Consider the following 115,343-nt stretch of genomic DNA (forward strand, 5'->3'; position numbering starts at 1 on the left):
ATTAATATGAAAATAATCATTAAATTTTCACCGGAAATTACCATAAAAAGTCGTGCCGTACGGATATTTTTTATAAAAATTCTTGTTATCAACATTAAGACTATTTTAAAAAAAAATAAAGAATCAACATCAATTATACGTCATTGGGATTATCTTGAAATAATATCTAATAACAATCAAAAAATATGTACTATTTTAACGAATATTCCTGGTATTCATCATTTTTTGTTAGTTGAAGAGAGTATATTTAATTCTTTAGAGGATATTTATAAGAATGTTATACTTAATTTGAACTGTAATATTGAATTATCAGGAAAGAACTTTTGCGTACGAGTTAAACGTCATGGCACACATAATTTTACTTCTCAAGAAGTCGAACATTATTTAGGAAAAAAACTGTGTCAAAACATAAATAATACTAGAGTTAATTTAATAAAACCTGAAAAAATTGTATATTTAGAAATTAAGAATAATCAGCTTTTTATAATTATCAAACGTTTTGAAGGATTAGGAGGATTACCAATAGGTACACAACAAGAACTAATATCATTAATTTCAGGAGGATTTGATTCAGCGGTCGCTAGTTATATGTTAATCCGACGTGGATGTAAGGTTAACTATTGTTTTTTTAATTTAGGAACACCCATGCATACTATCGAGGTTTCTAAAGTGATATATTATTTATGGAATAAATTTAGTAGTTCTCATAAAATAAAATTTATCTGTATTGATTTTTCAGAAGTCATTAAAGAAATTGTTTCTAAAATAAAAGATAATCAAATAGGAATAGTATTAAAGCGTATGATGATACGCTCTGCATCATTAGTAGCTGATCGATGGAAAATAACTGCATTAATGACAGGAGAAGTACTAGGACAAGTATCTAGTCAAACCTTGACTAATCTAGCGCTTATTGACAGTGTATCTAATCATATAATATTTCGCCCTTTAATTTCTTATGACAAAGAAAAAATTATTAATTTAGCTCGAAATATAGGAACAGAAAAATTTTCAAAATCTGTTCCAGAATATTGTGGCACAATATCTCAAAAATCAGCCGCAAAAACCACAAAAAAATGCATCGAACTTGAAGAAAATAATTTTGATTTCACTATATTAGACCGAGCAATATCTCAATCTTGTATAATAGATGTGCAAAATATTCCTGATCAAATAATCAATCAACATTTATTTGAAGTGGAAACTAAAAAAATATTAAATGACAACGATATAATATTAGATATACGTACAGAAACTGAACAAAGGAATAATCCTCTTTATTTAACTAATATAAAAATAAAAAAAATACCTTTTTACAAATTAATCGATCAATTTTCTAAATTAGATCCAAATAAAGTGTATGCACTATATTGTGATCATGGCACAATGAGTAGATTACAGGCTATGTATCTATACGAACAAGGATTTCGTAATATAAAGATTTACCGACCTCCATTATCTCGTTAATTTATTAAAAGTGCAACATATACTACATAACTATATTTTATAGTTTATGTATTTATAAAGAAATTATTGATCTCCTTCTTTTATGAAAGAACAACTAAGTTTTTATTTCAAGTATTTAATATTATTAAAGTTTTAATTGCAATTTTTGAAATATTATTAAATTATAAATTATCGTAACATATAACTCATAATAATACACAAAGTTGATATGATTAATGCAGAAAATAATACTAACCATATTCCTTTTATTTCTAATAAAAATCCGCCTAAAATTCCTCCGAATCCTACACCTAAAAATTGCCCAACAGAATAAATACTAATAGTAGTTCCTTTATATTTTTTTGGAGATTCTTTACTGATTAAAGTAGGCAATATTGCTTCAATTAAATTAAATGCTACAAAAAATAACTGCATACCAAACAAAAACATTCGATAATGACACATACTCGTCAACATAATTAACTCAGATAAAAATAAAATATTCATACAAACAATTAATGCTTTCCCTGTATAATTTTTACCCTCAAAACATATGACACATGCTAACACTGTTAGTGCAGACATTATCATGATAATACTATAAATTTTCCAATGCGCTCCAAGTGGGAATCCTAAATTTATTATCGCTTTAGGCAAAGCGATAAAATTTAGGATTAGAATAGTATGTACACAAAATATACTAAAATTTAGTTTTATTAATTGAGAATGAGCGAATATTTTTTTAATTTCATTAAACATAACAAATAAATTTTCATTATTTTTTATTGGATAAAAAGAAATTGGTGTGATTACAATATAGGTAAATATTATAGCTAATATAGCTAATATAGTAACAATATGAAATAACCCATGTAACCCAAAGATATCCGCAATAATTGGACCAAAAATCATAGAAGTAGCAAAAGTGATACCAAAACTTATTCCGACTGAAGCCATGGCTTTTATATGATGTTGTTCTTGAACCGTTTCTAATAACAATGCCATAAGTGAACTGCTTATAGCTCCTGATCCCTGTAGTGCGCGTCCAATAATCAGCCCCCAAATATTATTAGTAGCAGCCGCAATCTCGCTACCAAGAGCAAACAACACCAAACCCCCAATAATAACAGGCTTCCGTCCAATTTTGTCAGACATTAATCCAAATGGTAATTGAAATATTATTTGCATTAATCCATATATTCCAATCGCCACACCCATTAAATGCCCATTTGCTCCTGTAAGAGCAGGAACGTGAATAGTTAGGACGGGTAAAACCATAAACACACCTGACATACGAAGAGCAAATATTATTCCCAATCCTAGTATAGTATGCAGTTCTTGATTAGTCATTACAATGCAAAATACATAAATATTCTGAATACAAATCAGTATAGTAGTTTTTTAATATCTATACGTATAGACATTAAAATAAAAATTTACAAATTTTCACAACATTAAACTATTTTTTAAAGTTATACTCCAAAACATATCTGTAATTAATTTTACTAAAAAATATGAATTTCATACATAAAAATATAAATATATAATAATAAATCATTTATATGTGAAATAAAATAGGATCTAAAGATAAAAACAAATTTAAGGATACTACAATAATAATAGACAATTGAAACATTCTCCTTGCCCATAAACTATCATTATTAATTATTTTATACCCATATGATCCTATATATAACCACCATAAATTCATTATGCTAATTATTATTAAAAATATATAACTAGTATATCCCATTACAGTAAATAATATAGTTGCTATAATAAATCCAATAATATATACAATCATATGATTCTTAGTTGACTTAATCCCCTTTTTAATAGGAAAAGTTGGGATTCGGGCTGCCTTATAGTCATGTAATCGTAAAATAGCAATAGAATAAGAATGTGGGATTTGCCACAAACTAAAAATCATTAATAATATCAAGGCTCCTATATCAAATCGATTTGTAACAGCGCAATATCCAATCACTGGCGGCATTGCTCCTGAAATACTCCCAACTATTATGCTATAAATAGATTTACGTTTCATCCACAAGCTATATATTCCAACATATGTGAATAAACCTATTGCCGCTAAATATACTATTAAAAAATTTTTTGTATAAATCAAACATAAAAAACCAAATACACTTAAAATTAAAGCATACAATATACTTTTATTTAAAAACAATCTACTATGTTGTGCTAACACTCTATTTCTAGTTCTTTCCATAACCGAATCAATATCTCGATCAATAATGTTATTTAATAAACAACTAGCAGCTATAACTAATGACATCCCTATAATCATTTCAATAAATAAAAGATAATGTATATGGCCTCGTGATGCTATTAAAAATCCTCCTATAGCCGACATTAAATTTCCTATAACAATCCCCGGTTTTATTAAATGTAAATAATGTTTATTCATACCATAAAGCTGTCTTATTATTCAAACCATCAAATTATGATGCAAATGTGTCATAATCCATATACTTCCAAATACAAGAATAAAAACAATAAATACCGTAAATATTAAAGATATCAAATTCCATACTTGATGAGATTTGGTTCCCAAATGTAAAAAGAAAATTAAATGAACAAAAATCTGAATTACTGCACACGATATAATAATATACATCAATATCTGTTTGTTAGTTATATTATATGTAACCATAAAAAATGGAATGATTGTCAAAATTATAGATAATACAAATCCAATCAAATATGAATTATGTGTATAACCATTTTTCATAAATTACAATGCTCCTATCAAATATACTTCAGTAAATACGCATATCCATATAATGTCAAGAAAATGCCAAAATAAGCTTAAGCATTGCAATCGTATGTAGTTAATTTTAGTTAACCCCTGATATGTAACATGTAAAATCATTACTACAATCCAAATAAGCCCCGCCATTACATGTAGCCCATGGGTTCCTACCAAAGTAAAAAAAGAAGAAAAAAATGCATTTTGACGTGGATTGTATCCCGATTGAATTAAATTAAAAAATTCATAGGTTTCCATTCCAATAAAAAACAAACCTAATAAAAAAGTCATTCCCATCCAAATATTTACTTTTTTCACATATAATTTCTCTGCATATATCATGACCTTACCGTAAGTAAAACTGCTTAATAGCAAGCAACAAGTCTCTATAAATATAAGAGGTAATTTAAAGATTTCTTTTCCTGAAGAAAAATTTTCTATACCATTGCATAACACTGAGTACATTGCGAACAAGCTTGCAAATAAAACACAATCACTCATTATATACAACCAAAAACCAAATATTGTTTTTTTATTTAAATTATTGTGTTTATGCATTATTAATATATTCAACTTCTTTAATTTTATCTACTGATACAGTATATTCTGTATTATCATTAAATGTATGAATAATCCAAGTTGCAACAATTCCAAATATACTAAAAATAACTAACCACCATATATACCAAATCATACCAAATCCAAATAATAAGCTTAAAAAAGATATTAAAACTCCAGAATGAGTATTTTTAGGCATGTGTATTGATGCATATTGATCAGAGCAAAAATTGACCTTTTTATTATTTTTTACATACCAAAAAACATCACGATCATCATTTATGATGGGAATAATTGCAAAATTATAAAATGGGGGAGGAGAAAGGACAGACCACTCTAAAGTAGATCCATTCCATGGATTTCCATTTAAATCTTTGCACTTATCACGATTTAAAATACTAACTGTTACTTGGATACATTGACATATAATACCTAACCCAATTAATATAGTACCTATTGATGCTGTTACTAACATTGATGAAAATATTGGATCAATTTGCTGACTTAATCGGCGAGTCATGCCCATAAATCCTAAAATATATAACGGCATAAATGCTATATAAAATCCAATAATCCAAAACCAAAAAGCTCTCTTTCCCCATTTTTCATTTAAAATATATCCAAAAGCTTTAGGAAACCAATAAGTAGCGCCAGCAAAACAACCAAATAACACACCCCCAATGATAACATTATGAAAATGAGCAATTAAAAATAAACTATTGTGTAATACAAAATCAGCCCCAGGTACAGCCAATAATACCCCAGTCATTCCTCCTATAGAAAATGTAATAATAAATCCAATAGTCCATAACATCGGAGAAGTAAAAATAATTTTCCCTCGATACATAGTAAATAACCAATTAAAAATTTTTACACCAGTAGGAATGGCAATTACCATGGTCATAATACCAAAAAATGCGTTAACATTAGCACCTGCCCCCATGGTAAAAAAATGATGCAACCATACACAAAAAGATAATACAGTAATAGCAATAGTAGCCCATACTAACGAAGTATATCCAAACAATTTCTTTTGTGAAAAAGTAGACACAACTTCTGAAAACACACCAAACACAGGTAAAACTAAAATATATACTTCTGGGTGCCCCCAAGCCCAAAATAAATTAATATACATCATCATATTTCCACCCAAATCGTTAGTAAAAAAATGGGTTCCTAAATAACGATCTAACGTCAATAATGCAATAGTAACAGTTAAAATTGGAAAAGCCGTAATGATTAACGTATTTGTACATAATGCAGTCCAAGTAAATACTGGCATCTTCATCATTGATAAACCTGGAGCTCTCATGTATAAGATTGTAGTAAAAAAATTTATACCAGTTAAAGTAGTTCCTATTCCTGAAATCTGTATACTCCATATCCAATAATCAACACCAACACCAGGACTGTACTCTTTACTTGATAATGGTGGATAACCTGCCCATCCTGTTTGCGCAAATTCCCCTATTCCTAAAGAAAGATTTATTAAAATTACACCCACCATAAACAACCAGAAACTTAAAGAATTCAAGAAAGGAAAAGCAACATCTCGTGCTCCAATTTGTAACGGAACTATCAAGTTCATTAACCCTATTACAAAAGGAGTAGCCATGAATATAATCATGATCACACCATGAGCAGTAATTACTTGGTTATAGTGATGAACTGAAAGAAATTCATACAACCCAGAAGAAGACAAAGCTTGTTGTGCTCTCATCATAATCGCATCAGCAAAACCACGTAAAAACATAACACATGCAACTACAATATACATTATTCCAATTTTTTTATGATCTACAGAAGTAATCCATTCATCCCAAATATATTGCCACTTATTATAATATGAAATAATACCAGTAAGTATCATTCCAATAAAAAGAACAATGACAATTGTCGACATAATAATTGGATCGTTATATGGAATAGAGTGTATTGTTAATTTTCCAAACATTACTTCATTATCCTTATATATTTATAATTTCACTGAAAATACATCATTTTTATATGAAAAATTAAAAATTAAATACTAAAAATGTTCTTGCTTTTGATGTTTAAATTTATTAATCACATTATAAAACAAGTTAGAGTGTACATTAGAAAAATAAATGATTGGATGATGTTCACTAGGCTTAGCTAACTCTTCATAAATTGACATATTATTAATGTGATAAGATGATTTTTGAACTTTTTGTATCCATTGCTCAAATTCTTTTTCAGTTTTTGTAACAAAGACAGTAAATTTCATGCTAGAAAATCCTTGTCCACTAAAATTTGATGAAACGCCTTTATAGCATCCTACTTCGTTAGCTATTAAATTTAATTCAGTATGCATTCCAGCCATAGCATAAATTTGTCCTCCTAATTGAGGAACAAAAAAAGAATTCATAACCGAATTAGAAGTAACATTAAACTTTATAGGTATACATTTTGGAAAAACAAGCTCATTAATAACTGCTACATTTTGTTTCGGATAAATAAAAAGCCATTTCCAATCTAATGATATAACATCAATAACTATTGGTTGCACAGGATAAGATACAATAGGCTTTTTGGGATCTAATTTATGAGTAGATTTCCAAGTTAGGACTCCTAGAAAAATAATAATTAAAATTGGCACAAACCAAATCACAAATTCTATTTTTCTAGAATTTGCCCAATTAGGATCATATTGTATGTTTTTAATATTAGATGCTCTATATTTTACGGTAAAAAAAATTGTCATTACAATCACGGGGACTACTATGGTGAGCATTAATCCGAACGCAGTCAATATTAATGAACGTTCTTCTATTCCAATTTGCCCCTTAGGATATAATAATACTAAATCATTACACCCACTCAATATTGCTACTAAACTACACAATAAACAATAAAACACATATTTTTTTATATTATATACACTAAATTTCATACAACAAATTTTAATACAATCAAATATATTCAATTTTTAAATTGCTCATCTTACCGCAAGTCTTTATTAATGTAAACAAATTTAATATATACCTAAAATACTTCTATATTTGTAACTTCCTAATAAACATTAGATTATAATTATACATATTTATACTCGAAGCTAATTTCATTCTATAATATAAAAAAATAAAAATTAAATATTCAATCGCTTAAAATTAGTCATTTAAATATTTAGATTTATAGATATAATTAATTTTAATACTACCACTCTGTATAATTTAAATTAATTAATTAAATTATAATTACATTATAGATTTTTAAAAACGTTTATAACTTTATATGATTTTATATTTTCCTTATTATGTTCCACCTATAAAATTAATAAAAAATAAATTAGATATATACGTAATTATTAAAAAATATTAAAGGTTTGCAAAAATATACTATACTGTCACTTGTAATTTAAATATTATCCACGTAACATACCACGCTAGATTTAATGTATCTTTCTAAAAGATGTATCTTCATAAGTTTCACGTTAAAAATTCTTATTTATTTTTAAAAAATTATAAAATAATTATTTGCTAAAAAATAATACTAAAATCAGAAAATTATAATTCCGTTTATTTTATTATTTAAAACAAGTAATATAAGTACAGCTACATATAAAATTAAAAATCAAGCAACGTTAAAATCAAAAAATATTAATAGTAAAAATCTTAAAAATAAGATCAATATAATTTTAAAAAATATAAAACACACCATACATTTTCAACACAATGATAAAAATAATCAAATCTTTATCAACACATAACTAAATAATTTTTCATTATAGTATACAATACTATTTCTTAATATAAATATTGATTTTTCCACATGAATATTATTAATAAAATCTAAAGAAAAATACATAGCCCTCCTTATTCTTTCAAAGAATAAAAATTCTAAATTTTTAGAGTTATATGAAAATAATATTAAAATATTCTAATCTAGACAACAATATATATATATTTACATATAAAAATTGTAAATATATTAAATATCATTTAAAAAATAACTATATAAATACAATATCAAAACAAAAAACAGTATAGCAATTTAATGCTATTAAATTACCTGCTATATTAATAACAAATACGTTTAATCATTTAAAATAACAAATTAATAAAAAACATAGTATTAATAAACATTCGCGACAAAATCACTCTACACTTTTTAACACAATTTAATTTTAAAACCAGAGATAAATATTGTATAAAACTATATTATTATTTAATGAAATTATTAAAACATTGATATTAATTATCCTTTTAATTTAAGAATTGGTAATTCTTAAATTAAATAAATTTGATTTGTCGTACAAACCAAATCGTTTAAAACCAATATTACAGTCATGAAATATATTTACTATCTGTTTTTAACACAAAGAACAATTGATTTTTATTCTTAATTAATCAAAATCTAAAAAAAGATACTGCATGCAATAAATTTATACATTATGATTACACAATATAATAAAAATTCACAGAATATGATAATAATTTTATTATATGTACTGTAATAAAAAACGAAATAGCATATATATAAACTGTTCTATTATAATGATTAACTATCTAACAGATAGTAAGTGGCTCAGGATTATATCATAACTATTTTAGTTAACAAAAACATGATCATTAAAATTTAATTTGAAATTTTCTACAAATTGTATTATATCAGGTTTAAATAATATTTTTATTTAACAGATATCTAATAAAGGAGGATACAGTGCATGCCATGGAAATATTCAAATAATTTTAAAACACCTTATTGTTGTCGGAATATGGTAATAGTACCAACAGTAATAGAACAAACTATCCGAGGAGATCGTGTATATGATATATTTTCTTTATTACTAAAAGAAAGAATTATTTTTATGACAGGGACAATAGAAGACAATGTAGCTAATTTGATCGTTGCACAGATAATGTTTTTAGAATCAGAAAACTCAAAAAAAGACATCCATTTATATATTAATTCTCCAGGAGGATTAATAACTGCAGGAATGTCAATATATGATACCATACAATTTGTAAAACCTGACGTTAGCACATTTTGTATGGGGCAAGCTGCTTCTATGAGTGCTTTTCTATTAGCTTCCGGTACTAAAGGCAAACGATTTTGTTTACCGAACGCTCGAATGATGATTCATCAACCATTAGGATGTTTTCAAGGCCAAGCTACCGATATTGCTATTCATACTAAAGAAATATTAAAGATTAAAAATAATATAAATGAGCTAATGGCAAAACATACAGGACAATCTGTTGATACAATCAGCAAAGATACAGAACGAGATTGCTTTTTATCTGCTGATGAAGCTGTGAAATATGGATTAGTAGATTGTGTATTACCCCAACGAACATAAATTCGTATCATTACTTACTTTATATTTTATTATTATCATTATCTGTAAACATAATTTATATCTGAATTTATTTTCTATTTTCAAATAGATTTTTAGTTCATTTTCATTGATTAAAAATCAAAAGTAAGGACATTAAGCTGTGAACGATAATCATCAAAATCATTCAAAAAATACATTATATTGTTCATTTTGTGGAAAAGATCAAAATCAAGTATTAAAATTAATTGCGGGAGTATCAGCACATATTTGTGATACATGCATTGGTTTATGTAAAGATATAATTAATCAAGAATTTAAAGATAAAGTAATCAACGAAAATTTAATTAAATTTCCAACACCCTATGAAATTAAAAATCATTTAGATGATTATGTAATTGGGCAAGAACATACTAAAAAAGTACTCGCAGTAGCAGTATATAATCATTATAAACGTTTGCGTAATGCAGATATATATGCGCGTGATAATAGTACAAAATTATTTAAAAGTAATATTTTATTAATCGGTCCTACAGGAAGTGGAAAAACATTATTAGCAGAAACATTAGCTAGTTTTCTTAATGTGCCTTTTGCTATATCAGATGCTACTACTCTAACAGAAGCAGGGTATGTAGGTGAAGATGTAGAAAACGTTGTACAAAAATTACTACAACGATGTAATTATGATGTAAATAAAGCACAACAAGGTATTATTTATATAGACGAGATAGATAAAATCTCTAGAAAATCAGAAAACCCTTCTATTACCCGAGATGTCTCTGGGGAAGGAGTACAACAAGCTTTATTAAAACTAATCGAAGGAACTATAGCTGCAGTACCACCGCAAGGAGGTCGTAAACATCCGCAGCAAGAATTCATACAAGTGGATACTACCAATATTCTTTTTATTTGTGGAGGTGCTTTTTTTGGTTTACATCAAATTGTTCAGAAACGCACCACCAACAAACGTACAATTGGTTTTCAAATCTCAGAAAGTAACAACACATCCAAAAATACTGAATATTCGTTATTAAAACAAATTGAACCAGAAGATTTAATTAAATTTGGTTTAATCCCAGAATTCGTTGGAAGACTCCCAATAATTTCTGCTTTAGATGAACTAAAAGAAAAAGAATTAATAAAAATATTAAAAGAACCAAAAAATGCCTTAATTAAACAGTACGAAATATTATTCCGTATAGATGGAATAAAATTGGAATTTTCAGAAACATCATTAACTGCTATTGCTAAAAATGCTATGAAAAGAAAAATTGGTGCTCGTGGACTTAGAGCTATTTTAGAAGATATATTACTAAACGTAATGTATGAATTACCTTCTCAAGATAATATAGATAAAGTTATAATTGACGAATCAGTAGTGTTTGGAGAGTCAAAACCACTATTAATCTACAATAAACATGAATTCACTAATCTTAAATAGATACTTATTTAGATAAACGAAATACAATACATTGGGGAATTAAAACAATAAATTGTTTTTTATTATTGTAATAGCACACCAATCAAACTAAAAATCCAAATGAATATACATATTCATTTGGATTTTTAGTTTGATTGGTGTGCTATTATTTAAAAGTACGATCAAGAAAAATTACTCAATTATTAATTCAATTAATAATTTTTATATCTAAAAATCTTTTCCGAACAAAAAAATCTTCATTTCTCTTTCAAGTGTTGTACGATCTGAAATATTCATCATATTCAATTTATTTTCATTAATTAAAACAATTTGTTTATTTTTCCATTTCATCCACGCACCTTTAGAAATATGCTCATAGATATATTTTCCTAACGATCCTGGATAACACGGAGCATCTAATCCCTCAGCATATTTTTTTAAAAAAACACAATAAATTATTTTAGGCATTATTATAAATTTTTTGTTACAGTAATTATTCTTTTAATTTAAATTTTCTTCAATATTTTTTGTTATAATTATAACTATAGTCTCTGTAATATCATAGAAATTGGTCTAGGTAATCCAATAATTGGAGGATCCGTCAAATCATACCAGATTCCATCTTGCTTGCAATTTATCTTTTTATTTATACTAAGTAATACAGGTCTAATTTCCAAATCAACATTACTTAATTTATGTCTTAAAATAGATAAGTCTATATATTGATCATTATTTAAATTATAATTTAATAACCATACATTCAACATATTAAAACTAGAAAACTCAGGAAAACAAAATAATCCTCCCCAAATCGTCTGATATAATCTTTTTTCAAGCCATATCATTTTTACTTTATGACGTTGCAATAACAACAATAAAAACCAAATAGTTTTTTTTAACAACTTTTTAGATGGTTCCTTTCTAGGATATTGATTCACTCTATGAGTTAAAAAAGCTTGACAATTTTCTTGAAGAGGGCAGTCTTTGCAGACTGGGCATGTATTAGTACATATCAATCTTCCCAGATCCATCATAGCTTGATTAAAAACTCCCGTTCCTGTATCAGGAAGTAATTGTTCACTCAATAACCACAGTTTATTATTTATTTTAGATTTATTTCCTAACAAATAATAATCAACAGCATAATATCTTGTTAAGATTCGTTTTATGTTACCATCGAGAATAGGGTGACGTTGATCTAATGTTAATGACAATATAGCTCCTGCAGTAGATCTTCCGATGCCAGGAAAAGAAATAAGTACATTGAAATCTTTTGGAAAATTACCACAATAATCCTGAACAATAATTCTGGCTGTTTTATGCAAATTTCTAGCCCGCGCATAATAACCTAATCCACTCCATAAAAATAATACTTCATCTAATCCTGCTTCTGCCAATTGTATAATTGTTGGAAATCTTGCAATAAATCGTTCATAATAGAAAATTACAGTTTTTACTTGTGTTTGTTGCAACATAATTTCAGATAACCATGTTTTATACATTGTTTTATTCAATTGCCATGGCAAATCTTGCGTTCTATACTTTTGATACCAAAGTAATATACTTTTAGAAAAAATTAAATTTTGAGCCATATATATTTTTACGATATTAAGTTTATATTACAGGTAACTAGCACATTCTGTAATCAATCTGCATTTTTATAAAAGAATATTTTATAAATTAAAAAATAAACTCAATACAAATACCGTCTGATATATTATGATAAATAATCAAAAACACTCTAATACAAACCAGATATAAAAATTTGGCCTAAGAATTTATACAGAATTTTATAAATATTTTATTTTTATAAATAACAACACTTATACAAAATAAATTAACTCTATAAAAATTTCATGTCCATATTTTTTATAATGCATAAAACATATATAATTCAATCGCCAATCTAAATTGAGTATAATCTTTTAACTTTGATTAGGTTATGAAAAATACAAATATATTATTTCTTATAAAAATTAATAAATATTTTCATCGTTGATTCCATATTCACACTGCCATACAAAATAAATCTTTTAAAACCACCTACACTTTTAATTCACAATATTAACTGTATATACGTACCACAAATTATACTACTTATTTATGAATATAAATATCATAATATTATCCTCAATATTATTTATTCAACACTCTCAAACAATAAATCACAAAATAATTATTTAATTTTAAAATTATCATCATATTAAATCCTCTAGTATTTATTCTCAAAAATACTTATGTACAGGAATACTATTCCATCACATTTTAAAAGACTGATTCAACCAACTTTTTAAAATTACTCCAGCTGCTATTGCATTTATTTTAATATCCTGTTGTGCATGTAAATAATTATAATGATTTTCAAAACAATCTAAACGTGCTTCACTCGTACTAAACCGCTCATCATGCATCTCGACTGTAACAGGAAACTGTTTCTTTAATTGTTTAGCAAATCTTCTTGCTAAGATTGTAATAGGCTGTACTCCTCCATTTATCTTCAAAGGTAACCCTACTATCATTGCTACTGGTTTCCATATATTATAAATATCTTTAATTTTTCCCCAATTGGGTATACCAGATTGCGATTGTAATACAGTAAGAGGCCTTACAGTACAAGTCAATTTTTGACCAATTGCTACTCCTATATTCTTAGTTCCAAAATCAAAACCCATAATTATATTAACAATTGACATCAAGCATGGCCTGTTTGATCAGTAATATTACGAATATCAATTCCTAATATTTTTGCAGCTGCACGCCAACGAGCAATAATAGGAGTATGAAATAAAATTGTTTCATTAGCAGGAACAGTAAGCCAAGCATTTTCCATTAATTCATGTTCTAATTGACCTTTAGACCAACCAGAATAACCAAGCGCCACTAATACATCTTTTGGTTGATTAGGAGTGCCTAAAGTTTCTAAGATATCTCTAGATGTAGTGATCATAGCTTTTGAAGAAATATTAACACTAGACCCAAAACCTTTTTTAGGAGTATGTAAAATAAACCCCCGATCATCTAACAAAGGACCTCCAGAAAATACTGGATTATCTAATCGAATAGACGGATCTCGTACAGGAGACACAACCTTCAAATTATGTAATATATTTTCTACTGTACATCTTTCAACTAATTTATTGATAACAATACCCATAGCTCCTGTATCATTATGCTCACAAATATATACTACTGACTGTTTAAATAATGGATCTTTCAGAGCAGGCATAGCTATTAGAAAATAATTTTGTAAATTTGTTATCTCATGCGTTAACATAAATTATTTTATAAATCCCTTTTATTAAAGATAAAAAATTTAAGATTTAATAACTAATTAGTTTTTGTAAAACCGCCATAATTAATTTAAACTGTGTTATGTGCAAAAAAATTTAATCATTAGTAATAACCAACTAACCACATGGGTATAATTACCTTATCAATTGCTAATATAAATTTATTTAAATAAATCACCTATCCAGAATAAAATTCTATGTAGTTATTGTACTGACAACAATTTCGTCTTTATTCCATAAATTCTTTATAAAAATACTCTCTATAAAGATCATTATCCTTAATCCATAAAAATGGATTCTACTATTTTGTAGCATAAAAGTGTATTTGTTTAATACACACATTACAATAAACCTCTTAAATTTTACTATATTTAGAATAAAAATTATTTACAAACACAATAACAATTATCTACATAGTTCTTATAAATATAAGAATCTATTCATATAAACCCATAATCAAATTTATAATTAATATTGTTACAATCCCTATACTAACAATTTCATTACATATTAATCAAATAATAAATATACAAAATATTACGGAGATATAAATTTTAAACCAGCTGCATCACGAAGTAATTCTACTTTATCAACTTTCTCCCAGGGAAAATGTTCACGACCAAAATGCCCATATACAGCTGTATCTTTATAAATTGGTTTTAACAAATCTAACATAGTAATTAAACCATAAGGACGGAAATCAAAAAAATTATTTATTAGCTTTATCAAAATATCATGTGAGGTTTTCTCTGTTCCAAAAGTTTCAATACTAATAGATATTGGATTTGGTATTCCAATTGCATAAGAAACCTGAAGCTCACAACGATCTGCTAAACCAGCTGCTACAATATTTTTAGCAACATATCTTGCTCCATAAGCGGCTGATCGATCTACTTTTGATGGATCTTTTCCAGAAAAAGATCCTCCACCATGACGCGCCATGCCTCCATAAGTATCCACAATAATTTTTCTTCCAGTTAAACCACAGTCACTAATAGGTCCTCCAACAACAAAACAACCACCAGGATTAATAAAAAATTTAGTATTATCAGACAACCATTTTTTAGGTAACACTGGTTTAATAATTTCCTCCATCACAGCCTCTTGTAAATCTATTAACTTTATACCACGAGCATGTTGAATGGACAACACAACTGCTGCTATTCCAATTATCTTTCCATCTTCATAAGCAACTGTTACCTGACTCTTGGCGTCTAACCCTAACCAAGGTAACACGCCATTTTTTCTCATTTGAGACTTTCTTTTAATCAAAAGATTCGCATATGTTATCGGAGCAGGCATTAAAACATTAGTTTCATTAGTAGCATATCCGAACATTAATCCCTGATCACCCGCCCCTTGTTTTAAAAAATTACCATGATCTATGCTATGTTTAATTTCTGAAGATTGTTTATTAATTACACTTAATATCACACAAGAATTTGCATCAAATCCCATATCTGAACGAACGTAACCAATATCACGAATAGTATTTCTAGCGATTTCTTCCATATTTACCCAAGCAGTAGTGGTAATTTCTCCTCCCATTACTACTACACCTGTTTTGATAAATGTTTCGCATGCAACGCGCGCTCTTGGATCTTGCGCTAAGATAGAATCCAATACAGCATCAGAAATTTGATCTGCAATTTTATCTGGATGTCCTTCTGATACAGATTCAGATGTAAATAAATATTGCGCCATTCATTCTATCCCTTATAAATATAGAATATAAAACTTATTAGCAAAATCTGTTATATATATAGTCAACATACTGAAGCAAACTACATGTAGAAACCCATCTATATATAGATACCAAGATAATATAATTTATCTTATTTATTTAAAAATAATTCCAAAATTGTTGAGTAATAAATTGCAATCAAACATTTTTATGAAAACCCCTGCCATATAGATACTTTTCATCTGTTATTTACACCAAAAAAATTATATTAATTTTTAATATTTACATTTATTCGCTTCCATTATCAAATATATATTTAAATTAATTTATTAAAAATCACAAACATTATTCCAGCATAGTTTGCATCGTGCAAATAAATTACCAAATTCTAATAAATACTCACTAGCTACGTAAATAAAAACTTACTTTATTTATCATTTTTCACAAATATCTTCATTTTTTGTGTTTATAAAATAATTAAAATTAATAATAAGTTGCAATACACTTTATTTATAAATTTAATTGCCTATGAATCAAATTCTTGAATTACAAGCAATGAATATAACATATATATGCAGATATAATTACATGCTTTAGTATAAATTAATTTTAATACGCCCTAAAATTTATAGGTTATAAAACTAATATACATTACATTTATTAAAAAAGTTATATGAATATTTAAATATTATTAATTTATATTAATATTCTATTTAATTTTACTTAAAACTATATTTAATATATAATAAGTTGTTTGTATATTAATTAAACAAAAGAAATACATGCATACTTTAAATTATAAATGTGATAACTCTTTATTTTCAAATGCTTTTGGATTTTTCAGATTTCCATTAGAATTTGATCCTTATAATAACAACAGTGACTGGGTAATTACTGGGGTCCCTTTTGACATGACTACTTCTGGGCGCGCAGGAAGTAGGTTTGGACCAACTGCTATTCGACAAGCATCTATAAATTTAGCCTGGGAACATTGTCGTTGGCCTTGGAATTTTAATATACGAGAAAATTTACATATAGTTGATTGCGGGGATTTAATATATAAATCTGGAAATATAAAAGATTTCGTAAATTCTCTACAAAATCATGCTGAACATTTACTAATTTCTGGAAAAAAAATGCTATCACTTGGAGGTGATCATTACATCACATTACCTATATTACGTGCATATTCAAAAATTTTTGGAAAAATCGCAATAATACACTTTGATGCACACGCAGATTACTACTACAATGATAGTAAATATGATCATGGTGTTATTATATTACATGCGCTAAACGAAGAATTAATTGATCCTATACATTCAATACAAATTGGTATTCGCACTGAATACAAAAATAACTTTGGCTTTACAGTACTAGACGCAGAATATGTTAACGACATGCGTACAGATATTATTATAAATAAAATAAAATCAGTTGTTAAATCTTTTCCAATATATTTAACATTTGATATTGATTGCTTAGATCCAGCTATAGCGCCTGGCACTGGGACCCCAGTAATTGGCGGACTAACAAGTTATCGTGTTCTAAAATTAATACGAAGTTTTACAAACTTAAATATTGTAGGTATTGATTTAGTAGAAGTAGCTCCAGCTTATGATTGCGCACAAATCACCGCTTTAGCGGCTGCTACATTGGGATTAGAAATCCTGTATACTCAAGCGAAATTAAAGAACTAAAAAATTTATTTTATATATTATTAGCTATTTAACAATTTTAATTAATAACCATACGAAAAACAACAATATTAACTTATAAGATCACATTATATTTTCAATACCTGATGCTGATGCAACATCAATACTATAAAATTAAGCTAACTACTATACTTAATCGCTATATTATTAAAATATAAAACCCATAAATAACTTGAAAATTAAATTATTGTTAAATAAGTTAAAGATGACTATATTCTGATAAAATATTTCATATTTTTCTATATAAATACCAATGCTACCAGTATATCATATACTATTTATAATTACATTAATTGTTTAAAAGTATTCATGTTATTAATTGATTAATAAATTAATAACAACCTAAATTTATTCCAAATCGTATACTATTATTAAAAATTAATTGTTAAAAAATAAACTTAATTATTGAACATAATATATACAACGCAAGAAAAATATTTTTACTATTAATATATGATTCTTTTATTAATATGTTTCTTTATACATAAAAGGTTTTCCATTATGAATATCATAAAAATAAGTGATTTAGACCTAACGGATAAACGTGTTTTAATTCGTTCCGATTTAAATGTACCTGTTAAAAACGGAATTATTACTTCTAATAGAAAAATTATTGCATCATTACCTACTATTGAATTAGCTTTAAGTAAAAGTAAATATGTTATGGTAGCTTCTCATCTAGGTCGACCAATAGAAGGAAGTTATGATGTAAAATTTTCTTTACAGCCCGTGGTTGAATATTTAAAAAAACAATTAATTAATCAAGATATAAAAAAAATACGGCTAGTTACAGATTATTTAGAAAACACAAACTTTATGGAAAAAGAGCTGTTAATTTTAGAAAACGTACGATTTAATAAAGGAGAAAAAAAGGATGATGAGATTTTATCAAAAAAATATGCTATGTTATGTGATATATTTGTCATGGATGCATTTGGCAGCGCTCATCGTACACAAGCTTCTACGCACGGTATAAGCAAATTTGTTTCTGTAGCCTGTTCTGGACTCTTACTACAAAAAGAATTGGAAGCCTTAAGTAAAGCATTACATAATCCTATGAGACCAATGGTTGCAATAGTTGGCGGATCTAAAGTATCTACTAAATTAACTGTTCTGGACTCCTTATCAAAAATTTCAGATTACCTTATAGTAGGAGGAGGTATCGCAAATACCTTCTTAGCAGCTCAAGGAAAAAAAGTAGGTAAATCTTTATATGAAGAAGAACTAATACTTACAGCAAAACGACTTTTAGAAAATTGTGATATACCTACCCTTACTGACGTAAGAGTGAGTACAGAATTTTCAGAAACTGCTCAAGCAACTATGAAAGCTGTAATTGATATTAAAGATGATGAGCAAATTCTTGATTTAGGTGATGAGTCTATTGCTAGAATATTAGATATCTTAAAATGTGCTAAAACTATTCTTTGGAATGGCCCTATTGGAGTATTTGAATTTCCAAACTTTAGAACAGGCACAGAAATGATATCTCATGCTATTGCTAAAAGTAATGCTTTTTCTATTGTTGGGGGAGGCGATACCTTAATGGCTATTGATTTTTTTGGAGTTTCTGATCAGATTTCTTATATTTCTACCGGAGGTGGTGCTTTCTTAGAATTTATTGAAGGAAAAACATTTCCATCGGTAAAATTGCTTGAAAAACATGCTATTAAATAATTAAAAGTATACATATCATAGATTAATAAGTATTATATATGAAGATACATATAGAATGTATATAAATACATACTATATCGATACATATTTGTCAAAAAAGAAGAAAATAAATGATTAAGATTATTAATTCTATAAAACCAGGTGTAGTTACTGGAAACGATGTCCAGAAGATATTTGATCTTGCAAAGAAAAATAATTTTGCTTTGCCGGCAGTAAACTGTATAGGTATGGATTCAATTAATGCTGCATTAGAAGCTGCATCTAATATGCGGTCTCCAATTATTTTACAGTTTTCTAAAAAAGGATCTTCTTTTATGGCAGGATATGGTTTAAGTAACCATAAAGACGATAATTCTACGGCAGTATTAGGAGCTATTTCTGGAAGTTTACACGTACACCATATTGCTAAACACTATAACATCCCTGTTATTTTGCACACTGATCATTGCACTAAAAAGAATTTATCTTGGATCGATGCTCTACTAGACTTAGGATCCAAACATTTTCATAAAACCGGTAGCCCATTATTTTCATCTCATATGATAGACTTATCTGAAGAATCTTTAAAAGAAAATATAGAAATTAGCTCAAAGTATTTGAGTCGTATGGATAAATTAAATATGACTTTAGAAATAGAATTAGGTTGCACTGGAGGGGAAGAAGATGGTATTGATCATCATCATTTGAATCATGAACTTTTATACACAAATCCAGAAGATATAGCTTATGCTTATGAAAAATTACATGTTATCAGCCCACGGTTCATTATAGCTGCATCATTTGGAAATGTTCATGGTGTATATAAGCCTGGAAATGTGCGATTAGATCCAAAAATACTTCAGAGATCACAAAAATATATTTCTAAAAAATTTGGATTACCTAACAACTTTTTAAGTTTAGTATTTCATGGAGGGTCTGGATCTACAGAAAAAGAAATTAAAGAAGCCATCAGTTATGGTATTGTAAAAATGAACATTGATACCGATATACAATGGGTTACTTGGGAAGGAATTTTAAAATACTACCAATACAATAAACACTTTCTCCAAACTCAATTAGGTAACCCACATGGACGCGAGCAACCAAATAAAAAATTTTATGACCCGCGAGTTTGGATTCGTGCAGGACAAAAATCAATGGTTAAATACTTAGAAAAAATATTTTCTACTTTAAACGCTATCAATATTTTATAATAATTATTTTTTGTTCATAAAATTTTAAGTATATTAAAACAGATTATACATCGACAAAACCGAAATCATTTCAAATTAAACTCGATGTATACTGCTAGCTATACCTAGAAACAATATTTAATTCAAATATCAATATAAATTATAAAATTTGTTGCTCAAATCAGAAAATTACCATGCATTGTATAATGCAATAGTCCGATGTATGAGTTTAATTCACATTAAATGTCATTTTTGATATATAGTAAATAAAAGTCCTTGTCAGAAATTGAGCAAATAATAGAAATTAAAAATAGTATGCATTAAATATCCAATATATACGCCACGTATAGGTGTAATATGATAAAAGAAAAATTAAAAAAATCAGTAGGTTGGGCAGCTTTGAAATATATTCAGTCTAGCAGAATTATAGGGATAGGAACAGGTTCTACTATTACATATTTTATTGAAGCATTGAATAGCATAAAAGAAAAAATAGAAGGTGTAGTTTCTAGCTCAAACTATTCATCCAATCAATTAAAAAAATTGGGTATTCCTATATACAATCTTAATAATTTAGATGAGCTAGACGTATATGTTGATAGCGCAGATGAAATTGATACTCATATGCAAATGATTAAAGGTGGAGGGGGAGCCTTAACTAAAGAAAAAATTATTGCTGCTGCAGCTAAAAAATTTATTTGTATTGTTGACAGTAGTAAACAAGTAAATATATTAGGACGTGGACCACTACCAATAGAAGTTATTCCTATGGCTCGTTCATTAGTGGCAAGAGAATTAGTACGTTTAGGTGGCTTACCAGAATATCGGCGTAATGTAATTACTGAAAATGGTAATAATATTTTAGATGTATACAATATGAAAATTTCTAATGCATCGTTATTAGAAACAAAAATTAACAATATTCCAGGAGTAGTAAGTGTTGGTATATTCGCACAAAGACGAGCAGATATCGTATTAATTGGAACAAAAGAAGGTATAAAAACAATTATTTAATTCTTTATATACACTTACAATTCAATTCTAAATAAATATATAAACCATAAAATAGTTCTATTTTCAGTAATACCAACAAATGTACACATTTTAGTATAACTGAAAAATCAGAAAAATTGGGCAACAAACTAAATTAATTAATATTCATTATGAAAATTATAAAAATTAAGCATTTATGTTAAGAAAATATAACTTATTTATAATAATAAAATATTATAAGTAATAATATATACCCTTCAGAACAATAATATATGTTATCTAACAAACATCTGAAATTAAACGATAGGATGGGGTGACAATTTCTGGTAACGTAAGATCCCATTGATCCATAGGAAGCAATTGAGTAGGTATTCTTTGAAAGTCATATGCTAACCCTATAGGTACATAATTACTCTGATGTTTCCAATTTTGTAAGGTTCTATCATAAAAACCACCACCCATTCCTAATCGATTCCCATGATTATCAAATGCAACTAACGGAACAAATATAACATTTAGTTGTTCTATTGGTATAATGGAATTAGCATTCCATTCAGGTTCATATATACTTAAACGATTATATATGAGAGGCGTTGAAAACGTATATCGTAAAAATAATAAACATTGATCTTCTGAATAAGGCAAAACTGGTAAATATATTTGTTTATGCATACATAATAAAGTCCTAATAAGTAAAGAAGTCCTTATTTCTCCATCAAAATTAATAAATACCGCTATACGTTTTGATTTATGTACGTAATCCATAGTCATAATCTTATTAGTGATGAGTTGAGCTGCTATATATTGCTCTCGAAATGTTAAAGAACGGCGCACAATGCGTATATACTCACGAATAGATCTTTTATATAATTTCTTATGACAGATGTACATATTATCTATTATCGTAGTATATCATAAATTTATATATTTTTATTCTAAAACAAAGTTAAAGTAAAATACGATGCATTCAATCATATTAATTATTTTATCATGCAATGCGAACAAATATGATCTATATATGTTTAGAGCATTCTAGTGTTCCATCAACTCGCTCAGTAATATGAACGTGCGTAATTAAAGCTTTTTCAATTGTTTTTTGTAATAATAAAATATGTTGCTCAATATTAGCTGCATATTCACGTGTTTTCAATTTTTCTTGGGTTAACTCATAACATATATTTAAAGCAGCTATAAATACTAATTGTTCAGCATTAGTCACTCTTGTCTTAATTTTTAAATCCTGTAAACGTTTAGTTAAATCTTCTACCGCCTTATTTAAAGCATCTTTTTGTTTAGACGGACAATTAATCCGTAATGTTCGGCCAAAAATTTGAATATCGATCGGTTTTTCAGACATATTTCTTTCCTGGCATTTTATTTTAGATTTTTCAGTGATCGTACAATATAACAATGTGTATCATATAGTTTATATACATGCAAAACTTGTATTTTATAAATCTTAAATAAAAAATAAAACTGCTTTCGGTTTACTATAAAATTTTTTGAAAAAATTAATATAATTAATATGTATTTAAATATGATCTAAAAATCTATGTATTTTAAAACCCTTATAACAGGTTTTATATAAACTATGCGCAGATCTACACATCACCTATGCAGTTAAATTATCTTATCAGATGAACCAAAATAAAAATATACTTAATATATAAATTCTACAATATATTAAGCAGTTCCAAATAATTCGGTTATTACAAATGATCACTAATTTCATTTAAAACATAAGATTATTTTCTATAAAACCCAATAACTCATAATTATATTCTAGCAACATATAACATTTCATATATCATAATTTAATGATATAAATAGATTTCATCTTCTATTATAAATTAATAATGCGCCAAATTAAATTTAATCGATATATATTTTTAAATTAAATACTTGATTTTTACCAAGATATTTTATATATACACAATACAGTTTAAACATCACACTTAAATAATATACTATACTGTAAAAATATACTAAATATTAGTATATAGAATCTAATCATATTAATTTATATGTTATAGTTTTTAAACATTAAAATTTTTTATATTTATGCGTTAAATAAATACTTTATGTCTATTATTATACATGGTGGAGGAATGACAGGTGCGCTACTGGCGTTAATGTTATGCAAATTAACTAAAGGAGATTTAGAAATATCTTTAATAGAACAACATTCTCCTTACTGTTATGATACACAATTATCTTTGAATATATATCCTCCCCATGCAATAGCATTATCACGAGGAGCTTATTATGAATTGATACGAATTAATATAGCTTCAATTTTATCTTCTTGCGCTACTGTCATAAAACAAGTAGAAATTAGTGAATACAATAGATTACATGAAGTATTCATTAATGCTCAAGATCATCAATTATCAGAATTAGGTTATGTTGTCGAGCTAAATATTTTTAGAAAAAAGTTATTTAATTTTTTACAAAAAAAATCGAGTGTAACCATATATTGTCCCGCTACTCTGATAAAAATTAAACGCGAAAAAAAAAAACATAATCACTTTAGATAATGGTCATCAAATAGTTTCAAAATTAATAGTAGCAGCAGATGGCGCAAATTCAACACTAGCTACTAACTGCGGTATGAAATGGTTTAGGTATAATTATCAACAAATTGCTGTAGTTTCTAAAATTACTACTGAAATACCTCATTTTGGCAGAGCTTTTGAAAAATTTACAGAACATGGCCCATTAGCTGTATTACCCATGTCCAATAATTTTAGTTTTTTGATTTGGTGCATATCTAATAAACAACATCAAGAAGTATCTAGATGGGACAAAAAAAAATTTTCTCAAAAACTACAAAATATATTTGGGTGGAAATTAGGAAAAATTTTAAATATAGAAACACGATATTTTTATGATCTCTGGCTAACACGCGCTCAGAGCCACATTAGTCACAGGCTAGCGTTAGTTGGAAATGCAGCCCAAAATTTACATCCTATAGCTGGACAAGGATTTAATCTTGGATTACGTGATGTTGTAGTATTATCAAAAATAATTACACAAGCATTATATCAAAATATAGATATTGGAGATTATTCTGTGCTAAATACATATCAAAAACATAGATATTTAGATCAATATAGAACTATTAAAATCACCGATGGATTAGTACGTTTGTTCAGTAATCATTATCTACCATTAATTTTTGCTCGAAACGTAGGTTTATTTTTTGTTAGCTACAGTACTTTTCTGCAACGTCTTTTAGTGAACACGATATTAAATTGGAAAACTGATTAATTTTTATTAAGATAAAACAATAATGTGGAAAATTTTGACATACTTATTATAAATCAAGGAATTTCCGGGTTAGCATTAGCATGTGGGTTAAATGATTATTTTCGTATTGCAATTATAGAACACAGAAATCATTCAAATATTTCTGAAACAGATCAACAAAATATTACAACGTCTTTAGTTAATATCACCAGTTTAAAAATACTTCAGTATCTAAAAATATGGAGCCAGGACATAGCACATTTTTCTAGTTTATTAGATAAATTAGAAATCCTTAAAAAAAATAATATAAAAAAAACTGTTTTTAATTCCGGCTATTTGGGATACCTTGAACTAGGATACATCATTGATGACTGTTTAATATATCAGGCTCTAGTTAATCGTGCACGACAATTAAGAAATATCATATTTATAGATTCAAATTCACCTAATACAATAAGTTATCATGAAGATTTCGCGCTTATTACAGTAAATAATAACTACATACTCAAAGCTAAATTAGTAATAGGCGCAGATGGTGTCGATTCTTTAATAAGAAAAAACACAAATATTGCATTATTATTTAAAGATACAAAATATTATGGATTAACGACTAGCATTTGTACTGAACAAAGCCATAAAAACACTCTTCGTTTTATCATTCATAATGATGGCTTGTTAATATTATTACCATTAAAAAACACACATCTTTCCGTTGTTTTTTGGCTGTTACCACCACATGCAGCCAAAAAGTACCTATATGTATCTAATCCCGCTCAACGTATTAATTATGATTTAATTAAAATCTGTAATATATTAGGTCAATGTATTATACATGATAATACAAAACATAAAATTTTTATACCGAGAATACAATACGCGCATAATTTTATAAAACATCGTTTAATCCTGCTAGGAAAATCTGCATATCTTGCATGTCCTTTATTTTTTCAAAATATTAATTTAGAACTTATGGATACAGCAATTCTATTAAATTATCTAAAGAAACTAAGAAAAAATAATAAAGATATTGGGCGTTATGATTATTTAAAATGTTATGAACGTAGTATAAAATATAGGATAACTAAAAATCTTATAAATATCCCCTATATTCACATGTTACTCCATGATAAAAATTATTTCTTAGAATATGTACAATATTTTATTTTTTATCTCATCAACACCATACCCAATTCCAAAATACGCATATTACGTTATATTATGGGTTTAGATGATCTACCAAAATGGTTGCTACGGGATCGTTATGATTAAAAAATGTTTATATAAAATTTTAAAAATTATTTAAATTTATTAAAATCAATAATAGAAAAAATAAAACTATCATGAGTTTTCACATTTGTAATTCTTAATTCTGAAGAGTTTAAAACTGATCTATTTAATACTACTTGCAACCATACATTATTTTTTTTAATTTGACAAGATTGCAAAATAACACCAATATTTTTCCAATGTTGATTATTTAGTTTTAATTCTATCCAATCACCAGCTACAGGAAATTTTTGTTTATTCTTATAATCAATGGTTCCAATTAATCGATATAACTCTTTCTTATTACCTCCACGATACTGAATACGTGCAATAGATTCTTGCCCGAGATAACAACCTTTATTAAAACTAACACCCTGTAACATATCCATATTAACCGCTTGAGGCACAAACAACTCACTGGTTTCTAACTCAATAGTCGGATAACCTGCTTCTATATCTAATAATGCCCATTGACGACTATTGTTAAATTGTATATAATACAGCTGTTGTTTACTTAACAAATAATCTAATGTTGATCTTTTATTAATTATTAATAAAAAACGTTCTGTTGGCGCGCTGAAACATAGTATAGTAATATCTTTATCATGTACTACCGCATGTTTTTTGGTTGGAATAACCGGAAAAAACATGCTTAAATACTTTCTTGAATTCATCCCAGCAATTCCAATAAGTGTTACGTTATAATCAGGAGCAATAGAAACATTAGAAGATACTATATATTTTTTCATTTCTGCAATCTGTTTTTTGCATACGTTTAAGCGTTCAATAAATGCCATTTCTTTATCTTTAAGATGAAAAACATACATATTGCTAATCATTTTCCCTTTTGGATTACAATACGCTGAAAACCTATATTCGTCTTTATCCAAATTTTGGATATCACAAGTAAATTGATTATGTAAATACTGTATAACATCACGTCCAGATAATCTTACTAAGATCCATTCTTCTAAAGATATAAATGTTAGTGGTAAATCTTCTGAAGATACAGGATACTGCCTCGAAAAAAATATATTAGGCAACATAATATGTCCCCTTATAAATAAAAAATATTAATAAATATTACATATTATAAACTATGTAATCCTATCATATTAAATATTTACATACTTCAAAATAATAAAATTACATTTGTTACAAATATTGATTATTATGATTTATAATTAATTTTATAATTAAATAATCTATCAGTTTTTCACTTTATATAACGATTTAAATAATATATATATCAATTACGTTATTAATATATATGATAATAATTGAAAAATGATATTTTATTGATTATATATGTAAGTACTAAAAATATTATCGATATATAAAACAAATAAAAAATGTAAAAATAGTCTATACATATTAAGACTGTATAATAAATTTTATATAAACTTATAATTAAAGATTAAACTAATCTTATGTAATAAGATATTATGACATGAATATATCTTTATATATATGTATATCAAAATTTCTATTTAACTATATTATATTATTTTACATATGTATATGTAGAATAATATAATATAAAACCCATATCCTTTAAGGAACAAAATTTTATGATGGATATAAGACTTATTAAACAAAATATTCAACTTATGTTAAATAGAATATTTAAGTTTAAGGATGATTTTTGACTATAATTTCAAAAAAAAACGTTTAAAAATAATTAGCACTAAATTAAAATCACCTGATGTTTGGAAAAATCCTAAAAAAGCAAAAATTCTCAATCAACAATCTTCTTCTTTAAAAATTTTTGTTAACATTATTGATCAGCTGTACAAAAACTTAGTGGATTTAAATGATTTACTAGAATTAACGGAAGAATTCGATACCAACTTGATTTCTGAAATTCAGGATCAATTAGTTGCTTCAGAACGTACGTTATCTCAATTGGAGATTAATCGTATGTTTATAGGAAAATATGATCATGCTAATTGCTATGTTGATATTCAATCAGGATCTGGAGGTATAGAAGCACAAGATTGGGCAGGTATGTTATTACGTATGTATTTACGGTGGATGGATCATAAAGGTTTTATAACTGATATCACTGAAGAATCAACAGGAGAGATAACCGGAATTAAATCTGCTACTGTTCAAGTTATTGGACCGTATGCATACGGCTGGTTACACACTGAATCTGGTATACACAGACTAGTACGCAAAAGTCCTTTTGACTCTGCCAGAAAACGTCATACTTCATTTGCTTCAGTATTTATATACCCAGAATTAGATGACAGTATCAATATTCACATTCGTCCAGAAGATCTGCGTTATGATGTCTATCGAGCGTCTGGAGCAGGAGGTCAACATGTTAATCGTACAGAATCTGCAGTACGCATCACACATATACCAACAAATACTGTTACTCAATGTCAAAGTGATCGTTCACAACATAAAAATAAAAATCAAGCAATGAAACAACTAAAAGCTAAATTATATGAACTTGAATTACAAAAGAAAAATCATGAAAAAAAAATGAGAGAAGATAATAAAGTAAATATTACTTGGGGAAATCAAATACGATCTTATATTTTAGACAATTCTAGAGTTAAAGATTTACGTACTGGTTTTGAAAAACGTAATATCAAAGCTGTTTTAGATGGAGATTTAGATGATTTTATACAAATTAGCATTAAAAAATATTCTAAGCGAGATTTATAATGCCTAAATATCTATATTCAAAAAATCAACTATATCAAAAGCTTAATATTAATGATGAATTAAGTATTCGTCAAAAAAAACTATCACAAATTCGAGAAAAAGGTGTAGCGTTTCCAAATGATTTTCGTCGTGATTCCACTTCTAATCAATTACACAAAAAATACGAACATACATCTAACGCAGAATTAATACAATTAAACATTGAAGTAAATATAGCAGGCCGCATAATAAGTCAACGTATTATGGGAAAAGCATCTTTTATAACCCTACAAGACGTTGATGGTTGCATACAGTTGTACATTACTGCTAATTCGTTAGCAATGAATGTATATGAAGAAAATATAAAACAATGGGATCTAGGCGACATACTAGGAGCACGTGGTACATTATTTAGAACACGTACTGGGGAACTATCGATACATTGTAAAGAAATTAGATTATTAACTAAATCATTACGTCCATTACCAGACAAATTTCATGGTTTGAATAATCAAGAAACAAAATATCGCCAAAGATATTTAGATTTAATTATTAATGAAGACACAAGAGAAATATTTAAAATACGTTCTCTAATCATTTACGAAATACGTCAATTTATGAAAAAAAATAATTTTATGGAAGTAGAAACACCAATGATGCACACAATTGCGGGGGGAGCTATAGCAAATCCTTTTATCACACATCATAATAAATTAGGAATCGATGTGTATCTACGTATTGCCCCAGAATTATATCTAAAAAAACTAGTAATAGGTGGTTTCGAGCGAATATTTGAAATCAATCGTAACTTTCGTAACGAAGGAATATCCTCATATCATAATCCTGAATTTACAATGATGGAAGTATATATGGCTTATGCCGATTACCGTGATATGATCGTTTTAGTACAAAATTTACTACGCTCAGTAACACAACGAGTACTAGGTAGTAATATAGTTCATTATGGCAATTATGAATTGGACTTTAATAATCCTTTTTCTAAAATGACCGTAAAAGAAGCAATTTATTATTATCTACCAGAAACTAGATCCCAAAATGTAGACAATATATACACCGCTATTTCCATTGCAAAATTATTTGGAATTACAATCAATAACTACTGGACATTAAGTAAAATACACATGGTTATTTTTGAAGAGATAGTAGAAAAAAAAATAATTCAACCAACCTGTGTCACTTCTTATCCAATAGAGATATCTCCATTAGCACGTCGCAACGATAATAATCCACAACTTGCTGATCGTTTTGAGCTCTTCATTGCCGGAAAAGAAATAGGAAATGGTTTTTCAGAATTAAATGATCCAGAAGATCAAAAAGAACGTTTTTTAAAACAAGCAAAAGAAAAAAAAGACATTAAAAATAATAATATTCACATAAATTACGATGAGGATTATTTAATTGCGTTAGAACATGGATTACCTCCTACAGCAGGTATTGGAATAGGCATCGACCGTTTAGTAATGTTATTAACCAATAAACATACTATTCGTGATGTAATTTTGTTTCCTACACTTCGTCCAAAATAAAATATTTATGCTTTCTAGCATACGACTAAAATTAGTATAACACTTACATAATATATTTAGGGTGTAGTATTTGTTAAAATGCCAAATAACATTAATTAAATTTAAATAATACAGATCTATATTCTAATTACGTTTAACTATATTCAGTGATAAAATTTTTTAAAATGTTTCGATACTAAACCATATCTTAATGAAATTCAGAATATAACATAACACATAATATCTTTACTCAAATGAATATCCTTAACTATAAAAGTTTAATAAAATTGCATCAAAAATATAAAGGCCCAGTATGGGTATATGATGCATCAGTCATAATCAATCGTATTGCACAATTAAAACAATTTGACATTATACGATTCGCTCAAAAATCCTGTTCTAATATTCATATTCTACGATTAATGCACAGTCATGGCATTAAAGTAGACGCTGTTTCTTTAGGAGAGATTGAACGAGCATTATTAGCTGGTTTTCATACAGGAAAACAAAGTGACGAAATAGTTTTTACTGCTGATATTTTAGAAGAAGAAACATTATTTAGAGTCTCAGAATTAAACATTACTGTTAATGCAGGATCAATAGATATGTTAGCACAATTAGGAGCATATTCCCCTGGACATAAAATATGGTTGCGTATTAATCCTGGATTTGGACATGGACATAATCAAAAAACTAATACTGGAGGAGAAAATAGCAAACATGGTATTTGGCATGAAGATATACTAACTGCTCTCTCTTATGTCTATCATTATAATCTGCAGCTAGTTGGACTTCACATGCACATTGGTTCTGGAGTACACTATAGCCACTTATCTAAAGTATGTAATGCCATGGCCCAACAAATCTTAAAATATAAAACAGATATACAACTTATTTCTGCTGGAGGGGGTTTAACAATACCATATCAAGATAATGATACAATATTGGATATAAATAATTATTTTCATTTATGGGATGACACAAGAAAACGCATTAACCAATATTTAGGTCACACGGTAAAATTAGAAATAGAACCTGGTCGATTTCTTGTTGCTGAGTCAGGCATATTAATTACACAAATTAGAGCAGTAAAAGAAATGGGTCGTCGTCATTTCATATTAATAGATGCAGGATATAATGACCTAATGCGTCCAGTAATGTACGGTAGCTATCATCGTATTTCATTAATACCAGGAGATAATCGAAACATTACTTTAGACGCATTACGCGATACCGTTGTTGGAGGTCCATTGTGTGAATCTGGAGACATTTTTACGCAAAATATGAACGGAACAATATTAACACGTAAACTACCTTGTTCAGCAAAAGTAGGGGATTATTTAATATTTCACGATACTGGTGCATACGGTGCTTCAATGTCTTCTAACTATAATACTCGTCCATTATTACCAGAAGTTCTATTTGAAAATGGACAAATGCGCCAAATTCGTCGAAAGCAAAAATTAGAAGATTTATTAATGTTAGAAACAACAGAATAATTTTACATAAAAAGTCTGTTTATTATTAGATAATATTATCATCTAATAATAAATGTAATATCAATACAAGTTGCTAATACACTAATTTTAATTACTTAATCTTTTAAAGCTCTAATTTAATGAAATTAACATTTCACTGATCTTATTTTTATTTATATTTAAAAATAATTCTTCACTACATATATTTTTAAATATAAATAAAAAGCTTATAAAATACAGTGTGTGTATTTCATGTTTTTGTGCTTTTTGTTGAAATAACTATGAATCATCGTCATTAATAATGTTTACAAAATGTATAATCCACATATTTTATTAAATTTTTTAATAGTATTCATCATCTAAATAACAAATCTAATTTAATAATAATCAAATTTTAGTCAAATATTTTATGAAAATTACTAATTTATTAAGCACATAAAGCTATATTCAAAATTCTTGAATTAAACATAATTACAAGATAGCATATAATATATGTATTTGGTTATATGATAATAATATTAATAGATAAACAATAAATGATATACATGATCATCATATGCTTTTAATAATAATTTATGATATCCGTTTTATTTTATATGATGAATCACACATTTTCACAATATTTACTAAATTAATACAATATTTCAATAAAACTGAGGAAATCTGGTGATTGACAGTGATGGTTATCGATTAAATGTCGGCATTGTGCTATGTAATACTCATGAACAAGTACTATGGGCTCGAAGATATAAACAACATTATTGCTGGCAATTTCCTCAAGGTGGAATTAACGTCGGAGAAACACCAGAACAAGCAATGTATAGAGAACTATTTGAAGAAATCGGATTAAATTATCAAGATGTATGTATCTTATCTTCTACACAATACTGGATACGTTATAAATTACCTAAACAATTAATCCGCTGGAAAATTAGACCAATTTGTTTTGGACAAAAACAAAAATGGTTTCTATTAAAACTTTTATCTCAGGATACGAGAATCAACATAAAAAATAATAAAGATTATACATTTGATAGTTGGAAATGGGTTAGCTTATGGTATCCTATACGTCGCGTTGTGTTTTTTAAAAGAAATGTATACAGAAAAGTAATGCAAGAATTTGTTCATGGAATAATATCTTAAAAATTAAATTATTGTATGTTCTAAACAATAAAATACCATCAAATATATTTAATAAAAAATTAAATGAGCTTTTCATTAAAAACACGTGTGAATATAAGTTATAAATTAAATTTTTGTTAATTTTAGACAATCGTAATATTGTGATTAAACACCGACTCTAATAATAAATATATTTCATAACATTGCACATCATAAAATATGCAGTATTTTTATTATCACGCATGTAATCCAATAATTTTTACCATCGGACCTATTTCGTTATATTGGTACGGAATAATGTATGGGTTAGGTTTTATTTATGCTATGTGGTCATTATTATATCGCGCACATCGTTCCAATAATATTTCATGGACTAAAAAAGATATAGAATATTTATTATGTTTGTGCTTTTTCGGTGTTGTATTAGGCGGACGTATTGGATATGTATTATTTTATCAGTGGTCTTTTTTCACTCAAAATTTACTATGGATTTTTAAGATATGGGAAGGAGGTATGTCTTTTCATGGTGGTTTAATAGGAGTAATTATATCAATCATGTGGTTTTCTTACAAAAAACATCTAACTTTTTTTCAAGTATCAGACTTTGTAATTCCAGCCGTGCCATTTGGACTAGGCCTAGGTAGATTAGGAAATTTTATTAATGGAGAGTTATGGGGCCGAATAGCCAACGATATTCCTTGGGCTATGTTATTTCCTAATTCTATATACCAAGATTTACTAATACTACCGGATCACCCTACATGGCAATTACTATTTGATAGTTATGGAGCGCTGCCTCGCCACCCATCTCAATTATATGAAATGTTTTTAGAAGGAATAATCTTGTTTATTATCATAAATAAGTTTATTTGTAAACCACGTCCTGTAGGTAGCGTATCTGGACTATTTCTTATTTTTTATGGTTTGTTTCGTATTATAGCAGAGTTTTTTCGTCAACCTGATAGTCATTTAGGATTAATTTACAATATAGCCACTATGGGTCAAATTTTATCGTGTCCTATGATCATATCCGGAATAATTATCATCTACATTTCTTATAAAGGCTATCGAACATAATTAAAAATTACAATAAATAAAAATAAAAACAATATATTAAGAAATATATCTAAACATATCTTCTTTACCTTAATAATTTATTAAATAATGTTTACTATTTATCATTCTAACCAAGCTAATTTGTTCAAAAAATTATTAATCAACGTCATGTCGAACAAATTATTATCTAATCCAATGCAATCTGAAATAATATTAACAGAACATAGTATTATAGATCAATGGATACAAATAGAACTAGCTAACCACTTTGGCGTCGCATGCAATATCACATTTATGACTTTAACATCTTTTATACAGAAGAACATTGTTAATAACATAATACCTGATGACTCCATGGTACATAATTTTTCTCGTTCTGTTATGTATTGGAAATTTATGAAAATATTATCTCAAACACAAATTCAAAAAGATTGTCCTATTATAGAAAAATATCTAAAACATGATGTAAATCAACAAAAAATCAGTCAATTTTCTGAACAACTTGTTAACTTATTTGCCCAATATTTAATATATCGTCCAGATTGGTTGAATAGTTGGCAATCTCATAAAATAATAGATTGTTTAGATAATACACATCAAATTTGGCAATCAAAAATATGGCGTCGTTTCTTGGAAAATACACAATATAATCAGAAAGAATCAAACAGTAATATAAATCCTTTACAACAGTGTATCTATTTTCTTAAAAACATAAAAAAAATAAATTGGAATCTACCAAGTAGAATATTTATCTTTGGAATAACATCCATACCTCCCATATATTGGAAAATTTTGAAATTTTTAAGTTACCATATAGATATTTATTTATGGTTTATAAATTCTTGTTACCATAATCCTGATGATATATCTGACCAAAATTCATATGTTGCAAAACAACAAGCAAACCAATTATATAGTAATAATTTATTGCACTCATCTTTATCTGTTTCTACTCATATTTATAGTCACAATAATCATACTAATAACGTACATCATCCTTTATTAAATTCATGGAACAATACTGCCCGTAATACCTTGCTTCTATTCACTCAACTAAAAGATAAAATTGAACTAAAATCATTTATCATTCCTAAAAAAGATTCTGTACTTCACATTGTACAAAAAGATATTTTAGAATTTCATAATTGTAGAACAAATACACAAACTAACAATAATATTCCAACGTTAAAACCCCGTCAACGATATATCTTAACACCAGAAGATCAATCAATTACTTGTCATATTTGTCATAGTATTCAACGAGAAATAGAAGTCTTACATAACAATTTATTGTTAATGATTACAAATGATCCATTATTGACTCCAGGAGATATCATAGTAATGGCTGCTGATATACATCGTTATACACCAGCGATTCAAACTATATTCAATAACATACAGGGTCGACACTTACCATTTAATATTGCAGATAACCATAAAAAAAATACACATCCGATTATATCAAGTTTTCTTAATATACTTAACATACCATCTAGTAGATTTACTTCTGAAGAAATTCTATCATTTTTAAAAGTACCATCTATCGCTTCTCGGTTTAATATGAATAAAGAAGAAATTGAATTATTAAGCCAATGGATCATTAAATCTGGTATTAGGTGGGGTCTTGATAATTTCACCATGCACAACTTTAATTTTCCTATTACTAATCAAAATACTTGGAATTTTGGATTAACTCGAATGTTATTAGGTTATGCTATAAAAAATCAAAATAAAATATGGGAGAAAATGCTTCCATATGATGATACAACAATCGGAGAACACACTAATATTATTGGTCAATTAGGAGAATTTTTAAAAACATTAAAAAAATGGAGAAATCGATTGAATCACCCTTACACTCTAAAAAAATGGATACTTTATTTTAAAGAGATAATTGACGATTTTTTTTATTATGATCAGCTATCTTCATCAAGAGATAACAAAACTTTACTTTTGTTAAAAGATTGTTGTAGAAATATATTAGAATCAGGCATACAAGCAGAATACACTAAATCTATCAGAATAACAGCTTTACGAGAAAAATTATGTGATAAATTACATCAAAATAAAATAATACATCGATTTATACCAAATGTAATTAATTTTTGTAATATTACTCCAACTGTCTGTATTCCTTGTAAAGTAGTATGTTTTTTAGGCATGAATGATCATTCATTTCCTAGAAATACAATACTTCCAGATTTTAACTTAATAGCTAAAAATCCACGGGAAAATGACAACAACATATACGAACAAGATTGTTATTCATTTTTATTAGCATTTTTAATAGCTCAAGAACGCATATATATTAGCTTCATTGAACACTCAATTTATGATAATACCATAAATTATCCTTCTTCATTAATTAATGAACTTTTTGAATATATTGCTTTAAATTTTTATTTAAGAGAATCTAAAAATACAGAAATAGATATTAATATAAAATATATACGTCAACGTTTATGTCAATGGCACAATCCATTTCCTTTTTCTCCCGAAAATTTCAATTCTAACAGTGACAAACAGAGTTTTGCAAAAGAATGGCTACCCACACTAAATATTAATACACCTAACTCTCCAGCGATCTACCCAAATTTTAATACTTCACTTCCCCATTGCACTATAAAAAAAATAATATTTCAAGACTTATATAATTTTTATCGTCATCCAGTGCGGATATGGTTTCAAAAACGTTTAAACGTGTTTTTTGATCAAAATACATTAAAATTATTAAATGATGAACCTTTTTCTGTAGATGGATTAAGTCGCTACGAACTAAATACAAAATTAATTAATTATTTAATCTATGATAAAAATATTAATGAATTATATTATAGTGTATGTGCTTCTGGTATTTTACCTTATGGCGCGTTTGGAGAATTATTTTGGGCGACACAACACTCAAAAATGGTAATATTAGCAAATCAAATAAAAGAACACCATTGTATCGAAAAATATAATTTAGATATTTCTTTGGTATTCGATACGATTGAACTAGTTGGACAATTAACTACAGTTCAAAAAAATGGATTGATACGTTGGAAACCTCAATATCTGTCCATGAAAGATATACTATTATTATGGTTAGAGCATATAACATATTGTGCCATCGGAGGAAAAGGAGATAGTAGACTATTTGGTGTTGATGATGTATGGCATTTTCCTAATTTCTCAAAACCGCATGCAAAAAAGCTGCTACTAATTTTAATACTAGGTTACTGTACCGGGATAAATACACCAATACTATTATTATATCGTTCTGGGGGAGCGTGGATGAATTATGTATTTGACTGGAATACTAGGAAAATATCTTCAAACCCTTCTTACCAAAAAAAAGCATCTCAAAAACTAATACAAATTTGGAAAGGTACTAAATATTCCCTATTTAGAGAGAGCCACGATCCTTATTTACGTAAAATTATCCCATTTGACTTAAGTGAGGAAGATATTAGAAAAATTACTAAAACTGCAGAACATTACTTTTTCAATTTTATGAAATATAGAATAATATAACAATTCAGAACATTTGATGTACTAATTAAAAAATACTTATAAAATCTTAAGTTGCTATACATCATGTGTATTAGATATCATCTAATACACTCTATAAAAAACATAAAAATTTTAATTTATTGAATCATATGATATTATATGTTTTTTGATTCTATCATATAAACCACTATAACGTTGTGTAACAAGATTGATGCTGTGTACAATTACATGATCTGTTGCATATAAAAAAAGACATTGACGAGATCTAGTAACAGCAGTATACAGTAATTCTCGTGTTAATATTGAAGTATGTTTGTTAGGCAATATTATTGCAATATGTTTAAACTCAGAGCCTTGCGATTTGTGTATAGTCATAGCAAAACAAGTTTCATGTTCCGGTAATTGATATAACCGCACAACTTTTACTCTATTTCCTGGTAAAATAAAATATGCAGACAGTTTGTTTTGATCATTTAGTAACAAAACTCCAATATCTCCATTACACAATCCTAAAGATGGTTTATTACGTAATATAATGATGGGTCTACCTATATAGTTACCAGAATTATTTAATTTAATTAATCCTTTATTGCTTAATATTTGCTCAATACAATAATTAATTCTTATTACGCCAAATGGACCATCACGTAATGCACATAATATTCGATAATGATTAAAAGATTCTAAAATATTTATTTTAGATATCTTAGTATGTTGCAATTTTTGTAAATAATTAAAATATTCCATTGCGCAATTAATAATCATATTCATATAACTTTCTTTTCCTACAACGTAGATATAATACAAATCCTTGTATACGTTTGAAGTCAATAACGATAAAACGCGATTACAATCCCCTAAATTTATAGCAGTAGCCAATTGATTAATTCCGGATCTTTCACTAAATCGATAATTTTTCTTCAATGTACACATACCATCAATAATGCTGTTATAATCATAATGTGTAGATGACTCAGAATAAGATACAATAGGAAGTTCATAACCTGTAAGATTTATAATTTCTTGATAACGTTTATAGGAGTATTGAAAACTAGAAAATTGACATATATCTTTAAATACAGATCCAGGTTCTACTGGATATAATTGATATTGATCACCAAAAAAAATAACTCTTGTTTGGGGTGAAAGTATCAAAAATAACTGAGCAAACATAGATAAACTGATCATTGAAGCTTCATCAATAACCAAAAGATCTAAGTGCATGAGATTTAAATAATCATATTGAATATCTTTATTATATAATCGTGTTTCTAGTAAACTATGTAAAGTAGTGGCTTTTTCAGGTAAACTGAGTAGATAAGTTTTATCTAATTGTAAGATATTATTTATATTTATTTTAAAAGATTCAGTTAGAAGAGCTGCTGCTTTTCCTGTCGGAGCAATCATTTTTATTTTGAGGTTGTTACGATTACTACATAGCAATAGTGCCGCTATTATTTTAGCTATAATCGATGTTTTTCCAGTGCCAGGTCCCCCAGAAATTAACACTCTTTGATGTGTTATTCCAATAGCAGTAGCTATCTTGTGCCAATCGATTTCTGTATAAATTATAGGAAATAATTGATTTAACACAGAAATTATTTTTTCTTTTTGCAGAATATTTGACTGATATTTATAATTCAAAAACTGCGCGACTCTGCACTCATCTTCCCACATGTGATGTAAATACAAACGCTTATTTTCCAATACTAACGGGGTAACCTTCGACCCATCGCTAACTGCAGAACAAGAAAGTAACAATTCTTGCCAAGAATCTATCGATAATTTTCCTAATTTTTTATATATTACATAGGCTAATTCAGGGTGATTTCCTTGAAATAATCTATCAAAAGTAATTAAACGCAAGGGTAAACAAACATGGCCAAGTCTAACATGAGCACTTAATGTCGCACTAGCCAATATTAACGCTTCTTTTATATGATATCTATTATTATCAGAAATAGGCAGAGTTAACACATCAGAAAATTGCACATCTAATGTATTCCACACCCCTAATTTTAAAGCTTTTTTAATGATATCTTTCATTCGCAAAAATTATAAAAACTCATCGGATTAGAGTTAATAATGTTACGTTGTCACATCAATTATCAAAAATTATGCGTTTTTAATTAAAAACGAACAATTATTAATTTTTTAATCTCATATCAGTAATCTATATACCTTTATAATCGGTAACTTATTCTTACATAATTAGATTTCGCATACATCATGATTTCTACTCTTAAAATAAAAAATATGCTTTTTTTATAAAATTTCATATCACATTTAATTTATTTATATAAAAATATACTTTTATAATTTTTTATGAAACAAATCAAGTATTACTTATTTAACCCTATCTTAATTATGCTCTAGAAAATAAATTATCTAATTTACTAATAAATATCGATAGTGGACGGGAAAAATAAATACCATTACTAAATGGTGTTCCATCCATTCCTCGTATGAATAAATAATACACCCCCCCAAAGTCTTTTTCATAATCATAAGATACAAGTTTATTACGTAAGAATCGATGCAACGCTAAAGTATAAAGTTGGTATTGCAATTCATAATGATGTTTAACCATTTCTTGTTCTATTTTAGAACAAATGTAAGAGTTATCATGTGCACCTAACCAATTAGTTTTATAATCCAACAAATAATACCGATGATTCCAATAAAAAATTAAATCAATAAAACCTTGCAACATTCCTGTTAGCCCCAAAAAATCAAGCGATTCAGATTTTCGTGATAAGGGATCATAGCATTTACATAAATGATCTAATTCTTGTGGCATTAAATATGTATTGATAGGTAAATAAAATTTTAACTCAGTTTTCTTATTTTCATCAATTATCTGTGAAAGAGTTAAATTTTCGTTATTAAGCGGGGTATTGAGTATTATATATATCCACTCTCGAATGACATATCTCCAAATAGGGTCAATGTTATATTTTTCCATATGTATGCGCAACCATTTCATATCTACAAATTTTCTAAAATTTAAAACTTCAAAAATACTATGGAAAAAACTTCCATACACTTTTCCTTTAGGAAAAGTATGCGGAGTTAATAAAATATTATTTCCTTGAAATTGAATATCTTCGCTAATATTTAATTGTTTCTGAAAATCTAAACATGTTTCAAAGCTAGTATTTTTTAGCGCACTAAAACTTGTTATACTCCATGGAACACAATTTGTAGATACCTTCCATTCTTTTGCAGATAAAAATTGATTAGACACGATGGATGGCGCATAAGAACCCAATTTTTGAAATTTTGGAATAACACGGAAAGAAATGTCGCCACTTGCACAAACGCTTAACTTTTTTAAATTTTTCTTTAATGTTTCTATATTACCAGATTTTTTTTTTTGAATTAAATATCCCAAAGCACTATGATGTAAATCATTGATACTAGATTTCTTTTTATATCTACGTACTATCGAACCAATACCTATAGAGCAATGATAAATACTGCGAGTCATTGCTACATATAATAATCTTAAATCTTCTGCTAAACGTTCTTCGTCTGCCAATATTAAATTTGATTCTGATATGTTAAAATCTAAATAGGCTTCATATGACTTCCTATCATGGAAAAAATAATTTTTTTTATAATTAAAGTCCGCTGCAAACGGTAAAAATATTAACGGAAATTCTAGTCCCTTAGATTTGTGTATTGTACTAATTTTTATTGATTGATTATCGTTACCTAATCGTAAAATTTGGTCAGATATTATCTTATTTTTTGGTTGTGTTATTTTTAACGTTAACCACTCTATAAGAGAGTACTCATCTTGTAGTTGTATTGAAACATTTTGCAATAACTCACCTAAATGTAAAATATTTACTAAACTAATTTCACCTCTTTGTGTAGATAATAACTTTTCTGGTACTTTATAGCAAAAAATTATTTTCTGTATCATCAAATACACGCCTTTTTTTTTCCAAATTGAATAATATTCAAAAAATTCTTCAAGTATTTGCTCCCATTTAGATTCATCATTATTAATTTTTTCAATTTCGGCTGCATTTAATCCAAAAAAAATAGTTGTTAAAGCAGTACAAATTATATGCCGCTTTGGAAATAAGATTGCTTTTAACAATAATGATAATTCATAAGATTCTATAGTTTCAAAAATATTTTTATGAGTAGATAAAAATACTGTTGATATGTTTACTGTCGATAAAGCAGCACGAATAAGAGATGCTTCTTCGTGATTTCGTACCAATACGGCTATATCTGATATTTTTAATTTTCTTTTATGTTTTCCGTCTTCTAACCAAGCCGTTTCATTATGTATTTCGTGTAATAAATTACATAAAACAGTGCCACATTCCCTTGCCATGGCTTGTTTATAATCATCTATTGTAATTAGATTATCGGGATGTACCCAAAAACACATAGCTGTCTGCAGTTGATTATTTATCACAAATCGATACATATTATTTCTACTAGCCGCTACCGAGGGAATGAAAGGAATATCTTTAAAAATGAATGGATTGGGTACAAATTGAAATAATTGATTGATAGCATTAACTATACCTGATGACGAACGCCAATTAATATTAAGATTATATTTATTGTATATTGTTCGACGTATGTCCATATATGCAAATATATCTGCCCCACGAAAAGCATAAATTGATTGCTTAGGATCTCCTATTAAAATAAGACCGTTTTCTGAATAATTATTATATAATATATTAAAAATTTTAAATTGCTGCTGATCTGTATCTTGAAATTCATCAATAATTGCTACTGGATAACGTGTACGTATTGTATATGCCAATTTATTTTCTTTATCTTTAATTAAACTAGTAACTAAAACATTAATAAGATCGTTAAAAGTAATTTCTGATCTTAAATGTTGGGTCTCATTGAGACTATTACTCACTTTATTGATTGCGATATTAAATATTAGTGCTTTAAACAATGACAACTGCTTATATAATTTTTCTATAGTATGGAATAAAGAATACATATACTTGAATCTATGATCATTATTTATTTTTAACTCTGTCTCCCTAAAATATTTTAGCTCATTAGGTATAGTGTGATTAATTGTTGGTTGTACAACCCATTGATGAATGATATTTATCCAACGCATTAAATTTTTTTTGTTATATGCTCTACGATTAACATTATAAGCATTAATTACAACAATTATACTATTTTCATTTTCACACCATTTCTTTTTAATGCTGTTAATGCAAATTAGAATCTGTTCATAATAAGTCACAATACTTTTTTTTTCTTCATACTCATTATAATCATGAAAATTAAGTCTAGATCCATAGATGTAAGGAAAAATATCATTTAAAAGAGCATTTGGATCAATCCAATATTCTTTAATTAAACTCACTATATTTAACGGAAGCACATAAAAATTCTGTCTCCAAAAATCAGTACACGCCTGCTGATATAATGTTATTTCATTATCAATAATATTCGTGTTAAACAACATGTTTAATTCAATTGTATTATAATTTAGAATATTTTGACAAAAACCATGAATAGTGAATATAGATGCTTGATCAATTTTTTTTTCTGCTTCAGATAATTGATGTATAGCTAAACTCATATTAGATATTTTTGATAATAATTTAGAAAATAAAAAATTACTACTATATCCACGTATGCAATCTAATCGAAATTGGCGAATATTTTCTCTTATTCGATAACGTAATTCTTGTGCTGCAGATTGAGTAAAAGTAACTACTAAGATTTCTTTTATTGTTAAAGGACGTAAAAAATCTGATTTACTTCCCAAACATAATAATAACCTAAGATAAATTATTATCAGTGTATATGTTTTACCAGTTCCTGCTGAAGATTCAATTAAATTAATTCCATACAAAGGCAATTCTAAAACATTTAAGTTATACATAATCTATAATTTCATCATACTTAAACACAACCAAAGCTGTTTAACATGATTAAAAAACCACATTGTTATATTATTTAGGTAAATAATATACAAAAAATAACATATTGATAAAATAAGCAGATAATGCTGCTTCAGAACACAAAATAACTATATTTTTAAAAACCATTTATAAAATTAATTATCAATCAACTTATATATAAACAAAACAAAATAAAACTAAAATTTAATCTAAATATAAAATATAAAACCATCCATAACATAAAATCTTAAATAAAAAAATTATTGCATTAATATGTATCGCGCAATAACTCATTGATCTTAACTTTATCTTTAGTTTTAGCATCAACTGTTTTTACTATTACTGCACAATAAGTATTAACACGACCATCTTTAGAAGGCAGGCTTCCAGGAATTACAACTGAACCAGATGGAACACGCCCATAATATATATTCCCACTAGCTCGATCATATATTTTAGTACTTTGTCCTATAAATACTCCCATAGAAATTACAGCTCCTTTTTCAACAATCACACCTTCGACAATTTCAGATCGAGACCCAATAAAACAATTATCCTCAATAATAGTTGGATTAGTTTGAATTGGCTCTAAAACTCCTCCAATACCAACACCTCCAGATAAATGCACGTATTTCCCAATCTGCGCGCAAGATCCAATTGTAGCCCAAGTATCAATCATGGTTCCTGTATCAATATAAGCGCCAATATTAATATAGGACGGCATAATTACTGTATTATCAGCAATATAAGCTCCATAACGAACAGTAGCTGGCGGAACTACCCGCAATTTTTTATTTTGAAAACATATAGCAGACCATCCAGAAAATTTCATAGAAAACTTATCAAAAAAACGGCCATCACCCCAAGTTATCAATTTGTTGTCTAAAACATAAAATGACAGAAGAATTGCCTTTTTTAACCATTGATAAGTAATCCACTTATTATTAATTTTTTCTGATATACGCAATTTACCACTATCTAATCCATCTATAATTTCACAAATAGCATCTCTGACAGTATAGTCAATATTACTTTTTAAAAGATATTCTTTTTTATCAAAAACACTTTCTATTATTTTCTGTAACTGATTCATATATTTTAAATCCGTGACATATAATCTGTGTAAAATCTTATTTTTTAATAATTTTTTCTGTTTGTATAGATATACAAAAATTGATACTCGACACATCTGTAATATTAATTATATTCTACATCAAAAATCTATCCGTATTTAATAAACACATCCATAATTCTAATTTATAAACTTGTCACATTATCATTTATATATATATTAGATCACATACGTTATTAATAAATTTATTAAACAACATATACATATAAACATCTGTATATATCTGTAATATTACACCTATTCCAATCAATCTATTCATTATAATGTGTAATATATTTATTTAAAGATTTTAAACACAAAATATATACTATTGATCACTATGATTAATAGTAAACGGGAAAAATTCATCAGAACGTAACGTTAGGACTTCACAGCCATTTTCAGTTATAACAATAGTATGTTCATATTGTGCAGACAAATTATGATCTCTTGTTTTTACTGTCCATCCATCATTTTCAATATAAATATGACGACTACCCGCGTTTACCATAGGTTCTATTGTTAACGTCATTCCAGATTGGAATATAACGCCTTCATCGTCAGCATCATAATGTAATACATGAGGAGCCTCATGGAAAAATTTTCCAATTCCATGCCCGCAATATTCCCTTACTATTGAAAAATTTTGTTTCTCCACAAATCTTTGAATAGATTGACCTATACTTTTCAAACGTATCCCTGGTTTAATCATATTAATTGCTAGATAAAGACTTTTTTGAGTAACTTGACATAAGTCATGTCCCAACTTAGTTGATTGACCAACGATAAACATTTTAGAAGTATCAGCGTATAATCCATCTTTAATTACCGTAATATCAACATTTATAATATCGCCTTCTTTTAATTTATGTAAATCGTTTGGGATGCCATGACATACTACATCATTAATTGATGTACAAATAGATCTAGGAAACCCATGGTAACCAAGAGGAGCAGAAACAGCATGTTGTATTTTAGTAATATAATGATGACAAATTGTATCTAATTTTCCAGTACTAATTCCAGGTTGAATATAAGGCTCAATCATTTCTAATACTTCTGCGGCTAACTTTCCAGCAATTCGCATTTTTTCTATATCTTCAGGTGTTTTAATAATAATCGTCATAATATATGATTGCAGATTTAATATTAATAAATACAAAAAACCTCAACATTTCAACTGTATGATATATTTGAAACAATTTGCTGAATAAAAATAAACTACATCAAATTAAACCCCTTATTTATTACTACCAATAATAAATAAACATGTTTTATATTCAAAATATCTATTAACTATTTCCCTGTTTTATTTTATTGTAAAAATATTCTTCGCTATTAACTTATTGGATTTATTATAACATGTACAATACAATCTATCTATAGTTAAATACCAACAATTATCGATATTATAAGTAATATATTTAACAGTCAACCGAGGTGTATAATAATGGAAAAACTTTCTATACGTGACATGCTTCAAGCCGGTGTTCATTTCGGTCATCAAACTCGTTATTGGAATCCTAAAATGAAACCTTTTATTTTTGGTGTTCGCAATAAAATACATATTATTAATTTAGAAACAACTATATTAATGTTTAAACAAGCTTTAGTTGAATTAAATAGAATTACTTCATTAAAGGGAAAAATTTTATTTGTAGGTACCAAACGCGCAGCCAGTGAAGCCATAAAAAAAACAGCACTTGCTTGTAATCAATTTTTTGTCAATCATCGTTGGTTAGGAGGGATGTTAACTAATTGGAAAACAGTACGCCAATCTATAAAACGTTTAAAAGACTTAGAAACTCAATCTCAAGATGGTACTTTTAAAAAATTAACTAAAAAAGAAGCATTAATATTAAATCGTGAGCTTATTAATTTAGAAAATAGTCTGGGAGGTATTAAAAACATGGGTGGACTGCCAGATGCCATTTTTGCTGTCGGTGCAACACATGAACATATTGCTATAAAAGAAGCGAATAGTTTAGGCATTCCAGTCTTTGCAATCGTTGATACAAATTCTAATCCAGATGAAATAGATTTCATTATTCCAGGTAACGATGATGCCATACGTGCGATTAATCTATATTTAGATATAATATCTAACGTAATACGTATAGATCGTGCTCAATGATTGATAATAGATAACTGCACGCAAATTATGTTGATAATAAAACATGTAGAATCATATATACTCTAATATAACGGTGTTACTATGGAAAAAAAATTAATTAACATTAATAGTGATTTAATTAAAGAATTACGCAAACGTACTAGCATTGGTGTTTTGGAATGCAAGGAGGCTTTAATTAAAGCCGATGGAAATATTGAATTGGCCATAGACAACATGAGAAAATCTGGCCTAAAAACTGCTTCTAAAAAATCTGGGCGCGCAACATTATCAGGCTTAATCGCAGTAGAAACTACGCCCAACAGACAATATGGTATTATGATAGAAATAAATTGTGAAACTGATTTTGTAGCCAAAGATAGTACTTTTCAAGAATTCGCTAAAATTGTTAGAATGACAGCATTAAATGAAAAAATTAATAGTATTGACGTATTAAAAACTAGATTTGAAGCACAACGTTCCAGTATAATTTCAAAAGTTAGAGAAAATATAAATATTCGTAGGCTTATTGCATTAACAGGTAGTTTTTTAGGATCTTATGTACATGGCTCTAAAATTGGTGTAATAGTAAATGTTAGTGGCAATGTGACCGCAGATTTAGTTAAACATATTGCTATGCATATTGCAGCTAAAAACCCCAAATACATTAATGTAGATGATATCCCGAAAGATACAATGATTCGTGAATACCATATTCAAATGGATATTGCCGTAAAATCTGGAAAATCATATAAAATTGCAGAAAAAATAACTGCAGGACGCATGAATAAATTTATAAATGACATTGTGTTAATAAAACAAAACTTCATAATGGATATTAACACAACAATAGAACAATTATTAACTGAGTATCACATCAGAATCAATAATTTTGTTCGTTTTGAATTAGGTGAAAATATGTAAAATTAATATTTAATAATTACCAATATAAAACATTTAATTACTTAAATACAGCAGATTATCATCAATTTTTTTAAGCAAATACATTCAATATTTTGATAATAGAAATTGTATTAATTACATTAATTAATCAGAATAATTATTGATATACATATTTTACTTCAATAACTTAATTAAATTAGGGACTGCTTCTATTTATACCATTTTTGTGAGGAATATAATTAATGGTAACTCACACAAGGCCAATTTATCGGCGTATCATGCTTAAAATGAGTGGAGAAGCTCTACAAGGCGCCGAAGGTTTTGGAATAGATACCACTGTATTAAATCGAATGGTTATAGAAGTTAAAGAACTAGTTAACATAGGTGTTCAAATTGGTATAGTTATGGGAGGGGGTAATTTATTTCGTGGCACTGGATTAGCTCAGGCTGGTATGAATCGAATAGTTGGAGACCATATTGGAATGTTAGCAACTATAATGAATGGATTAGCTATGAGGAGCGCATTACATCATGCTTACGTTCATTCTCACTTAATGTCAGCTATTCCACTAAGTGGAGTATGTGATCATTATAATTGGGTAAAAGCTATTAATTTACTATCTAATAATTGGGTAGTAATTTTTGCTGCTGGGACCGGTAATCCTTTGTTCACTACTGATTCTGCAGCTTGTTTACGCGGTATTGAAGTTAAAGCAGATGTAGTACTTAAAGCCACTAAAGTAGATGGAGTATTTTCCACTGATCCAATCCAACATCCTGATGCTACACTATATGAACAATTAAGTTATCGAGATGTGTTAGAGCGTGAACTGAAAGTTATGGATTTAACCGCATTTACATTAGCACGAGAACATAACTTACCAATACGTATATTTAATATCAATAAACTTGGAGCATTAAAAAGAATAATAATGGGATATAAAGAAGGAACTTTGATAACCAAGTAATATAAAAAATGTATTAAAATTAAATACACAATTTACATCAATTAACTTTTTTAACACAAAAATATAAACCAGAGATATATGATGTGATGAATACAATTAATAACATTCAAAAGAATTCAGAAACAGATATGAAAAAATGTATCAAAAACTTTAAGGTAAATATAAATAACATTCATATAGGTCGTATTTCTCCAAATATGTTAAATAATATCCGAATAGATTACTATGGCACACAAACTCCATTATTTCAATTAGCAAATACTATAGCAAAAAATTCACGTACATTAGCTATTACTGTTTTCGATCAGAAAATAATTAAATCAATAGAAAAAGCCATTTTTATGTCTAATTTAGGATTAATTCCTATTTCTTATGGTAATATTGTTCACGTTACATTACCTTCATTAACTGAAGAGCGCCGCCACGCTTTAATAAAAATGGTACGAACTGAAGCAGAAAAAAGTAAAATATCCATAAGAAATGTACGTCGTATTGCTAATGATAAAATCAAACTTTTGATTAAAAACAAAGAAATTAATGAAGATGAGGAGCATGATTTTCAAAATAAAATTCAAAAATTAACCAATATTTGGATTAAAGAAATTGATGCTATCTCAATAGAAAAAGAATCAGAATTAATGAAATTTTAAATATTAGATTCTAAGTTATATATATCCCTGTATATATGAACAACAAGCATAAATTTTTTAATTATATATTTTACGAATACTATTGGCTTATACATATGCAATCTTTAATAATTCTAGGTAGTACTGGATCTATTGGAAGGGCCACTCTTTCCGTAATACAACAACACACTGATAAGTTTTTTGTATACGCATTAATAGCTAAAAATAATGTTTCCGTAATGACAGAACAGTGTATAATGACGCACCCTAAATTTGTCTGTATGATATGTGAAGATGCCGCAAAAAAATTAAAAAAAAATTTAATTACAGCTGGAAAACATGATATTGAAGTACTATCTGGATCAATAAACGCTTGTGAATTAACAGCGATCGATGATGTCGATATGGTTATGTCGGCTATAGTTGGAATTGCCGGGTTAAAACCTACTTTTTCTGCATTACGTGCTGGTAAAAAAATATTATTAGCAAATAAAGAAATTTTAGTTACTTGTGGCAAATTATTTATGCAAGCATCTAAAAGACATCATTCGTGTATACTACCTATAGATAGTGAACATAATGCTATTTTTCAAAATTTACCAGTGATATGCCAAAAAAATTTAGGACATTTATCCTTATCTGAGTATGGTATCTCTCGTATAGTACTAACTGCATCTGGAGGAATTTTTTTTAAAATACCACAAGAAAAATTAGCTACAATAACACCAGAACAAGCCTGTATTCATCCTAATTGGTCTATGGGACGTAAGATATCAGTAGATTCCGCTACCATGATGAATAAAGGATTAGAATATATAGAAGCGCGCCGTTTGTTTAATGCTGCGCCTCATGAAATAGAAATTTTATTGCATCCTCAATCTATTGTCCATGCTATGGTATATTATAAAGATGGTAATGTCTTAGCACATTTAGCTCCTCCAGACATGACAATTCCTATTACGTATGCAATGGCTTATCCTAATAGAATTAAATTAAAAACCTTATCTAATATAAACATAGATTGTCTTAATAAATTAAGTTTTGATCAATTAGATAGTCAAAAGTACCCTTGCTTGCAATTAGCAATAGACGCTGATAATTGTAGTCAAGCAGCAACTATTATTTTAAACGCAGCAAATGAAGTTGCCGTAGAAGCATTTTTAAACAGAATGATTTCTTTCACTGCAATTCCTGATATTATTCGTCATGTACTTGATGAAATAAATTTAGATGATCCTGATGATATAGAAGATGTTTTATATATTGATCAAAAAGCTCGTGAAAAAGCAATGTCAATATGTATTGTATGATAACCGATGTTATCTTAAAAAGATTTTCATATTAATACACTTTTAATAATATTAAAATTGTGCAGAAATTTAATTCATCTATAATTATTGGTATTTACTTTCATAAGTAATATTTTTTAATTAACGTATAAGTATCTAGTTTGGAAAAATAAATAAGTGTGACATTATTTCAACATAACCAAGACCTTAGCACTTTTTCATCCGATTTGTTACCACGCCATGTTGCCATTATCATGGATGGTAATGGCCGATGGGCAAGAACGCGAGGGAAATTACGTATCCTTGGGCATCAAGCTGGATTTAGCGCAGTGCGACGCGCTGTTCATTTTGCTGTTAATTATAGATTTGATGCATTAACTCTATATGCATTTAGTAGCGAAAATTGGAAACGACCTGATAAAGAAATTGATTCCTTAATGGAATTGTTCGATCAGGCACTAAATAACGAAATCGATGCCTTACATAAGAATAATATTAAACTACAAATCATCGGAGATACAAATCGATTTACTATTGAATTACAAAAAAATATACGCCGTTCTGAAAAACTAACCTCTAAAAACAGTGGGCTAAAACTTAACATCGCTGCAAATTATGGAGGACGATGGGATATTATTCAAGGAGTAAAACAACTTGCTACACAAGTGCAAAAAGGAATATTAAATCCTAACCAAATTGACGAAGATACTTTATGCAGATATGTGTGTATGCATGAACTAGCTCCGGTAGATTTAGTGATCCGGACTGGAGGGGAACATCGTATCAGTAATTTTTTACTTTGGCAAATAGCGTACGCTGAATTATTTTTTACGGATGTATTGTGGCCTGATTTTAATGATTTTACATTTAAAAGAGCGCTAAATACTTTTATGAAACGAGAGCGACGATTTGGGAACAGTGTACCTATTTAATTTAAACAAAACATAAAATAAGGAAAATATGTGTTAAGAAATCGTTTAATTAGTATGTTTACCTTGATTCCTATTACTGTTTCTGCCGTATTTTTATTATCTATTATACAGTTATCAATTATTGTATCTATTATTTGTTTAATTAGTGCATGGGAATGGGGCAAAATAATGCATTTCACGATATATATACACCGCACATGGATATGTATTATCTTTGGATTATTATGTGCTATAACAATGATTATGACGTTTCAAAATTATTTATATTTTAGTAACTGGCGTATTTTTTGGTATATTTTTAGTAGTATTATTATAATGTGGTGGATATTAGCATTTATATTAATATTATCTTATCCTGGTTCTGCTATTTTCTGGAGAAAATCTAATATGTTGCAGTTTTTTTTCGGAATACTAACAATTTTACCATTTTTTTGGGGGGTATTAACATTACATCAATTTCATAATATTAACAATAACATTATTGGGAAATGGTGTTTACTATATATTATAACATTGGTCTGGATTAATGACTCAAGTGCATATGTCATTGGAAAAACATTAGGGAAACATAAATTATTAAAAACCATATCTCCTAAAAAAACATGGGAAGGCTGTATCGGAGGTATGCTAATCTCAATAAGTATGGCATGGTTATGCATACAATATATACCAATAAATATTATAAATCCATCTATCATATTTATTTGTTCTACAATCGCAATTATAGCCTCTATAATAGGAGATTTAACTGAAAGTATGTTTAAACGAGAATCTGGTGTTAAAGATAGTGGCAATCTAATCCCTGGACACGGAGGAATATTAGATCGTATAGATAGCTTAGTTGCTGCAATCCCAATTTTTACTTGTCTGATACTATTAAGTCAATTTTAATAATAATTAAAAATAAAGAATGTATAAAAATCATGTTATTACATTTTTTTTGGAACTTAGTTGCATTAATCTTTGCATTAGGAATACTTATTACAATCCATGAATGTGGGCATTTTATAGCGGCACGGATTTTAAAAGTAAAAGTAGAGAGATTTTCTATAGGATTTGGTCCTATTTTATGGAGCCGACGTGATTCAAATGATACTGAATACGCAATTTCCGCCGTTCTTTTTGGCGGCTATGTAAAATTGTATAATACGCAAGAAAAATCAATTTATTGCAATAAAGGAAATAATAATGCTTTTAATTGCCAACACATTTGGAAAAAAAGTATTATCGTAGCCTCAGGACCTATTTTTAATTTCATTTTCTCTATTTTATTATATGTAATAATTTTTATAATAGGAATGCCTGTATATAAGCCAATAATACATTCTATCATACCCAATTCCATTATTGCTCAATCGGGCATACAGTCTGGTGTAGAAATTACATCAATTAACAATATTCAAACACATGATTGGGATTCAGTCCGCTTAGAAATTTTCAATAGCATAGGTAAAGAAAAACTTATTATCTCTACAACACCAATAAATGATACGTGTATTAAAACCTATGCCATTAATTTATCTCGTAACTGGTTTAACAATCTTGATAACACCAAAGATCCCATAATAACATTAGGTATTCTTCCTTTTAATACAAACACTGTCCCAATCCTATCCGGAATTAAACCTAATTCTTCCGCAGAACAAGCTGGTTTAAAAATTGGGGATAAAATTATATCGATTGACAATCAATTAATGCATCACTGGAAATCAGTTATCACAGCTATTAAAAATAATCCAGAAAAAAGTTTTAAAATTTCTGTGGAACGGGAGAATGAAATAATAAATTTAAATGTAACACCAAATAAAAAAAATATGACTCACTCTGATAAAGTAGAAGATATTATAGGTGTTGTACCAAAGATTATTAGTGACATTCCAACAGAATATTATACAATCCATCAGTATAGCTTATATACAGCTATACTGCAAGCCTTCAAAAAAACTTGGACATTAATATGCTTAACAACTAACACATTATTCAAATTGATTACTGGAGATATTAGAATCACCCACCTTGGAGGACCGATAGCAATAGCAAAAGGAGCAAGAGAATCAGCTCAATCTGGACTGATCTATTATCTCATGTTTTTATCATTAATCAGTATCAATTTAGGAATTGTCAATTTACTACCTTTTCCAACGCTAGATGGCGGGCACCTGTTCTTTTTTATAATAGAAAAAATAAAAGGAAAAACAATATCAAAAAAAATACAAAATTTTAGTTATATCATCGGATCTATTATGCTCATATTAATAATGTGCTTAGCATGTTTTAACGATCTATCCAGATTATGATAATACAAATACAATTGAATTAAAAAGATTAAAATAATAATAATGTGATGAAAATAATATTTATAGTATTATTATTAGTGATTAGTGACATTGCATACAACGCTGATTGTATCGTAAACAAAATTCATTTTGACGGACTAAAAAGAATTTCTGCAAATACAGTATTGTTTAACTTACCCTTAAAAATTGGAGCCATTATTAATGATGAAGATATTGCAAATAGTATCAAAACGCTGTTTTCTACAGGAAATTTTGAAGAAATTAACATATCTAACGATGAAAAAGGAGTGATTATAATTCAGGTAAAAGAACGTCCAATTATTGATAACATTAATTTTTATGGAAATAAAATAATTAAAGAAGACGTAATAAAAAATGTATTAAATGAAAAAAAAATACAACCAGGGCAACCATTTAACGAGTTTTATATTTTTGAAGTAAAAAAAGAATTGGAAAACTTATACCATAATTTCGGTAAATTTACGGCTACAATCAAAACTGTAGTTATGCCTCTATCAAGAAACCGGGTTAATTTACAAATAATGTTTACCGAAGGTAAAACCGCTAAAGTGCAACAAATCAATATTTTTGGTAATCATGTTTTCGGTACAAAACAACTGCTATCACAATTTAAGTTATACAGAAAAATTAAATGGTGGAATATATTATCTTGTCAAAGATATCAAAAACAAAAATTATTTCATGATTTAGATGCACTGTATAATTTTTATGTAAACCATGGTTATGCTAAATTCCATATTGATGAAACACAAATCGATTTTACACCAGATAAAAAAAATATTTGTCTATCTTTATATATTACTGAAGGCATACAATATTCATTTGATTCTTTAGAACTATATGGAAATATATTAGATTATTTCCATAATATTAAGGAATATATGAAAATTTCTTCTGGAGAATTATATAATAGTAATCAAATTCAAGAAATTGAATATAAAATACGATATTTGCTAAGCAAACATGGTTATATTCAACCTATCATATCAATAGAGCCTAAAATCGATGACAGTAAGAAAAAAATAAAATTATGTGTATATGTTGATGTAGGACATCATTTTTATATACGTGAAATACGCTGTGAAGGTAATAATATTACTAAAGACGAAGTAATTCGAAGAGAAATACATCAAACAGAACAAATGCAATTAGATTATACTCGTATAATTCAAGATCAAAACCGGCTTAAACGCCTTGGTTATTTTAAAACTGTAAATACTCATATAGAGTATGTTCCAAATACGTTAAATCAAATTGATATTATTTATAAAATTGAAGAACACAATACTGGTAATCTAAATTTAAGTGTCGGATTTGGAACAGAGAGCGGTATGAATTTACAGTTTGGAATGTATCAAGAGAATATATTAGGCTCAGGAAATACTATATCTATTGTCAGTACCAAAAATCATTATCAAACTTACTCCGAAATATCAGCTTTAAAACCTTACTGTAACATTAATAATATTAGCATAGGCGGGAAAATATTTCATAACAATTTAAATACTAATAATACAGGATTATCAGATTATCATTTAAAAAATTGTGGAATTAACATTAATTATTTATATCCAATTATTAAATACAATACATTTAATATAGGATTAAATTATGCATCTAATCATCTAAGCAAAATAGCCCCTCAAGTAGCAATATGTCGTTATCTAACATCTACAAAAATTAATCCAACAACTCCAACTAATAATAAAATTTTTAATAATACTATCAATTTTAACACAAATGATTTTTTATTAGCCTCAGGATGGACTTTTAACAACACTAATCACGCCTATTTTCCTACGAATGGTATGCATGCTAATGTATCCAGTACATTAGCATTACCTGGTTCTGACAATCAATATTATAAAATTATAATTAATAGCAAGAAATATATACCTTTAGATCAAAATTGTAATTGGATATTAATGAGTTCCATACATGCTGGTTATGCGGGAAGTATACATAGAAAAGAAAGTCCCTTTTATGATAATTTTTACGCTGGAGGTATTGGAACAATACGCGGATTTAGATTAAATAGTATAGGTCCAAAAGCTGCCTATTATCATAGTAGCTACTCTGAAAAAAACTATGCTACTTGTTCAATACAAAACTCTCAAGATTCTGTTGGTGGAAATGCGACGACTCTTTTTAAAGCTGAGTTAATTATTCCTATTACATTTTTTGATGTACAATACTCTGATATAGCACGTGTTTCTCTTTTCTTAGACACAGGTACTGTGTGGGATACTTTTTGGAAAAATACAGAAGCAACACAAAGAGCTGGTATTGTAGATTATAGTATTCCAAGTAATATTCGTATGTCTGGTGGTATGGCATTAAAATGGATGTCTCCAGTTGGGCCGATAATTTTTTCTTATTCAAAATTAATAAAAAAATACTTTGGAGATATAGAAGAACCGTTTCAATTTAGTATCGGAAAAACATGGTAAATTAAAATATTATACAAGCACAATAAATATTATAATCAAAATAATAAATTTTCGTATTTTATTAAACTAAGAGGTTTACAGTGAAAAAGTGGACATATATTTTAAGTACAATTATTTGGATCATACAAATTAATCCAGTGGGCGCTGCAAATAAAATCGCGATAGTTAATATTTCCAATATCTTCCAACAATCTTCACAACGCGCAAAAATAATTAAACAACTTGAATATGAATTTAAAGATCGTGCTACCGAATTAGAAAAGATGGAGCATGATTTACAAATAAAAATACAAGCATTACAACAAGATGGAGCTACTATGAAAGCAATTGAACGTAACGAATTAGAAAAATCATTAATAAATCAACGTGAAATTTTTTCTAATAAAGCTAAAGAATTTCAACAAGAAAATCATTCGCGTCAAACAGAAGAAAGAGATAAAATTCTTAATGTAATTCACAATGTAGTATCTACTGTAGCTAAAAAAGAGAATTATGACATAGTAATAGATACTAATGCTATAGTGTATTGTAACGCTCATATTGCAGATATCACTAATTCCGTCATGAAACAAGTTGGGTAAATTATGATTGAAATGCGACTATCTGACTTAGCGCTACAGTTAGGTGCTAAATTATATGGCGATAAAAATATAATTATTACTGGTGTTGCTTCTATAAATAATGCACAAATAGGGCATATAACTTTTTTAAAAGATCAAAGATTTTTAAATCAATTAAGTTCTTGTCGTGCTTCAGCAGTAATATTATCTAAAAATAATTTAGTTTTCTGTAAAATTGCGGCATTAGTAGTAAAAGATCCTTATCTTGCGTATGTCAAAATTGCACAATTAATGAATAATGCTCCTGAACCAACTAAAAGTATCGCAACCGGAGCAATTATCGCCCCGGATGCGATACTAGGGAAAAGAATAGGAATTGGTGCTAATACAGTTATAGAACCCGAAGTAATTTTAGGTGATGATGTAATAATTGGTCCTGGTAGTTTCATAGGAAAAAAAACGAAAATAGGAACAGGCACGCGGTTGTGGGCTAATGTTACTATATACCACGAAGTAGAAATTGGTGAATGCTGTTCGATACAATCTGGAACAATAATTGGTTCTGACGGATTTGGATATATTAATGACCACGGTGTCTGGATTAAAATTCCTCATCTAGGAAAAGTAAAAATTGGAAATAATGTAGAAATAGGCGCTTGCACTACCATTGATCGCGGAACATTAGATGATACTACAATTGAAAACGGAGTGATTATTGATAACCAGTGTCAGATTGCACATAACGTTGTAATTGGTGCGCATACAGCGATAGCAGGCGGTGTTATCATGGCAGGAAGTTTAACTATAGGACGATACTGCATGATAGGCGGAGCTAGTGTAATTAATGGTCATATTAATATTTGCGACAAAGTTACAATAACTGGAATGGGTATGGTAATGAAGCCAATAACACAACCCGGTATTTATTCATCAGGTATTCCTGTTCAGCCAAATACAATATGGTGGAAAACTGCCGCGTTAATCATGCGAATTAGTAGTATAAATAAACGTATGAAAACCATAGAACAAAAACTAAAAAAATTACTGTGTCTATAATTTTTTTAAGATAATTAGGGCAGTTTATTCTTTATCCTGTTAGGATTAACAGGATAAACGTTATGAATGCGACTTTTTATCTTAAACAGGAATAAAAAATCTTGATCACTGATACTTGCATTTTGCATATTGAAGAAGTTTTAGAACTTTTACCACATCGATTTCCATTTTTACTAGTTGATCGTGTACTAAATTTTGAAAAAGGAAAATTTTTAAGAGCAGTAAAAAATGTTTCTTTTAATGAACCATTTTTTCAAGGTCATTTCCCAGGAAAACCTATTTTCCCTGGAGTATTAATTTTAGAAGCCATGGCTCAAGCTACAGGTATATTAGCCTTCAAAAGTACAGGTAAGTTAGCTCCAGGAGAATTATATTATTTTGCTGCTATCGATTCAGCTCGATTTAAACGCCCAGTACAACCTGGTGATCAAATGATACTTGATGTCGAGTTTATTAAAGAAAGACGTGGTATTGCGAGATTTAAAGGAATTGCCACAGTAAACAAAGAAATGGCTTGTGAAGCATCAATGATGTGCGCTCGTAGAAAGGAAATTTAAACTGATGATTAACCAATCCGCCATTATACATCCTAGTTCTATAATAGAAAAAGGAGCTATCATCCACGATAATGTATATATTGGGCCATTTTGTTTTATTGGAGCGCAAGTTGAAATAGGAGCACGAACTATACTAAAATCTCATATTGTAATTAATGGAATTACTCAAATTGGAGAAAACAATCAAATCTATCAATTTGCTTCTCTTGGAGAAATAAATCAAGATTTAAAATATGTAAAAGAACCCACTCGCATAGAAATTGGTCATTATAACAAAATTAGGGAAAACGTTACTATTCACCGTGGTACTATACAAGGAAAACAAGTTACTAAAATAGGCAATGACAATTTATTAATGATCAATGTACACATTGCTCACGATTGTATAATAGGAGATCATTGTGTCATGGCCAATAATGTTACTTTAGGTGGTCATGTAAAAGTAGATGATCATGCTATTATCGGAGGGATGACCGCAATCCATCAATTCTGCCTTATTGGAACTCATGTTATGATTGGTGGATGTTCTGGCGTAGTTCAAGATATTCCCCCATTCATAATAGCTCAAGGCAATCACGCGACGCCTTTTGGATTAAATATTGAAGGTTTAAAACGACGAGGTTTCAGTCGTTCTTCTGTGCACGCTATTAGAGAGGCTTATAAAATCCTATATCGCAGCAATAAAACTATTGAATCAGCCAACATAGCTCTAAAGCTATTAGCCATTGAACACCCCATCATCAATAAATTTGTAGATTTTTTGACACATTCTCAGAGAGGAATTATTCGTTAATAATGTCTATAGGCAATCGCACTATTATTATAGGTATAGTGGCAGGAGAAGTTTCTGGGGATATATTAGGAGCAGGATTAATTCGAGCATTAAGAAAATACCTCAAAAAAGTGTGTTTTTTTGGAATTGGTGGTCCTTATATGCAATCTGCACATATGAAATCTTGGTATAATATAGAAGAATTATCAGTTATGGGCTTCGCTGAAATTATTATGAAACTACCACGATTATTACATATTCGTAGAAATTTAATTCGTAGATTTATTAACTTACAACCTGATGTTTTTATTGGTATTGATTCTCCAGATTTTAATATTGCATTAGAAACTCGTTTAAAAAAACAGGGAATTCATACAATTCACTATGTTAGTCCATCAGTATGGGCATGGAGAAAAAACCGTATTTTTTCACTTAAAAAAGCTACCGATAATATTTTAACTATTTTTCCATTTGAAAAAAAAATATACGATCATTTTAATATACCATGTCAATTCATTGGACATTCATTAGCAGATCAAATACCACTTAATCCAGATAAAATTTCTGCCCGTCAAAAGTTAGGTATTCCACGCGATATATATTGTCTAGCATTATTGCCAGGCAGCAGAATCAGAGAAATTAAAATGTTAACTCATGATTTTTTAGCATGCGCTGAATTGTTAAAAAATCATTTTCCTAGCCTTGAAATTTTAGTACCATTAGCTAATCAAGCATCTATCAAACAATTTGTTAAACTCGCATCAACATCAGTTAAATATCGTATATTAAATAATAAAACAACATGGGAAATAATGATGGCAGCAGATATTTCTTTGGTAACTGCTGGAACAGCAACTTTAGAATGCATGCTAGTCAAATGTCCAATGGTTGTTGCCTATCGAATGCATCCTCTAACATTTATATTAGCTAAATATTTAATACACACCCCCTGGATATCATTACCTAATTTATTAGCAGGTCATGAATTAGTAAAAGAATTTATTCAAAACGACTGTCTTCCTAAAAATTTAGCACAAACATTAATTAATTTATTAAATTATAATGACAACCAACGTATGATATTACAAAAAAAATTTAAACAATTACATTACAGTATTAAATATAACGCAGATGAACAAGCGGCTCATGCTGTTTTGAAATTAATTAAGTGACAACAATGTTATTGAACACATAGGTATAAAAAATTTATGAAACATCAAAAATACTGTTTGTCAAAAAAATCAAAATTAATTGCAGGTGTAGATGAAGCAGGATGTGGATCATTAGTTGGATCAGTAATAGCTGCAGCAGTGATATTACACCCAACACAACCAGTTTCTGGATTAGCTGATTCTAAAAAATTAAGTAACAATAAGCGACTTAATTTATATAAAAATATTATGCAAAATTCGTTAGATTGGGGTATTGGATATGCTGACGTCGCAGAAATTGATCGCTTAAACATTTTACAAGCTCGATTATTAGCAATGAAACGAGCAGTACAAAATTTATCTATTAAACCAGATTTGATTCTAATAGATGGAAATCATGCTCCAAGGTTTGTAGAAACGCCTTGTCAGTGTTTTAAAAAAGGCGATTCTAGAATCCCAATTATAAGTGCAGCTTCTATTATAGCTAAAGTTACTCGTGATCAAGACATGGTTATGTTAGATATACAATATCCAAAATATGGATTTGCTCAAAACAAAGGATATCCTACTGCTTTTCACCTAAATCAATTAAAATTATATGGTCCTATATCGCATCATCGAAAAAGTTTTGCTCCTATAAAACATAGGATTCTTTATGTCAATAAATAACTTTGATTTAGATAAATCAAATATATAATTATTAATTATTTTCTATGAGCCATGATAAAACCACGTTTTATTCATTTGCACGTACACAGCGATTACTCCATGATTGATGGGTTAGCTACAGTAGATAAATTGATAAAAAGAGCAGCAGTTCTTAAGATGCCTGCACTAGCTCTTACTGATTTTAATAATTTATTTGGATTCATCAAATTTTATGATTACGCTTATAAAGCAGGAATTAAACCAATTATTGGGGCTGACTTTTTAATACAAGATGTCATCATCGGTAACGAACCTAGCGAACTAACATGTTTAGTGATTAATAAACAAGGTTATTACAATTTAATTATGCTCATTTCAAAAGCATATAAAAATAAAGGCAATAATATTACTCCCATGATTAAGCGCCATTGGTTCATAGAACATAATAACGGTTTAATTATCCTATCTGGAGGACATAAAGGAGATGTTGGTAAATATTTACTAAGAAATAAAAAATCTAAAATAGAACAATGTATATATTTTTACACAAAGTATTTTCCAAATAGATATTATTTAGAATTAATACGAACTGACCGTCAACATGAAGAGTCTTACTTACAATTAGCAATAGAACTATCAACGATCAAAGGATTGCCGATAGTAGCCACAAACGATGTACGTTTTCTTAATAAAAAAGACTTTTTAGCACATGAGATTCGCGTAGCTATACATGACGGTACCATGTTAGATAAAACTAAACAATTACATAAGTATAGTACACAGCAATTTATGAAAAGTGAACAAGAGATGTGTGAATTATTTTCTGATATACCAGAATCCTTAACAAATAGTGTAGAAATTGCTTACAGATGTAATTTTACGATTAATTTAGATAGATCTTTTTTACCACAATTTCCTACTGGATCTATGTCTGCCAAAGACTTTCTTATCATGCATGCAGAAAAAGGATTGGAAGAACGCTTGATTTTTTTATTTCCAAAATCTGCAGAACGTCTTATTAATCGAAAACCATATGATTTACGATTAAAACATGAATTACAAGTAATTAATAATATGAACTTCCCCAGTTATTTTTTAATTGTTATGGAATTTATTAAATGGGCCAAAAATAATGACATTCCAGTCGGGCCCGGAAGAGGATCTGGAGCTAGTTCATTAGTGGCCTATGCTTTAAAAATTACAGAACTTGATCCGTTAAAATTTGATTTACTATTCGAACGTTTTCTTAATCCAGAACGTATATCTATGCCTGATTTAGATATCGATTTTTGTATGGAATGCCGTGACTCAGTAATCGACCATGTTTCAAACACTTATGGATCAGAGTCCGTATCTCAAATTATTACATTCGGGACCATGGCAGCTAAAGCAGTAGTTCGCGATGTAGGACGCGTATTGGGGCATCCTTACACATTTATTAATCGTATTGCTAAATTAATTCCATTAGAACCCGGAATAACACTCAAAAAAGCTTTCTCTATCGAACCTCAACTTAAATTACTTTATAAGTATAACGAAGATGTCAGGGCACTAATAGATATGGCTCGTCAATTAGAAGGTATCGTTAGAAACGTTAGCAAACATGCAGGAGGAGTAGTGATCTCTCCAACAAAAATCACCGATTTTTCTCCTTTGTATTATGACAACGACAATATACGCTCAATGACTCAATTTGATAAAGACGATATTGAACGTATTGGTTTAATAAAATTTGATTTTCTTGGTTTGCGTACTTTAACTATTATTAATCGTGCATTAAAAATGATTAATAATACATATCTTAAACATGGTATTACTGCTATTAATATATATTCAATATCATTACATGATCAAAAAAGCTTTCATATGCTGCAATCCTCAGAAACTACTGCAATATTTCAGTTAGAATCACACGGTATAAAAGAATTAATTAAACAATTAAAACCAGATTGTTTTGAAGATTTAATAGCATTAATTGCATTATTTCGACCTGGTCCATTACAATCAGGTATGGTAGATAATTTTATTAACAGAAAACACGGATATGAAACTATTTCTTATCCTGATTCTAAATGGCAACATGAATCTCTACGTCCAGTACTGGAATCAACTTACGGAATTATTCTATATCAAGAACAAGTAATGCAAATAGCACAAGTATTATCAGGTTATACGTTAGGGCAAGCAGATATATTAAGACGCGCTATTGGTAAAAAAAAACCAGAAGATATGGCTAAACAACGTTCTTTTTTCAATTTAGGTGCCATAAAAAATGGGGTTGATACTACATTATCAATGAAAATTTTTGATCTTGTAGAAAAATTTGCTGGTTATGGATTTAATAAATCTCATTCTGCTGCATATGCTTTACTATCTTATCAAACATTATGGTTAAAAACACACCATCCTTCTGAATTTATGGCAGCAGCATTAAGTTCCGATATGGACAATTTAGACAAAATAGTGCATCTGATAAATGAATGTAAAAATATGACCCTCACAGTTCTTCCGCCAAATATCAATACTAGTCAATATTATTTTTGCGTCAATGAAAACAAAGAAATTATCTATGGATTCGGAGCTATAAAAGGAATGGGAAGAGCGTCTATAGAGGCAATAATAACATCTCGTAAGCAAGATGGTAAGTTTAGAGGATTATTTGATTTCTGTATTCGTGTCGATAATACAAAAATAAATCATCGTATAATTGAAAAATTAATTCTCTCTGGAGCCTTTGATTCTTTCGGAATACATCGCTCAAAACTAATAGCATCCCTTAATGATGTACTAAAACGCGTGAATCAAGATATTAAAAATAAATATAGCGGACAAACAGATATATTCGAAACACATTTGGATACGAGTGCTAAGATAGTATCTGCATATAATCAAACTATACCACAGTGGTCTAATCAATTGTTATTGGGAAAAGAAAAAGAAGCTCTTGGGTTATATTTAACTGATCATCCTACTGTTCAATATACAAAAATAATAAAACACTGTATACCTAATACCATTAAAATAAAAGATGCTTTGCTAGAAAAAACCAATAAAATTATACATGTTTTTGGTTTAATTATATCAATGCGAACAAAATTAAACAAACAAGGTAAACATATTGTATTTTGTATTATAGAAGATTATTCAGGTCAATTAGAAATAGTGATATTTGAAAAACTAATTAATAAATATCAATATTGTTTAAAAGAAAACAATTTTTTATTTGTTACGGGAATAATCAGTCTTGACAAGATACACAGTCATTTTAAAATAATCGCGCAAAGATTAAAAGATATAAATGATATTTATAAAAAAAACGTATGCAGTTTATCTATTATATTAAACGATAAACAAGTTGATGATCGATTGTTAACTAATATCCATATTTTTTTAAAAAAAAATAAATTTGGAACTGTACCAATATATTTTTTTTATCAAAAAAATAGCATACAAATAAAATTACATTGTGGGAAAACATGGTATATTACCTTAACCAATCAGTTACTAAATGATCTACGTAATCTTGTTGGAGATAGACAAGTCAAATTAGAATTATATTAACTTAACAATAGGAATTTTATGGGTTTAAATTTTATTGATTTTGAAAAACCTATCCTAGATTTAGAAGAAAAAATTAATTCTTTAGCGTCAATAGTATATCCAAATAAAAAATTAGAAATAAATATTAATGAAGAGATTAACCGTCTTCGTTCAAAAAAAATTGATCTTACTAAAAAAATTTTTTCTAACTTAAATTCTTGGCAAATTGCCCAGATCGCACGACATCCTAAACGTCCATATACTTCAGATTATATAGAACGTATATTTAATGATTTTGATGAATTATCTGGTGATAGAGTGTATGCAGACGATAAGGCTATTATAGGAGGAATAGCAAGACTTGATTCTCGTCCAATCATGGTTATTGGGCATCAAAAAGGTCGCGATACTAAAGAAAAAATTAAACGAAACTTTGGAATGCCTGCTCCAGAAGGGTATCGAAAAGCACTACGCATTATGAAAATGGCAGAACGATTTAAAATCCCCCTCATTACTTTTATAGACACTCCGGGAGCCTATCCTGGAATAGGCGCAGAAAAACGCGGCCAGTCTGCAGCAATAGCTAAAAATTTACGTACAATGTCAATATTAAAAATACCAATTATTTGTACTGTAATAGGAGAAGGCGGTTCCGGAGGAGCTCTGGCTATCAGTATTGGAGATAAGGTAAACATGTTGCAGTATAGTACATATTCTGTAATTTCTCCAGAAGGGTGTGCATCGATTTTATGGAAAAATGTTAAAAAAGCCCCTATTGCTGCTGAAGCAATGGGTATCACTGCTTTCCGATTGAAAAAACTTAAACTGATTGACAATGTGATCCCTGAACCATTAGGAGGGGCACATAGAGATATATGTGCTGCATCTATTTCATTAAAAACACAATTATTATTAGATTTAACCGAATTAGATTCTTTTAAGGAAAAAGATTTATTAAATCGAAGATATAATAGATTAATGCATTACGGATATTGCTAATTTTTAAATAATGACGTCATTAAAAATGATTACATAATAATATATGTGTATATATAAATTATTCATCAAATATTAAATATGCGATATATCCACATTATCACGATCATTAAATCATCACTATTTTATTACACTACATTGATAAAAATTATGTTTGCAATAAATACGTTTCCAGAGGGTTATGAACTATATCATCAAGTAACTAATTGTCTTATAGGACATAAAAAATTATTATTATCCTACAGTGGAGGTCTAGACTCAACAGTACTTCTAGATATTTTAACAATATTAAAAAACAGTGCTAATAACTCAACATTGTCTCCATTAACTTTGAGAGCTATTTATGTGCATCATGGTATTAGTAACTCTGCTAATAATTGGGCCAATCATTGTTCTGAACAATGTAAAAGAAGAAATATACCTTTTTCTATAATTTATATTAATTGTTATAATTCGGAAAATAAACAACGAAATATAGAAGCATTAGCGCGAGATCTTCGTTATAAAAATCTATATAATCATTTAAATTCAGAAGAAACACTGTTAACTGCACATCACATGAATGATCAAGTAGAAAGTTTATTCCTTGCATTAAAAAGAGGAAGTGGTCCAGCTGGATTAAGTGGAATAGCCAAAAATGCTTTTTATGCTAACAAACATAAATTATTAAGGCCTTTATTAGGTTGTTCTCGTGAACAATTAGAAATATATGCTCATAAAAAGAACCTTACTTGGATTGAAGACGATACTAATACCAATATGCGTTTTGACCGTAATTTTTTACGTATAAAAATTTTACCATCACTATATCAACGTTGGCCTCGTTTTAATCAAGTTGTTGCTCGTACTGCACAGTTATGCAGAGATCAAGAAAATTTATTAAATGAATTTTTGTCAGAATTTTTGCAGAAACTAATTGACATATCAGATGGTTCTTTATTATTTAGAGCATTATTCCAATGCAGTATACCAAAAAGACAAGCCTTACTACGTCACTGGTTAGCTAGTTTTTCTATAAGCATGCCTTCTTATCAACTTATAAATCGCATCTGGAAAGAAGTAATATTAAGCCGAAGAGATGCTACTCCAATATTACAATTAAATACATGCTTATGTCGTCGTTTTAGGGAAAAATTATATATTTTACCAATAAGTATGAAGTCTTCTTTAAATAAAATTAAGTTATCTTGGAACATAATACATAACACAATACTATTACCACATAACTTAGGCATGTTAATATATCAACCATTAGAAAGTAATAAATCTTTATCTCAAGACGTATTAGATCCTAACTTAAACATAAATTTTCAACTAAATACTTCTAACACCCTTGAAAAATCCAAAAGAATATTAACACATTGTTTTGTTCAAGCCCCAAAATCTGATGAAGAAATATCAATTATTTTTGGGCACATAGACGGATTATTACATATCATAGGTAGAAATCGTGGTCGGTGTTTAAAAAAAATTTGGCAAGAATTAAAAGTACCTCCATGGTTAAGAAGTCGTATTCCTTTGCTGTTTTATAATAAAACCTTGATTACTGCCATAGGGGTATTCATTACCAAAAACGGAAAGATTACAAACAAAAACAATGTATCATGGAAAATATCTTGGTTACAAAAAGACATTGTCTCTTATAAAATTTTTAGAAACAGTATTAATTACCATCTTAAATAAGATGAATTATTGTCCATGATAATAAAAATAATAGATCCTCAGTACAAAATACCAAAAACTTATTTATTTTTTAAAAAACATAAATTATCCGATATAACCTAAATTACTACTACCATACATATATAGTTCTGTAATATTGATTAAAATTTAATTTTAATATAATTACTACTTTCTTATTAAGACTTCATAAAAAACTCATGAGTAAACAATCTTTTTAACCAAATATTGTATTAATGTTTCAAGTTTAATTTTTTTAATCTCATTTTTTTTACGATATTTATATTCTACTTCCTGATTAGCTAAACAACGATCACTAACAATAATGACATGTGGTATTCCAATCAAATCTATGTCAGCAAACATTGTTCCTGGATATTCTTTTCGATCATCAACTAATATATCCACCCCTATAGCAAATAAAAGTTGCTTATAAATTTTTTCTGTAATATTTCTTACATTAACAGAACGGTACATATCAATTGGTATAATAGCTAATCTGAATGGAGCTATAATGTCCGGCCATAAAATTCCGTTTTTATCATGATTTTGTTCGATAATCACAGCAATAATACGAGTAATCCCTATCCCATAACAACCCATTTCTGCTATTAAATTATGTTTATTATTTTTTTTTATATAATTAAGACCTAATTTTGAGTATTTTTGTCCTAATTGGAAAATATGTCCTATCTCAACACAGTTATGAATTAACAACATGTTATCATCATTAACATATAAGTTATTACATGATACTGAATGTAAATCTGCTACTTTTGGAAGAGGTATGTCACGATTCCAATTAACTCCAAAAAAATATTTACCGCTTACATCAGATCCAGCGACAAAATCACTCATTATAGCTACATTGTAATCTACAATATATGGTATAGATAAATTAATCGATCCCAACAAATTGGGATACGCCCCAGTAAGTACATAAATATCTTTTGGATTTGCATAAGATAAAGGAATCGATATTTCTGGAATCATCGCAACTTTTTTATAACTAATATGATGATCCGCTCGAATTATTAATCCTAATAAAGAACAAGAATTATTTATATATTTATTCTTAACACGTACAATTATCGTTTTCACAACCTGACGTATAGACAAATTAAACTGATTGATTAATTCTTCTACGGATCTGACATGAGGGGCTTCTATTAATCGCATAGTTTCTATAGCTATTTTTGCTTGTATTTTAATAGGAGAAGCGTTATTGTTTAGCTTAAAACTACCTGAATTGTTAAGTATTATGGGTACTGCTATATTGTCTTCACCATTTTCAGAATATGCCTGAAACTCATGAGATAATATTCCTCCGATCCTTCCAGGTTCAGCCTGAACAACACAAAAGTTTAATCCAATTCGATTAAAAATAGTATGATATATTTGGTACATGTTATTATACGTATTTTGAAGAGATTCTTGACTTGCATGAAAAGAATATCCATCTTTCATAATAAATTCTCTAGCACGTATTATTCCAGCTCTAGGGCGTGCTTCATCTCGATATTTAGTGTGAATTTGATATAGATTTAATGGAAATTGTTTATAAAACATTATTTCTTTACAAATAATTTCGGCAATCATTTCCTCATGAGTTGGACCTAATACAAATTCTCGATTATTACGATTTTTAAAACGTAATAATTCTGTGCCATACTCTATCCAACGACCACTTTTTTTCCATAATTTTGAAGGTTGAATTATCGGCATAGATATTTCAATAGCGCCAATTTTACTCATTTCTTCTCGAATAATATTTTCTATTCTTCGTAATACACGTAGTCCAGTTGGCAACCAAGTATAAAGACCAGATGACACCTGACGAATTAATCCAGCTCGCAACATTAATTTATGACTAATTGATTTACAACTTTTAGGCGCTTCTTTAAGAGTAGCTAACAAATATTGACTGGTACGCATTATCATTGCCTAATATGAAAGATTTCATTATCATTATTGATAACAACACAACAAATAATAAAAAATTAATATATTTATATATACTATGGCATTTGGTTACAAAATTATATTATTTTATAGGATATATATAACAATATACTTGTAATAAAAGTAAAATGTTTATACACCATATTGCCCACTAATCTAAAGTAGAATATATGATTATACGTTAGAATTAGAATAATATAAATTTTTTAACGATATTTATTAAATACACATTTATAGCTACACAATATATATAAAGCACAAATATGAATAATGCTATATTTATGGACCGAGATGGTACAATTAATGTAGATAAGAGTTATGTATATAATATTAATAATTTTTTTTTCATTGAAAACGTTATAGATGCAATGGTAATTTTAAAAAAAATGAATTTTTTTTTAATTATAGTTACCAACCAATCCGGAATAGCACGAGGTTTATTTACTAAAGACGACTTTCTGTTATTAACAAAATGGATGATTTTTTATTTGAGATTACATCATGTACATATAGATGCTATTTATTTTTGCCCACATCATTCGAAAGGAATAGTGAAAAAATTTCAACGAACCTGTTTATGTCGCAAGCCTAACCCAGGCATGTTATTAGATGCAAAACAACGGTTCAATATCAATATGACTAATTCTTATATGGTAGGAGATACTGAAAATGATATGTTAGCGGGGCAATCAGCAGGTATTGGGACTAACGTTTTAGTATGTAGCGGAAAAGAAACAACAAAAAAATCCCAAAGTACAGCAAACTGGATTATAAAAAGCCTAGCATTCCTACCAAACGTAATAAAAATACATAAAAATACAAAACCAATATAACCCAATTCATAATCTTTTTATTAATATTTCACTTATCTATTTAACCATATTATCCTCTGTATTTAAAGACTTAATGTACATCTTCCCTTATTTACAATTAAAACCAATATTCACTTATATGAGATTTATATCACTTATCTTACATCTATACATTTAATTTATTTTCTAAATAATTAACGTTTATATTATTACCTTTTTGAAATACTTCGTCAGTCACAATCTTCAGTTGCAATTCAATATTAGTATTAATGCCATCAATAATTAATTCTGATAATGCATTTTTCATACGAGCAACGGCTATATCTCGTGTTTCTCCGAAACAAATTAATTTTCCTATCATTGAATCATAATAAGACGGCACTGAGTATCCAGAATAAATATGAGATTCCCAACGTACACCCAATCCTCCAGGAGCATGAAACCTAGTAATACGTCCTGAACTAGGTATAAAACTATGAGAATCTTCAGCATTTATACGACATTCTATAGCATGTCCTACGGATTTAACGGTATGTTGTTTAATATCTAAGGTATACCCAGAAGCAATTTTCAATTGCTCTTTAATTAGATCTATTCCGGTAACCATTTCTGTAATTGGATGTTCAACTTGAATACGAGTATTCATTTCTATAAAAAAAAATTCATCATTTTCATATAAAAATTCAAATGTACCTACTCCCCGATATCCAATATTGTAACAAACCTGAACGCAACTCTCTCCTATATATTGTCGCATCTTGGAACTAATTCCTAATGCAGGAGTTTCCTCTACTATTTTTTGGCGTCTCCTTTGTATAGAACAATCACGTTCTGTCAAATAAATTATATTTCCTTTGCCATCAGACAAAATCTGTATCTCTATATGTCTTGGATTTTCCAAATATTGCTCTAAATAAATAGTATCATTATTAAAGATATTTTTTGATTCCGATCGCATCATACGTATAGCATCTTGTAAATCTGATTCCTTTCTAACTACACACATGCCACGACCTCCTCCTCCATGAGCAGATTTTATAATAATTGGATAATTAATATGTAAATTCTGATATGAAAAATTAGAAACGTTATCATTTATATTCTTATTAAGTTCATAATTCCAACCCGGAACAGTCATTATTCCTGATTTTTTCATAATATCTATAGCAGATATTTTATTGCCCATTAAACGAATAGTTTCTGAACATGGTCCAATAAAAACAAAACCAGAACGCTCTACTTGTTCTGCGAAATTAGCATCTTCTGACAAAAATCCATAACCAGGATGAATTCCTGATGATCCAGTAATTTCTGCGGCTGAAATAATAGCTGGAATATTTAAATAACTATGAATTGCAGGCGGAGGGCCTATACAAATAGTTTCATCTGCTAAAAGCACATGTTTTAAATCACGATCTATAGTTGAATATACAGCCACTGTCTTTATTCCTAATTCTTTACACGCACGCAAAATACGCAGTGCTATTTCTCCTCGATTTGCAATGACAATTTTCTCTAACATTCTATTCTCATTATTCGATGATAAGTAACGGTTCATTAAATTCAACTGGTTGACCATTATCAAGTAAAATAGCTTTTACAATACCTGATTTATCTGATTGAATTTGATTCATAACTTTCATGGCTTCAATAATACATACAGTATCTCCAACCTCAACTGTCTGTCCTATTGATATAAATGGATTAGAATCTGAACTAGGAGTAATATAAAAAATACCTACCATTGGAGAACGTATAACATGTCCACTGTCTATTAATTTAATATCTTTATAGTGCGTTTCTATATTTGAAGTACATACTGGTTTTTCCGAATTCTTTGCAATAGGCAAACACGTTGAAGAAGATGATCTGCTGGAAACAGAGCGAGTAATACGTACTATTTTATTTCCTTCACAAATCTCTAATTTGGAAACATTAGATGATTCAATCAACGCGATTAATTTTTTAATTTTACGAATATCCATAGCAAACCTATGTTGATATATTATTTATTAATATTCTTAGATAAATATTTATACGCCATATGTAAAGCAAAATGATATCCATCTACTCCAAACCCACAAATGACCCCAAGAGCAATATCAGATAAATATGAACTATGTCGAAATTTTTCTCTTGTATATATATTAGAAAGATGAATCTCTATAAAAGCAATGTTTATAGATAAAAATGCATCTCGTAAGGCTATGCTAGTATGAGTAAAAGCTGCGGGATTGATTATTATAAAATCCACGTTCTGATAACTTTTATGTACATAATTAATCAATTCATGTTCTGCATTGGATTGAAAATGATCCATATTCATACCTAAAGAATCAGATGTTTTATACAAGCTTACTATAATATCAGATAAGGTTTCATCTCCATATATACGCGGTTCACGTGTACCTAATAAATTTAAATTGGGTCCGTTTATTAACAAAATACGAAATTTACTTACCATTACACTCACGTATCCTCACTAAATATAAATATGCTATTATAACTAATATAACTAATTATATTGTATGACACTTGCAATTAACGTTTATTCATACGATATGAAATTATTTTTCAATTATCCATAAAATATTAGTATATAAACAATTATTATTTATATAATCAAACAATTTTTAATCTGCTGTGTTACAACTAAGATACTGATAACACTAACAAACACATTATCAAATCATCAGTTTTTAACTTTTTATTAAATTACAATGATGTTTACCATATAATTATATGACATGAAGACACCTCATTCTTTCAAACCCCACTAATTATAATCTTAAGCCATAATATTTTCAATATATACATATAATTGTTATCCTATCCTAATTACAGTGAATATACATAAAAATAATATTAATACACTATTGTAAATATTATGCAGCATAATTTACAATACATATATAATTATATTTATTATGTAGTACGCTTGCATCATATACAATATGGCGCATTTCAATATAACTGATATTTTACTATAACATTTAAAAAATAAAAATTGAATAATATGTAACACCCTGAGTATAAGAACCAATAAATACATTTATCGGTACAGTACTATATGGCCATTTTAATTGCACCATTCTTCAGGAGACCTTTTACAAATGGACAATTTAAAAAAACTTAATAACATTATTTGTGATTATTATGTTTAAAAAATTCCGTGGTATATTTTCTAGTGATCTATCTATTGATCTCGGTACTGCTAATACTCTTATCTATTTAAAAGGCCAAGGTATTGTTTTAAATGAACCCTCTGTTGTTGCCATTAGACAGGATCGTGGAGGCATGCCTAAAAGTGTAGCCGCTGTTGGATATGCAGCTAAACAGATGCTAGGACGAACCCCAGGAAATATTGCAGCCATTCGTCCTATGAAAGATGGAGTGATAGCTGACTTTTTTATTACCGAAAAAATGTTACAACATTTTATTAAACAGGTACACAGTAATAGTTTCATGAAGCCTAGTCCTAGAGTATTGGTGTGTGTCCCAGTCGGTGCTACACAAGTTGAACGTAGGGCTATACGTGAATCTGCACAAGGAGCAGGAGCGCGTGAAGTTTTTTTAATAGAAGAACCTATGGCTGCAGCTATTGGAGCAGGGTTACCGGTATCAGAAGCTACTGGATCAATGGTAGTAGATATTGGAGGAGGTACTACCGAAGTCGCAGTAATTTCACTTAACGGAGTAGTATATTCATCGTCCGTTAGGATTGGAGGGGACCGATTTGATGAAGCAATTATTAGTTATGTACGACGCCATTACGGTTCCTTGATTGGAGAAGTAACCTCAGAAAGAATAAAACATACTATAGGTTCTGCATATTTAGACGATGAACTACGTGAAATAAAAGTACGTGGACGAAATTTAGCAGAAGGTATACCACGGAGTTTTGTATTAAATAACAATGAAATTTTAGAAGCGCTACAAGAACCATTAACTGGCATTGTTAGTGCAGTTATGGCGGCGTTAGAACAATGTCCACCAGAATTAGCATCCGATATTTCTGAATACGGTATGGTATTAACTGGCGGAGGAGCATTATTAAAAAACATCGATCGTTTATTAATAAAAGAAACCAGTATTCCTGTAGTAATAGCAGAAGATCCACTTACTTGTGTTGCACGAGGTGGCGGTAAGGCTCTTGATATGATCGATGTACACGGTAGAGATTTATTTAGCGAGGAATAATTTTAAGCGCTATGAAAGAATTATATATTTTACGGTTGATTAAATCACATAAATGCACATGATATTTATTTTGTAATGTATTTAATACATATCGTTAAAGCAAAGGTATTAATCTTATGTATAGGGCTGTAAATAATAAATTTCCTTATTTGGAGTTACGTTTATTTTTAGCAATCACCATATCTATTACCATAATTATTGCTGATGGAAAATTAAATATGTTCCTTCAATTTAAAAACTACATAGAAAATTCTATTTATTTATTTTATATCTTATGCGATAAACCACGCTATATATTTGATTATGTTTCAAAAATATTAGAAGAATCTAATAAATTAATATTAGAAAATCATACATTACGTCAGGAATTATTCTTAAAAAACAGTGAATTGTTATTAATAGATCAATACAAACAAGAAAATAAAAAATTACGTAAGTTGCTTCACTCTCCTCTATGTTATAATAAACGAAAAATAATTACCAAAATTCTTTTCGTTAACACAGATCCATACGATAATCAAGTTCTTATAAATCAAGGGACGAATAATGATGTGTATGTAGGACAACCAGTTATCACTGATACGGGAATAATAGGACAAGTAGTTTCTACTAATACATTTAGTAGCCGCGTTATGTTAATTTGCAATCCTGCACACGCTTTACCTGTACAAATAAAACGAAACAATATACGCTTTATTCTGATGGGTTGTGGATATAACACAGATTTACGTGCAGAATATCCAGGAAATCTTGACGTTTGCATCGGAGATACATTGGTAACATCTGGATTAGATGGTCGTTTTCCAGAAGGATATCCAGTAGCAACAGTATCCAATATAACAATAAAGTCAGAGCAAGATTTTACTATCATTCGAGCGCACCCAACAGTTAAATTACAATGCTTACGTTATGCAATATTAATTTGGGAGTAGTAATAACATTGAATCTAAAAACTTTAAAATAAAAGTAATGCATAAAAATGCATAAATTTTATGTTTATAAACTATGGATGGTATATAGTTCCTTTATGGTTGCAATTACGTTACAAATTATTCCTTTTTTCCCACAAATATGGTGGATGCAACCATCTTGGATAATGATATTGTTAATTCATTGGATCATAATACTCCCAAATCAAGTAAACATAGGTACCGGATTTATTTTAGGATTAATCACAGATATCGTCCTGGGATCTACTTTAGGGATTCATTCTTTGTCTTTAAGCATACTTGCGTATTTAGCAACACGAAATATTTACTTTTTTATATATACATCTATTTGGCAACAATCTTTTATCATTACATTTCTTTCGTTTGTTAATCAAAGTATTATAGTTCTAGCAAAACTCTTAATGACTAAAGTATTTAGTACACCAGAAATATTTTGGAATTGCTTATTAGATGGCGGATCATGGCCATTTTTAGTTCTTTTGATGCGCAAAATTTATCAGAATTAATACATCACTAATAATTTCTAAAAACTAATAAAATTATCGAATTAATTATATACTTTTTAGTAAAAATAGACTTTAATTACTTAAATTTTATAAATTAATTGCTAATAAATAATAATACTGCTTGAAATACTTATCTTAATTACTATTAAGAATAACTAAATACCAAATCTTTGTCATAAATAAACAATCTTTGAAATTAATCAATATAAATTTTAAATTAACTTATAAAGTTACAAATATTAATGGCTTAAAAACATTAATTAAAATTATTAAATATACGCATGCGTATATTTAATCATAACAAACAATAATATTTTTGAAAATATTGTTTAATCTGTCAAAAATACGGTATACTAGTAATGGAGCTTATCTATTGTAATGACATGCAATATTCAATCTAATATAGAACTGGCATATTTAAACATTGCAGTTGAATATATAAACTTAAATTGAAAAACTTTAAACTTAAAGTTCATGTTTAATAAAAAATTAATGCTAAAAACTAAAATAACATTAAATTTTAACACATAAATAAATTGTGGTTATATAAAATATTAATCTGACTATACACACAGGAATGACATGAATTTAGATCTTGTTAGCGAACAATTGCTCATACCCAATAAACTACAACATAATGATCTTTCATATTTATTAAATATGACAGAAAAGTTTCAAGTAGACTACGCAGATCTTTATTTTCAGTCGTGTCTTCATGAAACATGGATTCTCGAAGATAGTATTATAAAATCTGGATCTTATGCCATAAATCAAGGCGCTGGCATACGAGTAATTGCAGGGGAACAAACAGGGTTTTCTTACACCGATCAATTAAATTTAGACGCATTAATATGTAGCATGAAAGCTGCTACCAGTATTACCAATGAACGTCATCATAATAACACCGTTATTGTTGCTCCTAATAAGGATAGATATATTCGTTCTACTCATCAATATCCTTACCCACCCATGTATTCCTATATAAGCCCATTGTCTAGTATATCTAAAGAAGAAAAAATCGAATTATTAATGAGAATAGATAAAATAGCGCGAACTACTGATTCTAGAGTACAACAAGTTAATGCTAACTTATCAGGTGTTTACGAACAAATTTTAGTAACAGCTACAGATGGTACCTTAGCCGCTGATATTCGGCCACTAGTACGTTTGTCTATATTAGTACAAGTAGAACAAAATGGAAAACGAGAACAAGGAATAAGTGGTGGTGGTGGAAGATTTGGATACGATTTTTTTAACTCTATTATAGAGGGAGAAACGAAAGCTGACCATTGGACAAAAGACGCCGTCCGAATGGGGCTAATTAATCTTGAATCTATAGAAGCTCCAGCAGGAGTTATGACAGTAGTTTTAGGATCAGGATGGCCCGGTATTTTATTACATGAAGCAGTAGGACATGGCCTAGAAGGAGATTTTAATAGACGAGGTAGCTCTGTATTTTCTAACAAAATCGGGAACGTAGTAGCATCTGAATTATGTACGATAGTAGATGATGCAACTCTGAAAGAGTTACGCGGATCATTAACTATTGATGATGAAGGAGTTCCTGGCCAATATAATGTTTTAATTAAAAATGGTATCCTGGTAGGATATATGCAAGACAAATTAAATGCTAAACTAATGGGATGCAATCCAACAGGAAACGGTAGACGTGAATCTTATGCTACCTTACCTATGCCTCGAATGACTAATACTTATATGCTAGCAGGGCAATCAACGCCTGAAGAAATTATTAACAGTGTAGATTACGGAATATATGCCTCTAATTTTGATGGTGGACAAGTAGATATTACATCAGGAAAATTTGTATTTTCTGCATCTGAAGCTTTTTTAATTGAAAAAGGCCATATAACAAAATCTATAAAAGGAGTTACCTTAATAGGATCAGGAATAGAAATAATGAAAAATATTTCTATGGTTGGAAATGATTTATCCTTAGATAAAGGAGTAGGGACATGCATAAAAAACGGACAAAGTATACCAGTTGGAGTAGGTCAACCGACAATAAAATTGAATAAGATTACTGTTGGAGGAACCAACTAGTTAATTTATATATGTATATTACTTAATGACTAGTAATAATTAACGAAAATAATTATGTATTATCAGATATAATTACTTTATATATAAATTGTGATATAAAATATGTATTTTATTTATAATCTATAATGTAAATCTATCAGACATAAAATATTATTTTTGATGTGATTAAGTTTGCTTATGTGTCTAGTTGTAACAAATAATATATTCATGTAATTTTTAATAAACATCCATAATCAATTAAAAATTTTTTGTTTTTATATAAAATAATAATGTAAAATTATATCAGCACTTTATATTTGTTATATAGTCTATATTCCGTAAATTATTTTAATGAAGAACTATTTCTACAGGGGAATGATATGGATGTGATAAATGATATGATACAACAACGTAACTTTCTAGAAAATATAGTAGATCAAGCTTTAAATGTAGCACATACATATTCAAATGAAGTAGAAATATCAATCATTAAAACCACAGGAATTACTGTTAGCACTCGTTATGCAAAACTTGAGAATGTAGAATTTAATAGTCATAACATCTTAGATATAACTATATTTCGTCAACAACGAAAAGGAACTGCTCTTTCAAGTGATTTACATGAAAAAGCAATAATCCGTGCTATTGAAGCTGCAGCAAATATTGCATGCCACACCTCCCCAGATCCATATTCTGGTATTGCTGACAAAGAATTATTAGCATTCAATTCCATGAATCTAGACCTATTTCATCCCATTAATTTAGATACTAAATTAGGAGCAGATTTAGCATCTACAGCAGAACAAACGGCATTAAACTACGATAAACGGATTATTTCCACTGAAGGAGGAAAATTTAACAGCTATTTTACTACTAAAGTATTTGGAAATAGTCATGGTATGTTACAAAGTTATGCCAGCAGCCAACATTCTTTATGTTGTAGTGTGATTGCTTCAAGCAATGGTATTATGGAACAAAATTACGCATACACATTAAGCCGTTCATTTAATGATTTACGTTCAGCAGAATGGGTTGGACAAGAATGTGCTCAACGAGCATTAGATCATTTAAATTCAAAAAAAATTAAAACAACAGAATCTCCAGTATTGTTTTCTGCTGAAATAGCCACGAGTCTATTCCACCATTTAGCAGAGGCTATTTGCGGAAATAATGTATACCAAAAATCTACTTTTTTATTAAATTATTTGCAAAAAGAAATTTTTCCTTCTTGGATATCGATTAAAGAATATCCACATATCCTAAAAGGATTAGGTTCTGCTCCGTTTGATAGCGAAGGAGTACAGACATTAGATCGCACTATCGTAGAAAATGGGGTGTTAAATAGTTGGATTTTAAATAGTTATTCTGCTCGTAAAATAGGACTGAAAACCACTGGGCATGCTGATGGTATTTATAATTGGTATATTAGTTATAAAAATTTAAGTTTTATAGAATTAATAAAACACATGCATCGTGGGTTAATTGTCACTAGTATAATGGGGCAAGGAATTAATATCATTACCGGAAATTATTCACGAGGAGTATCTGGATTTTGGGTAGAAAACGGAAGTATTCAATATCCAGTAAATGAAATTACTATCGCTGGAAACTTAAAAGAAATGTTTTGTAACATTGTTGCTATTGGATGTGATACTGAAACAAGAGGGCACATTCATTCTGGGTCTGTTTTAATATCGTCCATGAAGATAGCAGGATCTTAAAATAAATGATTAAATATACATTTTTATTATTTTTTTGAATAGATCCTATTATTAGGTGATATGTATCAACTTTTTATACTGAGCTGTCTAGTAGTTGTACACAAACAACAATAAATTACGCTTTTTTATATAATTTATATTGTACTTACATACATTTGATGATAGTTTAAACTTAAAAATAAATAATAAGTTGTAAATAATTAGTTCATAGAGTTAAATAGTAAAAAAATTTAAAGTTAACCTCAATTATACCATTTAATCAAAAGTATAAATACAAACAAAAAATAACACTACGTCAATTTAATGAACGATTACCACATCTTATTTTAAATAAGATATCTAAGTAAAGTCTTTTTAAATTAAACACCATAACTCTTCTGAAACAGAATATAGTTTTATATTTGATTACAACTAAACATGTTATAATACCACATAAAGATGAATAATACTATCAGTATTGATCTAATCACAATGAGTTATAACATAACCATTTATGCCATCAAAATATCTATCTTTTTATTGATAAAAATGATCAAAAGAATTAAGTAATACATGACTAACACACTAAAGATATTTACTTCCTGTAGTTGTTAATCCTTTATAACGATACGTTTATATAGTATACATATTTATACATATAAAATATGTTACATCTAAAATCGTTAGGAATAAATATTATAAAAAATATTTACTCAAAATAAATGTAAATCACTTTCAAAAAATCAGTATTTCGATCTAATATATAGTGATTAAAATTAAATTTAAAACTATACTATTAGTAATATTAATTTTTTTAAAAATAATATTCATCTTAAAATAAACAATATTTTTAATTTTACTTGTATATTCTAAAATTAAATAAAAATTACTTATTTAAAATAATTAATAACTTAAATCAAAATATTATTAATATATTTTTAGACCATTTAATTAATTTAATAATCAATCTAAAATAGCAAATATGATAATTACTTACTATATTACTATACCTTCGATAAAATAAACAATTATATTTAAAATTTAAAATAATTAATAATTCCATTTAAATATTAAAAATACTGAATATTTTTAAATAAAAAAATGATTTAAAATCAAAAACTTAATTTTAAAAAATAGAATTTTAAAATCACTGAATTTTTAATAAACATTAAATAATATACCAATTTATCAATAAATAATTATTTATTTTTCTTTTCATAATGCTCAATATTGAATATAATTGATTTTGTCCCCATATCCTTTAAATGTCTAGTTAATAAAGATAATACAACTAAATATTTAAAATGTTATAATCTGGAAAGATTTAACCAAGAGAGATAGCTCTATGAATACTGAGCAACCTGAGAGCATTGAAATACCTGTATTACCTCTGCGCGATGTAGTAGTATATCCACATATGGTAATCCCGTTGTTTGTTGGCCGGGATAAATCAATTCGATGCCTTGAATCTGCTATGAATGATGATAAAAAAATTATGTTGGTAGCTCAAAAAGAAGCATCAACTGATGAACCAAGTATCAATGATCTATTTTCAGTTGGAACAATATCCATAATATTACAGATGCTAAAACTACCAGATGGAACAGTTAAAGTGTTAGTTGAAGGATTGACACGAGCTCGTATCATTGAGTTAACTGATACCGGAAACCATTTTAAGGCTGATGTTAGCTCTTTAAAACCTAAAACATTAGATGAACGTGAACAAGAAATACTAATGCGTGCTGTTATTAATCAATTCGAAGGATATCTTAAACTTAACAAAAAAATACCACCTGAAGTTTTAGTGTCGTTAAATAATATTAATAATGCAGATCGTCTTGCCGATACTATTGCTGCTCATATGCCACTAAAATTAAATAATAAACAATCAATATTAGAAATGTCAGATATTACAGAACGACTAGAATATTTAATAGCAATGATGGAATCAGAAATTGAATTGTTGCAAGTTGAAAAACGTATTCGAAATCGTGTAAAAAAACAAATGGAAAAAAGTCAACGTGAGTATTACTTAAATGAACAAATGAAAGCTATTCAAAAAGAACTAGGAGAACTAGACGATATCATTGATGAAAATGAAACTCTCAAACGTAAAATAGAAACAGCTAAAATGCCTAAAGAAGCACGAGATAAAGTAGAATCAGAGTGGCAAAAATTAAAATTGATGTCTCCTATGTCAGCTGAAGCTGCTGTAGTGCGTGGATATATTGATTGGATATTATCAGTGCCATGGCATGCAAGAAGTAAAATGAAAAAAGATATACTTAAAGCTCAAGAAAGTCTAGATAAAGATCATTATGGATTAGAGCGCGTTAAGGATCGTATTTTAGAATATTTAGCAGTACAAAATAGAATAAATAAAATCAAAGGGCCTATTTTATGTTTAGTAGGACCACCTGGAGTAGGAAAAACTTCACTTGGACAGTCTATTGCTAAAGCCACTGGACGTAAATATATACGTATGGCTTTAGGTGGTATGCGTGACGAAGCTGAAATTAGAGGCCACCGTCGTACTTACATTGGATCTATGCCTGGTAAACTTATACAAAAAATGTCTAAAGTTGGCGTAAAAAATCCGTTATTTCTTTTAGATGAAATAGATAAAATGTCTTTAGATATGCGCGGAGATCCGGCTGCTGCTTTACTCGAGGTGTTAGATCCCGAACAAAATACTGCTTTCAATGATCATTACTTAGAAATTGATTACGATTTATCTGACGTTATGTTTGTCGCTACTTCCAATTCAATGAATATTCCAAGTCCTTTATTAGATAGAATGGAAGTAATACGCTTATCTGGTTACACTGAAGATGAGAAATTAAATATAGCACGACAACACTTACTGACTAAACAAATAGAACGCAATGCTTTAAAACCAGAAGAATTAACTATTAAAGACGACGCTTTGATAGGAATTATTCGACATTATACACGTGAAGCTGGAGTACGTAATTTAGAACGTGAAATTTCAAAATTATGCAGAAAAACAGTTAAAATACTGTTAATGAATAAAAAAATTAAATATATAACCATTGACAAAAACAATTTAAAAAATTTCCTTGGTGTACAACGTTATGATTGCACCCGTGCAGACCTCGAAAACCGTGTTGGACAGGTAACTGGGCTGGCTTGGACTGAAGTAGGGGGCGATCTGTTAACGATTGAAACTGCTTGTGTTCCTGGAAAAGGAAAATTAACTTACACCGGTTCATTAGGTGAAGTTATGCAAGAATCTATTCAAGCTGCATTAACTGTAGTACGGTCACGTGCAGATAAACTAGGAATTAACACTGATTTTTATAATAAAAAAGATATTCATGTACATGTTCCTGAAGGAGCCACTCCAAAAGATGGACCAAGCGCAGGAATTGCTATGTGTACTGCTTTAGTTTCTTGTTTAACAGGAAATTCCGTTAAATCTAGCGTAGCTATGACAGGAGAAATAACTTTAAGAGGACAAGTATTGCCTATCGGAGGTTTAAAAGAAAAATTACTAGCAGCGCATCGAGGAGGTATTAAAACAGTATTAATACCGTATGAAAATAAGCGAGACCTGGAAGATATGCCTGCCATTGTAGTAAACAACTTAGATATTCATCCAGTAAAGCAAATAGATGAAGTTTTGATATTAGCACTACAAAATGCCCCATTTAATTATGAAACTACACCTAACACGTCATTAGCATGAAATATAAAATATCTTCATAAAAAACATATAAAATAAATGAAACATATACTACTCATCATAGACTGATTTATATTAATGAATTTACATAAATTACACTATGAATTTGAGTTATTAAGATAAGATATTTATTCCTAAGATTAGGATATCACCATAGTCCTAACAAGATCTGTTGATCTTAATCACTAAATTTTTAAAAATAGCAGAATTCTATATTAATAAAACCAATATTTTAATATCAAGAACCACAATGTAACTACTTAACCATATTGCTGCCTATATATAGTATTTTATTAAAATTACATATTAAACAAGTTACATTAATTTTTAAACAAACAACAATCTTAACAGTTATCAACATGATATGCATAAAAATTATACAATATCTACATTATTAACTATCGATTAGAAAATATAATTAATAAAGATTTATAAAATTAATCAAATATTTTTATTAGAAAAAATTTTTAAAAATTATAAATATTTGCACAAATGATACTATCTATAATAACGAAAATTAAATTTATCTCACAAAATACTTATGAACTAATTTTAATCATTCAAAATATATCACATTGAAGTATTTACAAACAAAAAATATCTTATATTTAAATGATATTAAACTTAAATGTATAATTATTTCTTGAAAAATTTAGAATAATCACTGATAATCTCTACAGGGATGCTATTAAATTATGCATAATAACTTTTGTAAAACCGGTCAGGTCTGGAAGGAAGCAGCCGTAGCAAAAATTAAAATTGCTTCTTTATTAGTATCCCGCTACAACAGTACTTTAATATAATTGCATTAACGATATTAAAATAAAACGTAGAACAATTGTTATCATAATCGATAATATCGATGTGTTGTATTCTTATTATAATACCTATTATTAGGAGAAAATTAATTCTTATTCTAAACAAATAAATAATAAAAAATAAATGATTAAGATTTAATTTATTAAATAATGATACATTTTTACTTCTTCAAAAAACATTATACTACTGTAGTTTTACTTAATTAAAAATATTAAGTATACAATTTTTAATTATTAATTTAATAAAGATATAATAAATTAAAGTTACAAGAACTAATAGTTTTTAATCCTTATAATTTATATTATAGAAATATAAATTATAAGGATTAAAAACTATTAAAATGATTAAATAATAACTAAGAACTAAAACAGTATATTTATTTATATAAATCATTAATTATATTATTTATCAAAAATATTCAAAAAATTAATTTTTAATTAATTAAATTTATACACTATCATAAATACTAATAGATTAGCTATATATTTAAATATATAGTAACAATTCTATTTCAGCTTAAAATATTTATTTAGTAAATCTATATAATTTAAAATACACACTTGAAGTTTGCTATAAATATAAAATGAATATAAATCCACATATATCATATAAATTTATTTTACTAACAAAAATACAACTATTTGCAATTTCCAATCATCTGATCATGTAAAAATATATATTTTATTATTTAAAAATTAGAATTTTTTAAATAAAAATTATAACTTATATAAGACATAGAATTAATACTTATAATTACAATATTATGAAGTTTAATATATACACAATTTCTATATAAATAGATAAATTACATTTAAATTATTTTTTATATTTTGGAATCAAATATGATGCATGTTATGGATCAACAATTAGAATTAATCAAGAAAAATATCAAATTTGTACCTAATTACCCAAAACAAGGTATTTTATTTCGCGACATAACTGAATTATTAAAAAATCCACAAGCATATTCAACAAGCATTACCCTTCTGGCCCATCATTATAAAGACTATAAATTAACTAAAGTAGTGGGCATAGAAGCAAGAGGATTTTTATTTAGCGCTCCATTGGCTTTAATACTGAAACTAGGTTTTATCCCTGCGCGAAAATCAGGGAAATTACCGCGCGCAACTATTAGTGAACCATATATTTTAGAATATGATAGTGGATGCCTAGAAATACATGCTGATTCTATTACACCAGGCGATAAAGTTTTAGTGATAGATGATTTATTAGCGACAGGCGGAACAATTGCAGCGGTAGTAAAGTTAATTAGACGATTAGGAGGAGAAGTAAATCATGCTGGATTTATAATAGATTTGGAAAATTTAGGGGGTAAATCATTATTAAAAAAAATAGGAATAAATTCTTATAGTTTAGTAATGTTTTCTGATTGTTAAAAATATATTTACTAAACCAATTAGATTTCATTCTTCTATTTATAATATTATTATACGAGTTATATATTATGAATTATCAAGTACTTGCCCGTAAGTGGCGTCCAAAGAAATTTGCCGATATTGTAGGACAAAACCATATTATTAAAGCAATTACACATAGTTTTGCATTAAATAAAATTCACCAAGCTTATATATTGACCGGTACAAGAGGCATAGGAAAAACTACTATTGCGCGATTGTTTGCAAAAGGATTAAATTGCGAACAAGGATTAACCTCTAATATGTGCGGTCAATGTAATAATTGCCAAGATATCGAATCAGGCTGTTTTATTGACCTTATCGAAATAGATGCCGCATCACGTACTAAAGTAGAAGATACCAGAGAATTCTTAAATAACGTACAATACATGCCATCGCGAGGTCGTTTTAAAGTATACCTCATAGACGAAGTACATATGTTATCACGTCATAGTTTTAACGCTTTGTTAAAAACATTAGAAGAACCACCTACACATGTCAAATTTATTTTAATTACTACTGAATATCAAAAATTACCAGCAACCATATTATCCCGATGTCTACAATTTTGCTTAAAACCGCTAAGTGACTCTCACATTATAACTCAACTAACACATATCTTTAATACAGAAAAGATAAAAATAGAATCTTCCGCTTTAGAAACATTAGCTCACGCATCCAAAGGAAGCATGCGTGACGCACTTAGTTTAGCTGAACAAGCTATTGTATTAGGAAATAACGAAATAACCAATAATGTCATTGATGATATGTTTGGTATATTAAATATTGAACATCCATTATCTTTAATTGAAAGCTTAATAAACGGAAGTATAGATGATGTAATGTGCCGCATTGAAAACTATGAAATTTTAGGAATTAATTGGGATAATCTTTTAAGTGAGATGCTTACTATCTTACAAAAAATAGCCATAGGTCAATTTCTATCGAACTCTATAAAAAAAGACAACAATAACATAACACAACATATAAACCAACGTATACACAAATTAAGTAATCATATTAATCCAGAAAATGTACAATTATATTATCAAATATTTCTATTAGGTCGCCAAGAATTACCTTATGCTCCTAACCATCGTATGAGCATAGAAATGACCATGCTACGTGCATTTGCCTTTCGCCCAGATGAGAATGTAACAAATAAAAAACATAATAATAATATATCTTCAAATTTTATTCCTTCAAATAATAATCCTATGCTCAACACACACAATACACAATCTACCATTACTAATGATATTCATACAAAAAATGATAATCAAAATAAAAATCTATTAAATCCAGAAAACCAAAATAAAGTAGAAAATATGTTATGTTTAAATTTAAAAAAATCTAATAATACCAATAACATCAAATCAAAATTACCAAAACCTACATCTAACACTAATAATATAGATACTACTTCTAAAATATTGGAAGCTCGTGCAAAACTATTACAATATAAAAAAAATAATAAATCAAACATAATAGAAAAAATGTCAAACTCAACTTCAAAATCTCAAACAACAATAAAAGGAATATTAGAACGATTTGCCAATATTAATACAAACATTATAAAAAATAATTCTAATAATATTAATAAAATCAATACAGATCTATCAGATTCTTTGGAATCTAACAAGAATGATGGTGACAACAAACACTGTAGTAAAAATAATCAAAATATATCTAACTTCATAAAAGAAATACTCCAGCAAGCAATAAGAAACGATTCATGGACATCACAAATATATCGATTAGCATTACCAAAAACAGCAAAAAAATTAGTTATGAATTCTTGGCAAGAAAAAATTTCTTCAAATGAAATTTGTCTACACGTTCGTTCTAATTATCAACATTTAAATTCCATAAAATTGCACAATATAATACAGGAATCCCTCAGCAATAATATTGGTATACCGATCACATTACATATAAAAAAAGATGATAATTACGATATAAAAACACCAATGGAACATATTTATATTTTATATAAAGAAAAAATATCAAAAATAAAACAAGAATTTTCCAACGATCCATATATTAAAATGATCAAAACTTTTTTTGATGCTGAAATCGACGAAAATGAGATTAAAGTAATTTAATATAAAAGTGATACTTACTAGTTAAAATATACTATTTATCTACTTATACGCATAAATGAGTTTAATCATTAAATTAATATTTAATTATTCGTATACATATAATTTATCTAATTACAATTAGTTAATTATCGTTATAATAATGACACCATAATTATATAATTGTTATGTTGCGTATTTAACTATTAAAAATTAAATCAAACCCATCACAAATATAATTTATCTTGCTAAAAACAAGCATTATTTGTTAAATAATCGCAATCAACAAAAAATTGATTCGAGATCATACACAAATAATTTCAAGCTATTTAAATATATTCTTTCATTTTTTAATTAATTATTAATTACTATTTATACTAACAATAGTACGATATATTTTATTAAATATAAAAAATGTAATAAAATATACTCTTATAGTCTATAATAACTAATTGATAAAATATGATAATTGATATTTAAATGATGATATCATGGAACATTTTAGGAATTAACGTAAAATTAACATCCTTTATATATATATTTAAATAATACTCTCCTTATATCTGAAAATAAGGATGCAGTATATTATAAATATTATTTAATAACCTTACATAACCTTAATCGAGAGTTAAACTTGATACGTATTATATTTCTTGGGCCTCCTGGATCTGGAAAGGGGACACAAGCTCATCTCATTTCAAGTAAATATAACATCCCAAATATTTCTACAGGTATGATGTTACGTCAATCGTTGACCAAAAGTCCGCATCAGTCTCACAATATTCAAAAAAATATAATAAATGCGATGCATACTGGGAATCTAGTAAATGATGCTTTTATAGTGCAATTAATTAACACACGCATTAATAAAAATGATTGCTGTAACGGATTTTTATTGGATGGATTTCCTAGAACAATCTTACAAGCAGAATTTATGAAAAAGTATAAAATTTTTGTAAATTACGTTATAGAATTCGTTATATCAGACTCTATAGTTATTGACCGTATTACAGGTAGACGAATACATATAGATTCTGGCAGAACATATCATATTCAATTTAATCCACCTAAAATTTGTGGATTAGATGACATTACCGGTGAATCTTTGACTACCCGGAAAGATGACTGTGAACAAGCTATACGTAAACGATTAAATAACTACTATCAACATACTGAACCAGTATTAGATTATTACCGAAACGAATCTAAATCTAAAAAAACACAATATTTTTCTATCAATGGAAATCGAAAAATTACTGAAATCTATGAAGAATTAATTAGTTTATTAATTGAAAAATAATTAGTTATATAATTAATCACAATTTAATTAAAATAAATATGGGTGACAATAATACCAGAATTATTACATAAGTCGATACTTACTACCAATCAAGAATCAAAAATTATAAGTTTTTACTACGATTAATTTTTTCCGATTCACTTCCATAGTCTTGAGAACTCAACACAATACTAACTGTTACAATAAAATGCGCGATTATATTTTTTAAAAATAAAATATTGACTAACTAAATAAAAAATTGCCTATCATATCACTCGACAATTTACATTATAATTTAAATAATAACTTATTATTAGAACCACCAACAATCATTAATTTCAATAATATATAAACATTATTTTATTTAACAAAATATAAGTTTAAAATCTTTTTAAACAAACATTAGTTTATAGAAAATTAAATCTAATGATAATAACTCCATATTTGAATAAAATTAATACTTATCAGAAATTCTAAAAATTAAAAATAAAACTACTTAAAAATCTTCAAAATAATCATAGGAAAAACTTATTTTACCAAAATAAAACTACCCCAAAAATATATTAAATAATCACAAAAAATAACACCTAAACTAAAAATTCTTATTTTATATTTTTTATTTATATAAGAAATATAATAGATTCATACATCTTGCTTTAAACACAACAACGATATTATTCGTTATATTATAACATAATAAAATAAAAATATAAATTAATGTCTAATCGTTTAGCATATCGGAAATTCCATAAATACAATATTATCATTCTCTTCATTTATTTCTATCACTGAACCATATTTATTCCAACACCCTAACGCCATTATATTTAATATATCTTTTTTAGATCTAAAAACTTTATAAATCATTGGCTGATGAGTATGTCCATGAATCATAATATCTGCATGATTCTTAATTAAGATATCTGTAGCCATTCTTAAATTAATACCCAATTTTTTTTTTGATTTACATTGTTTATGTCGTGCACAAAATGAACGTACGATACTAAAAATATGTGAACGTACAGATAACGGTAATAACAAAAATAACTTCTGCACTACAATATGGCGAAAACATTTTCTAAACAATCTATACGAATTATCATCAGAACACAAAGTATCTCCATGTAAAATAACTATTTTTTTTCCTGATTCTAATTTTAGAACTTGTTTTGAAGATAATAATATCATACCGCAAGCCTTAGCATATTCTTTTCCCAATAAAAAATCACGATTGCCATGAATAAAATAACATGAAATTTTATTTTCATTTAATCTTTTTAAAGCTCTAGCAATATTAATATGTAATGATTTACAATCATCATCTCCTAACCAAATTTCAAACAAATCTCCTAAAATATAAAGGGCTCGAGCACGTATTGCGAAATAATTTAAAAAATGCAAAAATCCATCAGTAACATCTGGAGATTCTGAACGCAAGTGAATATCTGAAATAAATAAAATTGACATATTTACTAAGTAGAATACTGATTCTTATAAATTTTTTAATATTCCGTATTAAAATTATACAATCAAAAATATAATAGACCAAAGAAGATTCATTATATCAAACATATATATAATTAATCATATAATACAATATAATCATCAGTCACAATCATTTCAATTACACAACAAACACTAATTATGTATTTTTTATTAAAATAACATATGTTATATTTTTATTATGAAAGTTATGACAAATAGTATTGTGCTAACATAAACAATTTTAATAATAATTTTACTTAAAAAGTAAATACCTTTCCACAAGTATTTGCATACTATAAATGCTAAATATATTAACATTATAGAATAAATTAAAATGCTAAAAATTTTTAATACTTTAACAAGAAAAAAAGAAAGACTTATACCTCTTGTTAATGGCAAAATCAAAATATATGTTTGTGGTGTTACTGTATATGACTTATGCCATCTTGGTCATGCTAGAACATTCCTAGCATTTGATACTATTATCCGTTATTTGCGTCACTGTGGATATCAAGTAAATTACGTTCGTAATATTACAGATATAGATGACAAAATTATAAAAAGAGCCTATGAAAATAACGAAACAACCAAACAATTAACTAATCGTATGATTCAAGAAATGCATTTAGATTTCGATACATTAAATATATTACGTCCAAATTACGAACCAAAAGTAACCGATCATATTAATATAATTATTAAACTTATTCACCTACTAATCAAAAAAAAACACGCATATGTAGCTTCTAATGGGGATATAATGTTCTCTGTAAAAACCATGCATAACTACGGAATCTTATCTAGAAAAAAAAAAATACCCGAAATATACAACAATATATTAAAGACACCAAATATAAAAAACCCCCTTATAGATTTCGTGCTGTGGAAAACATCTAAACCAGGCGAACCCTATTGGCCATCTCCATGGGGAGCAGGACGTCCAGGATGGCATATTGAATGTTCTGCTATGAACCATTCTATTTTCGGTAATCAATTAGATATTCATGGTGGAGGATCTGATTTAATTTTCCCACATCATGAAAATGAAATGGCCCAATCTGTTTGTGCTTATAATATACCTTATGCAAAGATATGGATACATTCCGGTATGCTATTATTAAACCATGAAAAAATGTCGAAATCATCAAATAATTTTTTTACTATACGTGACATTTTAAAACGTTATGATCCTGAAACAATAAGATATTTTTTAATGTCTGCCCATTATCGTAACCAATTAAAATATGATGACAATAGTCTTAAAAGTGCACGAGCATCTCTGAAACGACTTTATATTGCTTTGAGAGATACCAAACCTAATACCGAAATTAAACTTAGTGATAAAGACTACTTTATATCAAAATTTATCTCTAAAATGAATGATGATTTCAATACGCCAGAAGCATATTCAATACTATTTGACATAGCACATAAATTAAATGATTTAAAAATTAAACATCATTCTCTCACCCCAAAAATAGCAACCACTTTAAAATATTTAGCAAACATTATCGGATTACTGTATCAAAATCCAGAAATTTTTTTAAAAGAAACAGCATCAAAAAATAATAAAAAATTTCATATTAAAAAAATTAAAAAATTAATTAAACGTCGTGAAGATGCTCGAAAAAACAACCAATGGGAATTATCTGATAAAATACGAAACAAACTAACTGTCATGGGAGTAACATTAGAAGACGGCCCTACAGGCATAACAAAATGGCATTATAACAATACAAACATGCAATAAAATAATTAAAATAGAATAAACTTACAAACATCTCTATATCTTCTTATCAAAGATGATTATAGTAGGCTTGCAAAGTGTTTTGAATAAGCGTAGCAACCGTCATAGGACCCACTCCACCTGGAACAGGCGTAATATACGCAGCTCGTTCATAAGCGCTAGAAAAATGAACATCGCCAACTATATCTCCATTACTTAAACGATTAATACCAACATCTACTACTATAGCTCCTCGTTTTATCCAGCTACCAGGAATAAAATTCGCCATGCCTACTGCTACTATTAATAAATCAGCATGTTCAATATACACTTTTAAATTCTGAGTAAAACGATGAGTAATCGATACAGTACATCCCGCCAACAACAATTCCATCGTCATAGGACGACCAACAATATTTGATGCTCCAACTACAACTGCATGTAATACAAACATATCTATATTATACCATTCCAACAAAGTAATAATACCTCGAGAGGTACAAGGACGCAGAGTAGGAGATCGTTGACACAAACAACCGATATTATATGGGTGAAACCCATCTACGTCTTTATCAGGAGCGATATGTTCGAAAATACTTACTTTTCTTAATTTGTTTGGTAATGGTAACTGGATTAAAATACCATCTACACGATCGTCATTATTTAAAGTTTCAATTAATTGAAAAATTTCATTTTCAGTTGTTGTAACAGGTAAAACATAAAGAAACGAAATAAAACCAACTTGTTCACATGCTTTTTTTTTGTTAGCTACATATATCTCAGAAACTGGATCATGCCCTATTAAGATCATAGCTAATCCTGGTGCACGCTTTCCAGAATTCACATTCTGGCATACTTTCTTAGCTATCTTTTGTTTTATTTCTTCAGATACATATTTACCATCAATTACCTTAGCAATCATTTCAATAATATATCCAATAATTTTATATTAATACAATGATGTTATTTTATCAAAAATATATTACTATTAATTTTAAAATTATATACCTTCTTTTAGATATCTGTTTCTAAAAAAGAAAATATTTAACTTAATTAGGTAAATACAAAAACACTATTATCTTTAAAAATATATATACAACACATTAACGCGCCCTTAACTCAATTGGACAGAGTAACAGCCTTCTAAGCTGTAAGTTATAGGTTCGAATCCTATAGGGCGTATTATATAGTACTTATAGTATAAGTAAGCTAAATTAATATGATAAATAAGTTTTAATCAAATAATCATATAACACTGTTTAATCGAAATGTGTATACTCAACGATATATACTTTTAACTTAACAAAATAGATTTTCACTAAATAATAGTATCCAGTATGTTTAATTAGTATAACAAAGGTATTATGATACTAGGAATTGCTTTTGCTATAATCTCAGGATTATTGTGGGGATTGATCTTTATTGGTCCCCTATTAATACCAGAATATCCCAGTATATTACAAGCATCTGGTCGTTATATCGCGTTTGGATTAATTTCAATACCACTATCATGGTACGATAGAGCGCGTTTACGTAAATTATTATTGCAGGATTGGCTAGAAGCGATTAAATTAGTTTTAGCAGGCCACCTAGTCTATTACACATGTTTAACAAGTGCTATTCAACGCATTGGGGCTCCGATCTCAACAGCCATTATTGGAACCTTACCTTTAATGTTAACTATCACAACACATATTATTTCTAATAATAAACAAAAATTACCATATCATACTTTACTAATATCATTGTTTCTAATGGGAATAGGATTATTATGTGTAAACGTTTCTGAATTAAAATCTGAATTCTTCATATTTAATATATGGCAATACATCAGCGGAATAATGTTAGCAATTATTTCTGTTTTGTGCTGGGCATGGTACGCATTAAGGAATGCACGTTGGTTAAAAACACATCCATACAATAAACCTATAACTTGGGCCAACGCACAAGGAGTAGTTACATTACCGCTATCATGTCTCGTTTACTGTTTTGTATGTATCTGTTGTTCAGATCTTATTCAAGATGAATTCGTATTGCCTTTTGGACCCAGACCAGTTTTTTTTGTTTTATTAATGATTTTAATTGGATTTTGTTGCTCTTGGTTAGGCACATTCTTTTGGAATGAAGCTAGTCAAAGATTACCAACAACATTAATAGGCCCACTAATTGTAGTAGAAACTATAGCAGGTTTAATATATTCATTTATACATCGCCAATCATGGCCATCTCCGTTAATTTTAATTGGAATGTTTTTATTAATTTCTGGAGTTACATATATCATACAAATTCGAAAAACCATGCGCTAAAATAATTTTTTATTAAATATAAATAATGAACTTTTAAATAAAAAATTTATAAAAATGGTTTTTATATATCAAAAAACTATTATTTTTTGCTGAATAAACGAACTGATTGTATTAAATAAACTATAATTAACTAAAACTAAATAATATCTTACAATATTTAATAACCACTCCATATATTATATACCCACTATATTTACAATTTTTACTCTCTCTATCAAAATCATATATCTTCAATTTATAGATTTAGTTTGTTTAATAAAATGTTTTTACATTATATATACAATACATTTTATGTTAAAATATAGGTCATATCATTTTGTAATACTCCTAAAATATAATTATCATACACAATATAACGTTGCATTAATAATATTAAAACCCGCCACACATTCCATATATAACAAATCCTTGTCGTATATTTTAATCTTTAAAATTTTTAACCTGATATTATTGAATATAACCACAACATTGATTATTGATTCCATTATATTATAAGATTAGCTTATTACAAAATTTTAGAAATCATTTTTCTATGTCCATTTATTGACATGACTATACCAAATCCGGCCATTAACACTAATAGAGATGAACCTCCATAACTTATTAATGGCAAAGGAATGCCTACTACCGGTAATAAACCACTGACCATACTGATATTTACAAAAATATACATAAATAGTACTAACATAAAACTACCAATAATTAGTCGTCCAAACATATGTTTTATTTTAACCGCGATAATAAATCCACGAAATATAACTCCTAAATATAACAACATTAATACTAATATCCCCAAGAATCCTAATTCTTCCCCTATTACCGAAAAAATAAAATCAGTATGACGTTCTGGTAAAAATTCCAATTGTGATTGTGTCCCATGTAACCATCCTTTTCCAGTCAAACCACCCGAACCAATAGCAATTTTTGATTGAATAATATGATATCCAGCGCCTAACGGATCAATTTCTGGATGCAACAATATCGTTATTCTAGATCTTTGGTATTCGTGCATACAAAAAAACCAAAATATAGGAGTAAACAAAACCATTGACAATAACGTAAATATGATTAATTTCCAGCTAATTCCAGATAAAAACAATACAAATAAACCAGAACTAACCGTTAAAATTGCTGTACCTAAATCTGGTTGTACTAACATAAGTGTAGTAGGAATCATAATTAATAATAACGCTATGACAATATTTTTCAAAGATGGGGGATGTCGTCCTCTATCAACATAATATGCCACCATAAGCACAACAGAAATTTTTACCATTTCTGATGGTTGAAACCTTATTATACCAAAATCCAACCAACGCTGCGCTCCTTTGCTAATTTGTCCGACCATATTAACTAATATTAATAATATAAGACATAAAAAATATATATAAGGCGCCCAAGATTCATAAACTCTAGGTGAAATCTGAGCTAAAAAAACCATAAGCAATAATCCTCCTATAATTTGCAATATTTTTAGTCGCATCATTTCAAAATTTTGACCACACGCGCTCCACATTATAAAAGTTCCGTATAATAATAAAAAAATAATAAGTAGAAATAATGTTAAGTCAATATGATACTTGTCCCATAATGAATTCTGTCGAATAATTTGATTCATGAATATATTTTAATAACTAATTAAATTGATAAAAATAAATAAAACAACCCAATTGAATATTAATTCAATTGCAATAAAGCATAATCAAATATTTTTCTTGTAATTGTCCCTATTGATATTCCAGCCTTAGCGTTTTCTAAAATTACTACTACTGCTATCGTAGGATTTTCATATGGAGCAAATGCGGTCATCAATTTATGATCTCTAAGACATTCAGATATTCTGTTTGGATCATAGTTTTGATTACTTTTTAAACTAAATAACTGAGCTGTACCAGACTTAGCCGCTGCTTTATATGAAGCATCAGAAAAACTGCCACTCACCGTTCCATTTGGACGATTAGCTGCGCCAAACATACCATCTTTAGCAATCTTCCATACATCCGATTTTGGATCACCTACTTGATCACATTCCGTTTGATGATATGAAATATAATCTTTTTCTAATAAAATACTATCAAGCAAATGAGGAATAAGCACATTACCATCATTGATCAAAGTAATTAAAGCCTTAGACATTTGTACAGGAGTAGCAGTCCAATATCCCTGTCCTATACCTACCGGTATAGTATCTCCTTGATACCATGGTTTATTAAAACGTTGGATTTTCCATGCTTTAGTCGGCATGACTCCAGTTAATTCTTCAAATAAATCGATACCAGTATATCTACCATATCCAAACTTATTCATCCATTCAGACAAACTATCTATTCCCATTTTATAAGCTATTTGGTAAAAAAAAGTATCAGAAGATTCTTCAAGAGCTTTTGTAATATTTAGTTCTCCATGTCCCCATCTTTTCCAATCTCGAAAACGTTTTTCTGAGCCGGGTAATTGCCACCAACCAGGATCAGAAAATAAAAAATTTTGATTAATCACGCCTAAAATTAAAGCAGATACAGAAATATAAGGTTTTACTGTAGATGCAGGGGGATACATCCCTTGAGTAGCGCGATTAAGTAAAGGACAATTATTATCTTTCAGTAAAATACTATATTCTGTATTAGATATACCATCAACAAATAGATTTGGATCATAACTAGGATTCGAAATCAAAGCCTTTATTCCACCATTTCTCGGATCAATGACTATTACAGAAGATCGACTACCTAATAACAATTTTACAATGTATTGTTGTAAATTCAAATCTAATGTTAAAACAATACTTCTTCCTGGAATTGGAGATCTTTTATACAATTTTCTAATAATTTTTCCACGATTATTTATTTCCACAGCTCCGTAACCTGGAGTACCATGTAAAACATTTTCATAATAACGTTCAATTCCCAATTTACCTATATTGGGAGCAGAAATGTACTTACCTAAAATACCTTGTTTATTTAATCTTTTTATTTCCTCTTCATTAATCTTAGAAACATATCCAATAACATGACTCAAATCAGAGCCATAAGGATAATAACGACGTTGATAGCCTTTCATTACTACCCCCGAAAATCTAAACCTATTAACAGCAAACCGAGCTTGTTGTTCTTCTGTTAAACCAATTTTAATAGGTAATGACACAAATTGAGAAGAATGTTTTCTAGCTTTTTCAAAACGTACTATATCGTAATCGCTTAAATTTAATAATAACTGCAATTCACGAATCGTTTTATTTAAATTAGTTGTATTTTCTGGTGTTATTTCTAACTGGTAAATAGTTCGATTTAATGCCAAAGCTATTCCATTACGATCATAAATAATCCCTCTTTTAGGCGGAATAGGGATAATCTTAATACGATTTTCGTTAGAACGAGTAGTATATATATTAAAATTAACTATTTGTATCTGATATAAATGAATAAATAAAATACTAGTAGTTAATAAAACAAAAATACATGCAATAGTTACCCGACGTATAAACAACAATAATTCAGCCGAATAATTATGAAAAATTTGATAATCATTTAACTTCATACAATTAAAGTTTACTTATATCTAACATGAACAATTCATATAAGTAATTGTATACTTGTTTAATAAGTAAAATATTTATATATACACACAAAATGTGTATATATAAATAAACTCTTTATTTATACTAACACCAAAGCTTTTCTAATTCATATAAGGTACGAATTTCTTTTTGCATTACATGTATAACCACGTCACCCAAATCTACTAAGACCCACTCACCAAAATTCATACCTTCTATACCATAAGGTCTCACGCCTATACCACGGGATTTTTTCAATATCTCCTGAGATATTGAAATTACATGACGACTAGACATGCCAGTGCAGATAATCATAACATCTGTAATGTTAGTTTTGCCATACATGTCAAAACATATAATATCTTGTCCCCGTATATTATTGATAATATTAACTACAAATTCTTTCAAAATATTAGATTGCACAGCTTAACACCCAAATATATGTATCGTTGTATAAACATGCATCAACGCATAATATCTATCATGTAACATAATAATTACTTTACAAATTAATAATGTTTAAATAAATATAAATAATTTCATACGGTAATACTAAATACATCAGTCTATGTACTCAATAAATAAGACTTTATTTATTTTAATATATTCTGTTTTATAAATCGTGTAATTATTTAAAAAGTAAACTTTGTCAATTATAATAAAAATAATTATTTACACATATATAATACATATACTGTGTTATTATTTTATAATAACACAGTATATGTAAAACACATTATCGTCTAAAAAATATAGCTATTAATTACACATATTATATCAAACCTACGTTATAACAAAAAATTTATACAATAATAATTATAAGCTCAGTATTTGAACCCCATTAAAGTCATTATATACAGTTATACACGCACATTTTTACCTATTAATAATAAAATCAAAAACCACTTTCCATTGGAATTAATATGATCTAATAGAGATCAGTAAAAAATGATCTATTTTAATAATTGCAATATACATAGATATTATATAAATAATCCATACGTTGGATCGTAACAACTATGATATATCTATTGCATAAAACTGTAAAAACCCGCTTATAAGTAAGACCAATTATAATATTACTGATAGAAAATTATATATTAAGTATTGTTTTTTCATCGTAACATAATAAAGCTGACAATACCTCAAAATTAGACCATGAAAGAGAAATATAATCCTTTTTATATCTTAATTCTATTTGTACTAATAATTCAAGTGATTGATATAATTTAAATAAACTTAACCGTTTCACTGCTCTAGACAACAACATGTGACGATACTCTTTGTATACTTTATATTGTTTTAATAAACTAAATAATGATTTTCTTTGTGCCATACCATATTTTATATTAATTATCATTAATACTTCAGATTTAATTTTACGCAATAAAGCTTCTAAATCAACTTCCATATATTTCAACTGTCGCAAAATGCGATCAGCACGTTGTTTTTTACCTATCAAAATTGCTTCTATCCAATGATTAACATTAAAACATGCCGAATCAGTAACTACTTTTTTGACGCGTATAAAATTTAAATTCCCATCAGGATAGATTAAAGATAAATTTTGCAATACTTGATGTAAAAAAATTAAACTACCTTCATAGTAATAGCATAACAGTTGACAAGCTAAATTTTCTATAACGAGTTTCATATGCTTCGCTTGATTTTCTATCCATGTTGTCATCCGTCCATATGTGAGTGGACTACAATCAACAAATATTCCCTTTTTATCAAAATATTGCAACCCAATATTATTTTTACTAATTTGATTCGATTCTTGAATGTATATAATTAATACTAAATCGTTATGAAGCAATGAAAATAATAAAGGGATATTTTTCTTAAAATAAGAAACAGGATAATTTTGAGTAAATTTCAACGAAAATATTTTTCGTTTTTCAAATAAACTTGACGTTTTAAATAAATTAAATATATCCTTCCAATCAGAATATATATCTAATTCTACATTAATAGACGTATTAAAATTAAGTATCTTAGCTGCCTTTATAATACTAAGATAACTCTCTTGCAAAAGATAAGAATCGTTTCCTAGCAATAAATAAACAGACTTAAGTTCTTTTTGTAATTCTAAAAATAATTGTTCTGGATATATCCAAATCATGATATAATTCAAGTGATAAATTAGAACGTTAATATTAGATACAAAAAATTTTTATCATGTATCTTAACTAAAACAATCTTCAAATCGTAAAAATAATTGATGTATAAGTTGTTGAGCTGCATCTCGATACATATCTTTACGTATATCATTCTCTTGTGTATCATTAAATAAAGCACTGCAAGGATTGCGTATAAAAAAACGATGAACACGAACGTTAACAGGGCAACAATTTTTATTTGGTATGAATAAATTAGTTTGTATATGCAATATTAATTGATATCCAGCTTCTTTTCCATTCTGAAAAACAAAAGTAGTTATATACTTTTCTGAAGCACTGATAATATGTAAACAAGGAATATGTGATTCTCGTGCGCATAAATTATCCTTGAAATCATCAACTACACCAATTTGGTTAATATGCAACTCAGTCATTATAGCACGAGTTATTGGTCCAAACGGATCATAACTACATAATGATATAGAACTTATGTTATTAATTATTTGTAATTTTTTTTCTGCTATATCCGTACACAATCTATAACCACAACTTTCAAACATAATCATAGTAACAATACTTACAATTATTAAAAGATAATTCTTTATATGTAAAACATGACCAATATTCACTGTATAATAATATTAATCACTCTATTTGGAACATAGATTATATTATTTATTTTTTTTCTAATAAGATATTTATTCAAAACATTCTCTGATTCTAATAATTTATAAACTACATTCTTATCGCTATTCAATGGTACATATATTTTATGTCGCATTTTCCCATTAACTTGCACTATAATAAGTGTCTTGTCATTTATTATTGCTTGTGTATCTACAGTTGGCCATGTTGCATGATCAATATCTCCCAAACCTCCTAAAGCTTTCCATAAAATAAAACTAATATGTGGAGTAAACGGATATAATAATCGTACTATTACTAACAAAGCTTCTTGCAATACTGCTCTATCTTGCATACTCTTTTTTTGGGCGCTATATAATTTATTCACTAATTTCATAATCGCAGCCAAAGCAGTATTAAATGATTGTCTACGATCAATATCGTCAGTAACTTTTTCTATGGTTTTATGTATGTTATACCGAATGAATTTTTGCACATAATTAAGCATTAACCCGTTCAAAGTCTTCACAGGCCCATCTTGGATATGTTGATATACTAAACTCCAAACACGCCTAAGAAAACGCTGAGCACCTTCCAATCCAGATTCTTTCCACTCTAACGCTGCTCCAACTGGAGCAGCGAACATGATAAAAAAACGTACTGCATCCGAACCATATCTTTCAATAATTGTATTTGGATCAATACCATTATTTTTTGACTTTGACATTTTACACAGTCCAGCATAAATCAAATCACGTCCATTTTTATCTACAGCCTCTACAATATGTCCCATTGTATCACGTTTTATTTTAACATGAGTTGGATCTACCCATATACGTTGATTATTAGTAGACAAATAATAAAATGAATCTGACAATACCATACCTTGACATAATAAGCGTATTGCAGGTTCATCAGAACAAACTAATCCTTCATCGCGCATTAATTTATGATAAAAACGAAAATACAATAAATGCATGGTGGCATGTTCAATTCCACCTATATATTGATCAATTGGTAACCAATAATTAGCAGAATGTTTATCCAACATACCTTTACTATAATGAGGACATGTATAACGAGCATAATACCAAGAAGATTCCATAAAAGTATCAAAAGTATCAGTATCACGAATAGCTGCTTGTCCTTTATAAGTAGTTTGAATCCAATTCGAATACATCTTTAAAGAACTATCTACATGTTTATTATTCCTATTACTTTGCATAGGTACTATTTTTTTTGGCAGAATTACCGGTAATTGATCAAAAAACACTGGCTTAACGACACCATTTTCTAGTGTTATCATAGGAATAGGAACTCCCCAATAACGCTGACGTGATATACACCAATCTTTTAAGCGATAATATATCTTATATTGAGCTATACCACGTGTAATTAACGCTGCAGCAATTATATTAGACGCCGTACAAGAACTTAATCCATTAAACTCACCAGAATTAAATAATATTCCATCTCCAGTCATTGCTTTAACCATAACACTTGGTTCAGTTCCATCCAGATTCTTTATGACAGGTTTAACTGGTAGATTATATTTGCAAGCAAACTCCCAATCTTGTTGATTATGGGCTGGAACTAATACACCTGCTCCTATTCCATCAAGTTCAATAGGTATGAGAAAATTAACAACCCAAATTGGCAATCTACTATTAGTAATTGGATGTATCGCATAAATATTAATAGGCATTCCCTTTTTTTCAAAAAAACGAACATTTTCTGATATTGATTTAATATCAAAATGATCACATTTTTGAGTAAAACGAGCTAAATTTAAATCAATTGCTGCTATTTTTAACACCATTGGATGATCTATAGATACCAATAAACAAGTAATTCCCATAAAAATATCCAATTGGGTAGTATATACCGTTAACGTATCATCACAATTCGCAATATTAAAAGTAACATTAACACCTTCCGATCGTCCTATCCAATTTCTTTGCATAATTTTTACTTGTTCAGGCCAATTTTTTAATTGATCTAACCCATATAATAATTGATCTGCGTAATTAGTAATTTTTATAAACCATTGCGGAATTTTTTTATATTTAACACGAGTATGACAACGCCAACAACAATTATTAATAACTTGCTCATTCGCCAAAACCGTTTTATGATATGGACACCAGTTTACTGATGAAGTTTTTTTATATACTAAACCTTTTTTATATAAAATAGTAAAAAACCATTGCTCCCATCGATAATATTGAGGTTGACAGGTTATAATCTCTCTACTCCAGTCGTAAGCAAAACCCAACGATTGTAATTGATTTTTCATATAATGAATATTAGATTGTGTCCAAATTTCTGGATCTGTATTATTTATGATTGCAGCATGTTCTGCAGGCAACCCAAAAGCATCCCAACCTATGGGTTGTAATACATTTTTTCCAAGCATACGTTGATATCGAGAAATTACATCTCCAATTGTATAATTGCGTACATGGCCCATATGTAAGTTTCCAGATGGATATGGGATCATAGATAAACAATAATACTTTTCTTTACTACTATCTTCCGTTACTGAAAAAGTCTTATTTTTATACCAATATTTCTGAACAATGCTTTCAATTTCATTTGGAGAATATGATTTGCGCATAACTATTTCACTATAAATAAAAAATTATTAATCGGTAATTAAAACTTAAATTAATTAAAACCATCAACATTTTCTAAATTAAAACTACTTTTTACTAAAATTATAAACTAACGATTAAACATCAGTACATTCACGTCATGAATAACAATTAACCAATTTTTGTTATAAATATATAGCAAAAATGCTTAAGTTATTAATACATAAAACAAACCTTATATATAAACTCAAAATTTTCATACAATTATACACCACGCACTTTATAGATTTAATAAAAATTTTTTATTGAAAAAATATATAATTTTTTGCATTTAAAGATTAAAATTACATATACAGTAATGATACTTAAAAAAAACCAGGATCCAAATCTTGCATACGGCGTCAACCCTGTAGTTGGAATAACTGTATCACTAAGTACTGTTGAACTAAACTGAGGAAGTTGTGCTTGAATGGAACCATCTGCATTTACAATAGCAGTAACTCCATTGTTAGTACTGCACAATAAAGGTCTTCCTAGTTCTAGAGCACGCATACGAGCCATTTGAAAATATTGCCACGGTCCAATAGAATTTCCAAACCATGCGTTGTTTGCAACAGTTAATAAAAAATCAGTATCAGGTTTAAAATTATCGCGAATTTGCTTGCCAAGAATTATTTCATAACAAATAACAGCAGTTATTTTGATAAACGACACAGTCAATTGCGGTTGAAAATAATAACCTTTTTGCATAGAAGGAACAGGAATATTAAATAAATGTAACAATGGACTAAAAAATCTTTGCAATGGAAAACTTTCAGAACATAATACTAGATGATGTTTATCATACCGATTACAACTCGGATATTTGTAAGGTTTAGAATCTCCAATTACTATAATACTATTATAATAATAGTAATCGTTTTTAACATAACGCATTCCAATAATCCCAGTAATCAAATTTGTTTGATCTTGTCTTAACTGATGATCTAATAATGTTAAAACTTGGTCATGGTCAATTTCATTTCCTGGAATCGCTGATTCTGGCCAAATAATTATTTTTGTTTTTCCAAGCAAAGGCAAAGTATGATCTAAATATATTTGCATTATTTTGTCTAAATAATTAGCATTCCACTTTATGTGTTGGTCAATATTACCTTGTACTAACGAAACATTTACAGCACGTTGTGGTTGTATATGATACCATTGTATCCATTCTAAAGGCCACAAAAACAACAATATCCCTAAAGATACAACCGTTGATGATAACTGTGCTCTTTTAATGGATATCGCTACTAATCCACTTATTAAAACAAGAATAAACGTGATACCTTCTACCCCAAAAATAGGGGCAATGCCTTTGAAAGGCCCATCAATTTGACTATAACCAAACTGTAACCACGGAAATCCAGTAAAAATATGCCCTCTAATATATTCAATAATTAACCATAATACTGGAGCAGTACCTACTGCACACCATATAGTTGTATTTAAACGTATTACCGTAAGTAATGCAGAAAATAATATGGGAAACAATGTCAAATATAAGACTAAACAAACAATTAACGCAGTATTTATATAACTACACATATTACTAAATTGATCTATACTTATATAAATCCATTGTAATCCACTACCAAAAAAACCAATACCCCAAAAAAACGCATACCATATAACTTGTTTCCATGTAGAATCTAAAACTTTTTTTAATAAAACAGTTAATGAAATAATACTAGCTGGCCAAAAGTTGTACGGAGAAAATCCTAAAACACCGAATGCTCCAAATAATAATACTATGAAAAACAAAAAAAATTGTTTGTATTTATAATATGCGGTAACAACGAACATCATGTATGCAAATTATTGTTTTTAGATACATATAATGAATTTTTAGGAATTTGTACAAGTAATTGCATAATACGATGACTATCTGTAAGTGTGACTTTAAATGTATAACCCAAAATGTCTATAGATTCTCCATTTGTAGGTAAATGTCCAAAAGATTGCATCACAAAACCTCCAACAGTGTCTATTTCTTCATTATAAAAACAAGTATTAAACATTTTGTTGAAATCTATAACAGGGGTTAATGCATTAACAATAAAAGTATATTGGCTTATCTGACGAATATCACAATTATCTTTATTATCATATTCATCTTCAATTTCTCCAACAATCAATTCTAATATGTCCTCAATGGTAATAAGTCCAGACATGCCTCCAAATTCATCTATTACAATAGCCATATGGCAGTGTTGTATACGAAATTCTTGTAGCATCCTGTCTACGCCTTTATGTTCTGGTACTACCAAAGCTGGGCGTAAAATTTTATCAAAACTACATGATTTAGATTTTTTTAATATGAATGGTAATAAATCTTTAGCAATTAAAACTCCTTTGATTCTATCCTGATTACCATGTAATACTGGAAATCTGGAATGCGCAGACTCTATAATAATAGAAAGCTGCTCATCCCAAGATTGAGTATTTTTTAAAAAAATAATTTGTGCCCTAGGCACCATAATATCTCTAACTTTTTGTTCGACAATATCCATAACTCCTTCCAGCATATCTCGAGTATCTGCATCTATCAAAGAATTTTGCTCAAAATCACGTATTAAATTTAGCAAATCATCACGATTTTTAGGACTACTATGAAAGAGATGATGTAATATGAAAGCAAAAAAGCTCTTTTTACGAATTGAATTAACATTCTCCGCTAAATTATGGTCATTCATAATTTTACTTTACTATATCTTATAAAAATGTATATTACCTATGTATAACAACACGTTTGATATCCGTATTGCTGAAGTATACTTATTTCAGTTTGTTTCATTAATATAGCCTCTTCATCAAGAAGATGATTATATCCCAATAAATGCAATGAACCATGAATCATCATATGCGCCCAATGCGCGCTAGTAGATGGTACATTTCTTTTCTTAGATTCATACTCAATCACTTGACGACAAAGTACTATATCTCCGAGTAATGAAGATTTAATACCGGACGGGGGTACAAAAGGAAATGATAAAACATTAGTAGGATAATTTTTTCCCAAATAATACCAATTTAAATAACGCATTTCTTTTGCATCTACTATACGAATAGTCAATTCTATTTTTTTTTTATACGTAGAAAACATACCGCGCATCCATGATTTAAACAATTTTCTACTAGGTAATCCATCTAAATTTTTACATGCTAATTGCAAATCAAGAACCATTTGATTATTTACCACCAATCAATCCTCTTATTACAATGATTATTATCATCACTATTTATTTCTTTATAATTTTATTTACAATTATTTTTATATTTGTTTGAGTCCATACTCAAAATATTTTTATTACCATCCCATGCTTCATATGCATCTATTATCCGAGTTACTATAGAGTGACGTACCGAGTCTTCTTTATTAAAAAAATTAAAACTAATATCTTTAATGATAGGCAATACTTTAATAGCATGTTCTAATCCAGATGATTGATTAGATGGTAAATCAATTTGTGTAATATCTCCAGTAATAATTACCGTAGAGCGAAATCCAATGCGCGTTAAAAACATTTTCATTTGAGTAATAGTCGTATTCTGACTCTCATCAAGAATAATAACAGAGTCGTTCAATGTACGTCCACGCATGTAAGCTAACGGCGCTACTTCTATTATTTTTTTTTGTATTAATTTCTCTACTCTTTCATATCCAATGATATTGAACAAGGCATCATATAACGGCCGAACATAAGGGTCAGACTTTTGATTAAGATCTCCTGGCAAAAATCCTAATTTTTCTCCTGCTTCAATAGCAGGACGAGTTAAAATAATATGTTTATTTTTTTGACGCTCCAACAAGTCTACCGCAGCAGCGATTGCTAGATACGTTTTCCCAGTTCCTGCAGGCCCTATACCAAAAGTAACATCATGATTAAAAATATTAGAAATATATTGTGCTTGATTTTCTGTACGAGGCTTAATTATTCCACGTTTTGTCTCAATTCTTATTGAACTATTATTAATTTCTTTTGTATATTTTGATTTTTTTTTCAATATTTGGATCTTTTTAATAGTCAGATATATCCGTTCTGGATTAATATCATTAATCGTTTCGCGCTCAAACTCTGTCTCTGAATACAAAGATACTAAAACATCAGTAGCTATTTCAACCGATATTGATGGACCTACTAATCTAAAAAAATTATTGTACCTATTGATAGTAATTTTCAACTGATATTCTAATTGTTTCAAGTTATCATCTAAAGGGCCGCATAGATTTATCAAACGTTTATTATTGACTGGCTGTAATCTAATTTCTTTAGTTACTAAATTCAAATATCACTCCCAAATTATCGGAAATAAAATAGTTAATAATATCACTGCATTTAATACCCTTTTAAAACAAATAACATTAATAAATATATATTATAAATCATGAAACGTAACAAACAGCATTATATACTAACATACATGGAATATACAATTATTCATAAAAATTAACCAAATATATTGATGCACTTATACAAAATATAATATTTTTACAGTAAAAATATTTACAATCATATATTAAGAAAATTAACTTATAATTTAATCGATAAAATTTTTAATATTTATTTAAATATATAATTTTATATGTTATGTATTTATGTATTAATAATTATTTACTTATATATAATCTTGACAATGTTATTAAGCATACATTATATATAAATTAACCCTTACATTAAATCATAAAATACTATGAAAAAATTACTTTGTGATGTATTAATATTTGGTGGCGGGATCATAGGCGCGTCCTTAGCATTACGTCTTTCTCAATCCGGGATTAAAGTAATCATAGTAGACCATAAATATCCTATTCCAATTAAAAAAAAAACAACACCATATATCCGAGTTGCTGCTATTAATTATGCTTCGGTTGAATTCTTAAAAAAAATTAATATATGGGACAAAATTCCTGCTAATTTTTGTATTCCATATCATCATTTGGAAGCATGGGAATGGCCATTGGCAAAAGTAACCTTTCATTCTTTATCTGTAGGCGTCCCTAAAATGGGATTAATTATCGAAAATAATCGTTTGCAATTAGCACTGTGGGAAAATTTTATAAACTTTAAAACAATAACATTATGTTGCCCATCTGTATTAGTCTCTATGTATTATGACGGTTCTGCTTGGAGATGTCTTCTCGATAATGGTGTCATAATTATCAGTCGTCTATTAATAGGAGCTGACGGAATTTATTCTCAGATTCGAAAAAAATTAGGAATCGGAGTAATTGGTTGGAAATATCATCAATGTTGTATGTTACTTACTATCAAAACTAAAAAATACCAATATGGAACAGTTTGGCAAAAATTCACTCCTTATGGTCCTATAGGGTTTTTACCTCTATATGATCATTGGGGATCATTAATGTGGTATAATACTCCTGAATATATTCAAAAATTACAACAGTTACCTATAGAAATATTAGAAAAAGAAATTAGAAATAATTTTAAAAACCAATTAGGTAACGTTAAACTATACAATCTAACTGTAGCTCCCCTAATTCGTCAACGTGCATATAGTTATATAACTCCAGGAGGAGCATTAGTCGGCGATGCCGCTCATTCTTTGCATCCTTTAGTAGGACAAGGAATAAATTTAGGACTGCGTGATGTTGCATGCTTATCATACTTATTAATTAATTCACGTGTTTTTGATGAACATTCAAGTATATCAGAAGTTTTAATATCCTATCAAAATAACCGTAAATATGATTCCGCCCTAATGCAATCTAGCATAGATTGGTTGTACTTTATTTTTCATAACAACTTTTGGCCACTAAAAATAGCAAGGAATATTGCGTTTATGACAATTGAACGATCTACCTACCTAAAGAAAAAGATATTATTATATGCTTTAGGTATATAATAATATCTTTTTCTTTAATACAACTCCTCCTATTATCATATACGTATATTTCTAACCTATTGTTGATAATAGATCAAATATAGGTATACGGATACATAATAATATCGATTATATACAATTACATTCACCTTATACCCTATGCAGTAACATTTAAATTTAACAACCATTAACCAATACAAATTAAGTTCAAAAATTAAGCATATAAATATATATGCTTTCATTGCAGTCTAACAATTACAGTTGTTAGCTACTGGGGCACCAGGATTCGAACCTGGGAATGGCGGGATCAAAACCCGCTGCCTTACCGTTTGGCTATACCCCATTATCATGAAGACATATTCACTTTATATTTTCACATTTCTTCTTTTATCATATCAATCAATAAATAACATACGGGAGACGAGATTTGAACTCGTATACTTATCAGTATCAGATCCTAATTCTGACGCGTCTACCTATTTCGCCACTCCCGCAATGCTATTTACTGATTATACCAATAGCTACGACGGGACTTGAACCTGTGACCTCAGCATTATGAGTGCTGCGCTCTAACCCACTGAGCTACGTAGCCAAAATTTCAATTGACTTAAATTGCAAACGTTCAATTACTTCCCTACATAATGACAACTCATTATTATAATGTAGCAATCACAAAATATCCACCAACCTTCTTTCATATTTATCTTATTATTTAGATGAACATAATTATCATATGATCTTATAATATTTATTATTAAAAATAATAAATATTATTTTTTTAAACTATGTATTATTCCCCTATGATTATGATTTTATATTTGATAAAATCATAATCATAGGGGAATAATACTAATACTACTTTATGTATAAAAATTCGGTCTTATTAAAGTTCAGTGAACTATTCACTAATCTACAGTAACAAAAGATTTAAAGTCCACCTAAATTAATTTTTAATAACATTAATACTACAAATATTTATAAATCATGAAGATTACATGTTAACTATTTTACCATTAATAATGGTTTTCTCTATTTTATAGTCTTGATTAAAAACAGTTAAATTAGCAATTTTATTTATTTCTAAACTACCTAAACAATGGTCCACTCTTATAGCTTTCGCTGGATATAAAGTAGCCATACGTAAAGCTTCATCCAACGGTATTCCAATATATTTAACACTATTTTTTATTGCTCGTATCATTGTTAAAGTTGATCCACTAAGCACCCCTTTACGGTCCACACACATATGATTACGATGATATATAGTTCTGTTAGAAAAAATAAAATTAGATTTTACCTTATTAGTTCCTGCAGGACTAGTTGCATCAGTTACTAAAATTAAACGATCTCCTTTAATCTTCTTAGCATATCTAATACTAGCCCAGTGGACATGAAACCCGTCTGCTATCACACTACAGTATATTTCTGGTGTATCAAAAATAGCACCGATAACACCAGGTTCACGAGCAGTTAACGGAGGCATAGCATTAAATAAATGAGTTCCAAAACTAACACCACATAAAAAACTAAACCGTGTTTGTTGATAAGTAGCATTAGAATGTCCAATTGCAACACAAATCCCAGATTTATGTAACTTCTGCATAAATGTCATCTTTAATTGTTCAGGAGCAAGAGTTATTTTTTTAATAACATCACTATTATCACATAAATAATTTACCATTTCTTCTGTTAGCGAACGAATTAATATAGGATTATGTACACCTCGCCTTCTAACATTTATAAACGGACCTTCTAAATGCAATCCTAAAGCTTGATTTTTATTTTGATACAAAAACCCACGCATAACTCTAATAGCTCTTCTAATCAAAACATCGCTGCTAGTAATTAACGTTGGAAGAAAACTAGTACAACCTGAAAGTTGATTAGTTGTTTGCATTTTTTTCAGTGTACATATTGATATTGCACTTATATAATCATTAAATTGTGTTCCACCACATCCATTAACTTGTAAATCTATAAATCCAGGTGTTAATATAGACCCTGACAGATCATGCATATCTATATTTTTAGGTAACTCACTAGTAGAACAAATAGTTCTAATAATTCCTTCAGAAACTATAAGCGCATGATCATTAAGAATTTCTTTACCAGTATAAATTTTACTATTAATTAAAGCATACATACTTTATAAAACTATGTTGTAATTGTTTGATTATTAATTTCTAATTCTTGAAAATACTTAACCGTTTTTATTTTTAACTCCATAGTCGACAACTCATCACACACCAATATTGATTTAGGATGTAACTGTAAACAACTAATCGTCCACATATGGTTAACACTGCCCTCAATTGCTGACTTTACTGCTTTAGCCTTATTTAGTCCAGTTGCTATTATTATTATTTCTCGTGATTCCAGCAATGTAGCAATCCCAATAGTTAATGCAAATTTAGGTACAGAATTAATATTATTATTAAAAAAATTAGCATTTGATATGCGTGTTGCTTTACTTAAGTTTTTAATTCTAGTGCGTGATGTTAAGGAAGACCCCGGTTCATTAAAAGCAAGATGCCCGTCATTTCCAACTCCTCCTATAAATAAACGAACACCTCCATACGATTTTATTTTTTCTTCATATTGTTGACATTCAGCTTTAATATTGTCAGTATTGCCATTTAAAACATAAACATTCTCTTTAGGGATATCAACATGATTAATAAAATTCGTATGTATAAAAGAATGATAACTTTTAGGATCTTCATAAGATAAACCAAGATACTCATCCATAGTAAATATTACTACATATTTAAAACTCACTTGACCAAACTGATACATTGATACAATATTTTTATAAGTTTTTATTGGTGTTCTACCTGCAGGCAATCCCAATATAAACGGATTTTCAATAGTGGGACTAAAAGAATTAATACGATACACAACATAGTTCGCAACCCATTGAGCCACATGATCGGCAGTATCAAGAAATATAACCCTCATTGTTGTATCTCTTTACATTAGTAATTAAGCTACTCTATAACAATTTAAAAATACTTATAAAAAATTAAACACTAAAGTATTTATTTAAAAATTATCATTAATACTCATAAATTGTTAACAAACACATCACACATCTTTTAAAAAGTTATTTTAATACACCCTTACATCAATAATTATAAAACAACATGCATATATAAACATTATAAAATCATTTAACAATAACTTACTGATTCTAGTTTGTAATCTCTTGACTTATTATCCGCAAACCTGTATGAATCATGCACATTTTTAATTCCAATATAATTTTCACATCTATATTTATTAATTCTAAAGACTGCTATTTAAATTTAAAATAAACTAAAACAAACAGATTATATCAAGTATAATACGATTTACAATAATAAAATAAAATCCATACGTACTATTATATATCTTCCATGAAAGTAAATATCTATAAATTATAATTTTACAATATCAAATATAAATAGTACATAACATACGCATATCTTATACAAAGATTAATTAATATAATTACGTATTAGTTTATAATAAACATGTGTTTTAATTATGAAAAACAAGATTTGTACTAGTAGCACTATTTGCATTTTAATGATATGCAAAACGTTGTTATTGCAACATAAAAATAAAATATATATTAATAAACGAATTACATCCATATAAAAAAGAATAAACAAATGAAGATAATTATTAATTACCGACCTAATTTTATCCACCGTATTATTAATAAAGATTTAAAAGCAAAAAAATATACTAATGTACGTACACGGTTTCCTCCAGAACCCAATGGGTATTTACACATTGGGCATGCTAAAGCTATATGCCTTAATTTTAATATTGCTCAATATTATCATGGCCAATGCAATTTACGATTTGATGATACTAATCCGGAAAAAGAACACAAAGAATATATTGAAGCTATTAAATATGATATTCAATGGCTTGGATTTATATGGGATGGAGATATACATTATTCATCAGATTATATTAAAGAATTATATAATTACGCTATCAAATTAATCAAAAAAGGATTAGCATATATAGATGAATTATCCACAGACGAAATTAGAAGATACCGCGGCACATTAACACATCCTGGAAAAAACAGCCCATACCGATCTCGCAGTATTGAAGAAAATTTAATTTATTTTTATAAAATGAAAGATGGATATTTCCCAGAAGGTGGCGCTTGTTTACGCGCTAAAATTGATATGTCCTCTTCTTCCATAGTAATGCGAGATCCAGTACTATATCGTATTAAATATACTCCACATCATCGTATCGGGGAGAGTTGGTGTATATATCCAACATACGATTTTAGTCATTGTATTTCAGATGCAATAGAAGGTATCACTCACTCTTTATGTACTTTAGAATTCCAAGATAATCGTATTTTATATAATTGGATACTAAATAATATTGATATCGTTACCCGTCCTACTCAATATGAATTTTCTCGACTTAATTTAGAATATGTGATTACATCTAAACGTAAACTTAATATATTAGTTACAAAAAAAATAGTCGACGGATGGGATGATCCTCGTATGCCTACCATTTCTGGATTACGACGCAGAGGATATACAGCTAGATCAATTCGTGAATTTTGTCATCGTATCGGTATTAGTAAACAAGAAAGTCAAATAAAATTATCACTTTTAGAATCATGTATCAGATCAGACTTAAACCAACACGCCCCACGGATTATGGCAGTAATCAATCCAATAAAAATTATTATTAATAATTTACCTATAGGATATGAAGAAATAATTGAAATGCCAAATCATCCTAATAACCCTAAAATGGGAGTCCGTTATGTAATCTTTAGTCAAGAAATTTTTATTGATCGTCTTGATTTTTGCGAAATATTAAACAACAATGAACATTATAAATTAACTTTAGGCAAAGAAATACGATTAAGATACGCTTATGTCATAAAAGCAGAAAATATTGAAAAAGATAGTAATGGAGATATCATTTGCATCTACTGTAGTTATGATCCATACACTTTACATAGAAATCCAATGGACGGTAGAAAAATAACTGGAGTAATTCATTGGGTATCAGCAACAAAAAATTTACTAGCAGAATTTCGTTTGTATGATAAACTATTTACTAATCCTAATCCTTCTATGACAAATCATTTTATAGACAACATTAATCCTAAATCTTTAATAATCTCTAAAGGAATTGTTGAAGCAAATATAGTTAAATCGGATAGTCTTGGTCCCTATCAAATTGAACGTGAAGGATACTTCATTATAGATAATCAACTTTCTAAAAAATCTTATCTAGTATTTAACAGAACAGTAACTTTAAAAGAATCTAAACACTATTAAAAAAAACTTAAAATAATCATACAATTGCACTATTTTATTACTGTAAAATCTAGCCGCATACCTATCACAAACAATGTTTAAAACTAAAATTTATAATAACTTTTTTAATAAGATAAAAATATAACGATGTAATTGCTATTTTATTTTCAATTAATCTTCATTTCACCACGAATTTGATTAACCCAATGTTTCACACGTATCTCTGTCATTTCAGGCTGTCGATCTTCATCAATTGCCAATCCAACAAATGTATCTGCGCTAATTAAGCTTTTTGATGTGTTAAAATGATAACCAGATGCAGGCCATGATCCAATCACAATAGCACCATTTTTTAAAATAATATCATATAAAATACTCATCGCATCACAAAAATATTCCGAATAATCCTCTTGATCTCCACATCCAAAAATTGCTACTTTTTTTCCAGAAAAATCAATATTTCTTAATGTAGGAAGAAAATCATCCCAATCACATTGAGGCTCTCCATAATACCAAGTAGGAATACCAAATAACAATTTGTCATAATGTTCTATATCTTCTTTAGAACTTACAGCTATATCAAAAACATCCGCAACATCCTGCCCTAATTGCGCTCGAATCATTTTCGCAAGTTTTTCAGTGTTGCCCGTATCGCTGCTAAAAAAAATACCTACCGATGCTGCTATCATAATATCCCAACCCTATATTTATTTTCACACAAACACATTTCTTTATTCTCAAATTAGTTATGCACCCAATCCTACAACTTTAAAGTATTAAAGGTTTTACAGTTCTACATAGTACCTTTAATACAATATTT

At 28.2% G+C, this 115,343-nt stretch carries 85 protein-coding genes, 4 tRNA genes and 1 other RNA gene; 50 read left to right on the forward strand and 40 right to left on the reverse strand.

Translation table 11 applies throughout. From position 1 onward, the window contains the following. The first annotated feature begins 6 nt into the window (after positions 1–6). Entirely contained in the window at positions 7–1,467 is a 1,461-nt protein-coding gene (gene thiI / locus M9400_RS01990) for a tRNA uracil 4-sulfurtransferase ThiI (protein ID WP_250232191.1), read from the forward strand. A 168-nt stretch (positions 1,468–1,635) separates the two neighbouring features. Here the strand turns inward: thiI and M9400_RS01995 are convergent, their stop codons facing one another. The 6 genes from M9400_RS01995 to cyoA form a co-directional block, all read right to left on the reverse strand. Continuing rightward, positions 1,636–2,796, reverse strand: coding sequence for an MFS transporter (locus M9400_RS01995; protein ID WP_250232192.1), 1,161 nt, complete (start codon positions 2,794–2,796; stop codon positions 1,636–1,638). A gap of 208 nt (positions 2,797–3,004) precedes the next feature. After that, on the reverse strand, positions 3,005–3,874 hold the full coding sequence (gene cyoE, locus M9400_RS02000; RefSeq protein ID WP_250232193.1) for a heme o synthase: 870 nt from the start codon (positions 3,872–3,874) through the stop codon (positions 3,005–3,007). A gap of 21 nt (positions 3,875–3,895) precedes the next feature. After that, on the reverse strand, positions 3,896–4,198 hold the full coding sequence (gene cyoD, locus M9400_RS02005) for a cytochrome o ubiquinol oxidase subunit IV (protein WP_250232194.1): 303 nt from the start codon (positions 4,196–4,198) through the stop codon (positions 3,896–3,898). A 3-nt stretch (positions 4,199–4,201) separates the two neighbouring features. Then, on the reverse strand, positions 4,202–4,774 hold the full coding sequence (gene cyoC / locus M9400_RS02010; RefSeq protein WP_284307535.1) for a cytochrome o ubiquinol oxidase subunit III: 573 nt from the start codon (positions 4,772–4,774) through the stop codon (positions 4,202–4,204). Next, a complete protein-coding gene (gene cyoB, locus M9400_RS02015) occupies positions 4,767–6,728 on the reverse strand; it encodes a cytochrome o ubiquinol oxidase subunit I (protein ID WP_250232196.1) in 1,962 nt (653 codons plus the stop codon). Before cyoB ends, cyoC begins: the two co-directional genes overlap by 8 nt. A gap of 75 nt (positions 6,729–6,803) precedes the next feature. Beyond that, positions 6,804–7,688: a ubiquinol oxidase subunit II gene (cyoA, locus tag M9400_RS02020; protein WP_250232197.1), complete on the reverse strand. Its 885-nt coding sequence runs from the start codon at positions 7,686–7,688 to the stop codon at positions 6,804–6,806. Between the two features lie 1,773 nt (positions 7,689–9,461). On the opposite strand from cyoA, the gene clpP reads away from it, so the two are divergent. Together clpP and clpX are read left to right on the forward strand one after the other, a co-directional pair. Next, positions 9,462–10,097, forward strand: coding sequence for an ATP-dependent Clp endopeptidase proteolytic subunit ClpP (gene clpP, locus M9400_RS02025; RefSeq protein ID WP_284307538.1), 636 nt, complete (start codon positions 9,462–9,464; stop codon positions 10,095–10,097). 139 nt (positions 10,098–10,236) lie between these two features. After that, complete coding sequence (gene clpX / locus M9400_RS02030) at positions 10,237–11,514, forward strand: ATP-dependent Clp protease ATP-binding subunit ClpX (RefSeq protein WP_250232198.1); 1,278 nt, start codon at positions 10,237–10,239, stop codon at positions 11,512–11,514. A 207-nt stretch (positions 11,515–11,721) separates the two neighbouring features. Here the strand turns inward: clpX and M9400_RS02035 are convergent, their stop codons facing one another. The 5 genes from M9400_RS02035 to metK all read right to left on the reverse strand — a co-directional run bounded on the left by M9400_RS02035 (position 11,722) and on the right by metK (position 16,487). After that, complete coding sequence (locus tag M9400_RS02035; RefSeq protein WP_250232199.1) at positions 11,722–11,961, reverse strand: oxidative damage protection protein; 240 nt, start codon at positions 11,959–11,961, stop codon at positions 11,722–11,724. A gap of 74 nt (positions 11,962–12,035) precedes the next feature. Continuing rightward, a complete protein-coding gene (gene mutY, locus M9400_RS02040) occupies positions 12,036–13,085 on the reverse strand; it encodes an A/G-specific adenine glycosylase (RefSeq protein WP_250232200.1) in 1,050 nt (349 codons plus the stop codon). Between the two features lie 666 nt (positions 13,086–13,751). Next, a complete protein-coding gene (ruvX, locus tag M9400_RS02045; RefSeq protein ID WP_250232201.1) occupies positions 13,752–14,186 on the reverse strand; it encodes a Holliday junction resolvase RuvX in 435 nt (144 codons plus the stop codon). Continuing rightward, positions 14,186–14,767, reverse strand: coding sequence for a YqgE/AlgH family protein (locus M9400_RS02050; protein ID WP_250232202.1), 582 nt, complete (start codon positions 14,765–14,767; stop codon positions 14,186–14,188). The genes ruvX and M9400_RS02050 overlap by 1 nt, the downstream gene beginning before the upstream one ends. Before the next feature lie 553 nt (positions 14,768–15,320). Beyond that, the gene (gene metK, locus M9400_RS02055; protein WP_250232203.1) at positions 15,321–16,487 is read right to left on the reverse strand and encodes a methionine adenosyltransferase; all 1,167 of its coding nucleotides are present in this window, start codon (positions 16,485–16,487) and stop codon (positions 15,321–15,323) included. A gap of 762 nt (positions 16,488–17,249) precedes the next feature. On the opposite strand from metK, the gene speB reads away from it, so the two are divergent. The 4 genes from speB (at position 17,250) to rpiA (ending at position 22,048) form a co-directional block, all read left to right on the forward strand. Beyond that, the gene (speB, locus tag M9400_RS02060) at positions 17,250–18,167 is read left to right on the forward strand and encodes an agmatinase (protein ID WP_250232204.1); all 918 of its coding nucleotides are present in this window, start codon (positions 17,250–17,252) and stop codon (positions 18,165–18,167) included. A 519-nt stretch (positions 18,168–18,686) separates the two neighbouring features. Further along, entirely contained in the window at positions 18,687–19,862 is a 1,176-nt protein-coding gene (locus M9400_RS02065) for a phosphoglycerate kinase (RefSeq protein ID WP_250232205.1), read from the forward strand. Positions 19,863–19,972: 110 nt separating this feature from the next. Continuing rightward, positions 19,973–21,055: a class II fructose-bisphosphate aldolase gene (gene fbaA, locus M9400_RS02070; protein ID WP_250232206.1), complete on the forward strand. Its 1,083-nt coding sequence runs from the start codon at positions 19,973–19,975 to the stop codon at positions 21,053–21,055. A 336-nt stretch (positions 21,056–21,391) separates the two neighbouring features. Continuing rightward, on the forward strand, positions 21,392–22,048 hold the full coding sequence (gene rpiA / locus M9400_RS02075; RefSeq protein WP_250232207.1) for a ribose-5-phosphate isomerase RpiA: 657 nt from the start codon (positions 21,392–21,394) through the stop codon (positions 22,046–22,048). Between the two features lie 258 nt (positions 22,049–22,306). On the opposite strand, the gene M9400_RS02080 is transcribed toward rpiA, so the two are convergent. After that, on the reverse strand, positions 22,307–22,918 hold the full coding sequence (locus tag M9400_RS02080; protein WP_250232208.1) for a 5-formyltetrahydrofolate cyclo-ligase: 612 nt from the start codon (positions 22,916–22,918) through the stop codon (positions 22,307–22,309). Positions 22,919–23,039: 121 nt separating this feature from the next. Further along, complete coding sequence (gene zapA / locus M9400_RS02085; protein WP_250232209.1) at positions 23,040–23,384, reverse strand: cell division protein ZapA; 345 nt, start codon at positions 23,382–23,384, stop codon at positions 23,040–23,042. 724 nt (positions 23,385–24,108) lie between these two features. On the opposite strand from zapA, the gene M9400_RS02090 reads away from it, so the two are divergent. The 3 genes from M9400_RS02090 to M9400_RS02100 are packed head-to-tail and all read left to right on the forward strand — an operon-like array spanning position 24,109 to position 26,545. After that, positions 24,109–24,564, forward strand: coding sequence for a Rossmann-fold NAD(P)-binding domain-containing protein (locus tag M9400_RS02090; RefSeq protein WP_250232210.1), 456 nt, complete (start codon positions 24,109–24,111; stop codon positions 24,562–24,564). A 25-nt stretch (positions 24,565–24,589) separates the two neighbouring features. Beyond that, on the forward strand, positions 24,590–25,297 hold the full coding sequence (locus M9400_RS02095; protein ID WP_250232701.1) for an FAD-dependent monooxygenase: 708 nt from the start codon (positions 24,590–24,592) through the stop codon (positions 25,295–25,297). A gap of 24 nt (positions 25,298–25,321) precedes the next feature. Next, positions 25,322–26,545, forward strand: coding sequence for an FAD-dependent monooxygenase (locus M9400_RS02100; RefSeq protein ID WP_250232211.1), 1,224 nt, complete (start codon positions 25,322–25,324; stop codon positions 26,543–26,545). Positions 26,546–26,571: 26 nt separating this feature from the next. Here M9400_RS02100 and ygfZ read toward each other — a convergent pair whose 3' ends face one another. Beyond that, positions 26,572–27,588 (reverse strand): tRNA-modifying protein YgfZ, encoded by a 1,017-nt coding sequence (gene ygfZ / locus M9400_RS02105; RefSeq protein ID WP_250232212.1) that lies wholly within the window; start codon positions 27,586–27,588, stop codon positions 26,572–26,574. Positions 27,589–28,113: 525 nt separating this feature from the next. Here ygfZ and prfB point away from each other — a divergent pair. The 6 genes from prfB to recC all read left to right on the forward strand — a co-directional run bounded on the left by prfB (position 28,114) and on the right by recC (position 37,895). Further along, a protein-coding gene (prfB, locus tag M9400_RS02110; RefSeq protein ID WP_250232213.1) for a peptide chain release factor 2 occupies positions 28,114–29,221 on the forward strand; the annotation gives its coding sequence in 2 pieces (ribosomal slippage) (positions 28,114–28,167 and positions 28,169–29,221; 1,107 coding nt in all). After that, positions 29,221–30,747, forward strand: a complete 1,527-nt coding sequence (lysS, locus tag M9400_RS02115; protein ID WP_250232214.1) for a lysine--tRNA ligase — start codon at positions 29,221–29,223, stop codon at positions 30,745–30,747. The genes prfB and lysS overlap by 1 nt, the downstream gene beginning before the upstream one ends. Positions 30,748–30,980: 233 nt before the next feature. Next, on the forward strand, positions 30,981–32,225 hold the full coding sequence (gene lysA / locus M9400_RS02120; RefSeq protein ID WP_250232215.1) for a diaminopimelate decarboxylase: 1,245 nt from the start codon (positions 30,981–30,983) through the stop codon (positions 32,223–32,225). Positions 32,226–32,870: 645 nt separating this feature from the next. Further along, entirely contained in the window at positions 32,871–33,347 is a 477-nt protein-coding gene (rppH, locus tag M9400_RS02125) for an RNA pyrophosphohydrolase (protein WP_250232216.1), read from the forward strand. A 198-nt stretch (positions 33,348–33,545) separates the two neighbouring features. Then, entirely contained in the window at positions 33,546–34,403 is an 858-nt protein-coding gene (lgt, locus tag M9400_RS02130) for a prolipoprotein diacylglyceryl transferase (protein ID WP_250232217.1), read from the forward strand. 87 nt (positions 34,404–34,490) lie between these two features. Beyond that, a complete protein-coding gene (recC, locus tag M9400_RS02135) occupies positions 34,491–37,895 on the forward strand; it encodes an exodeoxyribonuclease V subunit gamma (RefSeq protein ID WP_250232218.1) in 3,405 nt (1,134 codons plus the stop codon). Positions 37,896–38,006: 111 nt separating this feature from the next. On the opposite strand, the gene recD is transcribed toward recC, so the two are convergent. The 4 genes from recD to map form a co-directional block, all read right to left on the reverse strand. Then, positions 38,007–39,920 (reverse strand): exodeoxyribonuclease V subunit alpha, encoded by a 1,914-nt coding sequence (gene recD, locus M9400_RS02140; protein WP_250232219.1) that lies wholly within the window; start codon positions 39,918–39,920, stop codon positions 38,007–38,009. Positions 39,921–40,239: 319 nt separating this feature from the next. Beyond that, entirely contained in the window at positions 40,240–43,770 is a 3,531-nt protein-coding gene (gene recB, locus M9400_RS02145; RefSeq protein WP_250232220.1) for an exodeoxyribonuclease V subunit beta, read from the reverse strand. 287 nt (positions 43,771–44,057) lie between these two features. Beyond that, a complete protein-coding gene (dapD, locus tag M9400_RS02150) occupies positions 44,058–44,882 on the reverse strand; it encodes a 2,3,4,5-tetrahydropyridine-2,6-dicarboxylate N-succinyltransferase (protein WP_250232221.1) in 825 nt (274 codons plus the stop codon). Between the two features lie 346 nt (positions 44,883–45,228). Further along, on the reverse strand, positions 45,229–46,026 hold the full coding sequence (gene map / locus M9400_RS02155) for a type I methionyl aminopeptidase (RefSeq protein ID WP_250232222.1): 798 nt from the start codon (positions 46,024–46,026) through the stop codon (positions 45,229–45,231). A gap of 324 nt (positions 46,027–46,350) precedes the next feature. Here map and rpsB point away from each other — a divergent pair, with 324 nt between their 5' ends. From rpsB to tilS, 18 genes are all read left to right on the forward strand, one after another. After that, on the forward strand, positions 46,351–47,034 hold the full coding sequence (gene rpsB, locus M9400_RS02160; RefSeq protein ID WP_250232223.1) for a 30S ribosomal protein S2: 684 nt from the start codon (positions 46,351–46,353) through the stop codon (positions 47,032–47,034). Between the two features lie 81 nt (positions 47,035–47,115). After that, the gene (gene tsf, locus M9400_RS02165; RefSeq protein ID WP_250232224.1) at positions 47,116–47,934 is read left to right on the forward strand and encodes a translation elongation factor Ts; all 819 of its coding nucleotides are present in this window, start codon (positions 47,116–47,118) and stop codon (positions 47,932–47,934) included. Positions 47,935–48,155: 221 nt separating this feature from the next. Then, positions 48,156–48,881 carry a UMP kinase gene (pyrH, locus tag M9400_RS02170; protein WP_250232225.1) on the forward strand — a complete coding sequence of 242 codons (726 nt, stop codon included), beginning with the start codon at positions 48,156–48,158 and terminating at the stop codon, positions 48,879–48,881. Between the two features lie 83 nt (positions 48,882–48,964). Further along, positions 48,965–49,531 (forward strand): ribosome recycling factor, encoded by a 567-nt coding sequence (gene frr / locus M9400_RS02175; RefSeq protein ID WP_250232226.1) that lies wholly within the window; start codon positions 48,965–48,967, stop codon positions 49,529–49,531. A gap of 95 nt (positions 49,532–49,626) precedes the next feature. Further along, positions 49,627–50,820, forward strand: coding sequence for a 1-deoxy-D-xylulose-5-phosphate reductoisomerase (ispC, locus tag M9400_RS02180; protein ID WP_250232227.1), 1,194 nt, complete (start codon positions 49,627–49,629; stop codon positions 50,818–50,820). Between the two features lie 233 nt (positions 50,821–51,053). Beyond that, on the forward strand, positions 51,054–51,731 hold the full coding sequence (gene uppS / locus M9400_RS02185) for a polyprenyl diphosphate synthase (protein ID WP_250232702.1): 678 nt from the start codon (positions 51,054–51,056) through the stop codon (positions 51,729–51,731). A gap of 30 nt (positions 51,732–51,761) precedes the next feature. Next, the gene (locus M9400_RS02190; RefSeq protein WP_250232228.1) at positions 51,762–52,622 is read left to right on the forward strand and encodes a phosphatidate cytidylyltransferase; all 861 of its coding nucleotides are present in this window, start codon (positions 51,762–51,764) and stop codon (positions 52,620–52,622) included. A 32-nt stretch (positions 52,623–52,654) separates the two neighbouring features. Further along, complete coding sequence (gene rseP, locus M9400_RS02195; RefSeq protein ID WP_250232229.1) at positions 52,655–54,028, forward strand: sigma E protease regulator RseP; 1,374 nt, start codon at positions 52,655–52,657, stop codon at positions 54,026–54,028. A 47-nt stretch (positions 54,029–54,075) separates the two neighbouring features. Further along, complete coding sequence (gene bamA / locus M9400_RS02200) at positions 54,076–56,499, forward strand: outer membrane protein assembly factor BamA (RefSeq protein WP_250232230.1); 2,424 nt, start codon at positions 54,076–54,078, stop codon at positions 56,497–56,499. Between the two features lie 80 nt (positions 56,500–56,579). Further along, entirely contained in the window at positions 56,580–57,080 is a 501-nt protein-coding gene (locus tag M9400_RS02205) for an OmpH family outer membrane protein (protein ID WP_250232231.1), read from the forward strand. 3 nt (positions 57,081–57,083) lie between these two features. Beyond that, positions 57,084–58,115 carry a UDP-3-O-(3-hydroxymyristoyl)glucosamine N-acyltransferase gene (gene lpxD / locus M9400_RS02210; protein ID WP_250232232.1) on the forward strand — a complete coding sequence of 344 codons (1,032 nt, stop codon included), beginning with the start codon at positions 57,084–57,086 and terminating at the stop codon, positions 58,113–58,115. A gap of 101 nt (positions 58,116–58,216) precedes the next feature. Further along, complete coding sequence (gene fabZ, locus M9400_RS02215; protein ID WP_420022268.1) at positions 58,217–58,672, forward strand: 3-hydroxyacyl-ACP dehydratase FabZ; 456 nt, start codon at positions 58,217–58,219, stop codon at positions 58,670–58,672. A 4-nt stretch (positions 58,673–58,676) separates the two neighbouring features. After that, on the forward strand, positions 58,677–59,465 hold the full coding sequence (gene lpxA, locus M9400_RS02220; RefSeq protein ID WP_250232233.1) for an acyl-ACP--UDP-N-acetylglucosamine O-acyltransferase: 789 nt from the start codon (positions 58,677–58,679) through the stop codon (positions 59,463–59,465). An 8-nt stretch (positions 59,466–59,473) separates the two neighbouring features. Beyond that, positions 59,474–60,616, forward strand: a complete 1,143-nt coding sequence (lpxB, locus tag M9400_RS02225) for a lipid-A-disaccharide synthase (RefSeq protein WP_250232704.1) — start codon at positions 59,474–59,476, stop codon at positions 60,614–60,616. Between the two features lie 36 nt (positions 60,617–60,652). Next, on the forward strand, positions 60,653–61,264 hold the full coding sequence (gene rnhB / locus M9400_RS02230; RefSeq protein WP_250232234.1) for a ribonuclease HII: 612 nt from the start codon (positions 60,653–60,655) through the stop codon (positions 61,262–61,264). Positions 61,265–61,315: 51 nt separating this feature from the next. After that, positions 61,316–64,804, forward strand: coding sequence for a DNA polymerase III subunit alpha (gene dnaE, locus M9400_RS02235; RefSeq protein WP_250232235.1), 3,489 nt, complete (start codon positions 61,316–61,318; stop codon positions 64,802–64,804). Positions 64,805–64,822: 18 nt separating this feature from the next. After that, positions 64,823–65,782, forward strand: a complete 960-nt coding sequence (gene accA / locus M9400_RS02240; protein ID WP_250232236.1) for an acetyl-CoA carboxylase carboxyl transferase subunit alpha — start codon at positions 64,823–64,825, stop codon at positions 65,780–65,782. A 147-nt stretch (positions 65,783–65,929) separates the two neighbouring features. Then, entirely contained in the window at positions 65,930–67,462 is a 1,533-nt protein-coding gene (gene tilS / locus M9400_RS02245) for a tRNA lysidine(34) synthetase TilS (protein ID WP_250232237.1), read from the forward strand. 195 nt (positions 67,463–67,657) lie between these two features. Here tilS and M9400_RS02250 read toward each other — a convergent pair whose 3' ends face one another. Beyond that, positions 67,658–69,394, reverse strand: coding sequence for a proline--tRNA ligase (locus M9400_RS02250; protein WP_250232238.1), 1,737 nt, complete (start codon positions 69,392–69,394; stop codon positions 67,658–67,660). A gap of 290 nt (positions 69,395–69,684) precedes the next feature. Between M9400_RS02250 and gmhB the strand changes: the two genes are divergently transcribed. Continuing rightward, complete coding sequence (gmhB, locus tag M9400_RS02255; RefSeq protein ID WP_250232239.1) at positions 69,685–70,254, forward strand: D-glycero-beta-D-manno-heptose 1,7-bisphosphate 7-phosphatase; 570 nt, start codon at positions 69,685–69,687, stop codon at positions 70,252–70,254. A 145-nt stretch (positions 70,255–70,399) separates the two neighbouring features. Here gmhB and accC read toward each other — a convergent pair whose 3' ends face one another. Genes accC through aroQ form a run of 3 tightly spaced genes read right to left on the reverse strand, consistent with a single transcriptional unit; the run spans position 70,400 to position 72,697 of the window. Then, positions 70,400–71,755 (reverse strand): acetyl-CoA carboxylase biotin carboxylase subunit, encoded by a 1,356-nt coding sequence (accC, locus tag M9400_RS02260; protein WP_250232240.1) that lies wholly within the window; start codon positions 71,753–71,755, stop codon positions 70,400–70,402. A 10-nt stretch (positions 71,756–71,765) separates the two neighbouring features. Beyond that, a complete protein-coding gene (gene accB / locus M9400_RS02265) occupies positions 71,766–72,218 on the reverse strand; it encodes an acetyl-CoA carboxylase biotin carboxyl carrier protein (RefSeq protein WP_250232241.1) in 453 nt (150 codons plus the stop codon). Positions 72,219–72,238: 20 nt separating this feature from the next. Next, positions 72,239–72,697 carry a type II 3-dehydroquinate dehydratase gene (aroQ, locus tag M9400_RS02270; protein WP_250232242.1) on the reverse strand — a complete coding sequence of 153 codons (459 nt, stop codon included), beginning with the start codon at positions 72,695–72,697 and terminating at the stop codon, positions 72,239–72,241. A 692-nt stretch (positions 72,698–73,389) separates the two neighbouring features. On the opposite strand from aroQ, the gene M9400_RS02275 reads away from it, so the two are divergent. The 10 genes from M9400_RS02275 to adk all read left to right on the forward strand — a co-directional run bounded on the left by M9400_RS02275 (position 73,390) and on the right by adk (position 88,950). Continuing rightward, positions 73,390–74,433: a rod shape-determining protein gene (locus M9400_RS02275; protein ID WP_250231173.1), complete on the forward strand. Its 1,044-nt coding sequence runs from the start codon at positions 73,390–73,392 to the stop codon at positions 74,431–74,433. A 116-nt stretch (positions 74,434–74,549) separates the two neighbouring features. Next, complete coding sequence (gene mreC / locus M9400_RS02280) at positions 74,550–75,365, forward strand: rod shape-determining protein MreC (RefSeq protein WP_250232243.1); 816 nt, start codon at positions 74,550–74,552, stop codon at positions 75,363–75,365. A gap of 95 nt (positions 75,366–75,460) precedes the next feature. Next, complete coding sequence (gene mreD / locus M9400_RS02285; protein WP_250232244.1) at positions 75,461–75,889, forward strand: rod shape-determining protein MreD; 429 nt, start codon at positions 75,461–75,463, stop codon at positions 75,887–75,889. A 582-nt stretch (positions 75,890–76,471) separates the two neighbouring features. Continuing rightward, on the forward strand, positions 76,472–77,950 hold the full coding sequence (gene tldD / locus M9400_RS02290; RefSeq protein WP_250232245.1) for a metalloprotease TldD: 1,479 nt from the start codon (positions 76,472–76,474) through the stop codon (positions 77,948–77,950). Between the two features lie 359 nt (positions 77,951–78,309). Beyond that, positions 78,310–79,650 (forward strand): metalloprotease PmbA, encoded by a 1,341-nt coding sequence (pmbA, locus tag M9400_RS02295; protein WP_250232246.1) that lies wholly within the window; start codon positions 78,310–78,312, stop codon positions 79,648–79,650. A 1,324-nt stretch (positions 79,651–80,974) separates the two neighbouring features. Then, entirely contained in the window at positions 80,975–83,338 is a 2,364-nt protein-coding gene (gene lon, locus M9400_RS02300; protein WP_250232247.1) for an endopeptidase La, read from the forward strand. A gap of 681 nt (positions 83,339–84,019) precedes the next feature. Further along, positions 84,020–84,116, forward strand: an RNA gene (gene ffs, locus M9400_RS02305) — signal recognition particle sRNA small type. A gap of 880 nt (positions 84,117–84,996) precedes the next feature. Beyond that, the gene (apt, locus tag M9400_RS02310) at positions 84,997–85,551 is read left to right on the forward strand and encodes an adenine phosphoribosyltransferase (RefSeq protein WP_250232248.1); all 555 of its coding nucleotides are present in this window, start codon (positions 84,997–84,999) and stop codon (positions 85,549–85,551) included. A gap of 68 nt (positions 85,552–85,619) precedes the next feature. Then, the gene (dnaX, locus tag M9400_RS02315) at positions 85,620–87,674 is read left to right on the forward strand and encodes a DNA polymerase III subunit gamma/tau (RefSeq protein ID WP_250232249.1); all 2,055 of its coding nucleotides are present in this window, start codon (positions 85,620–85,622) and stop codon (positions 87,672–87,674) included. A gap of 613 nt (positions 87,675–88,287) precedes the next feature. Continuing rightward, the gene (gene adk, locus M9400_RS02320; RefSeq protein WP_250232705.1) at positions 88,288–88,950 is read left to right on the forward strand and encodes an adenylate kinase; all 663 of its coding nucleotides are present in this window, start codon (positions 88,288–88,290) and stop codon (positions 88,948–88,950) included. A 708-nt stretch (positions 88,951–89,658) separates the two neighbouring features. On the opposite strand, the gene M9400_RS02325 is transcribed toward adk, so the two are convergent. After that, positions 89,659–90,396 (reverse strand): UDP-2,3-diacylglucosamine diphosphatase, encoded by a 738-nt coding sequence (locus M9400_RS02325; RefSeq protein WP_250232250.1) that lies wholly within the window; start codon positions 90,394–90,396, stop codon positions 89,659–89,661. Between the two features lie 352 nt (positions 90,397–90,748). On the opposite strand from M9400_RS02325, the gene cysS reads away from it, so the two are divergent. Beyond that, positions 90,749–92,164, forward strand: coding sequence for a cysteine--tRNA ligase (gene cysS / locus M9400_RS02330; RefSeq protein ID WP_250232251.1), 1,416 nt, complete (start codon positions 90,749–90,751; stop codon positions 92,162–92,164). A gap of 46 nt (positions 92,165–92,210) precedes the next feature. Here cysS and folD read toward each other — a convergent pair whose 3' ends face one another. Continuing rightward, the gene (gene folD, locus M9400_RS02335) at positions 92,211–93,062 is read right to left on the reverse strand and encodes a bifunctional methylenetetrahydrofolate dehydrogenase/methenyltetrahydrofolate cyclohydrolase FolD (protein ID WP_250232252.1); all 852 of its coding nucleotides are present in this window, start codon (positions 93,060–93,062) and stop codon (positions 92,211–92,213) included. Positions 93,063–93,248: 186 nt separating this feature from the next. Here folD and M9400_RS02340 point away from each other — a divergent pair. Further along, positions 93,249–93,322: transfer RNA gene (locus tag M9400_RS02340), tRNA-Arg, on the forward strand. Positions 93,323–93,504: 182 nt separating this feature from the next. Then, a complete protein-coding gene (locus M9400_RS02345; RefSeq protein WP_250232253.1) occupies positions 93,505–94,446 on the forward strand; it encodes a DMT family transporter in 942 nt (313 codons plus the stop codon). A gap of 505 nt (positions 94,447–94,951) precedes the next feature. Here M9400_RS02345 and rodA read toward each other — a convergent pair. From rodA to M9400_RS02395, 10 genes are all read right to left on the reverse strand, one after another. Further along, the gene (gene rodA / locus M9400_RS02350) at positions 94,952–96,064 is read right to left on the reverse strand and encodes a rod shape-determining protein RodA (RefSeq protein WP_250232254.1); all 1,113 of its coding nucleotides are present in this window, start codon (positions 96,062–96,064) and stop codon (positions 94,952–94,954) included. 59 nt (positions 96,065–96,123) lie between these two features. Further along, positions 96,124–97,980 carry a peptidoglycan DD-transpeptidase MrdA gene (gene mrdA, locus M9400_RS02355; RefSeq protein WP_250232255.1) on the reverse strand — a complete coding sequence of 619 codons (1,857 nt, stop codon included), beginning with the start codon at positions 97,978–97,980 and terminating at the stop codon, positions 96,124–96,126. A 124-nt stretch (positions 97,981–98,104) separates the two neighbouring features. Next, entirely contained in the window at positions 98,105–98,422 is a 318-nt protein-coding gene (gene rsfS / locus M9400_RS02360) for a ribosome silencing factor (RefSeq protein ID WP_250232256.1), read from the reverse strand. Positions 98,423–99,092: 670 nt separating this feature from the next. Continuing rightward, positions 99,093–100,124: a DNA polymerase III subunit delta gene (holA, locus tag M9400_RS02365; RefSeq protein WP_250232257.1), complete on the reverse strand. Its 1,032-nt coding sequence runs from the start codon at positions 100,122–100,124 to the stop codon at positions 99,093–99,095. Positions 100,125–100,187: 63 nt separating this feature from the next. Next, complete coding sequence (locus M9400_RS02370; protein WP_250232258.1) at positions 100,188–100,688, reverse strand: LPS-assembly lipoprotein LptE; 501 nt, start codon at positions 100,686–100,688, stop codon at positions 100,188–100,190. A gap of 59 nt (positions 100,689–100,747) precedes the next feature. Next, a complete protein-coding gene (gene leuS / locus M9400_RS02375; protein WP_250232259.1) occupies positions 100,748–103,363 on the reverse strand; it encodes a leucine--tRNA ligase in 2,616 nt (871 codons plus the stop codon). A gap of 265 nt (positions 103,364–103,628) precedes the next feature. Further along, positions 103,629–105,188 (reverse strand): apolipoprotein N-acyltransferase, encoded by a 1,560-nt coding sequence (gene lnt, locus M9400_RS02380; protein ID WP_250232260.1) that lies wholly within the window; start codon positions 105,186–105,188, stop codon positions 103,629–103,631. Then, positions 105,185–106,075, reverse strand: a complete 891-nt coding sequence (gene corC, locus M9400_RS02385; protein ID WP_250232261.1) for a CNNM family magnesium/cobalt transport protein CorC — start codon at positions 106,073–106,075, stop codon at positions 105,185–105,187. Before corC ends, lnt begins: the two co-directional genes overlap by 4 nt. 38 nt (positions 106,076–106,113) lie before the next feature. Further along, positions 106,114–106,566: an rRNA maturation RNase YbeY gene (gene ybeY, locus M9400_RS02390; protein WP_420022275.1), complete on the reverse strand. Its 453-nt coding sequence runs from the start codon at positions 106,564–106,566 to the stop codon at positions 106,114–106,116. 71 nt (positions 106,567–106,637) lie between these two features. After that, positions 106,638–107,669, reverse strand: a complete 1,032-nt coding sequence (locus tag M9400_RS02395; RefSeq protein WP_250232263.1) for a PhoH family protein — start codon at positions 107,667–107,669, stop codon at positions 106,638–106,640. A gap of 405 nt (positions 107,670–108,074) precedes the next feature. Between M9400_RS02395 and M9400_RS02400 the strand changes: the two genes are divergently transcribed. Further along, entirely contained in the window at positions 108,075–109,250 is a 1,176-nt protein-coding gene (locus M9400_RS02400; protein ID WP_250232264.1) for an FAD-dependent monooxygenase, read from the forward strand. A 250-nt stretch (positions 109,251–109,500) separates the two neighbouring features. On the opposite strand, the gene M9400_RS02405 is transcribed toward M9400_RS02400, so the two are convergent. The 5 genes from M9400_RS02405 to nagB form a co-directional block, all read right to left on the reverse strand. Next, positions 109,501–109,572 (reverse strand) — tRNA-Gln (locus M9400_RS02405). Between the two features lie 69 nt (positions 109,573–109,641). Continuing rightward, positions 109,642–109,723: transfer RNA gene (locus M9400_RS02410), tRNA-Leu, on the reverse strand. 24 nt (positions 109,724–109,747) lie between these two features. Continuing rightward, a tRNA-Met gene (locus M9400_RS02415) sits at positions 109,748–109,821 on the reverse strand. A gap of 399 nt (positions 109,822–110,220) precedes the next feature. Next, complete coding sequence (gene nagA / locus M9400_RS02420; protein ID WP_250232265.1) at positions 110,221–111,372, reverse strand: N-acetylglucosamine-6-phosphate deacetylase; 1,152 nt, start codon at positions 111,370–111,372, stop codon at positions 110,221–110,223. An 11-nt stretch (positions 111,373–111,383) separates the two neighbouring features. After that, positions 111,384–112,187, reverse strand: coding sequence for a glucosamine-6-phosphate deaminase (gene nagB, locus M9400_RS02425; protein ID WP_250232266.1), 804 nt, complete (start codon positions 112,185–112,187; stop codon positions 111,384–111,386). 695 nt (positions 112,188–112,882) lie between these two features. Here nagB and glnS point away from each other — a divergent pair. After that, complete coding sequence (gene glnS, locus M9400_RS02430) at positions 112,883–114,544, forward strand: glutamine--tRNA ligase (protein ID WP_250232267.1); 1,662 nt, start codon at positions 112,883–112,885, stop codon at positions 114,542–114,544. Positions 114,545–114,690: 146 nt separating this feature from the next. Here the strand turns inward: glnS and fldA are convergent, their stop codons facing one another. After that, positions 114,691–115,212 (reverse strand): flavodoxin FldA, encoded by a 522-nt coding sequence (fldA, locus tag M9400_RS02435; RefSeq protein WP_250232268.1) that lies wholly within the window; start codon positions 115,210–115,212, stop codon positions 114,691–114,693. Positions 115,213–115,343 lie beyond the last annotated feature (131 nt).

The sequence above is a fragment of the Blochmannia endosymbiont of Camponotus sp. genome (assembly GCF_023586085.1).
In the GTDB taxonomy this organism is placed as follows: domain Bacteria; phylum Pseudomonadota; class Gammaproteobacteria; order Enterobacterales; family Enterobacteriaceae; genus Blochmanniella.

What these genes read in the sequence shown, in the direction of transcription:
- M9400_RS02035 (WP_250232199.1), bottom strand. Translation starts at nt 11,961, where the DNA reads ATGCCTAAAATAATTTATTGTGTTTTTTTAAAAAAATATGCTGAGGGA.
- M9400_RS02275 (WP_250231173.1), top strand. Translation starts at nt 73,390, where the DNA reads ATGTTTAAAAAATTCCGTGGTATATTTTCTAGTGATCTATCTATTGAT.
- cyoD (WP_250232194.1), bottom strand. Translation starts at nt 4,198, where the DNA reads ATGAAAAATGGTTATACACATAATTCATATTTGATTGGATTTGTATTA.
- rpiA (WP_250232207.1), top strand. Translation starts at nt 21,392, where the DNA reads ATGATAAAAGAAAAATTAAAAAAATCAGTAGGTTGGGCAGCTTTGAAA.
- recC (WP_250232218.1), top strand. Translation starts at nt 34,491, where the DNA reads ATGTTTACTATTTATCATTCTAACCAAGCTAATTTGTTCAAAAAATTA.
- map (WP_250232222.1), bottom strand. Translation starts at nt 46,026, where the DNA reads ATGACGATTATTATTAAAACACCTGAAGATATAGAAAAAATGCGAATT.
- ruvX (WP_250232201.1), bottom strand. Translation starts at nt 14,186, where the DNA reads ATGTCAATTGTTAATATAATTATGGGTTTTGATTTTGGAACTAAGAAT.
- recB (WP_250232220.1), bottom strand. Translation starts at nt 43,770, where the DNA reads ATGTATAACTTAAATGTTTTAGAATTGCCTTTGTATGGAATTAATTTA.
- lpxD (WP_250232232.1), top strand. Translation starts at nt 57,084, where the DNA reads ATGATTGAAATGCGACTATCTGACTTAGCGCTACAGTTAGGTGCTAAA.
- dnaE (WP_250232235.1), top strand. Translation starts at nt 61,316, where the DNA reads ATGATAAAACCACGTTTTATTCATTTGCACGTACACAGCGATTACTCC.
- M9400_RS02325 (WP_250232250.1), bottom strand. Translation starts at nt 90,396, where the DNA reads ATGTCAATTTTATTTATTTCAGATATTCACTTGCGTTCAGAATCTCCA.
- glnS (WP_250232267.1), top strand. Translation starts at nt 112,883, where the DNA reads ATGAAGATAATTATTAATTACCGACCTAATTTTATCCACCGTATTATT.
- tilS (WP_250232237.1), top strand. Translation starts at nt 65,930, where the DNA reads ATGTTTGCAATAAATACGTTTCCAGAGGGTTATGAACTATATCATCAA.
- corC (WP_250232261.1), bottom strand. Translation starts at nt 106,075, where the DNA reads ATGAATGACCATAATTTAGCGGAGAATGTTAATTCAATTCGTAAAAAG.
- metK (WP_250232203.1), bottom strand. Translation starts at nt 16,487, where the DNA reads ATGGCGCAATATTTATTTACATCTGAATCTGTATCAGAAGGACATCCA.
- mreC (WP_250232243.1), top strand. Translation starts at nt 74,550, where the DNA reads ATGTATAGGGCTGTAAATAATAAATTTCCTTATTTGGAGTTACGTTTA.
- ygfZ (WP_250232212.1), bottom strand. Translation starts at nt 27,588, where the DNA reads ATGTTGCCTAATATATTTTTTTCGAGGCAGTATCCTGTATCTTCAGAA.
- mrdA (WP_250232255.1), bottom strand. Translation starts at nt 97,980, where the DNA reads ATGAAGTTAAATGATTATCAAATTTTTCATAATTATTCGGCTGAATTA.
- M9400_RS02370 (WP_250232258.1), bottom strand. Translation starts at nt 100,688, where the DNA reads ATGATTATGTTTGAAAGTTGTGGTTATAGATTGTGTACGGATATAGCA.
- gmhB (WP_250232239.1), top strand. Translation starts at nt 69,685, where the DNA reads ATGAATAATGCTATATTTATGGACCGAGATGGTACAATTAATGTAGAT.
- recD (WP_250232219.1), bottom strand. Translation starts at nt 39,920, where the DNA reads ATGAAAGATATCATTAAAAAAGCTTTAAAATTAGGGGTGTGGAATACA.
- holA (WP_250232257.1), bottom strand. Translation starts at nt 100,124, where the DNA reads ATGATTTGGATATATCCAGAACAATTATTTTTAGAATTACAAAAAGAA.
- M9400_RS02090 (WP_250232210.1), top strand. Translation starts at nt 24,109, where the DNA reads ATGTCTATTATTATACATGGTGGAGGAATGACAGGTGCGCTACTGGCG.
- M9400_RS02250 (WP_250232238.1), bottom strand. Translation starts at nt 69,394, where the DNA reads ATGCGTACCAGTCAATATTTGTTAGCTACTCTTAAAGAAGCGCCTAAA.
- aroQ (WP_250232242.1), bottom strand. Translation starts at nt 72,697, where the DNA reads ATGGTAAGTAAATTTCGTATTTTGTTAATAAACGGACCCAATTTAAAT.
- cyoE (WP_250232193.1), bottom strand. Translation starts at nt 3,874, where the DNA reads ATGAATAAACATTATTTACATTTAATAAAACCGGGGATTGTTATAGGA.
- nagB (WP_250232266.1), bottom strand. Translation starts at nt 112,187, where the DNA reads ATGAGGGTTATATTTCTTGATACTGCCGATCATGTGGCTCAATGGGTT.
- dnaX (WP_250232249.1), top strand. Translation starts at nt 85,620, where the DNA reads ATGAATTATCAAGTACTTGCCCGTAAGTGGCGTCCAAAGAAATTTGCC.
- rseP (WP_250232229.1), top strand. Translation starts at nt 52,655, where the DNA reads ATGTTATTACATTTTTTTTGGAACTTAGTTGCATTAATCTTTGCATTA.
- cyoC (WP_284307535.1), bottom strand. Translation starts at nt 4,774, where the DNA reads ATGCATAAACACAATAATTTAAATAAAAAAACAATATTTGGTTTTTGG.
- fbaA (WP_250232206.1), top strand. Translation starts at nt 19,973, where the DNA reads ATGATTAAGATTATTAATTCTATAAAACCAGGTGTAGTTACTGGAAAC.
- fldA (WP_250232268.1), bottom strand. Translation starts at nt 115,212, where the DNA reads ATGATAGCAGCATCGGTAGGTATTTTTTTTAGCAGCGATACGGGCAAC.
- uppS (WP_250232702.1), top strand. Translation starts at nt 51,054, where the DNA reads ATGGATGGTAATGGCCGATGGGCAAGAACGCGAGGGAAATTACGTATC.
- accC (WP_250232240.1), bottom strand. Translation starts at nt 71,755, where the DNA reads ATGTTAGAGAAAATTGTCATTGCAAATCGAGGAGAAATAGCACTGCGT.
- accB (WP_250232241.1), bottom strand. Translation starts at nt 72,218, where the DNA reads ATGGATATTCGTAAAATTAAAAAATTAATCGCGTTGATTGAATCATCT.
- M9400_RS02065 (WP_250232205.1), top strand. Translation starts at nt 18,687, where the DNA reads ATGAATATCATAAAAATAAGTGATTTAGACCTAACGGATAAACGTGTT.
- lysS (WP_250232214.1), top strand. Translation starts at nt 29,221, where the DNA reads ATGCCTAAATATCTATATTCAAAAAATCAACTATATCAAAAGCTTAAT.
- accA (WP_250232236.1), top strand. Translation starts at nt 64,823, where the DNA reads ATGGGTTTAAATTTTATTGATTTTGAAAAACCTATCCTAGATTTAGAA.
- leuS (WP_250232259.1), bottom strand. Translation starts at nt 103,363, where the DNA reads ATGCGCAAATCATATTCTCCAAATGAAATTGAAAGCATTGTTCAGAAA.
- mreD (WP_250232244.1), top strand. Translation starts at nt 75,461, where the DNA reads ATGGTTGCAATTACGTTACAAATTATTCCTTTTTTCCCACAAATATGG.
- rpsB (WP_250232223.1), top strand. Translation starts at nt 46,351, where the DNA reads ATGGAAAAACTTTCTATACGTGACATGCTTCAAGCCGGTGTTCATTTC.
- pyrH (WP_250232225.1), top strand. Translation starts at nt 48,156, where the DNA reads ATGGTAACTCACACAAGGCCAATTTATCGGCGTATCATGCTTAAAATG.
- thiI (WP_250232191.1), top strand. Translation starts at nt 7, where the DNA reads ATGAAAATAATCATTAAATTTTCACCGGAAATTACCATAAAAAGTCGT.
- nagA (WP_250232265.1), bottom strand. Translation starts at nt 111,372, where the DNA reads ATGTATGCTTTAATTAATAGTAAAATTTATACTGGTAAAGAAATTCTT.
- cysS (WP_250232251.1), top strand. Translation starts at nt 90,749, where the DNA reads ATGCTAAAAATTTTTAATACTTTAACAAGAAAAAAAGAAAGACTTATA.
- apt (WP_250232248.1), top strand. Translation starts at nt 84,997, where the DNA reads ATGATGCATGTTATGGATCAACAATTAGAATTAATCAAGAAAAATATC.
- cyoB (WP_250232196.1), bottom strand. Translation starts at nt 6,728, where the DNA reads ATGTTTGGAAAATTAACAATACACTCTATTCCATATAACGATCCAATT.
- ybeY (WP_420022275.1), bottom strand. Translation starts at nt 106,566, where the DNA reads ATGGTTCTTGATTTGCAATTAGCATGTAAAAATTTAGATGGATTACCT.
- lon (WP_250232247.1), top strand. Translation starts at nt 80,975, where the DNA reads ATGAATACTGAGCAACCTGAGAGCATTGAAATACCTGTATTACCTCTG.
- lpxA (WP_250232233.1), top strand. Translation starts at nt 58,677, where the DNA reads ATGATTAACCAATCCGCCATTATACATCCTAGTTCTATAATAGAAAAA.
- cyoA (WP_250232197.1), bottom strand. Translation starts at nt 7,688, where the DNA reads ATGAAATTTAGTGTATATAATATAAAAAAATATGTGTTTTATTGTTTA.
- speB (WP_250232204.1), top strand. Translation starts at nt 17,250, where the DNA reads ATGCATACTTTAAATTATAAATGTGATAACTCTTTATTTTCAAATGCT.
- ispC (WP_250232227.1), top strand. Translation starts at nt 49,627, where the DNA reads ATGCAATCTTTAATAATTCTAGGTAGTACTGGATCTATTGGAAGGGCC.
- lysA (WP_250232215.1), top strand. Translation starts at nt 30,981, where the DNA reads ATGAATATCCTTAACTATAAAAGTTTAATAAAATTGCATCAAAAATAT.
- bamA (WP_250232230.1), top strand. Translation starts at nt 54,076, where the DNA reads ATGAAAATAATATTTATAGTATTATTATTAGTGATTAGTGACATTGCA.
- rnhB (WP_250232234.1), top strand. Translation starts at nt 60,653, where the DNA reads ATGAAACATCAAAAATACTGTTTGTCAAAAAAATCAAAATTAATTGCA.
- lnt (WP_250232260.1), bottom strand. Translation starts at nt 105,188, where the DNA reads ATGATGTTCGTTGTTACCGCATATTATAAATACAAACAATTTTTTTTG.
- zapA (WP_250232209.1), bottom strand. Translation starts at nt 23,384, where the DNA reads ATGTCTGAAAAACCGATCGATATTCAAATTTTTGGCCGAACATTACGG.
- M9400_RS02345 (WP_250232253.1), top strand. Translation starts at nt 93,505, where the DNA reads ATGATACTAGGAATTGCTTTTGCTATAATCTCAGGATTATTGTGGGGA.
- tsf (WP_250232224.1), top strand. Translation starts at nt 47,116, where the DNA reads ATGGAAAAAAAATTAATTAACATTAATAGTGATTTAATTAAAGAATTA.
- mutY (WP_250232200.1), bottom strand. Translation starts at nt 13,085, where the DNA reads ATGGCTCAAAATTTAATTTTTTCTAAAAGTATATTACTTTGGTATCAA.
- M9400_RS02400 (WP_250232264.1), top strand. Translation starts at nt 108,075, where the DNA reads ATGAAAAAATTACTTTGTGATGTATTAATATTTGGTGGCGGGATCATA.
- clpP (WP_284307538.1), top strand. Translation starts at nt 9,462, where the DNA reads ATGCCATGGAAATATTCAAATAATTTTAAAACACCTTATTGTTGTCGG.
- dapD (WP_250232221.1), bottom strand. Translation starts at nt 44,882, where the DNA reads ATGAATCAGTTACAGAAAATAATAGAAAGTGTTTTTGATAAAAAAGAA.
- M9400_RS02050 (WP_250232202.1), bottom strand. Translation starts at nt 14,767, where the DNA reads ATGTTAACGCATGAGATAACAAATTTACAAAATTATTTTCTAATAGCT.
- tldD (WP_250232245.1), top strand. Translation starts at nt 76,472, where the DNA reads ATGAATTTAGATCTTGTTAGCGAACAATTGCTCATACCCAATAAACTA.
- lgt (WP_250232217.1), top strand. Translation starts at nt 33,546, where the DNA reads ATGCAGTATTTTTATTATCACGCATGTAATCCAATAATTTTTACCATC.
- pmbA (WP_250232246.1), top strand. Translation starts at nt 78,310, where the DNA reads ATGGATGTGATAAATGATATGATACAACAACGTAACTTTCTAGAAAAT.
- rodA (WP_250232254.1), bottom strand. Translation starts at nt 96,064, where the DNA reads ATGAATCAAATTATTCGACAGAATTCATTATGGGACAAGTATCATATT.
- M9400_RS02080 (WP_250232208.1), bottom strand. Translation starts at nt 22,918, where the DNA reads ATGTACATCTGTCATAAGAAATTATATAAAAGATCTATTCGTGAGTAT.
- M9400_RS01995 (WP_250232192.1), bottom strand. Translation starts at nt 2,796, where the DNA reads ATGACTAATCAAGAACTGCATACTATACTAGGATTGGGAATAATATTT.
- folD (WP_250232252.1), bottom strand. Translation starts at nt 93,062, where the DNA reads ATGATTGCTAAGGTAATTGATGGTAAATATGTATCTGAAGAAATAAAA.